Source organism: Robertmurraya sp. FSL W8-0741 (assembly GCF_038004005.1).
GTDB lineage: Bacteria > Bacillota > Bacilli > Bacillales > Cytobacillaceae > Robertmurraya > Robertmurraya siralis.
The window spans coordinates 305,001-420,343 of record NZ_JBBOQG010000001.1; the positions used below are offsets into that span (position 1 = coordinate 305,001).

At 40.7% G+C, this 115,343-nt stretch carries 90 protein-coding genes, 11 tRNA genes, 9 rRNA genes, 1 other RNA gene and 1 other annotated feature (2 of these 112 cut by a window edge); of the genes, 20 read left to right on the forward strand and 91 right to left on the reverse strand.

All coding sequences use genetic code 11. The annotated features are described in order from the left end of the window. The 53 genes from NST02_RS01545 to metG form a co-directional block, all read right to left on the reverse strand. Positions 1 to 34, reverse strand: a tRNA-Pro gene (locus NST02_RS01545); it reaches 43 nt to the left of the window's first position. Between the two features lie 90 nt (positions 35 to 124). Then, a tRNA-Arg gene (locus tag NST02_RS01550) sits at positions 125 to 201 on the reverse strand. A gap of 39 nt (positions 202 to 240) precedes the next feature. Beyond that, positions 241 to 326 (reverse strand) — tRNA-Leu (locus NST02_RS01555). Between the two features lie 7 nt (positions 327 to 333). After that, positions 334 to 408 (reverse strand) — tRNA-Gly (locus NST02_RS01560). A gap of 19 nt (positions 409 to 427) precedes the next feature. Further along, a tRNA-Leu gene (locus NST02_RS01565) sits at positions 428 to 509 on the reverse strand. Positions 510 to 592: 83 nt separating this feature from the next. Continuing rightward, a tRNA-Lys gene (locus tag NST02_RS01570) sits at positions 593 to 665 on the reverse strand. Positions 666 to 830: 165 nt separating this feature from the next. Next, a tRNA-Thr gene (locus tag NST02_RS01575) sits at positions 831 to 906 on the reverse strand. A gap of 27 nt (positions 907 to 933) precedes the next feature. Further along, positions 934 to 1,006: transfer RNA gene (locus tag NST02_RS01580), tRNA-Val, on the reverse strand. A gap of 24 nt (positions 1,007 to 1,030) precedes the next feature. Further along, positions 1,031 to 1,147: ribosomal RNA gene (gene rrf / locus NST02_RS01585) — 5S ribosomal RNA — on the reverse strand. A gap of 100 nt (positions 1,148 to 1,247) precedes the next feature. Then, positions 1,248 to 4,203: ribosomal RNA gene (locus NST02_RS01590) — 23S ribosomal RNA — on the reverse strand. Between the two features lie 659 nt (positions 4,204 to 4,862). Further along, positions 4,863 to 6,466: ribosomal RNA gene (locus NST02_RS01595) — 16S ribosomal RNA — on the reverse strand. Together the 16S, 23S and 5S rRNA genes with 8 tRNA genes alongside form the textbook arrangement of a ribosomal RNA operon. Before the next feature lie 465 nt (positions 6,467 to 6,931). Next, positions 6,932 to 8,413 (reverse strand): lysine--tRNA ligase, encoded by a 1,482-nt coding sequence (gene lysS, locus NST02_RS01600; RefSeq protein ID WP_235879564.1) that lies wholly within the window; start codon positions 8,411 to 8,413, stop codon positions 6,932 to 6,934. Positions 8,414 to 8,616: 203 nt separating this feature from the next. Then, a complete protein-coding gene (dusB, locus tag NST02_RS01605) occupies positions 8,617 to 9,615 on the reverse strand; it encodes a tRNA dihydrouridine synthase DusB (protein ID WP_095314514.1) in 999 nt (332 codons plus the stop codon). A gap of 21 nt (positions 9,616 to 9,636) precedes the next feature. Continuing rightward, on the reverse strand, positions 9,637 to 9,846 hold the full coding sequence (locus NST02_RS01610) for a helix-turn-helix domain-containing protein (protein ID WP_095314513.1): 210 nt from the start codon (positions 9,844 to 9,846) through the stop codon (positions 9,637 to 9,639). After that, positions 9,798 to 10,325, reverse strand: a complete 528-nt coding sequence (gene folK, locus NST02_RS01615) for a 2-amino-4-hydroxy-6-hydroxymethyldihydropteridine diphosphokinase (RefSeq protein ID WP_095314510.1) — start codon at positions 10,323 to 10,325, stop codon at positions 9,798 to 9,800. Before folK ends, NST02_RS01610 begins: the two co-directional genes overlap by 49 nt. Position 10,326: 1 nt before the next feature. Continuing rightward, positions 10,327 to 10,686, reverse strand: a complete 360-nt coding sequence (gene folB / locus NST02_RS01620; protein ID WP_095314508.1) for a dihydroneopterin aldolase — start codon at positions 10,684 to 10,686, stop codon at positions 10,327 to 10,329. Beyond that, positions 10,679 to 11,524, reverse strand: coding sequence for a dihydropteroate synthase (folP, locus tag NST02_RS01625; RefSeq protein ID WP_095314506.1), 846 nt, complete (start codon positions 11,522 to 11,524; stop codon positions 10,679 to 10,681). The genes folB and folP overlap by 8 nt, the downstream gene beginning before the upstream one ends. Positions 11,525 to 11,746: 222 nt before the next feature. After that, positions 11,747 to 12,676: a cysteine synthase A gene (gene cysK / locus NST02_RS01630; protein ID WP_095314504.1), complete on the reverse strand. Its 930-nt coding sequence runs from the start codon at positions 12,674 to 12,676 to the stop codon at positions 11,747 to 11,749. A 259-nt stretch (positions 12,677 to 12,935) separates the two neighbouring features. Beyond that, entirely contained in the window at positions 12,936 to 13,823 is an 888-nt protein-coding gene (locus NST02_RS01635) for a peptidyl-prolyl cis-trans isomerase (protein WP_095314502.1), read from the reverse strand. Positions 13,824 to 13,897: 74 nt separating this feature from the next. Then, positions 13,898 to 14,776, reverse strand: a complete 879-nt coding sequence (gene hslO / locus NST02_RS01640; protein ID WP_212934501.1) for an Hsp33 family molecular chaperone HslO — start codon at positions 14,774 to 14,776, stop codon at positions 13,898 to 13,900. Positions 14,777 to 14,799: 23 nt separating this feature from the next. Beyond that, a complete protein-coding gene (locus NST02_RS01645; protein ID WP_212934502.1) occupies positions 14,800 to 15,600 on the reverse strand; it encodes a type III pantothenate kinase in 801 nt (266 codons plus the stop codon). Between the two features lie 244 nt (positions 15,601 to 15,844). Continuing rightward, the gene (ftsH, locus tag NST02_RS01650) at positions 15,845 to 17,854 is read right to left on the reverse strand and encodes an ATP-dependent zinc metalloprotease FtsH (protein ID WP_095314496.1); all 2,010 of its coding nucleotides are present in this window, start codon (positions 17,852 to 17,854) and stop codon (positions 15,845 to 15,847) included. A 189-nt stretch (positions 17,855 to 18,043) separates the two neighbouring features. After that, complete coding sequence (gene hpt, locus NST02_RS01655) at positions 18,044 to 18,595, reverse strand: hypoxanthine phosphoribosyltransferase (RefSeq protein ID WP_213085525.1); 552 nt, start codon at positions 18,593 to 18,595, stop codon at positions 18,044 to 18,046. Next, on the reverse strand, positions 18,579 to 20,018 hold the full coding sequence (tilS, locus tag NST02_RS01660; RefSeq protein ID WP_306428729.1) for a tRNA lysidine(34) synthetase TilS: 1,440 nt from the start codon (positions 20,016 to 20,018) through the stop codon (positions 18,579 to 18,581). The genes hpt and tilS overlap by 17 nt, the downstream gene beginning before the upstream one ends. Positions 20,019 to 20,205: 187 nt before the next feature. Next, positions 20,206 to 21,174, reverse strand: a complete 969-nt coding sequence (locus NST02_RS01665; protein WP_095314492.1) for a protein kinase domain-containing protein — start codon at positions 21,172 to 21,174, stop codon at positions 20,206 to 20,208. Then, positions 21,143 to 21,880, reverse strand: coding sequence for a vWA domain-containing protein (locus NST02_RS01670; protein WP_095314490.1), 738 nt, complete (start codon positions 21,878 to 21,880; stop codon positions 21,143 to 21,145). Before NST02_RS01670 ends, NST02_RS01665 begins: the two co-directional genes overlap by 32 nt. A 129-nt stretch (positions 21,881 to 22,009) precedes the next feature. Continuing rightward, positions 22,010 to 24,490 (reverse strand): stage II sporulation protein E, encoded by a 2,481-nt coding sequence (gene spoIIE, locus NST02_RS01675; protein WP_095314487.1) that lies wholly within the window; start codon positions 24,488 to 24,490, stop codon positions 22,010 to 22,012. Between the two features lie 644 nt (positions 24,491 to 25,134). Continuing rightward, positions 25,135 to 25,593 (reverse strand): S1 domain-containing RNA-binding protein, encoded by a 459-nt coding sequence (locus NST02_RS01680; protein WP_095314485.1) that lies wholly within the window; start codon positions 25,591 to 25,593, stop codon positions 25,135 to 25,137. Positions 25,594 to 25,726: 133 nt separating this feature from the next. Then, entirely contained in the window at positions 25,727 to 26,119 is a 393-nt protein-coding gene (locus tag NST02_RS01685; protein WP_340947781.1) for an FtsB family cell division protein, read from the reverse strand. A gap of 28 nt (positions 26,120 to 26,147) precedes the next feature. Next, a complete protein-coding gene (gene yabQ, locus NST02_RS01690) occupies positions 26,148 to 26,780 on the reverse strand; it encodes a spore cortex biosynthesis protein YabQ (protein ID WP_095314481.1) in 633 nt (210 codons plus the stop codon). After that, on the reverse strand, positions 26,777 to 27,079 hold the full coding sequence (gene yabP / locus NST02_RS01695) for a sporulation protein YabP (protein ID WP_095314479.1): 303 nt from the start codon (positions 27,077 to 27,079) through the stop codon (positions 26,777 to 26,779). The genes yabQ and yabP overlap by 4 nt, the downstream gene beginning before the upstream one ends. A gap of 262 nt (positions 27,080 to 27,341) precedes the next feature. Then, the gene (locus NST02_RS01700) at positions 27,342 to 27,602 is read right to left on the reverse strand and encodes an RNA-binding S4 domain-containing protein (protein WP_095314477.1); all 261 of its coding nucleotides are present in this window, start codon (positions 27,600 to 27,602) and stop codon (positions 27,342 to 27,344) included. A 47-nt stretch (positions 27,603 to 27,649) separates the two neighbouring features. Then, complete coding sequence (mazG, locus tag NST02_RS01705) at positions 27,650 to 29,110, reverse strand: nucleoside triphosphate pyrophosphohydrolase (protein ID WP_244988995.1); 1,461 nt, start codon at positions 29,108 to 29,110, stop codon at positions 27,650 to 27,652. Between the two features lie 8 nt (positions 29,111 to 29,118). Next, positions 29,119 to 30,732: a putative polysaccharide biosynthesis protein gene (locus NST02_RS01710; protein ID WP_340947783.1), complete on the reverse strand. Its 1,614-nt coding sequence runs from the start codon at positions 30,730 to 30,732 to the stop codon at positions 29,119 to 29,121. 379 nt (positions 30,733 to 31,111) lie between these two features. Then, positions 31,112 to 31,648 carry a stage V sporulation protein T gene (gene spoVT / locus NST02_RS01715; RefSeq protein WP_095314516.1) on the reverse strand — a complete coding sequence of 179 codons (537 nt, stop codon included), beginning with the start codon at positions 31,646 to 31,648 and terminating at the stop codon, positions 31,112 to 31,114. A 289-nt stretch (positions 31,649 to 31,937) separates the two neighbouring features. After that, the gene (gene mfd, locus NST02_RS01720) at positions 31,938 to 35,480 is read right to left on the reverse strand and encodes a transcription-repair coupling factor (RefSeq protein ID WP_340947785.1); all 3,543 of its coding nucleotides are present in this window, start codon (positions 35,478 to 35,480) and stop codon (positions 31,938 to 31,940) included. Between the two features lie 194 nt (positions 35,481 to 35,674). Beyond that, positions 35,675 to 35,905, reverse strand: a complete 231-nt coding sequence (locus tag NST02_RS01725; protein ID WP_095314469.1) for an anti-sigma-F factor Fin family protein — start codon at positions 35,903 to 35,905, stop codon at positions 35,675 to 35,677. A 101-nt stretch (positions 35,906 to 36,006) separates the two neighbouring features. Next, positions 36,007 to 36,567 carry an aminoacyl-tRNA hydrolase gene (pth, locus tag NST02_RS01730; protein WP_095314467.1) on the reverse strand — a complete coding sequence of 187 codons (561 nt, stop codon included), beginning with the start codon at positions 36,565 to 36,567 and terminating at the stop codon, positions 36,007 to 36,009. A gap of 87 nt (positions 36,568 to 36,654) precedes the next feature. Then, entirely contained in the window at positions 36,655 to 37,293 is a 639-nt protein-coding gene (locus NST02_RS01735; RefSeq protein ID WP_095314515.1) for a 50S ribosomal protein L25/general stress protein Ctc, read from the reverse strand. Between the two features lie 317 nt (positions 37,294 to 37,610). Continuing rightward, positions 37,611 to 38,567 (reverse strand): ribose-phosphate diphosphokinase, encoded by a 957-nt coding sequence (locus NST02_RS01740; protein ID WP_095314465.1) that lies wholly within the window; start codon positions 38,565 to 38,567, stop codon positions 37,611 to 37,613. Positions 38,568 to 38,632: 65 nt separating this feature from the next. Next, the gene (glmU, locus tag NST02_RS01745) at positions 38,633 to 40,006 is read right to left on the reverse strand and encodes a bifunctional UDP-N-acetylglucosamine diphosphorylase/glucosamine-1-phosphate N-acetyltransferase GlmU (protein WP_095314463.1); all 1,374 of its coding nucleotides are present in this window, start codon (positions 40,004 to 40,006) and stop codon (positions 38,633 to 38,635) included. 785 nt (positions 40,007 to 40,791) lie between these two features. After that, on the reverse strand, positions 40,792 to 41,082 hold the full coding sequence (gene spoVG, locus NST02_RS01750) for a septation regulator SpoVG (protein ID WP_003347151.1): 291 nt from the start codon (positions 41,080 to 41,082) through the stop codon (positions 40,792 to 40,794). A 236-nt stretch (positions 41,083 to 41,318) separates the two neighbouring features. Further along, on the reverse strand, positions 41,319 to 41,693 hold the full coding sequence (gene ridA / locus NST02_RS01755) for a 2-iminobutanoate/2-iminopropanoate deaminase (RefSeq protein ID WP_095314461.1): 375 nt from the start codon (positions 41,691 to 41,693) through the stop codon (positions 41,319 to 41,321). 18 nt (positions 41,694 to 41,711) lie between these two features. Then, on the reverse strand, positions 41,712 to 42,539 hold the full coding sequence (gene purR / locus NST02_RS01760) for a pur operon repressor (RefSeq protein WP_095314459.1): 828 nt from the start codon (positions 42,537 to 42,539) through the stop codon (positions 41,712 to 41,714). A gap of 59 nt (positions 42,540 to 42,598) precedes the next feature. Beyond that, positions 42,599 to 43,468, reverse strand: a complete 870-nt coding sequence (gene ispE / locus NST02_RS01765) for a 4-(cytidine 5'-diphospho)-2-C-methyl-D-erythritol kinase (RefSeq protein ID WP_212934508.1) — start codon at positions 43,466 to 43,468, stop codon at positions 42,599 to 42,601. Positions 43,469 to 43,689: 221 nt separating this feature from the next. Next, positions 43,690 to 43,866, reverse strand: a complete 177-nt coding sequence (locus NST02_RS01770; protein WP_095314452.1) for a small, acid-soluble spore protein, alpha/beta type — start codon at positions 43,864 to 43,866, stop codon at positions 43,690 to 43,692. 226 nt (positions 43,867 to 44,092) lie between these two features. Beyond that, complete coding sequence (gene veg / locus NST02_RS01775; protein ID WP_095314450.1) at positions 44,093 to 44,356, reverse strand: biofilm formation stimulator Veg; 264 nt, start codon at positions 44,354 to 44,356, stop codon at positions 44,093 to 44,095. A gap of 487 nt (positions 44,357 to 44,843) precedes the next feature. Continuing rightward, positions 44,844 to 45,707: a sporulation peptidase YabG gene (gene yabG / locus NST02_RS01780; RefSeq protein ID WP_373315167.1), complete on the reverse strand. Its 864-nt coding sequence runs from the start codon at positions 45,705 to 45,707 to the stop codon at positions 44,844 to 44,846. Positions 45,708 to 46,035: 328 nt separating this feature from the next. Then, a complete protein-coding gene (gene rsmA / locus NST02_RS01785; protein WP_095314444.1) occupies positions 46,036 to 46,914 on the reverse strand; it encodes a 16S rRNA (adenine(1518)-N(6)/adenine(1519)-N(6))-dimethyltransferase RsmA in 879 nt (292 codons plus the stop codon). Further along, a complete protein-coding gene (gene rnmV, locus NST02_RS01790; RefSeq protein ID WP_212934509.1) occupies positions 46,907 to 47,467 on the reverse strand; it encodes a ribonuclease M5 in 561 nt (186 codons plus the stop codon). Before rnmV ends, rsmA begins: the two co-directional genes overlap by 8 nt. Before the next feature lie 207 nt (positions 47,468 to 47,674). Continuing rightward, a complete protein-coding gene (locus NST02_RS01795; protein WP_095314441.1) occupies positions 47,675 to 48,859 on the reverse strand; it encodes a G5 and 3D domain-containing protein in 1,185 nt (394 codons plus the stop codon). Positions 48,860 to 49,094: 235 nt separating this feature from the next. After that, positions 49,095 to 49,862, reverse strand: coding sequence for a TatD family hydrolase (locus NST02_RS01800; protein WP_095314437.1), 768 nt, complete (start codon positions 49,860 to 49,862; stop codon positions 49,095 to 49,097). A gap of 251 nt (positions 49,863 to 50,113) precedes the next feature. Continuing rightward, a complete protein-coding gene (metG, locus tag NST02_RS01805) occupies positions 50,114 to 52,063 on the reverse strand; it encodes a methionine--tRNA ligase (protein WP_340949979.1) in 1,950 nt (649 codons plus the stop codon). Positions 52,064 to 52,596: 533 nt separating this feature from the next. Between metG and NST02_RS01810 the strand changes: the two genes are divergently transcribed. Beyond that, entirely contained in the window at positions 52,597 to 52,884 is a 288-nt protein-coding gene (locus tag NST02_RS01810) for an AbrB/MazE/SpoVT family DNA-binding domain-containing protein (RefSeq protein ID WP_095314431.1), read from the forward strand. A 64-nt stretch (positions 52,885 to 52,948) separates the two neighbouring features. Here the strand turns inward: NST02_RS01810 and rsmI are convergent, their stop codons facing one another. From rsmI to NST02_RS01850, 8 genes are all read right to left on the reverse strand, one after another. Next, positions 52,949 to 53,824: a 16S rRNA (cytidine(1402)-2'-O)-methyltransferase gene (gene rsmI / locus NST02_RS01815; protein ID WP_095314428.1), complete on the reverse strand. Its 876-nt coding sequence runs from the start codon at positions 53,822 to 53,824 to the stop codon at positions 52,949 to 52,951. A gap of 20 nt (positions 53,825 to 53,844) precedes the next feature. Next, on the reverse strand, positions 53,845 to 54,591 hold the full coding sequence (locus NST02_RS01820) for a tRNA1(Val) (adenine(37)-N6)-methyltransferase (RefSeq protein ID WP_137744733.1): 747 nt from the start codon (positions 54,589 to 54,591) through the stop codon (positions 53,845 to 53,847). Between the two features lie 192 nt (positions 54,592 to 54,783). Continuing rightward, the gene (yabA, locus tag NST02_RS01825) at positions 54,784 to 55,152 is read right to left on the reverse strand and encodes a DNA replication initiation control protein YabA (RefSeq protein ID WP_095314424.1); all 369 of its coding nucleotides are present in this window, start codon (positions 55,150 to 55,152) and stop codon (positions 54,784 to 54,786) included. Between the two features lie 29 nt (positions 55,153 to 55,181). Next, entirely contained in the window at positions 55,182 to 55,991 is an 810-nt protein-coding gene (locus tag NST02_RS01830; protein ID WP_095314422.1) for a PSP1 domain-containing protein, read from the reverse strand. After that, complete coding sequence (gene holB / locus NST02_RS01835; RefSeq protein ID WP_340949981.1) at positions 55,984 to 56,991, reverse strand: DNA polymerase III subunit delta'; 1,008 nt, start codon at positions 56,989 to 56,991, stop codon at positions 55,984 to 55,986. The genes NST02_RS01830 and holB overlap by 8 nt, the downstream gene beginning before the upstream one ends. A 133-nt stretch (positions 56,992 to 57,124) precedes the next feature. Further along, positions 57,125 to 57,454: a cyclic-di-AMP receptor gene (locus tag NST02_RS01840; protein ID WP_095314415.1), complete on the reverse strand. Its 330-nt coding sequence runs from the start codon at positions 57,452 to 57,454 to the stop codon at positions 57,125 to 57,127. Positions 57,455 to 57,559: 105 nt separating this feature from the next. Beyond that, positions 57,560 to 58,198 carry a dTMP kinase gene (tmk, locus tag NST02_RS01845; protein WP_095314413.1) on the reverse strand — a complete coding sequence of 213 codons (639 nt, stop codon included), beginning with the start codon at positions 58,196 to 58,198 and terminating at the stop codon, positions 57,560 to 57,562. Continuing rightward, entirely contained in the window at positions 58,191 to 59,621 is a 1,431-nt protein-coding gene (locus tag NST02_RS01850; RefSeq protein ID WP_340947790.1) for an aminotransferase class I/II-fold pyridoxal phosphate-dependent enzyme, read from the reverse strand. Before NST02_RS01850 ends, tmk begins: the two co-directional genes overlap by 8 nt. 253 nt (positions 59,622 to 59,874) lie before the next feature. On the opposite strand from NST02_RS01850, the gene NST02_RS01855 reads away from it, so the two are divergent. The 4 genes from NST02_RS01855 to NST02_RS01870 all read left to right on the forward strand — a co-directional run bounded on the left by NST02_RS01855 (position 59,875) and on the right by NST02_RS01870 (position 64,456). After that, positions 59,875 to 60,078, forward strand: a complete 204-nt coding sequence (locus NST02_RS01855) for a sigma factor G inhibitor Gin (RefSeq protein ID WP_095314407.1) — start codon at positions 59,875 to 59,877, stop codon at positions 60,076 to 60,078. Between the two features lie 319 nt (positions 60,079 to 60,397). After that, a complete protein-coding gene (istA, locus tag NST02_RS01860) occupies positions 60,398 to 61,903 on the forward strand; it encodes an IS21 family transposase (RefSeq protein WP_340947791.1) in 1,506 nt (501 codons plus the stop codon). Then, positions 61,900 to 62,619, forward strand: coding sequence for an IS21-like element helper ATPase IstB (istB, locus tag NST02_RS01865; protein ID WP_095314893.1), 720 nt, complete (start codon positions 61,900 to 61,902; stop codon positions 62,617 to 62,619). Before istA ends, istB begins: the two co-directional genes overlap by 4 nt. 1,210 nt (positions 62,620 to 63,829) lie before the next feature. Continuing rightward, the gene (locus NST02_RS01870; protein WP_340947794.1) at positions 63,830 to 64,456 is read left to right on the forward strand and encodes a hypothetical protein; all 627 of its coding nucleotides are present in this window, start codon (positions 63,830 to 63,832) and stop codon (positions 64,454 to 64,456) included. Between the two features lie 583 nt (positions 64,457 to 65,039). Here the strand turns inward: NST02_RS01870 and rrf (NST02_RS01875) are convergent. The 12 genes from rrf (NST02_RS01875) to tadA form a co-directional block, all read right to left on the reverse strand. Continuing rightward, positions 65,040 to 65,156: ribosomal RNA gene (gene rrf, locus NST02_RS01875) — 5S ribosomal RNA — on the reverse strand. Positions 65,157 to 65,256: 100 nt separating this feature from the next. Further along, a 23S ribosomal RNA gene (locus NST02_RS01880) occupies positions 65,257 to 68,211 on the reverse strand. Between the two features lie 597 nt (positions 68,212 to 68,808). After that, positions 68,809 to 68,884 (reverse strand) — tRNA-Ala (locus NST02_RS01885). Positions 68,885 to 68,896: 12 nt separating this feature from the next. Next, positions 68,897 to 68,973 (reverse strand) — tRNA-Ile (locus NST02_RS01890). Positions 68,974 to 69,112: 139 nt separating this feature from the next. After that, positions 69,113 to 70,716 (reverse strand): 16S ribosomal RNA (locus NST02_RS01895). A 285-nt stretch (positions 70,717 to 71,001) separates the two neighbouring features. Next, complete coding sequence (locus tag NST02_RS01900) at positions 71,002 to 71,265, reverse strand: pro-sigmaK processing inhibitor BofA family protein (protein ID WP_095314828.1); 264 nt, start codon at positions 71,263 to 71,265, stop codon at positions 71,002 to 71,004. Positions 71,266 to 71,344: 79 nt separating this feature from the next. Next, positions 71,345 to 71,563: a YaaL family protein gene (locus NST02_RS01905; RefSeq protein WP_095314829.1), complete on the reverse strand. Its 219-nt coding sequence runs from the start codon at positions 71,561 to 71,563 to the stop codon at positions 71,345 to 71,347. 75 nt (positions 71,564 to 71,638) lie between these two features. Next, a complete protein-coding gene (gene recR / locus NST02_RS01910; RefSeq protein ID WP_095314830.1) occupies positions 71,639 to 72,235 on the reverse strand; it encodes a recombination mediator RecR in 597 nt (198 codons plus the stop codon). Positions 72,236 to 72,246: 11 nt separating this feature from the next. After that, on the reverse strand, positions 72,247 to 72,567 hold the full coding sequence (locus tag NST02_RS01915; protein WP_095314831.1) for a YbaB/EbfC family nucleoid-associated protein: 321 nt from the start codon (positions 72,565 to 72,567) through the stop codon (positions 72,247 to 72,249). 15 nt (positions 72,568 to 72,582) lie between these two features. Next, on the reverse strand, positions 72,583 to 74,286 hold the full coding sequence (gene dnaX / locus NST02_RS01920) for a DNA polymerase III subunit gamma/tau (protein WP_095314832.1): 1,704 nt from the start codon (positions 74,284 to 74,286) through the stop codon (positions 72,583 to 72,585). Positions 74,287 to 74,517: 231 nt separating this feature from the next. After that, positions 74,518 to 74,782, reverse strand: an RNA gene (ffs, locus tag NST02_RS01925) — signal recognition particle sRNA large type. Positions 74,783 to 74,847: 65 nt separating this feature from the next. Beyond that, complete coding sequence (gene tadA / locus NST02_RS01930; protein WP_095314836.1) at positions 74,848 to 75,324, reverse strand: tRNA adenosine(34) deaminase TadA; 477 nt, start codon at positions 75,322 to 75,324, stop codon at positions 74,848 to 74,850. Between the two features lie 132 nt (positions 75,325 to 75,456). Between tadA and NST02_RS01935 the strand changes: the two genes are divergently transcribed. From NST02_RS01935 to NST02_RS01945, 3 genes are all read left to right on the forward strand, one after another. Beyond that, positions 75,457 to 76,740 (forward strand): LysM peptidoglycan-binding domain-containing protein, encoded by a 1,284-nt coding sequence (locus NST02_RS01935; protein WP_095314833.1) that lies wholly within the window; start codon positions 75,457 to 75,459, stop codon positions 76,738 to 76,740. Positions 76,741 to 77,087: 347 nt separating this feature from the next. After that, positions 77,088 to 77,729 carry a deoxynucleoside kinase gene (locus NST02_RS01940; protein WP_095314834.1) on the forward strand — a complete coding sequence of 214 codons (642 nt, stop codon included), beginning with the start codon at positions 77,088 to 77,090 and terminating at the stop codon, positions 77,727 to 77,729. Beyond that, positions 77,726 to 78,379 carry a deoxynucleoside kinase gene (locus NST02_RS01945; protein WP_095314835.1) on the forward strand — a complete coding sequence of 218 codons (654 nt, stop codon included), beginning with the start codon at positions 77,726 to 77,728 and terminating at the stop codon, positions 78,377 to 78,379. The genes NST02_RS01940 and NST02_RS01945 overlap by 4 nt, the downstream gene beginning before the upstream one ends. Positions 78,380 to 78,574: 195 nt before the next feature. Here NST02_RS01945 and NST02_RS01950 read toward each other — a convergent pair. The 6 genes from NST02_RS01950 to guaB all read right to left on the reverse strand — a co-directional run bounded on the left by NST02_RS01950 (position 78,575) and on the right by guaB (position 85,124). Beyond that, positions 78,575 to 78,667: transfer RNA gene (locus NST02_RS01950), tRNA-Ser, on the reverse strand. A gap of 223 nt (positions 78,668 to 78,890) precedes the next feature. Then, positions 78,891 to 80,165, reverse strand: coding sequence for a serine--tRNA ligase (gene serS, locus NST02_RS01955; RefSeq protein ID WP_095314837.1), 1,275 nt, complete (start codon positions 80,163 to 80,165; stop codon positions 78,891 to 78,893). Positions 80,166 to 80,220: 55 nt separating this feature from the next. Next, positions 80,221 to 80,444 (reverse strand) — a binding site (T-box leader). A 54-nt stretch (positions 80,445 to 80,498) separates the two neighbouring features. Next, positions 80,499 to 81,077: a pyridoxal 5'-phosphate synthase glutaminase subunit PdxT gene (gene pdxT / locus NST02_RS01960; protein ID WP_095314838.1), complete on the reverse strand. Its 579-nt coding sequence runs from the start codon at positions 81,075 to 81,077 to the stop codon at positions 80,499 to 80,501. A gap of 3 nt (positions 81,078 to 81,080) precedes the next feature. After that, a complete protein-coding gene (gene pdxS / locus NST02_RS01965; protein WP_170943675.1) occupies positions 81,081 to 81,971 on the reverse strand; it encodes a pyridoxal 5'-phosphate synthase lyase subunit PdxS in 891 nt (296 codons plus the stop codon). 155 nt (positions 81,972 to 82,126) lie between these two features. Next, positions 82,127 to 83,494 (reverse strand): D-alanyl-D-alanine carboxypeptidase family protein, encoded by a 1,368-nt coding sequence (locus NST02_RS01970; protein WP_095314840.1) that lies wholly within the window; start codon positions 83,492 to 83,494, stop codon positions 82,127 to 82,129. Positions 83,495 to 83,657: 163 nt separating this feature from the next. Further along, positions 83,658 to 85,124, reverse strand: coding sequence for an IMP dehydrogenase (guaB, locus tag NST02_RS01975; RefSeq protein WP_137744904.1), 1,467 nt, complete (start codon positions 85,122 to 85,124; stop codon positions 83,658 to 83,660). 169 nt (positions 85,125 to 85,293) lie between these two features. Here guaB and NST02_RS01980 point away from each other — a divergent pair, with 169 nt between their 5' ends. Next, complete coding sequence (locus NST02_RS01980) at positions 85,294 to 86,247, forward strand: YaaC family protein (protein WP_340947801.1); 954 nt, start codon at positions 85,294 to 85,296, stop codon at positions 86,245 to 86,247. Between the two features lie 688 nt (positions 86,248 to 86,935). On the opposite strand, the gene rrf (NST02_RS01985) is transcribed toward NST02_RS01980, so the two are convergent. From rrf (NST02_RS01985) to dnaA, 11 genes are all read right to left on the reverse strand, one after another. Beyond that, positions 86,936 to 87,052 (reverse strand): 5S ribosomal RNA (rrf, locus tag NST02_RS01985). A 100-nt stretch (positions 87,053 to 87,152) separates the two neighbouring features. Further along, positions 87,153 to 90,108, reverse strand: a 23S ribosomal RNA gene (locus NST02_RS01990). 585 nt (positions 90,109 to 90,693) lie between these two features. Beyond that, a 16S ribosomal RNA gene (locus NST02_RS01995) occupies positions 90,694 to 92,297 on the reverse strand. A 282-nt stretch (positions 92,298 to 92,579) separates the two neighbouring features. Then, complete coding sequence (locus tag NST02_RS02000) at positions 92,580 to 93,653, reverse strand: HD-GYP domain-containing protein (protein ID WP_095314759.1); 1,074 nt, start codon at positions 93,651 to 93,653, stop codon at positions 92,580 to 92,582. Between the two features lie 129 nt (positions 93,654 to 93,782). Beyond that, positions 93,783 to 96,305 carry a DNA gyrase subunit A gene (gene gyrA, locus NST02_RS02005; protein WP_137744808.1) on the reverse strand — a complete coding sequence of 841 codons (2,523 nt, stop codon included), beginning with the start codon at positions 96,303 to 96,305 and terminating at the stop codon, positions 93,783 to 93,785. An 87-nt stretch (positions 96,306 to 96,392) separates the two neighbouring features. Next, a complete protein-coding gene (gyrB, locus tag NST02_RS02010; protein WP_095314757.1) occupies positions 96,393 to 98,324 on the reverse strand; it encodes a DNA topoisomerase (ATP-hydrolyzing) subunit B in 1,932 nt (643 codons plus the stop codon). Between the two features lie 168 nt (positions 98,325 to 98,492). Then, positions 98,493 to 98,741, reverse strand: coding sequence for an extracellular matrix regulator RemB (gene remB / locus NST02_RS02015; RefSeq protein WP_095314756.1), 249 nt, complete (start codon positions 98,739 to 98,741; stop codon positions 98,493 to 98,495). Positions 98,742 to 98,751: 10 nt separating this feature from the next. Further along, positions 98,752 to 99,870, reverse strand: coding sequence for a DNA replication/repair protein RecF (gene recF / locus NST02_RS02020; protein WP_095314755.1), 1,119 nt, complete (start codon positions 99,868 to 99,870; stop codon positions 98,752 to 98,754). 33 nt (positions 99,871 to 99,903) lie between these two features. After that, positions 99,904 to 100,116 carry a S4 domain-containing protein YaaA gene (gene yaaA, locus NST02_RS02025; protein WP_095314754.1) on the reverse strand — a complete coding sequence of 71 codons (213 nt, stop codon included), beginning with the start codon at positions 100,114 to 100,116 and terminating at the stop codon, positions 99,904 to 99,906. A gap of 327 nt (positions 100,117 to 100,443) precedes the next feature. Next, the gene (gene dnaN, locus NST02_RS02030; protein WP_095314753.1) at positions 100,444 to 101,580 is read right to left on the reverse strand and encodes a DNA polymerase III subunit beta; all 1,137 of its coding nucleotides are present in this window, start codon (positions 101,578 to 101,580) and stop codon (positions 100,444 to 100,446) included. Positions 101,581 to 101,757: 177 nt separating this feature from the next. Next, the gene (dnaA, locus tag NST02_RS02035; protein WP_212934516.1) at positions 101,758 to 103,104 is read right to left on the reverse strand and encodes a chromosomal replication initiator protein DnaA; all 1,347 of its coding nucleotides are present in this window, start codon (positions 103,102 to 103,104) and stop codon (positions 101,758 to 101,760) included. Positions 103,105 to 103,825: 721 nt separating this feature from the next. Here dnaA and rpmH point away from each other — a divergent pair. The 8 genes from rpmH (at position 103,826) to noc (ending at position 112,030) form a co-directional block, all read left to right on the forward strand. After that, positions 103,826 to 103,960: a 50S ribosomal protein L34 gene (rpmH, locus tag NST02_RS02040; RefSeq protein ID WP_095314751.1), complete on the forward strand. Its 135-nt coding sequence runs from the start codon at positions 103,826 to 103,828 to the stop codon at positions 103,958 to 103,960. A gap of 309 nt (positions 103,961 to 104,269) precedes the next feature. After that, the gene (rnpA, locus tag NST02_RS02045; RefSeq protein WP_137744816.1) at positions 104,270 to 104,632 is read left to right on the forward strand and encodes a ribonuclease P protein component; all 363 of its coding nucleotides are present in this window, start codon (positions 104,270 to 104,272) and stop codon (positions 104,630 to 104,632) included. Positions 104,633 to 104,872: 240 nt separating this feature from the next. Further along, positions 104,873 to 105,652 carry a YidC family membrane integrase SpoIIIJ gene (gene spoIIIJ, locus NST02_RS02050; RefSeq protein WP_095314750.1) on the forward strand — a complete coding sequence of 260 codons (780 nt, stop codon included), beginning with the start codon at positions 104,873 to 104,875 and terminating at the stop codon, positions 105,650 to 105,652. Continuing rightward, positions 105,649 to 106,266 carry an RNA-binding cell elongation regulator Jag/EloR gene (gene jag / locus NST02_RS02055; protein ID WP_095314749.1) on the forward strand — a complete coding sequence of 206 codons (618 nt, stop codon included), beginning with the start codon at positions 105,649 to 105,651 and terminating at the stop codon, positions 106,264 to 106,266. Before spoIIIJ ends, jag begins: the two co-directional genes overlap by 4 nt. Before the next feature lie 534 nt (positions 106,267 to 106,800). Next, on the forward strand, positions 106,801 to 108,186 hold the full coding sequence (gene mnmE / locus NST02_RS02060) for a tRNA uridine-5-carboxymethylaminomethyl(34) synthesis GTPase MnmE (protein WP_340947806.1): 1,386 nt from the start codon (positions 106,801 to 106,803) through the stop codon (positions 108,184 to 108,186). Positions 108,187 to 108,216: 30 nt separating this feature from the next. Continuing rightward, positions 108,217 to 110,106 carry a tRNA uridine-5-carboxymethylaminomethyl(34) synthesis enzyme MnmG gene (gene mnmG / locus NST02_RS02065; protein ID WP_212934518.1) on the forward strand — a complete coding sequence of 630 codons (1,890 nt, stop codon included), beginning with the start codon at positions 108,217 to 108,219 and terminating at the stop codon, positions 110,104 to 110,106. Positions 110,107 to 110,186: 80 nt separating this feature from the next. Continuing rightward, positions 110,187 to 110,903, forward strand: a complete 717-nt coding sequence (rsmG, locus tag NST02_RS02070) for a 16S rRNA (guanine(527)-N(7))-methyltransferase RsmG (RefSeq protein WP_095314745.1) — start codon at positions 110,187 to 110,189, stop codon at positions 110,901 to 110,903. A 251-nt stretch (positions 110,904 to 111,154) separates the two neighbouring features. Then, positions 111,155 to 112,030: a nucleoid occlusion protein gene (gene noc, locus NST02_RS02075; RefSeq protein WP_212934521.1), complete on the forward strand. Its 876-nt coding sequence runs from the start codon at positions 111,155 to 111,157 to the stop codon at positions 112,028 to 112,030. A gap of 129 nt (positions 112,031 to 112,159) precedes the next feature. Here the strand turns inward: noc and NST02_RS02080 are convergent, their stop codons facing one another. Beyond that, entirely contained in the window at positions 112,160 to 112,456 is a 297-nt protein-coding gene (locus NST02_RS02080; protein WP_095314743.1) for a hypothetical protein, read from the reverse strand. A gap of 506 nt (positions 112,457 to 112,962) precedes the next feature. Here NST02_RS02080 and NST02_RS02085 point away from each other — a divergent pair. The 3 genes from NST02_RS02085 to NST02_RS02095 form a co-directional block, all read left to right on the forward strand. Continuing rightward, positions 112,963 to 113,724 carry a ParA family protein gene (locus NST02_RS02085; RefSeq protein ID WP_095314741.1) on the forward strand — a complete coding sequence of 254 codons (762 nt, stop codon included), beginning with the start codon at positions 112,963 to 112,965 and terminating at the stop codon, positions 113,722 to 113,724. Next, positions 113,717 to 114,577, forward strand: coding sequence for a ParB/RepB/Spo0J family partition protein (locus NST02_RS02090; protein WP_095314740.1), 861 nt, complete (start codon positions 113,717 to 113,719; stop codon positions 114,575 to 114,577). Before NST02_RS02085 ends, NST02_RS02090 begins: the two co-directional genes overlap by 8 nt. A 148-nt stretch (positions 114,578 to 114,725) precedes the next feature. Beyond that, positions 114,726 to 115,343: the 5' portion of an ISL3 family transposase gene (locus tag NST02_RS02095; protein WP_340949982.1), read on the forward strand. The gene runs 600 nt beyond the window's last position; the window shows 618 of its 1,218 coding nt (coding positions 1-618); the start codon lies at positions 114,726 to 114,728; its stop codon lies off the right edge, out of view.

A 115,343-nucleotide genomic window follows, 5' to 3' on the forward strand; every position in this document is an offset into this window, starting at 1 on the left:
AACCAAGTGCTCTACCAAGCTGAGCTACTTCCCGATTTGATATCAGAGGTCCAATATATAGATCAAACGATATTCGTTATTAAATATCTATCTTTCAACTGGCTTCCGATTACTAATTTTATAATGGCGCGCCCGAGAGGAGTCGAACCCCTAACCTTTTGATCCGTAGTCAAACGCTCTATCCAATTGAGCTACGGGCGCAATGTATCAGTCATTTTCACTACTGCGAAAATACTTTAATGCCGAGGACCGGAATCGAACCGGTACGGTAGTCACCTACCGCAGGATTTTAAGTCCTGTGCGTCTGCCAGTTCCGCCACCCCGGCTAATAAATGGAGCGGAAGACGGGATTCGAACCCGCGACCCCCACCTTGGCAAGGTGGTGTTCTACCACTGAACTACTTCCGCATCATAAAAAATTTAAAAGTGCGGGTGAAGGGAGTCGAACCCCCACGCCTTGCGGCGCTAGATCCTAAGTCTAGTGCGTCTGCCAATTCCGCCACACCCGCATAATAATTGAAACGCAAAATAAAAAGTCATTTCACAAACGTAATTTGAAGAAAATACTTCCCTTACGCTGAAAAAACTTTGATGAGCCATGAAGGACTCGAACCTTCGACCCTCTGATTAAAAGTCAGATGCTCTACCGACTGAGCTAATGGCTCTAAAGTAAATATGCACTGCTATCAAATTTTAACTTTGAGATATAAAGCATCTACGATGTCCCCACCTCAGAAAGTTAACTCAAGCAGCAGCTCGATGGGTACAACTCGCAGCAAATTCATAGATGAATGGCTCGTTGCTCTACCGACTGAGCTAATGGCTCTAAATGGTGCCGGCCAGAGGACTCGAACCCCCAACCTACTGATTACAAGTCAGTTGCTCTACCAATTGAGCTAGGCCGGCATATATATTAAGACAAAAAAACACTGATGGAGGATGACGGGATCGAACCGCCGACCCCCTGCTTGTAAGGCAGGTGCTCTCCCAGCTGAGCTAATCCTCCGAAATAGTAATTTATTATTAAACAGCCCGGCAGCGTCCTACTCTCACAAGGGGACAGCCCCTCACTACCATCGGCGCTGAGAAGCTTAACTTCCGTGTTCGGTATGGGAACGGGTGTGACCTTCTCGCTATCGTCACCGGACTATTGGTTTAAAGGTGATGCAACTTATTTGCTTACGCAAAAAGCTTTATCCCTTCAAAACTAGATAATGGATGAAGAAGAAAAAGACCGAGTAACCTATTTGGTTAAGTCCTCGAACGATTAGTATCAGTCAGCTCCACATGTCACCATGCTTCCACCTCTGACCTATCAACCTGATCATCTTTCAGGGTTCTTACTAGCTTGCGCTATGGGAAATCTCATCTTGAGGGGGGCTTCATGCTTAGATGCTTTCAGCACTTATCCCTTCCGCACATAGCTACCCAGCGATGCTCTTGGCAGAACAACTGGTACACCAGCGGTGCGTCCATCCCGGTCCTCTCGTACTAAGGACAGCTCCTCTCAAATTTCCTACGCCCACGACGGATAGGGACCGAACTGTCTCACGACGTTCTGAACCCAGCTCGCGTACCGCTTTAATGGGCGAACAGCCCAACCCTTGGGACCGACTACAGCCCCAGGATGCGATGAGCCGACATCGAGGTGCCAAACCTCCCCGTCGATGTGGACTCTTGGGGGAGATAAGCCTGTTATCCCCGGGGTAGCTTTTATCCGTTGAGCGATGGCCCTTCCATGCGGAACCACCGGATCACTAAGCCCGACTTTCGTCCCTGCTCGACTTGTAGGTCTCGCAGTCAAGCTCCCTTGTGCCTTTACACTCTACGAATGATTTCCAACCATTCTGAGGGAACCTTTGGGCGCCTCCGTTACTCTTTAGGAGGCGACCGCCCCAGTCAAACTGCCCACCTGACACTGTCTCCCACCTCGATCAGAGGTGCGGGTTAGAATGTCAATACAGCCAGAGTAGTATCCCACCGACGCCTCCACCGAAGCTAGCGCTCCGGCTTCCACGGCTCCTACCTATCCTGTACAAGCTGTACCAAAATTCAATATCAGGCTACAGTAAAGCTCCACGGGGTCTTTCCGTCCTGTCGCGGGTAACCTGCATCTTCACAGGTACTATAATTTCACCGAGTCTCTCGTTGAGACAGTGCCCAGATCGTTACGCCTTTCGTGCGGGTCGGAACTTACCCGACAAGGAATTTCGCTACCTTAGGACCGTTATAGTTACGGCCGCCGTTTACTGGGGCTTCAATTCAGAGCTTCGCGTAAGCTAACCCCTCCTCTTAACCTTCCAGCACCGGGCAGGCGTCAGCCCCTATACTTCGCCTTGCGGCTTCGCAGAGACCTGTGTTTTTGCTAAACAGTCGCCTGGGCCTATTCACTGCGGCTCTTCAGGGCTATGCACCCTAAAAAGCACCCCTTCTCCCGAAGTTACGGGGTCATTTTGCCGAGTTCCTTAACGAGAGTTCTCTCGCTCACCTTAGGATTCTCTCCTCGCCTACCTGTGTCGGTTTGCGGTACGGGCACCTGTTTTCTCACTAGAGGCTTTTCTTGGCAGTGTGGAATCAGGAACTTCGGTACTTGATTTCCCTCGCTGTCACAGCTCAAGCGTATGGCAAGCGGATTTGCCTACTTGCCGCTCTAACTGCTTAGACGCACATATCCAGCAGTGCGCTTACCCTATCCTCCTGCGTCCCCCCATCGCTCAAACAAAAACGAGGTGGTACAGGAATATCAACCTGTTGTCCATCGCCTACGCCTTTCGGCCTCGGCTTAGGTCCCGACTAACCCTGAGCGGACGAGCCTTCCTCAGGAAACCTTAGGCATTCGGTGGATGGGATTCTCACCCATCTTTCGCTACTCATACCGGCATTCTCACTTCTAAGCGCTCCACCAGTCCTTCCGGTCTAGCTTCAACGCCCTTAGAACGCTCTCCTACCGCGTACACCTACGGTGTACACCCACAGCTTCGGTGATACGTTTAGCCCCGGTACATTTTCGGCGCGGGGTCACTCGACCAGTGAGCTATTACGCACTCTTTAAATGATGGCTGCTTCTAAGCCAACATCCTGGTTGTCTAAGCAACCCCACATCCTTTTCCACTTAACGTATACTTTGGGACCTTAGCTGGTGGTCTGGGCTGTTTCCCTTTTGACTACGGATCTTATCACTCGCAGTCTGACTCCCACGTTTAAGTACTTGGCATTCGGAGTTTGTCTGAATTCGGTAACCCGATGAGGGCCCCTAGTCCAAACAGTGCTCTACCTCCAAGACTCGTTCTTCGTGAGGCTAGCCCTAAAGCTATTTCGGAGAGAACCAGCTATCTCCAAGTTCGATTGGAATTTCTCCGCTACCCACACCTCATCCCCGCACTTTTCAACGTGCGTGGGTTCGGTCCTCCATTCAGTGTTACCTGAACTTCAACCTGGACATGGGTAGATCACCTGGTTTCGGGTCTACGACTACATACTCAAGACGCCCTATTCAGACTCGCTTTCGCTGCGGCTCCGTCTTCTCAACTTAACCTTGCATGCAATCGTAACTCGCCGGTTCATTCTACAAAAGGCACGCTATCACCCAGCATGTTTCCAAAGGAAAATATGCATAGGGCTCTAACTACTTGTAGGCACACGGTTTCAGGTTCTCTTTCACTCCCCTTCCGGGGTGCTTTTCACCTTTCCCTCACGGTACTGGTTCACTATCGGTCACTAGGGAGTATTTAGCCTTGGGAGATGGTCCTCCCAGCTTCCGACGGGATTTCACGTGTCCCGCCGTACTCAGGATCCACTCAAGAGGGAACGAAGTTTCAACTACAGGGTTGTTACCTTCTCTGACCAGCCTTTCCAGACTTGTTCGTTTACTCCGTTCCTTTGTAACTCCGTATAGAGTGTCCTACAACCCCAAGAGGCAAGCCTCTTGGTTTGGGCTAATCCCGTTTCGCTCGCCGCTACTCAGGGAATCGCGTTTGCTTTCTCTTCCTCCGGGTACTTAGATGTTTCAGTTCCCCGGGTCTGCCTTCCATCCCCTATGTATTCAGGTATGGATACCATCCCATTACGGATGATGGGTTTCCCCATTCGGAAATCTCCGGATCAAAGCTTACTTACAGCTCCCCGAAGCATATCGGTGTTAGTCCCGTCCTTCATCGGCTCCTAGTGCCAAGGCATCCACCGTGCGCCCTTTATAACTTAACCATTCGGCAAATGATCAGCTACACATCTCTTCGTCATCTTCACTCGTCAGCATCCTCACGTACAGACTACGTACGCTCCGGTACTTCCTCGCTTGATTCCTCGACTTGTTTGCTTCTCATTTCCCTCAACTTTCGGCTTCCGATAAGCGGCGCATCTCTGCGTCAGCTCCCTCTCTACGCTCCTCACGTACCCATTACGTACGCTCCGATGCTCGTTCGGTCGCTTCCTTGATCTGCTTGCTTCTCGAAACCCTCTTGTTCGGCTTTCAATAAGCGGCGTATTTCTTCGTCAGCTCAATCGTCAACATCCTCACGTGCCTACTACGCACGCTCCGGTGTTTCCTCAATCACTTCCTCGAACTACTTGCTTCTTGAAACCCTTGCGGTTTACTCTATGAATAAATCAATAGAGAGAAAAACTAAAATGGCGATTACTCGGTAATTTCTTGGTTCTTCTTCATTATCATTATCTAGTTTTCAAGGTACAAACGGCGAATGATAAGCTTCGCATCTTTAATCTGCTCGCTTCTAATTCACCTTCATTCTATTTTGAGAGATTGCACTCTCAAAACTAAACAAACCATACGGCTATTTTGACTTAGCAAAATAGCTTCATCAACTTTACGATTTATGAGACATCTAAGCCTCAATATTCCTTAGAAAGGAGGTGATCCAGCCGCACCTTCCGATACGGCTACCTTGTTACGACTTCACCCCAATCATCTGTCCCACCTTAGGCGGCTGGCTCTAGTGGTTTCACTGAATTTCCGACTACTTTTATCAGATACTCAGTGAAACCACCAGTTACCTCACCGACTTCGGGTGTTACAAACTCTCGTGGTGTGACGGGCGGTGTGTACAAGGCCCGGGAACGTATTCACCGCGGCATGCTGATCCGCGATTACTAGCGATTCCGGCTTCATGTAGGCGAGTTGCAGCCTACAATCCGAACTGAGAATGGTTTTATGGGATTCGCTCCACCTCGCGGCTTCGCTGCCCTTTGTACCATCCATTGTAGCACGTGTGTAGCCCAGGTCATAAGGGGCATGATGATTTGACGTCATCCCCACCTTCCTCCGGTTTGTCACCGGCAGTCACCTTAGAGTGCCCAACTGAATGCTGGCAACTAAGATCAAGGGTTGCGCTCGTTGCGGGACTTAACCCAACATCTCACGACACGAGCTGACGACAACCATGCACCACCTGTCACTCTGTCCCCCGAAGGGGAACGCCCTATCTCTAGGGGTGGCAGAGGATGTCAAGACCTGGTAAGGTTCTTCGCGTTGCTTCGAATTAAACCACATGCTCCACCGCTTGTGCGGGCCCCCGTCAATTCCTTTGAGTTTCAGCCTTGCGGCCGTACTCCCCAGGCGGAGTGCTTAATGCGTTTGCTGCAGCACTAAAGGGCGGAAACCCTCTAACACTTAGCACTCATCGTTTACGGCGTGGACTACCAGGGTATCTAATCCTGTTTGCTCCCCACGCTTTCGCGCCTCAGCGTCAGTTACAGACCAAAGAGCCGCCTTCGCCACTGGTGTTCCTCCACATCTCTACGCATTTCACCGCTACACGTGGAATTCCGCTCTTCTCTTCTGCACTCAAGTTCCCCAGTTTCCAATGACCCTCCACGGTTGAGCCGTGGGCTTTCACATCAGACTTAAAGAACCGCCTGCGCGCGCTTTACGCCCAATAATTCCGGACAACGCTTGCCACCTACGTATTACCGCGGCTGCTGGCACGTAGTTAGCCGTGGCTTTCTGGTTAGGTACCGTCAAGGTACCGGCAGTTACTCCGGTACTTGTTCTTCCCTAACAACAGAGTTTTACGATCCGAAAACCTTCATCACTCACGCGGCGTTGCTCCGTCAGACTTTCGTCCATTGCGGAAGATTCCCTACTGCTGCCTCCCGTAGGAGTCTGGGCCGTGTCTCAGTCCCAGTGTGGCCGATCACCCTCTCAGGTCGGCTACGCATCGTCGCCTTGGTGAGCCGTTACCTCACCAACTAGCTAATGCGCCGCGGGCCCATCTATAAGTGATAGCCGAAACCATCTTTCCGCTTTCAAACATGTGTTCAAAAGCATTATCCGGTATTAGCTCCGGTTTCCCGAAGTTATCCCAGTCTTATAGGCAGGTTGCCCACGTGTTACTCACCCGTCCGCCGCTCAAGCAACAAGAAAGCAAGCTTTCTTGTGCAAGCGCTCGACTTGCATGTATTAGGCACGCCGCCAGCGTTCGTCCTGAGCCAGGATCAAACTCTCCAATAAAGAGTAAGATTAGCTCTTATGTTTAAAATAAACGTTGGCTAGTTTCAGCTTCTTAAAGAAAGATAGCCTCCACTATAATTATTTGTTGACGTATGATTTGTTTAGTTTTCAAAGTGCAATTTCGAAATGATCTTAAGGAAGAAAATTTCTATTCGTCGCTCGAAGGCGACTTTTTAATATTAGCAGAATCTAAAGAAAGTGTCAATAACTTCTTAATAAATTCTTTTTTGTGTGCCTGTATCTTTCGCGGCAACAGATAATAATATACCACTATAATTTATCTCGCGCAATACTTTTTTATAATTTTTTTCATTTGGATCAGCTCCGTTAAATATAGCCTTAGATTTTTCACCACTCCAACGATTAATCAAACAAAATGAATTATGAAAGTTTCCATTCACTTGATTAGAACGGGTACATAAAAAGGGCAAAGGTCCTATCGCCTTTGCCCTTTTTATACAATTGTTATCGATGACGCATGAGCGGGAATAACAGAACATCTCTAATTGATGGAGAATTTGTTAATAGCATGACTAGGCGGTCAATTCCAATTCCTAAACCACCGGTTGGAGGCATCCCAAATTCCAACGCTTCAATAAAGTCATTATCCATCATGTGAGCTTCGTCGTTTCCTTGCTCCCTTTCCTTAAGCTGATCCTCAAAGCGCTCTCTTTGGTCAATTGGATCATTTAACTCAGTGAACGCATTCGCATGCTCGCGCGCAACAATAAATAACTCAAAGCGATCCGTAAATCTTGGGTCTTCCTCATTTTTCTTAGCAAGCGGTGAAATTTCTACTGGATGTCCGTAAATGAACGTAGGTTGAATAAGCTGTTCTTCCACTTTTTGCTCGAAGAATTCATTAACAATATGACCGTAGAGCATCGTATCTTTTATTTCTACATTATGTTCTTTTGCCAACTGCCTTGCTTCCTCAACAGTCATTTCCTTCCAGAAATCAACACCGGTATACTCTTTAATTGCATCTACCATATGCAGCCTCTTCCACTCAGGCTTTAATTCTACTAGATGCTCTCCGTACTGCACCGTTGTTGTTCCTAACACTTCCTGTGCAATATGAGCGATTAGATTCTCTGTTAGACTCATTATGTCTCGATAATCAGCATAAGCCTCATACAGCTCTATCATCGTAAATTCAGGATTATGGCGTGTTGATACGCCTTCATTTCGAAATACACGACCAATTTCGTATACTTTCTCTAAACCACCGACAATGAGACGTTTTAAATGTAACTCAATCGCAATACGCATATATAACTGCATGTCCAATGCATTGTGATGAGTAATAAACGGACGTGCTGAAGCTCCGCCTGCAATCGCGTGCATCATAGGAGTCTCTACTTCCAAATACCCATGATCATCTAAATAACGCCGCATCGCTTGAATAATTCTACTTCTTGTAACAAACGTTTTTCGGCTTTCCTGACTAGTAATCAGATCTAAATAACGTTGGCGGTAGCGCTGTTCCACATCTTTTAAACCATGGAATTTTTCTGGCAGCGGGCGCAAGGCTTTTGTTAACAGCTGAAAGTCTTGAACTTTAATAGAAAGTTCTCCAACCTTTGTTTTAAATAACACTCCTGTTACACCGACAATATCCCCTAAATCCACGCTTCCGAATATATCATACTGCTCCTCACCTACAGCATCCTGCCTCACATATATTTGAATTTGGTTAGTCAGATCTTGAATATGAGCAAAACCCGCCTTACCTTTACCACGCTTTGTCATCATACGACCAGCAATCGTCACTGTCATGGCTAATTGTTCAAGAGCCTCTTTCTCCACCTCACCGTACTGGTTAATCAATTCTTCCGCAAGATGAGTGCGTTCATAACGCTTTCCAAATGGGTCTAGCCCCTTTTCTCTCATATCATGCATTTTTTCCAGCCTAACTCTCATCTGGTCGTTTAATTCTTCACTCACTTAAATCATCTCCAATATTAAAATGTTTCTATGTAATTCAACCTTCAGACTTAAATTAAGTAATGTATCTTTGAAAAGAAAAAATCATACCTTACTATTTTACACAAAATTGCGCAAAGAGACACCTAATATAATAAAAACTGCCAGCAACAACCGGCAGTTTTCTTTTCCATCATAATGAAAGAAGCAAGAGAAGTCAATCCTTAACCTACTTGTACGAACTGTTCCTTTGCTTCTGATTCTAATACAAGCTCGTTTAATAAGTTGACAAGCTCTTCCCTTGTGTTGCATTCGTTAATTCCATTACGGGCTTTCGCAGTCCCTTTTATCCCTTTTAAATACCATGCTGCATGCTTTCGCATTTCACGAACTGCAACATACTCACTCTTAAGAGCAATTAAGCGATCTAAATGAAGAATGCAAACATTTATTTTCTCTCTCACAGAAGGCTCCTCAATTAACTCTCCTGTTTCTAAAAACTGAACCGTTCTATAGATCATCCACGGATTCCCTAATGCCGCCCTTCCGATCATTACGGCATCACAACCAGTTTCATCTAGCATCCTTTTCGCATCCTGCGGTGTTTTGACATCTCCGTTGCCGATAAGCGGGATATTTATAGCCTCTTTCACTTCACGAATAATATCCCAGTTCGCATTACCCTCATACATTTGTACTCGAGTACGGCCATGTAATGAGATTGCACTGCCACCTGCACGTTCGACTGCTTGGGCGTTTTTCACTGCAAAGATATGCTTCTCATCCCAACCCATGCGCATTTTTACTGTTACAGGCTTATCAACCTTATCGACAACCGCGGAGACCATTTCATAAATTTTATCAGGATCAAGCAACCACTTTGCACCTGCATCACATTTGGTAATCTTAGGTACTGGACACCCCATATTAATATCAATAATATCGGCATTTGTATTTTTATCTACAAATTTAGCAGCCTCAACAAGCGTTTCCTTTTCTCCCCCAAAAATTTGTAGGCTTAATGGATTTTCCCGCTCATCGATATATAACATATTCATCGTTTTGGCATTTTTCAAAACAATTCCTTTATCACTAATCATTTCAGCACAGACTAGGCCAGCACCAAACTCCTTCACCGTTAAACGAAAAGCCGAATTACAAACACCAGCCATCGGCGCCAAAACGACCTGATTTTTCATTTCTACATTTCCTATTTTAAACATCCATTTACCCCTTTACCCATCCTATTCTTCAGGTGGTGTTAAATCATCTATACTCACTTTCAATATATCGGCAACTTCCAGCAAAAACTCTTCCGTTGGCATGCGATTGCCACGTTCTACTTCTCCCAAAATAGAAACTGATACACCAAGCTTGCCTGCCAAACCCTCTTGTGTATAGCCCTTTAATTTGCGAAAAGCGCGAATACGTCTTCCCCATTTTTCAGCTTCCATATTCGTACTCCTTCTCTATCAGATATTTCATCTAAAGTTTCTCGTAACAAATAATCCGCCCTTGGGAGCCTTTCGTTCGGACTAATCTCGAGGAGTGGAATTAAAACAAAAGCTCTTTCGTGCATCCGCGGATGAGGAACAACAAGCTTCTCTGATTCAATATTTTCTTGGTTGTAGAGAAGAATGTCAAGGTCTATAATTCTCGGTCCCCATCGAATGATCCTTTTTCTCCCAAGATTCTTTTCAATTTGCAAACAGCAGTCCAATAGCTCAAAAGGCTTTAACGCTGTTTTAATCTCAATCACCATGTTTAAAAATGGATCCTGGTTAGTATAACCCACCGGATCAGTCTCATAAATAGAAGAACTATGCTCTAACTCAACCTGAGAATGTTTATGTAGTAAAGTTATCGCATCCATCAAGTTTTCATAGCGGTTCCCCATGTTCGTTCCAAGTGCAAGCAAAGCTCTATTTTTCAATTTATCTACTCCTTGTAATTTCTACCGCAACCGAGTCATAGTGACCTGGAATCGGAGGATCTGGCTTAATCACTTTTACCGTGCAGGATACAGCCTTCGCGAATTGCGCAAGGCAGGTGGCGGCAATTTTTTCTGCTACAGCTTCTAAAAGCTTATAGGGCTCGCCTTCAACAATTTCTTTACACATCATATATAGCTCTCCGTAGTGAATCGAGTCAGATAGCTCGTCCTTCTCACCGGCACTTTTTAAATCAGCTTCTACCACTAAATCAACGATGAACCTTTGTCCTAGGCGTGTTTCTTCCGGAAAGACACCATGATAGCCATAGAATTCCATTCGATTTACATAAATTTTATCCATTGACTTCTCCCTTTCCGAGCAATACATCCATCATTCTAGCCATGCGACTCATCTCTTTCACATCATGGACACGAACCATTTGGCATCCTTTTTGAATCCCAAAGCAAACCGTAGCCCCTGTCCCTTCAGTCCTTTCATCAACCGGTAAATTTAACGCTTGACCAATCAATGACTTTTTAGAAGTTCCAAGTAATACTGGGTACCCAACGGAAACCAATTTATCCAGCTCTCTCATCATTTGAAGATTTTCTTGCAAATCTTTAGCAAAACCGATACCAGGATCGAGAATAATTTTCTCATCGGCAATACCGGCGCTTTTCACAATTTGAATACTTTCAAATAGATCATTTACAACATCCCGGTAAAAATGCTGATAGTCTCGATTCTCTCGGTTGTGCATCAAAATAATCGGGACGTTGTAGCGGGCAGCTAATGACGCCATATTGTTATCCGCCTTCGCTCCCCAAATATCATTGATAATATGAGCTCCAGCTTCCAAGGCACCTTCTGCGACTTCTGATTTATATGTATCAATCGATATCGGAACATTCACCGCTTCCGAAACAGCTTTAATAATAGGGACTACACGACTCAATTCTTCCACAACGGAAATTTGCTCATAACCAGGACGAGTGGATTCTCCCCCAATATCAATGATATCTGCACCATCAGCAACCATCTGTTTTGCATGCTGAACAGCCCTTTCAATATGAGTAAATTTGCCTCCATCTGAAAAGGAATCAGGGGTAACATTCAAAATTCCCATTATTAGCGTTTTATTGCTATAGTCCAGTGTATAAGGACCACATTCGATCATTTTTTTTTGATTGGTAGACATGATTAACCTCCAAACCGTTTTACACCTTTATTGTAGCATTTAAAAGACGCTATTTCTAAATTTCTTACATCCGACCCCTTCAGTTTATTGGAACATCACCTTTTCCACTTCCCTGCAAAAAAACAAAATCGCAAAGAAACTGAGTTTACCGTCTTTAAAAAATGATGATCAAAAAGGAGCAACAGCCATTTCGACTACTGCTCCTTATATATATTTAGATTTTTACTCAGTATCAAATTGGTACAGTGGAGTGCTTAAATAACGTTCACCGTTACTTGGGATTACTGCCAGCACCTTTTTCCCTTTGCCTAGTTCTTTTGCCACTTTTAACGCAGCTGAAATTGCAGCGCCTGATGAAATACCACCTAAGATCCCTTCTTCTTTAGCAGCACGGCGAGCATATTCAAACGATTCCTCGTTTGTAATTTTTAAAACTTCATCATAGACGTCAGTATTTAATACTTTTGGAATAAAACCGGCACCAATTCCTTGAATTTTATGCGGTCCTGGTTTTCCACCTGAAAGAACAGGAGAATCCGCTGGCTCCACTGCGTAAATCTTAATATTTGGATAGTGTTCTTTAAGAACTGAGCCAGCACCTGTAATTGTACCACCTGTTCCGATTCCTGAAATAAAAGCATCTAACCGTTCGCCAACTTGCTCAACAATTTCTTTACCCGTCGTTCTTTTATGAACTTCTGGATTCGCAAAGTTTTCAAATTGCTGTGGCATAAAATAGCCATGTTCCTTCGCTAGCTCTTCCGCTTTGCGAATTGCTCCTCCCATGCCTTCTGGCCCTGGAGTTAATACTAGCTCCGCTCCATAAGCGCGCAGTAAATTTCTACGCTCTAAACTCATTGTTTCTGGCATAACCAGAATAGCTTTATATCCCTTAGCTGCAGCAACCATCGCAAGGCCAATTCCAGTATTTCCACTTGTTGGCTCAATAATGGTATCTCCCTCTTTTAGCTTACCCGCTTCTTCTGCTGCTTCGATCATCGCAAGGGCAATACGATCCTTTACACTGCTTCCCGGGTTCATATACTCTAGCTTTAAATAAACATCTGCACTATTTTCGTCTACAAGGCGATTCAATTTTACAATAGGGGTTTGACCTATTAATTCTGTTATTGAGTTGGCAACACGCACCATTCTACACACCTCTTATTCCGAGTATTTTTATTGGATTAATTCAAATTTACCAAGCGTATACCTAAATGTCAATCCTTTTACTCTTAAAATACAGAATATTTTTTCCACTTGCAAGAAACAGCTAAGGCTAGCGAATGTAAGCTTACAAAAATACACGAGCAATTGCTCGTGTATTTTTCAGCTTAAAAAGGTTTTTCGGCAAGCGAAAACAACTTGCCTCAACGACAAATTATTTTCAATCGCAAAGCTCAGGTATTCATTACTTTTCCCCGTAGAACCACTCAACATCCACTTCATTCCAAAAAGCTTCAACAGAGGACTCCCCCTCCATTTGCTCTAAAGCGATGACTCTGCGGATTTCGTCCTTTACTTCTTTAAAACTGTATTCTTTTCCAGTAATTTTCTCATGAAGCAAAGCAATCGCAAATCCTTCGTCAACAGGAATTGCCTCACTCCACTCACCTGGTTTTAGTTTATCGACAGCTTTTATGTAATGCTCGGAGATATTTTCATCACCTGACCGTACAAATCCAATATCTCCTCCTTCAGCAGTGCTAAATTCATCTATAGATCTTTCCATTGCTAAAACAGCAAAATCGGATCCATTTTTCAATTCTTCTATTGCCTGCTCTGCTTCTTTCTCTGTTTTCACTATGATTTGTGAAACATGATAGGACGTGGGAATATGATAAAAGTTTATATTTTCATCATAATAAGATTTCAAATCCTCTTCTGGAACATTAACATCCTTTGTTAAAATTTCCTCCAGCATTAAGCTCGATCTTATTTGCTTTCTCCATTCTTCTTCGTTCGCAGCTTCATTTGACGTGGAGCCATACATCGTTTTGATCAAAAATAGTTCGCGCTCAACAGCCTCTTCTGATATGGAAATATCATATTTTTCAGCCATTGCTTCAATTACTTTTTCATCAACTAATTCCTTCAATGTATCCTTTCCATATCTCTCTTCCATTACCTTTAGCCAATCCTGCCTTGTTACTTCCTCTTTTCCAACAGTCGCTACAACTTCGTTACCGCCGAAGCCTGTCCCCAATTTCGTTAGAAAAAAAGCAACAGTCAAACAATTGATTGTAATAAGGCCAGCTATAATGATCCACAGCTGCTTTTTCTCCCACTTTCTCTCCAACCTTTTCTCCTCCAATTTGTTCTTTGCCCCGAATCAATAGGATCGAATCACAGCAAAACAAATTCGCTCACTGCTCATTTTGCTTCAGCTAATAACTGTTCCAGCTCTTCACGTGTATATTGATACTTTTCATTACAAAAATGACATTGGGCTTCCGCTTTTCCATCAGTCTCAATCATATCCGTAATTTCATCTTGTCCTAAACTAACGATAGCATCTGCAAAACGTTCCTTTGAACAATTACATTCAAAAGAAACAGGTTGAGTTTCAAGAAAACGAACATTTTCTTTTCCTAAAACTTCTTCTAGAATTTCTTCTGGACTTAATCCTTGCTCAATGAGTTTTGATATTGGCGAAATCATTTTTAAACGCTCTTCTATTTTCGTAATCGTCTCCTCATCAGTACCAGGCATAAGCTGAATGACAAAACCGCCGGCAGCCAAGATGGTATTATCCGGATTCACCAACACTCCCACACCAACTGAAGAAGGGACCTGTTCCGACTTAACAAAGTAATACGTAAAATCCTCTCCTAATTCCCCTGATACGATCGGCACTTGACCAGTAAAATAATCTCTTAAGCCGACATCCTTAACAACCGATAAGAATCCATTTGTTCCTACTGCTCTTCTCACATCAAGCTTTCCATGCTCATTTAAATCAAAGTGAATTTGCGGGTGCGTAACATAGCCTCTTACCTGACCTTTGGCATTCGCATCTACCAAAATCGGCCCAAGCGGACCGTCCCCTTCCACTTTTACCGTAAGCTTTTCTTCTCCCTTTAACATAGAGCCCATCATCACACCTGCTGTTAACGTTCTGCCAAGAGCAGCTGACGCAGTTGGCCATGTGTTATGTCTTCTCTGTGCTTCCCCTACTGTTTCAGTGCTCAGCACCGCATAAGCCCGAACTTGATCATCATACGCTAACGCCTTTACTAAATAATCCTTCACCTTAATACCCCTTTCAGCCAGCCTTAGTTGCTTTTAAACATGTTATTTCTTAGCATTTCCATATTTCGTTTATAAATTAACTGGAGCCCTTTTAAAGTTAAAAAAGGATCAACAACATCTATCACTTTTGCTTCCTCTGCAATTAGTCCTGATAAGCCGCCTGTGGCAATGACCATCGGCTTTTCCTTACTTTGCTTCTTCATTCGCTTCACAATTTCTTCTACTTGTCCTACGTAGCCATACAGGATCCCAGCTTGCATCGCAGCTACTGTATTTTTGCCCACCACTCCTTCAGACGGTGGAACAATTTCAATTCGCGGCAACTTTGCTGCTTTCGAATAAAGAGCTTCCGTAGAGATATGAATGCCAGGTGCTATGGCACCACCCATATATTGCTTATGCTCATTAATATAACAATATGTAGTGGCCGTTCCAAAATCTACGACAATTAAAGGGCTTCCATACTCATGAATGGCAGCAACCGCATTGACAATCCGGTCAGCCCCAACCTCACGGGGATTTTCATATTTAATATCCAATCCCGTCTTAATGCCAGGTCCGACAATTAGCGGCTTTAAATGAAAATAGCGCTCACACATTCTTTCTAGCGCAAGCATAATGGGAGGTACAACAGACGAGATAATAATCCCTTCTATCACGGATAAATTTAAACCAACATGATCAAATAAGTTTTTAATCATAATTCCATACTCATCTTCCGTTCTGGAACGATTTGTTTCCATTCTCCAATGATGCTTCAATTCATCTTTATCGTACACACCTAAGACCATATTCGTATTTCCAACATCAAAAACAAATATCACGTAAATCACCACTTTAGTGTATTTTAAGAAGTTTTCTTGATCATCTATAACGTTGTCGATTCAACCCTTTTCTCCCATTCTGCCAACATTTTATCATAAATGAAGAGCCTGTTCGCTGTTTTAGTGTTTTCATCTTTCGATTCAGGAGCAATCTCGTAGCCGATCAGAAAAGGTGCCCCTCGTAAAGGACACCTTAACGTGTAGCCAATGTTAAAAACACTTCATTTGATATAAGCTCTTTGAATTAGTTCTTTTTATCTTCATCTTCCGTAGCAGATGGAGATTCTTGCGTGCCTGCTTTCTTCTCATTTTCGTCAGAATCAGACTTTTCTGCTAGATCCTCATCCTTCTTAGTGCTGATATTTACCTTTACATCATCTTTGCCAGCAGAATCTGTCTTTTCTAAATCAACAGACGCGGTTGTTCTTTCAGGTAATGTACCATGGTCAAATAAATGCTTGATTTGTTCCGCATCTAGTGTTTCTATTTCCAGCAAAGTATTGGCAATTAAGTCAAGCTTATCACGGTTCTCAGTGAGAACTTGCTTCGCTTTCGCATAACACTCTTTAATGATGCGTTGAATTTCTAAGTCAATCTCATAAGCGATCGCATCAGAATAATTCTGTTCATTATGAATATCTCGACCTAGAAACACTTGGCCTCCTTGCGCTTGACCAAATTGCAACGGACCGAGCTTATCACTCATACCAAACTCAGTAACCATTCGACGTGCTAAAGCTGTTGCCCGTTGGAAGTCATTGTGAGCACCTGTACTTACCTCACCGAAGACAATCTCTTCTGCAACACGACCACCAAGCAAACCAACAATTTTATCAAGAAGCTCTGGCTTTGTCATAAAGTAACGGTCCTCTTTTGGAAGCATGACGGCATAACCACCAGCTTGACCTCGAGGGACAATCGTTACTTTGTGAACCATATCCGCCTCCTCAAGAACAACACCTATAACCGTATGTCCAGCTTCATGGAAAGCAACAATATTCTTCTCTTTTTTGGAGATTACTCTGCTCTTCTTCGCTGGGCCAGCAATGACTCGGTCAGTTGCTTCATCAATATCATCCATATCGACTTTCTTCTTGTTTCTACGGGCAGCAACTAGAGCTGCTTCATTTAGTAGATTTTCAAGATCCGCACCAGAGAAACCTGGAGTACGTGCAGCAATCGCTTTTAAGTTAACTGATTCATCTAACGGTTTGTTACGTGCGTGAACCTTTAAAACTGCTTCACGGCCATTTACATCAGGACGATCTACCGTTATTTGACGGTCAAAACGACCTGGACGCAGCAGTGCTGGATCTAAAATATCCGGACGGTTTGTCGCAGCAATAATAATGATTCCTTCATTTACGCCGAAACCATCCATTTCAACTAGCAATTGGTTCAATGTTTGCTCGCGCTCATCATGCCCTCCACCGAGGCCAGCTCCACGCTGACGACCAACTGCATCAATTTCATCAATAAAAATAATACAAGGCGCGTTTTTCTTCGCGTTTTCAAATAAATCACGAACACGGGATGCCCCGACCCCGACAAACATTTCAACAAAGTCAGAACCACTAATAGAGAAGAACGGAACCCCCGCTTCTCCTGCTACAGCTCTTGCAAGCAATGTTTTCCCCGTTCCTGGTGGTCCAACAAGTAAAACACCTTTTGGTATTCTTGCTCCGACTTCAGAGAACTTACGCGGGTCTTTCAAAAATTCTACAACCTCTACAAGCTCTTGCTTTTCTTCATCTGCACCAGCTACATCTTTAAAACGGACTTTTTTCTTCTCATCATTATAAAGCTTGGCCTTGCTTTTACCGAAGTTCATAACACGGCTTCCGCCACCTTGAGCTTGGTTTAAAAGGAAGAAGAACAAGATAAAAATAATGATAAACGGAATAATAGAAGTGAAAAACGTTATCCAACCACTCTGTTCCTTCGCTGGTAAAACCTTTACTTTAGAAGCTGCGGCTGCCTGATCTACTTTCTCTAATAGCTGTTCGCTATTCCAAACATATGTGATAAAAAACTCGCCTTCTTGATAATTGGCAAGGCGTCCTCTTACTTCATATACCCCTCTTTCAGGCTGGAGCGAGATCTCTTGAACCTCACCAGCTTCCAAATGGGCAATAAATTCGTCATAGCTTATATCTTTTGTCGGCTCATTGTTTCCATTAAAGAAACTAACAACGCCAATTATTACGAGAAAAATCAATAAATAAAATATGGTATTACGGAAAATTCGATTCATCCCTTACCTCCTCCCACACATCAACAAACTATAGTAAATAGTATCATAGAGATTTACGCCAACACAAGAAATTGCCCTCTCAGCTAAATCTTGCGTTCCATCAAGCCTTCGCATATTTTAACGCTATACATTAATTCGTATTGCGACTTATCTAAAGACTTTTTTGCACTTCATTCAATCCTTCTTATTTTACGCTTCTTCACTATTCGTATATACCTCCGGCTTTAAAACACCAATATATGGTAAATTTCGATATTTTTCCGCATAATCCAAACCATATCCGACAACGAATTCGTCAGGGACGATAAAACCAACATAGTCAGCACTAATATTTGCTTTTCTACCTGTCGGTTTGTCAAGTAAAGTAACAATTTTAATTGATTTTGCTTTGCGGTAACGGAACAACTCCACTAAATAACTTAACGTTAATCCGCTATCAATAATATCCTCAATAATGAGAATATCCCTGCCCTCAACCGAAGTATCTAAATCCTTTAATATTTTTACCTCTCCTGAAGAAACCGTAGAATTCCCATAGCTGGAAACATCCATGAAATCCATTTCCAAATACGTCTCCACTCGTTTTAACAGGTCCCCCATAAAAGGCATAGCACCCTTTAGAACCCCAATTGCTAGTGGAAAAGAATCCTGATAGTCCTCTGTTAATTGAGCAGCAAGCTCTTTAATTTTTGATTGAATTTCTTCTTCAGTAAAAAGTACCTTTTCAATATCCTTTTTCATCATTCGTTGTGCCCCCTAGAAGATCATTGCTTATATAACTTAATAGAATGTTTCGGTGTTGACTATTTTGACTAGCTCCTGTCAAAGATTGCTTTGATTTTCTTAATCCAGGTACCCAAAGGATTTCATCGAAACGATTCGTCACAACCGGCCAAGCATTGCGCTTAACCTGCGGAATCTTTTCATCAATAAAAAGAGCCTTCAGTTTCTTTGTTCCATCCATCCCCATCACGGTCATTCTGTCACCGTTTTTCCTCGAGCGAATAACAATTGGTAATTGTTCTTCCGCAAAATCAATTAGAAATTGATCTCGGCCCAATCCTTCTTGTCGTTCACCATTGATAAATTCCATTCGTATGATATCCCCATTAGGAAGTACTACTTCACCTGGCTCGCTCAATTCGAATGAATAAGGGGTGGGGTCTGTTTGTACTTGAAATTGAAAGGTACATACCTGATACGAACGAACTACCTTTAACCCATTTGGGAAATCAAGTGAGCTAGAGGGGTGTGGACTTTCGAAAATGGATAAAATTTTTTCAATATGTAAAGCGGATAAAGAAGCTGGTCTAACTTTATAAAGATAGTTTAATATTAGTTGAATAGCTCTCCTTTGTAAAGGCAAAGGCATTGATTCAAATCCTTTTATATCAACAGTTATTTCATTATCAGTATGTTCTAAAATAACGTCTTTTAGCTTCTTCTGTGCTAATGAAATAAGAAGGGTTTCATCCTGATCCAACTCTTCACTCAAGCGTTGAAAATGTTCATGCACATGCGGATTTTCCTGTCGTAAAAAGGGTAGAACCACCTTGCGGAATCGATTTCGGCTGTAAATGTCTTTGTCATTACTCGGATCCCTTCTGGGGTTTAATTCATAGTGCAAACAATATCTTTCGATTTCTTCCCTGTTCAAACATAAAAACGGACGAATAATAATGCCATTGTGAAAATCCCGTAAAAAAGGAATTCCAGACCTAGCTTTCCCCGTACTTCCCCTTGTTAACCTCATTAATATTGTTTCAACTTGATCGTCTCCATGATGGCCTAGAGCAAGTACCGAAAGCTGATGCTTTTCAAGCACTTCCGCAAAAAATTCATATCTTTTCTCTCGAGCAGCCGCCTGCGGGTTGCGCCCTGTTTCTTCTATATACGATTGGACGTTAATCTGTTTCATTTCAAAAGGAATGTTTCTTTCTTCACAAAAACCCTTTACAAATAATGCTTCTTGTTTCGATTCATCTCCTCGAAACATATGGTCAACATGGGCCGCCACAATATAGATATTCCATTGTTCCTGTTGACGCCACAAAAAATGAAGCAAAGCAAGCGAATCCGGTCCACCAGATACCCCTATTAATATCCTTTTATTTTGTAAATTAAATTGTCGCTTTTTCAGAAAAGCTTTTACTTTTCTTTCCAAAATAATCTCTTCCTTTTTACAACACATCAATGAAATTTTATCTATACAAGCTTACCATTAAAGAACTTGCACATACAACTCTTCTGAAGCGATTTAAACAGGGCACATTTTAATAATTTTTATGGGGGTTAGCACTTTCTTATGATACTTTTTCATTTGTTCTCCTATTTTGAATTTTCTAACCTTTTTAACCTATTTGCCCATATATATAGATCATATAAAGAATAGAGATGACCATCACAATCAACGTCGTCTCTAACCACCCTCCCTTTCTTTTATGTTGAGACTGTCTCGATTTTTGTATGGGCTGTTTAGCACTTCCCTTCCTATAAGAAGACTGGGCATGTTTAATTGGCTCGTTCAAATTTCTAATCATATCGAAACGCATTTCCTTGGCTGATTGATATTTACCATGTAAGGCATTTACAATCACTGCTTCATACTTTTGAAGAGGCTTCGCTCGGCGAATCATCTCCTGCAACTGGGTAACCCCACCTGTCGATTTATTGAATCTCTTCGGATACGCTGTATTAATCAAAATCATGGCAACAGCAAATAAATCGTAAGTCGGTTCTGCTTTACGCGTTCCAAGTCCCCAGTAACCCCGGTCATAAAACTCTGTAAATTCCTTTATTGCTCTGCCCTGTATAGTAGTTCCGCCGACATCAATACAACGGATTCTTGGAGGCGGGCCCATCACTATCAAGTTTTCGGGTTTTAAATCGCCAAACACCCACCCTTTTTCATGAAGCGTGTGCAAATCACTCAGCAGCTGCAACATCAATACATCGATCCAACCCGTTCCCTTTTGTTTGATAAATGTTAACAAATCAGGACCAGCAATATATTCCATTGCATAAAATGAAATGGTTTGACGCCGGACTGTCCAATCGTCTACATCAATCAAAGAAGGCCCGAGGGATGACCCTTGGACCTTCGCAAAAGACTTGAGGACATTGACCTCAGATGTAATGGACATTCCGTTATCACTCATTTTAAGAGCAACCCTCTGATTATGAAATTGTGCTAGATAAACAATTCCATTTGCACCAAACCCTAATTCCTTTATAATCGTATAGCGGTTTTTATGCCATTTTCCTTCAATAATCGTACCCGATTGAACTTTACATAGATTCTTCAAAGAACTGTTCATCATCACGAGATAACAAACTCCTTAAGGATCGTTTTTTCCTAAAGTAGGAAAGTGCTTCACGAATAGCAGGACCTGTCGGCGTAATTCCTCCCGTTGAGAGCTTTGGGAAAATACTCGTTAACGATTCTAATTGAGGAGTCCAATCGAGCAATTTTTCGACATCTTTCTTTTTCCCGGGAAATACAAAGACGCCAAATTGATTATTCCCTGCACGCGCATTTAGGCTTAAAGATAAGTCGAGCAATGCTTCTTTAACAGTTGGCAGCTTATGTTTCATGCTTGCACTCGTATCGACCAGAACCAATACTTCCAATTTTACATTTTCGCCAAGCTCATCAACAACTTCCATTACTTCTCCTCTTTGCTCAGGTGGTAAATCCTCCATCGTCTTTGTGCTTCCCAAAATCTGTTGCAGCTCCTTATTCACCACGCCCTGCAGCGTTTGAGTCATCGCTTTTCTCGTCACCATTTGGACCGTTTGCGATAAGCTTTGAGCATAAACTACTTGGCTGACTCCACCTCCAGACATGGCAATTCCCTCTATTTCCTTCATTCCTTGCTCATCAATTGTATCTTGTTCCATCACACCAATTACATTTACGGTTACACCTTGTTCCTTAGCTAAGGCTGCCATCGCAACCGGATCTTCCCCTTGGTTGGAGCATCCATCTGTAATCAACAAGATTTGTTTTAACGTACCTGGATTCATACTTTCTCCTCCTCATTTCAGGTTGTTACCATTTTCGTCATGAAAAGGAGCAATTATACCTGTTCTTATAAGTTGATTTCATAATGTTCTTAGTTTTTCAAAGACACTCTCACCTTTGTCCCTCTTTCCTTATGCTTGTTTCTGGTATTTATGGACTGGAATGGTGGCCCACTTTGGCGTGTTATGCTTAATTTTTGTTACGACAACCGTCATATCGTCCTCGATCATATTTGATCTCGAGCGGATCACCTCTTCCATAATCAAATCTGCAACTTCTTGTGGATCATCTGTTGCTAGCTCGCCAATTTTCCGCTTCATCCATAAATCATAATTCTCTACATGCTTCGGCCCCTCAAATACCCCATCGCTCATCATAATGAGCAAATCACCAGCCTTTAGTTGTTCTGTCACAACCTCTACATCAAATTCATGAATGATTCCGATCGGCAAATTACTTGATTGGATTTTTTTTACAGTTTTTCCTCTTTTAATAAAGCTTGGGATTGAGCCTACTTTTAAAAATTTTGCAGATGCATCTTGTAAATCGATCATTGCTAAATCTAAAGTTGAAAAAATCTCATCTGTTGTTCTTAAGGACAGAATTGAATTCACCGATTTAATTGCGAGTTTTTCCTCAATACCCGATTGCAATATTTTTTGTAAGAGCATTAGCGTCTCCTTGCTTTCAATATGGGCTCTTTCCCCATTTCCCATGCCATCACTGATCGCTACGGCATGCTTGCCACCACTTAGACTGATCATTGAGTAGCTGTCACCGGAAATAAAACCACCATCCTTCGCGGCATGCGCTACCCCTGTTTCAATCGTAAATGCCTTAGCCGAACGAAATGTGACATGACAGAAACCGTTCGGATAAGTGGAACATTCCTCAGAATTAACAATGATCGTCTCCCCTAAAATATCTGACAAAACAGGGGCAATTAGCTTCTCACACTCCCCGTGGCCATTGCAATAGGGAATGGTCATATCAATATCTACATTGCTATGTTCAAGACTATATATCTCAACATGCTCAATATGAATCCCAAATTCCTGAAGGGCTTCATAAATTTGTTCTTCTTGTTTATGATGATTATCTCTCTCCCTTTGAATCTCCTTTGCAAAGTCTCCCATCACCGTGGACACACCTAATAATTGGTCAGCTACGAGCCTTCTACTTTCTTGAACTTGTTTTTTTAACTTTTGATTCGCTTGAAATAGTGTAAGCTCCTGTTGGATCGTGTTCATTACTTTTTGAGATTTCGTACAATGCTTCCCCCAATCCCGTGCTAGCTTTGGTGAAATAGTTCCATCATTTTGATCCATTTCATGCATAATTTCCTTCATATAATCATAGGTTGTATTAAAGTTGCGTGCCCAACAGTGCTCCTTTTTAAAACACATTTGACATGTCTTTTCTGTCACATTGCTCAAGAAGTAGTCAAGCTCTCGACTTTCCGGATCATCCCGTTCAGATAACTCGTCATAAGAGGCGAAACTATTTGATAAAGCTTGAAAAACAGATGAAAACTGCTCTACTCTTTGGGCAGTTACATCCCGCATTTTTCTCATATAATGCTGCTGTTCTGCGGCATATTCTGGTGTCCCTGGTATATATTTCGCCAATTTTGATGTTAACCCCTGAGGGGTCAGAAGAAATAAAATCATCGCTGCCGCTGATTCTAAAAGGGTTTTATCAAGATTACCGCTACCTTCACCATACATCCCAATCAATAAAGTAGAAATAAACAAACCAATGACGACGCCTATTTTTTTACCTTCCTTGAGCAAACCGCCTAATAAACCTGCAAAAGCTAGTAGACTCATATGATAAAAGCTTGATACATTTGCAAGACTAAAAATGAGACCCGTAACAACCCCAACCGTGGAACCAACAGTAGCTCCTGCAACAAATGCAAAAACAAGTACTAAATAGCGTGAAGTGATATGCTCCAGTGACAAATCGTAGACAGACCAGCCAATTGTTCCTGTCATAATGGAGGCTAGCATAATGATGAGACAAACAACCTCCTCCGTTTTTAATGTCTGCCTTCTCTTATTGGCCAAAATAAGAGGAATGCTTTGTAAAAAAATAAGGGTTAATATAAAGCCCAAACTTGCCTCTACCCCAGCCATCATTCCATCAAACAAAGAAATTTGTCCCGTAACCATAAAACTTTTCGCCAATTTGCTTATTATAATCGTAGCAAATACAAAAAACGGAAGCGCTTTAACCTCCTGCTTCAACCAATTAAGGGCGACACGAAAGAGAAATAAAAAAAACACGGTACTGCCAAAAGCATATGTAGCATCTAGTACTGATAATGTAGCTGCTCCAACAACCAACCCTACAAGAGCGATTGGGGCCCTTTCCTTTCTGATGACATACACCGCTGCAAAAAACGGGAGAATAAACGGGGTAAGTGTTGATAGAATAAGAGCTCGTCCAAGTAGGAAGCCTATTACGAACAAAATATATCCCTTCTTTAAAAAGAAGGCTTCTAATTTTTGTAGCAGCTTTCTTATTCCTGAAGACACGTCAAGCTTCGCTTTGTTGTTTAAATTCAAACCGCTTACTGGTTCGATCAATGTCTTTACTGTCTTGTCCATAACAACTACACTCCTTACTATTTTTAATAATTTATCCCATCTTTGCTTATGAGGTTTTATTGATTGAACCAGGAAATGACGACAACTGTTCAGGTATTTATGGATGGCGAAATTTATGTGTTGCTGATTATTATAAAAGAGGGCCTTCTTAGAAGTTTGTCAAAATCGCGAACATGCCTATATTTTTCTTTCGACTCCATTCACGTTAATGTACGAAAAGGAAACAAATTGCTTGCCTATCTACTCTCCTGATATGACTAATGATGGTGAGTGAGCAAACAATTTGATGATTTATACGTAATGAATAGTATTTTGTACTCAAGTTCAATTGGAAACCAAAAAAATAAGCGTCAAAGAAGTTCAATAATCCGGACGCCATGAGAACATATCATGTTATCGTTAGATACTCGATTTTTATAAAACTGGTTGAAAAAAACGACAAAGTGTTCCTCACACGCAATTGAGAGAGAGCTCAGCGTTGCGAATTAGATTAGTGCGGGGATTGAGAATCGTTGTGGAATTTTACATTTAAGACTATTTTCATTTAAACTAATCTACGATCAAAAAAAGAGCAGCCTAGTGGATGCTCTTTTACTTGTTCTTATAATGTTAAAAACCGATCTATATTTTAATTCAGCAGCAAGTTAGCCTCTTCTAGCGCCTCTTCCGCCACGTTTCGATTCTGTGTTACGTTTTAAAGAAGATAGGCGGTCTTCACTATCCTTTAAGAAACGAGCCATTTTTGATTCAAATGATTCTTTTGTAGCGCGATTATCATTTGTTCTTCCTTGTCGGGAACGTCCTACTGAACCTCTTGCATCACCGCCACCTTTAAAGCTTTTTTCAGGTCGCGTGCTTCTTTCAGGCTTATCTACAGCTTTTTTAATTGAGAGACCGATCTTGCCATCCTTTTCCACATTGATGACCTTAACTTCTACTTGGTCACCTACTTTAAGATGGTCATTGATATCTTTTACATAATTGTCTGCGACCTCACTAATATGAACAAGCCCCGTTGAACCCTCTGATAATTCTACAAACGCCCCAAAATTAGTAATGCCTGTTACTTTTCCCTGTAACTTGCTGCCTACTTCGATTGACATAAAAAAAATTTTCCTCCTTAAGAATTTAAAAAGTCATACTACGGCCAACTTCCACTTGCCAAAGACAGAGTAATGGAATTGTACACTACTATATATTATACAGAAAAGGAAAAAAGAGTGTCAATAAGACGGGTTATTCTGAAGCTTTTTCCTCTTTTTCCTCTGAGATATTAAAAATAACTTCTCCCTCTTCTGATAAGAAATAATCTTTTCTTGCCAGTTTCGCAATATATTCATCATCATTAAGCTTAACAATCTCTTCCTTGAGGATCATTTCCTTTTTCTTTAATCCAGCAAGCTCTTCGTTTAACTGTTGTTGTTCTACTTTTATTTCTTCTAAAGAAGAGGCCTGTGAAATGAGTGTAGAGATCATAAAATAAGAAATAACAGATGCTAGTACAAAGAACATAGCTAATCGCCGAATCAATAATTTTCTTCTTCTCGATGCACTGACTTCATTTCTTTCATGCTGTTTAACATACTCTGACTGGAACTTAGTTACTCTCTGTTTCTTGATCACACTCATTTTCACACCTCCTGATTTATCATGACCGTTATTTTTTTATTTTTTTCAATTTAAAAATTAGCTTGTTAATGGTATTCTTGCTTTTATGAAAAATTCCTGCAAAATAATTATATAACTTCTCGACCAATTTTTTAATCTTTTTCGGCAATAAATTCCAAAATAGCTTTAAAATCCACTCAAATGGCTTCAATAATACTTGTACAATGAATAATAGTACCTTTCCACACCCTTGCGCAAGTGCTAAAAGTCCTTTTCCTCCCATCAGCATTAAAGAAAATAAAAGCATTACTAAAGAATAAATGGGACGAAAAATTAAAATGCGAATCATTTTTACAAAAAACCGATAAATAGAGATTACCATGGAAATGACAATCTCTAGCAATCGTAAATATCCTTCTTTTAATAAACTTTGGTAAGCAGCAAAGCCGCATAAAAGGGCTAGAAAGATATAAAACCTCAGCTCTCCTTTATTTACTAGAAAAAGCACATAAAAAATCGACAATCCTTGAAGAAACCAGAAAAGGATATCATGACAAAAAACAATCCATCTTTTTCTCTTCGAACGTTGAAGAAAACGGTTGTACGTATCCAACGAAGCTCCAAAATAACTCCCCATTCCAATCATGGCAAGCATCGTTAAAAATTGTGTTGACAGTGTCATCGGAACAACTTGCTAAAGAAGCCCTTAGCCTTCTCCCCATGCTGTTCATCAAGATAGACAAGATCATATACCTTCCCTTTTAATGAAACAATCCCTTTGTCGACATCAAGGTTTTTCATTTGTAAATTTTGTCCTCTTATTGCTAAAAAGCCCATAACAGTCTCTAGCAAAAATTCCTCGTTATCAAAACTCTCCACTTGCTTTACACCCGTAATATCGACGAGCTTTCTTCCTCTCATGATGACATCATGCTCTTTTGCGGGTCCCTTTGTCGTGTTCATATCGTGATATTGACTCATTTCTCATCCCTCGCTTTTTACAAATACACATTTGTACAAGTGTATGAAGGAACAGCAAGTAATAGAACAAGCTTTAGCGTTCCCTATGAACGAGACATTGTACTTTTTTAAACAGAATTGTTTCTAAAGCTATCTTTGAATAATTTCTGCGAAACCAAGGGGTCTAACGAAATGAGTCAAAAATCAACCCGACATATAACTTAGCCTTTTGCTTAAAGACTAAGCGAATGGGAGCAGACTCCCGATTCGCATAAAGAGCATCTTAGCTTTCTACTTTTTCCTCTTTTACGACAGAGTACATTGCAGCCGCATCTTCTTTCCTTACGGTTTCTTGAAGCCGCTCAATCTTAACGGTTACAAGCTTTTGTCCAAAGCGAACGGCAAGCTCATCGCCGACTTTCACTGTTGAACTCGCCTTTGCTACCTGTCCATTAATGGTAATTCGTCCCTGATCACTTACTTCCTTCGCCAACGTTCTTCGCTTTATTAGTCGGGAAACCTTTAAAAATTTATCTAAGCGCATACCCTTCACTCTCCTATTTGTATTTATTCATGTCATTATCGTCCATCTTACAACTCTTTGCTTTTGGCCTCATTCCAAAACGCATCCAATTCCATTAAGGTATAATCGGCAAAATCTTTGCCATTTTCTTTCGCCCTTTCTTCAACATATGTGAATCGACGAATAAATTTTTGATTGGTATGAAACAAAGCTTCCTCAGGGTTTATTTTATAGAAACGTGCCACATTAATAAAAGCAAAAAGCAGGTCACCAAACTCTTGCATCAAGCGCTCCGAAGAATTTCCCTTCATTTCTTCCTCGAATTCCTCAAGTTCTTCTCTTACTTTCAAAAACGCATCTTCGACATTCTCCCAGTCAAAACCAACTTTAGCTGCCCTTTTTTGAAGTTCATAAGCCCTTAACGTATTTGGCAAATGCTTTCCCATCTCTTCTAAATGCAATGTGACCGATTCTTTCCCTTTTTCCGCTTTTTTAATCTCTTGCCAATTCTTCACCACATCCTCAGCAGTGTCTGCTTGACTATCAGCAAACACATGAGGATGGCGTCTCACCATTTTCTCACTTATCGCTGCAATCACATCATCGATCGAGAAAAAACCGTCATCTTCACCAATTTGTGCATGGAGCATCACTTGAAGAAGCACATCCCCTAATTCTTCAATCATATGATCGATGTCCTCTTCATCTATCGCTTCAATTAATTCATAACTTTCTTCAATCAAATACTTTTTCAAAGAATGATGCGTCTGTTCTTTATCCCAAGGACAACCGTTTGGACCGCGCAATTCAGCAATAATTTGACGCAGCTTTGAAAATTGCTTATATAGAACTTCCTCACTCTTAACAGGCGGGACATAAACTGATGTTAAATTATTGAGGGACACTTCTCGATCTAATTCATATAGGGGGATCTTCGTTATCTGCTCCTCTTTGCCCCCTGCCGCAGTCACAATATAAACTTCATAGTCATCCGGAAGCTTCTCCATGAGTGTCAGCTTAACTTCCGATGCCATAAAGCTATCATATACTTGCCCGATAATCATATGCTGCCGTAGTTCCAGTTCATCCTTATGCAAGCTTGTTGCATCAAGGAGTTGAAACCCTTCAATCGGATCTACTTTTACCGCCTGAAATAGCGGATCGAGAAAGCTTTGCCCACCGCCTATTTCAACTTCGATCCCGCGTCCTTCGCAGCCTTCTAATAGCAATTGCACCGTGCGCTCAGCAACAAGAGGATGACCTGGAACAGCATAAACAATAGACTGCTGTTCTGCAAGCTGAAACAACCGATCACAAATCTCTTCATACACCGCTTCAAAGGAATTATGCTTTTCGTATGTATCGTCAAAGGATGGAAAGATATAACCTTCCGTCTCCAGTTCTTTGACAACTGGATGCTCTCTTGTCCGTAAAAACACGTTTTCAGCTTTAGTTAGGAACCGATAAATCCCTAATGGTAATTGCTCTAGGGTACCGGCGCCCAGCCCAATAATCACGATTTTATTCAAAGCGCTCTTCATCTCCTATTTCTTTTTGGTGGGAATAAATGCATGATTTTACTTCCAAAAGGAAGTAATGTTAATTCTTCTATTGAAAACACCTTTGTCCTGATAATCACCAATAAATAAGTAAAGGCCCCTAAAACCACTGCAGCTAACGATTGCATTGTGGCAATTAAGCGTGGATGACCAAAGGCATACATAAAATCTGTAATCGACAAAAAGCCATGTAAGACGATATACATCACTGCTGCTGCGGTCAGGGCTCTCGCTGTTAATGGTAAGAAATTCATCCTTCCTTTTCTTTTCCTTCTCATCCGAAAAAAGAGAATGAGCAACACTGCGGCAAGGCTCAGATTAGAAGCCCACGCTGCGCCCGTTGTACCATAGGTTGGAATTAGCATAAGATTAAAGGAATATTTACAAACAAAGCCAACGAGAACAGCAATCGCTGGAAAAACCGTTTCTCCCAAGCCTTGAAAAATAGCAATGAGCGTCATAATAATGGAGCTAAGCAATATCGTGATTGTAATGATTGATAGAACTCCAGAGCCCTCACTGTTTTCAAACAGCATAGTATTGGTTGGCTCCATAATCGCCATTAAACCAACAGTGGCACCCAGCCCAACAACAAAGCTGACGCGAATCGCTAATTGGATATGCTGCTTAAGCGTCTCCACACTATTTCTCATGCGCTCGCTTGCTATTAAGGGGACTAGCGAAAGGGACATCGACGTTGCCACTACCGTCCCAAGCTGAATGAGCGGCTGTCCCCTGTCATAAATGCCCTTTATTCCTTTAGCATCTTCTCCATTTATGCCAGTCGATATGAGTAGCGAATACAAGTTCAAAGAATCAGCTAATTGCATTAACAGTAAAAGCATACTGCTGATACAGATGGCAAAGCCTTGTATCACTAAAACTTTTAAGAGTGCCAAAACTTCCTTATATTTGAATAAACGACCCGACTCCTTCAATCGAAACACGTCAAAATCTTTTTTTATCCATATGAAAGCAAGTAAAATAACAACTCCAACGATTCCCCCCGTAACCGAGCCAAATACCGCCCCAGCCCCAACTTCATAAAGACTAGATCCAGCTCTCATGAACATCACGGCGGTAATTAAAATAGTTGCGACGCGAACAAACTGCTCCCCGACCTGCGAGTAAGCAGTCGGAACCATATTTCCCTCTCCCTGATAATAACCTCTTAGCATCGCTGCGATTGGCATAATTAAAAAGACAACAGATATGACCCGAATCAAAAGAGCAAGCTGTGGATCATCCATAAAACGAGCAATTGTTTCTGCCCCATAATAAAGGAAAAGAAACATAGCAGCACCGATAACAAAAAAGAAAATAGTTGATACGACCATTAAACGTTGCTTTTCCAACTGACTTTTTTGCTCCGTGTACAGCTTAGATAAAATAACTGGAAAACCTGTTGTTGCTAGCACAAGGGCTACCCCATAAATTGGGTAAACCTGCTGATATATGTAAAAACCTGTATCCCCGACGATATTTTGAAAAGGGACTCGATATACTGCACTCAATATTTTCGTTAATAAAGCAGCAATCGCTAAGACGAATGCTCCTCTCACTAAAAGCCTTGATTGTTGTGCGGGCTGCACAAGCACAACTCCTTCCGACACACTTATAAAAGAGAATGAATTGACTGTATTATAGCATAGACTCGAAACATGATGAGCAAAAGTAGAGAGGGTGCATATGGAATTCCTGTTTTAGGATAACATCAAAGGATTCTAGAACTAAATATTAAATTCGACAATAATGAAAAGAGTTCCCATAAACAAACGACTTTGCTTTCCTTAACCACAAAAAAAGGTAGCATTATAACACGCTACCTTTTTCAAAATTGGCTATGTTGCATGATTTGACTTATTTCGTGCCTGTCACGCACCCTTTGCTGAGTGTAGATTTTGCGAAAACCATTCGTGCAACTAATCCGAATAAATCATGATAAATCTTTGAACTACAGCTACCTCAAAATTACGACTCCATTTGGCGTGCAAGGAATCCTGCCGCCGTTTCTACTGCTTTTTGTTCAACCTCACCTAATGTTTTTTCTTTTGAGAAGATGACAACTGCCCCTATTGGATCTCCATTCGCGATGATCGGACCAACTGTATAAGATGTCACCGTTTCTTCATTTCCATCAACAAGCGAAACTTCCCCTTGACTTGTTTTTAAAACAGAGCTTCGTTCTTCCATTGTTTTTCCCATAAGGTCACTGATATTCTTATTTAAATAATCCTTCTTTGAACTCCCTGCTACCGCAATATAAGCATCTCTGTCACAGATTAAAACGGGATTTCCTAAACTATCAAACAGTGCTTCTGCATATTCTTTAGCAAAGTCGCTTAGTTCACTAATAGGAGAATATTTTTTTAAAATGACTTCTCCATCGCGGTCAACGAATATTTCTAGTGGGTCCCCTTCACGAATGCGAAGTGTTCTGCGAATTTCTTTCGGGATCACGACACGACCCAAATCATCGATTCGACGAACAATACCAGTTGCTTTCATCCAATGTTGCCTCACTTTCATCTGATGATTTTGTAGTACAAGCATGACTTCAACGGATGTGAAATCTTTGCCATGTTTGAACTTAGTATCTTTCATCTGGAAAGTTCTATACACAAACAAATATTTTTTCTCCTGTTTAGTATTTCTTCCATCAGAGTGAAAATATTCCATTATGATTCTCTTTACCCTTGGTTTCTTGAAATAAAACGAAAGGACAGGCCCATTTTTCCAGTTTAATACCCGCAACTATATAAATTCGCCCTCATACATATTAAAAATCGCCGCTATATTATGAGACCGTTTTTTCCTCATCTCGCTTTGCCTCCTGGAGACCTTGGACCATTGTAAAAGCAGCCTGAAGCCAATGAGCAACTTCGACTCCTTTTATATGAAGAACCATTTTCAATCGATTGCCTTCCATGCCCAAACCAACCATTCGTCGGAATTGATTACTAATTTCAAAGATTTTTTGCCCATTAATTCGAGCGCTTTCCTGTTCAGATAACAGAATCGTGACTTCATCCTTTACTTGTTTAATCGATTCCACACCCACCATAATCGCATGCGCTTTAATCTCTGCAATTTGGAATAAATAAGAGACTTCCTCTGGGTACTCTCCAAACCGATCGATCATTTCTTCCTGCAGTTCTTGAACTTCTTCCAACGTTGTTGCGCCACGGAATCGTTTATACATCTCTATTTTTTGGTGCCCATCAGCAATATACGTATCTGGGATATAGGCATCAATTTCTAAATCCACTTCCACGCTTTGCTCTCTCTCCACCTTTTCAAATTCACCTTTACGTTCCTCGATAGCCTCTTTCAGCATTTGAGAATAAAGATCGAAACCTACTGAGTCAATAAATCCATGCTGTTGGGCACCTAAGATGTTTCCAGCTCCTCTGATCGATAAATCGCGCATCGCAATTTTAAAGCCGGATCCTAACTCCGTAAATTCTTTAATTGCTTGAAGCCTTTTCTCAGCAACCTCCGTTAGCACCTTATCCTTACGATACGTAAAGTAAGCATAGGCGACACGGTTGGAACGCCCGACACGCCCACGGAGCTGATAAAGCTGAGATAACCCCATTCGATCTGCATCAAAAACAATGAGCGTATTCACATTCGGAATGTCGACCCCTGTCTCAATAATCGTCGTGCTGACAAGAACATCAAATTCCCCTGCCAAAAACCCAAGCATGACGGATTCCAGCTCGTTTTCTGTCATTTGACCGTGAGCATACGTTACCCGAGCATCTGGCACAAGCATTGATATTTCCTCCGCCTTGCGCTCAATATCCTCAACACGGTTGTAAAGGAAGTATACTTGACCATTCCGAGCTAACTCTCGTTCAATTGCTTCTCTGACTAGCCCCCCGTTATACTCCATCACATACGTCTGCACGGGGAAACGATTTTCTGGAGGAGTCTCAATAACGGATAGATCACGCACCCCAAGCATCGACATATGCAAGGTTCTTGGTATTGGTGTTGCCGTTAAGGTGAGAACATCGACATTTGTTTTTAACTGCTTGATTTTCTCTTTATGCGACACGCCAAAACGCTGCTCCTCGTCAATAATAAGCAGGCCCAAATCCCGATACGTAATCCCTTTTGAAAGGAGACGATGGGTTCCAACAACAACGTCAATTGTTCCATTTTTTAATCCATTAATGGTTTCTGTTTGTTGCTTCTTTGTTCTAAAGCGACTTAATAAACCTATCTCAATCGGATAATCCTGAAATCTCTCACGCATCGTTTCGTAATGCTGTTGTGCCAGAATTGTAGTAGGGACAAGAATGGCTACTTGCTTTCCATCTGCAATCGCTTTAAATGCCGCACGGATCGCCACCTCTGTTTTTCCATAACCGACATCGCCGCATAGCAATCGATCCATTGGACGTTCCTTTTCCATGTCCCTTTTAATTTCCTGAATGGAGCGAAGCTGATCCTCTGTTTCTTGATAAGGGAAAGATGCTTCAAACTCCCTTTGCATATCACCGTCTGGTGAAAAGGCATACCCTTTGGAAGCCTCTCTCTCGGCATAAAGCTTTATTAAGTCATCGGCTATGTCTTGAACAGACGATTGAACCTTGCTCTTAACCTTTTTCCAATCATTCCCGCCTAACTTATAAACTTTCGGTTCCTTGCCTTCCGAAGCAACATATTTTTGAACCAAGTCAATTTGTTCAACTGGAACATAAAGCTTATCACTACCTTGATAACGGATATGAAGATAGTCTTTATGAATTCCATTTATTTCTAACGTTTCAATTCCTAAATATTTACCAATCCCATGGTTCACATGAACAACATAATCTCCAATTTTAAGCTCCGAATAGCTCTTAATCCGCTCAGCGTTAGATAGCTTCTGTTGGCGTCGGCGCGTTTTTTTCGGCTTACGATTAAAAAGCTCCTCTTCTGTTATGACCGCTATCTTTTGAATAGGGAGTTCAAATCCTGTTTGCAGATCGCCCTCCATTATTTGTACTTTTTCAGCTGCCAATAATTGGCTTTCACGAACTACAACTGCGTCAATTTCATAGTCCTCCAGTACGCGCTCCAGCTTATCTACCCGCTTTTCATCCGCACCGAGAAATACTACCGCATAATTTCCTTTTTTCAGCCTTTCAATTTCACTTTTCAGAACATGCATTTGTCCATGGAAATTTTGCATTTGCTTACAGGATATATTGATAATATTTTGTGGATTTGTATTTGGAACATGCCTTAAAAACAAAGACATATAAATGAGCGGATGCTTTACCTTTTGCATCCTTGATTGAATTTGATGACTGATCATCAAATCATGAATAATCTTTCCTTCACTAAGAAGACTGAAATACCATTCTGCCTCTTCTTTATCCAGGGAATCATTCATTTCCTGAACTCTACTAATTTCATCGACAAAGATTAGAGCATTTTGCGGTAAATAGTCCAATAGACTATTAGACTGGTCATAGGCCAACGAAAGATACTTAAAGAGCTGCTCCGGTTTTTGCCGGTTTCTCAATTGCTCAATTTCATGATTTATATTTTGTGTAAGAGCAATTTTCGCTTTTTCATCCTTTATCTTTTTTAAGCTTTTACCTAAACCTGCTTCAAGCTTATTCGCAACCTGCTCATAATGCTCTTTTTGAAACGGGGTTTCCGTCGCCGGTCCAATGAGTATCTCCCCTAATTTATCGCGAGACCTCTGGTCCTCAAGGGAAAAATATCGAATTGATTCAATCTCAGTGTCAAACAATTCAAGGCGAATCGGATCTGCCTCGGTTAATGGATAGATGTCAATAATTCCACCCCGGATGCTAAATTCCCCTGGGGATGATACCATCTCTGAACGAACATATCCCATTTCAACAAATTGTAATAACTGAGCCTCAATATCAATATCTTCTCCGACCTTCAAAGTAATTTGTTGTTCCTTCCACAATGACTTAGAAGGAACAATCTTTCGTAGACCTGAAATCGGGACAATAATGATTCCCTCATCATACTGACTCCAATAATTTAATACATCTATGCGCTGGGCTCTTAATTCCGGACTGGCGACACTCATTTCCGCCGCAATTAATTCATTGGCCGGATATAAAAACACCTCATCTTCATCAACGAGCTGAGTAAGATCATCATATAGCTTTTGAGCCTGTAATAGATTGTAAGTCACAATCAATAAAGGCTTCTTCGTTTCATTATAAACGGATGCTAAAAATACCGTTCTTGCAGAGCCTGATAGACCCGCAACCAATTGTTCCTTAAGCCCTTCTTGAACGCCTGCAATAACCGAGCGAATATCATCCTGTCCTGTAAAAAGCTGTTTAAGACCTAACACAAGGCTCCTCCTCCCATGTCTACTGGAAAATATCTTTATAGTAAAATTCCTATTCCTTGTAAAAAATAGGAGCTGTGAAACTATTTTGCTCAAACAAGTTTTATCAACCGTTCTGTTTAACAAAGCCAAAAATAAAAAATAATTGCAAAAATCAAAACAGAAAAATGCTTTGGATAAAAAGTCCAAAGCTTGTATTAATGAATGAGATAATCATTTTGATAAAAAGCCGGGTTTCGTTCCAACGATTCATGGCAATCTTCACATATTGATTTAATATGCACATCTCCCGTTAAATCATAAGAGACCATTTCCATTCTTTCCTCATTGGTTAGCTTATGGAGTCCTAGTCTCTCCATATCAACTGATATATCATCAATCTTGCCCATCTGGACTCCACAATGACGACAATAATATTTTAGAGCCACGTATAGCCCTCCCTTTTAAACCATTCTATATTTTATTATGAACGATTTAAAAGGTACTTATTCAGGACTTATATCAGATTATTTTACCAAACTCTAATTAATTATTGATTAAAGTCATTCATCACTTGAAGAAAGGGTTTTTCCAAGGTAGCTTCGCAGGCCTCTGAACATTTTTGAATAACGACTTCAAGCTGCTCTTGCTCCTCTTTTGTAAAACGCCCTAACACATAATCTGTAATAGGCTGCCCGTTTGTTGGCCGATTAATCCCTACTCGTATTCTATTAAATTCCTGTGTGCCTAAATGAGCAATAATAGATTTTATGCCATTATGTCCTCCAGCACTGCCCTTCTGTCTCAAGCGTATTCTGCCCACCGGAAGATCTAGATCATCATAAATGACGATTAAATCTTCAACCTCAATTTGATAATAATCCATCAAGGGTCTGACTGATTCGCCAGATAAGTTCATATATGTTAATGGTTTTAATAAAACCACTTTTTCTCCGCGCACATTTCCAATCCCGTAAAGTCCTTTGTGCTTTGATTGAGCAAGGGGAATTTGCAACCTCTTCGCCAGCTCGTCAATGACTTCAAAACCGATATTATGCCTTGTCTTTTCATATTGCTTTCCTGGATTCCCCAATCCCACAATTAGCTTCATCATTCTTCACCCTCACAAGCTTATTCTAAGCAATCAATGCACGTTAAGGGGCTGGCCTTTTTTGGCCAGTCCCTTCATTCTTCTTCCTTACTCTCCCGCTGATTCAGCTTCTGTTTCTCTTCCCTCTTCCTGAGCAGGAACGCCATCCTCTTGTTCTTCTCCAGAGTTTATCTCTTCTTCCACTTTTGGCGGAAGAATGGAGGCAACGGTTTGCTCCGAATCGTGATCAATTTCAAAATTTTCAGCATTCAAATCAGCTACTGTAATGGTTTCGCCAACTTCAAGACTTGAAATATCTACCTCAATGACTTGTGGAATATTTGACGGTGTCGCCGTTACAGAAACCTCATGCAACGATTGCTGCAAAACGCCCCCATCCTTGACTCCTGCCGCTTCACCTACTAGAGCAATTCTCACATCCGCTTGAATTTCTTTATTCATATCTACAGCCCGCAAATCAGCATGAACAATTTCATTCTTAATCGCATCCGCCTGATAGTCACTTAAAATAACATTTATTTTTTGTCCATTTAAGTCTAATGGAAAAACTCCATTTCTTCCAACCTCACGCATCGTCTTTATAAAATCCGCCCCATTTATGTATATGGGTTTCGACTCTAATTTGTTTCCATAAACAACGGCCGGAATGTTTCCTTCATTTCTTAATTTCGTTAAAGCAGAATTCCTAAACTCCGTTCTTTCAACGGCCCGCAGCACTGTATTCATTTCAATAATCCCCTTCCTTATTGTTAGATCCATTTCTAGAGAATCTTCTAAAAACCTCGGTTTACGAAGTTTACTCTCTTCTATAAAAAATGCCCATAATAAGTCAGGAATAAACATCATTATGGAATGAATGATGCTGCGTAGAAATTTTTTCATAAAGTAAAAGGGGGATGACTCAAAAGCAGTTTTTTCTTTATATGCTACTCTCATATCGAAGCTTAATTTCTTTGTGAAAGAAAAAAGAAGCCATTTGTCGACAGCCTGATTATTTACATGTAGACGGAAAGGCTTGCTTTTTCGCAAGCCTCAAACATTTATTAATCAAATAAAGTACTAACTGATTGATCTTCGTGAACGCGAATAATCGCTTCCCCGATTAAAGCAGCCACTGATAATTGTTTAATTTTACCTGTCAATTTTTCTTCTGGCAAGGCAATGGAGTTCGTCACCACTAATTCTTTGATTTTCGAATTTTCGATTCGGTCAATCGCTGGTCCAGATAAGACTGGGTGGGTACAGCATGCGTATACAGCGAGCGCCCCGTTCTCTACTAATGCATTTGCAGCCAAAGTAATTGTTCCAGCCGTATCAATAATATCATCAATTAAGATTGCGACCTTGCCTTCGATATTTCCGACAATATTCATTACCTCTGCCACATTTGGCTTAGGTCGACGTTTATCAATAATCGCAATTGGAGCTTTTAAGCGGTCTGACATTTTACGAGCACGAGTAACACCGCCGTGATCAGGCGATACAATAACAATGTCCCCTCCAAGGTCCTTGCTATCGAAATAATCAGCTAAAATTGGTACTCCCATTAAATGATCCGTCGGAATATCAAAGAAACCTTGAATTTGTGGAGCATGTAAATCTAGCGTAATTACGCGAGTTGCTCCAGCTGTTTCAAGTAGATTAGCTGTTAATTTCGCTGTAATTGGTTCACGGGCACGAGCTTTACGATCTTGCCTAGCGTAACCATAATAAGGCATAACAATGTTAATGGTTTTTGCTGACGCTCTTTTTAAAGCATCGATCATAATAAGCAACTCCATTAAATGCTCGTTTACTGGAGAGCTTGTTGATTGGATCACAAACACATCACAACCACGAATGCTTTCTTCAATGTTAATTTGAATTTCGCCATCGCTAAAACGTTGAACAGAACACTTTCCTAATTCTACACCGATGACTTTCGCAATATCCCTTGCAAGCTCCGGGTTTGAATTTAACGTAAATACCTTTAAATTCGGGTCTAAATATTGATTTGGCATGATGAACCTCCAATTGCTTTTCTTTTTTGGCTTACTGTATTACTTCAATCAGCTTCTTTTGGTACCTATTTAAATTTATTTAATTTGTCCACATAGCCTTCCTTGTTCACTTGTCGTGTTCTGGCAATCGCCAATGCCTTTGCAGGTACATCCTGCGTCACCGTTGAACCAGCTGCAACATACGCCCCCGCTCCGACTGTAACAGGAGCAACCAAGTTGGAATTACAGCCAATAAAGGCTCCGTCTTCAATTTTTGTTAAAAACTTATTTCTGCCATCATAATTAACCGTAATTGATCCGCAACCAATATTCACATCCTGACCAACTTCAGCATCCCCAATATAACTCAAATGGGACGCCTTGCTTCCTTTTCCGAAAACGGTCTTTTTAATTTCTACAAAATTGCCGATTTTTACTTCATCATGAATAGTAGATTGCGGGCGAATATGGGCAAATGGACCTATATTGACATGGTTGCCAATTAAACTGTCATGGGCGACAGATTGACGAATCACCGTACCTTCTCCAACCTGACAATCTGAAATCTCGCTATTTGGTCCAATCATGCAGTCAGACGCAATGCTCGTCTTCCCTGAAAGAACAGTTCCCGGTCGAATAATAGTATCAGCTCCGATTTCAACATCCGCACCGATGTATGTATTATTCGGGTCGATAATGCTCACGCCATTTCGCATATGCGCTTCATTAATTCTCTTTTTCATAATCGTCTCTGCTTGTGATAAAGCAACTCGGTCATTAACCCCCAACGTCTCTTCAAAATCCTCCGTTTGGTATGCAGTCACGACCTCTCCAGCATTTTTCAAAATTTCAATCACATCTGGCAAATAGTATTCACCCTGCACATTTTCATTCGAAACATTTTTCAAAGCTGCAAACAATGCTTGGTTATCAAAGCAATATGTACCAGTATTAATTTCCTTTACTTCTCGCTCCGATTCTGAAGCATCCTTATGCTCGACAATTTTTTCCACTAGCCCTTGTTCATTGCGGATAAGTCGTCCATATCCAGTTGGGTCCGTAGCATTGGCCGTTAATACGGTAGCTTTTGCTTTTTGTTCTTCATGCTGTTTAAACAGAGCCTCCATTGTTTCTGCTTTAATTAAAGGGGTATCACCGCATACAACGAGCGTAACGCCTTCCTTATTTGCCAATAATTCTTGCGCCTGCATTACCGCATGGGCGGTACCAAGCTGTTCCTCCTGCAATGCATAGCTGCACTGTTCGCCAAGTTGGGATTTCACTAAATCTGCACCATGCCCTATGATTGTAACGATATGGTCAATATCTAGCTTCGCTACTTGATCGACGACATGTTGCACCATCGGTTTTCCACAAACAGGGTGTAAAACCTTGTATAACTTTGACCTCATCCTTGTCCCTTGACCCGCGGCTAGGATGACCGCATAACGTTTAGACATCGACAGTCCTCCATTTTTTCATATTTCTAGGACACTCCACTTCAACACGGAAGAAGATGATTGCAAGCACAAACACCTGTGTTCTATATAAATACCTTGTTCACTAAACCCGAGTGTTAATTTTTCCTGATCCTTACATTTATAAGGATTTCACTACGAAAAATTAAAAATAATCCATTAAGAATATATCCTAAATACATAACTATTTCAAGGACGCACCATAAAGTACAAATTTTTGACATATAGGATTATCAAGGACGCTTTAAGGCTTTACTAAAAAAGAAGTGCGGGAATTTATGCAATTTTTTTAACAGCCTATGTTGTTTTTTTGCTCATCTCGTGAGAAACAACAGCTTCTTACGGCTTTCAGCATAGCTGAAAGATCCTTTGACTCGATAAACAAGGGGGAAATAAATTTTCTCCTGCCGTTTCATCGAGTCAGAGCTAAAATAAGCCAAAAATGGTAGGATTAAAAAAATTGTTTAACAAAAAGAGGTTTAATCTTCTAAAAAAAGGGGAAATAGTTAGAGGGAGTATCAGTGGCAAATTAGTCTTACAAGTCAGGACAAGCCTTCGCAACCATATAAGAATTTCCTTTGTCTTCATCGCCGTCCAGACGATAAATAACCTATTTTTCGTTAAAAGAAACGGTAGCAACACCGAAAGCGGGGGAAGCTAGTTAGACCGCTTATGCTAAACAAAGCACATTCATTTAAAGAACGGCGCTCAGTTCCTAAACGATAAAAAAAGGCGCTACTTATGAAGTAGGCCCTTGTTGCTATATCCTACGAAGCTCCGGCTTCTTCAAATTCAACTTCTAATTCACCTAAACGGTGGTATTCAGCCAAAACAGCCTCTTGGATTTTACCGCGTGTTCCTGAATTGATTGGATGTGCAATATCTCGAAATTCTCCATCTGGAGTGCGTTTGCTTGGCATCGCTACAAACAAACCATTATTTCCATCAATCACACGAATATCATGAACGACAAACTCATTATCTAATGTAATCGAAGCAATTGCTCTCATACGTCCATCAGTATTTACACGGCGTAGTCTAACGTCTGTCACTTCCATTTTGTTCACCACCTTTGCAAATAGATAAAAATCTAGTTAACTAATTCAACATAACTTCCAATTATCCTTCTTTTTAACGGAAAATTTTTTCAAAATTGAGTCGATCCATTGAATCCGCTTCCAATTGAATCAGACAATATTGAACTTGTTAACCCGCCCCTATTTGCTCGGTTGAACATTTACAAAAACGATGGAAATAAGAACCCTTATGAACACCATAAAGGCCCTCTCAATCATTATTTTACCAAGGCAATAACCTCAATCTCTACTAAAGCATCCTTCGGCAGTCTCGCTACTTCTACACAGGAACGCGCTGGCTTATGATTTGAAAAATACTGTCCATACACCTCATTAATACTTGCGAAATCATCCATATTTTTAATAAAAACCGTCGCTTTCACAACTGTTTCTAACGATGCTCCCGCCTCTTTTAAAACAGCCTGAAGGTTTTTAAATACTTGATGGGTTTGATCCTTCACATCACCTTGAACCATGTCCCCAGACGCTGTCAACGGAATTTGTCCAGAGCTATAAAAAAGGTTATTAACAACAATCCCTTGCGAATATGGTCCAATCGCTGCTGGCGCCTCATTAGTTTGTACGATTTTCATAAACTCACCCTCCAAATATCAAACTTCTACTTTTTGAAAATAATTACCTTCACTTACTGTAATCTTTTTTTCCTTCACATCTACATCTGAAAGCTTCACTAAAGAAAGATAGTCATCGATTAATCGTTCTTCTGTTTTCTCTGCTTCTACTAAAACAGCAATACCAGCTACAGCTGCATTAAATTCTTCCAATAAGCTAATCATGCCGTTAACGGTTCCGCCCGCTTTCATGAAGTCATCGACAATTAAGACGTTAGAGCCTTCTTCTAAACTGCGCTTCGACAGCAGCATCGTTTGAATCCGTTTGGAAGAACCTGAAACATAATTAATACTTACGGTCGAACCTTCCGTCACTTTACTGTCTCTTCTTACAATAACAACAGGGACATTTAACTGGCTTGCCACCGCATAAGCTAACGGAATTCCCTTTGTTGCAACTGTCATCACAACATCAATTTTCGTATCTATGTATGCAGATGCTAATAACCGTCCGGCTCGCTGAACGATGGATGGATCTCCTAGCAAATCCATCATATATAAATAGCCCCCTGGCAATAGACGATCTGGATTTGCAATTAAATGACATAATTCATCAATAAATGGCTTCGCTTCCAATTCTGATACTTTCACAAAATATTTCACCCCGCCCGCTGCTCCCGGCACCGTTTGAAGTGTTCCAATTCCTCTATGTTCAAAGGCTTCTTTAATGATCGCTAAATCTTCACTAATGGAAGATTTAGCGGAACCATACCTTTCTGAGAAGAAAGACAGGGAGACAAGCTCTCTTGGATGGTCCAGCAAATAATGGGTCATATCAATTAAACGTTCACTTCTTCGGAATTTCACCAGATAGAACCTCCTTTTATCCGAATATTTTAACGTAAATATACCATTAATATACGGATTTAATCAAGGGGATTCCTTTCACCTAGTAATCTCACTGCAAAAACCTGATCACAAAACCCTCGCAATCCGTTATATAATCGATGCATTCTTGAATCATGCTGCACAAGCGCAAAAACTGTTGGACCACTTCCACTCATCAATACTGCATCGGCACCAAATCGGTGCATTTGCTCCTTAATCTGTGCAACCTCAGGATATAAATTCAATGTGACACCTTCCAGTACATTTCCGACATTTCTACAGACACCGGCAAAATCCTGATTTTGAATGGCTTCAATCATACCATCGGTATTTGGATGGACAACGTCTTTTAATTGAAGGCGGCCATAGACATCAGCAGTGGAAACCCCTATTAGCGGTTTTGCCAAAACAACCCAGCAGCTTGGAGGTGATGGCAGTTCCTTAATCTTTTCTCCTCTTCCCGTCGCTAAAGCTGTACCGCCATACACACAAAACGATACATCCGAACCAATTTGCGCACCGAGCTCTGCAAGCTCGTCCAAAGACAAGTCCAACTGCCATAGCTTATTCAAGCCTCTTAAGGTGGCCGCTGCATCACTGCTTCCTCCAGCAAGGCCAGCCGCAACAGGAATCGTCTTTTCTATATTAATTTTTACGCCTTTCTTAACATGAAACTTTTCTTTTAAAAGCTTTGCCGCTTGGTAAGCCAAATTACGCTGATCATCTGGTACAAAACGATTTTGTGAGACAATTTTGATTTCATCCTCTGACAGCAGCGTCAACTCAAGTCGATCTGCTAAATCGATTGTTGTCATAATCATTTCAACCTCATGATAGCCATCTGGCCGTTTATGTAAAACATCTAATGATAAATTTATTTTCGCTGGTGCCTTTATTAAGACCTTCAACACTTCCACCTACTTGAGTAAATTCAATCTGATACTAATGCATCCGCATAAGCAGTAAGATTCTCCATTTTTTGTCCTATTTTACCACAAAACGATACATATAAGACCCGCTCATCTTGACATTTTAAAAAACGTACTTGAAATTAGAGCCATAAATCAAGCCGAGGCAAAAAAGCCCCGACTTTACGTAGTGAATCCATTTGGTTGTAAACTCGTTTTTGCTACTGCTTTTTCGCTAATTGCTGTTCAGCAATTTCTATCGCTCTTTTTACCATATTTCCAGCATCTTTTGCACGAATTCCGCCCCATCCTTCCTTTTGGACAACATCATAAAAGCCAAGCTCTTTTGCCAGTTCTTCTTTAAACTGCTCCGACATCATTCCACGTCTTCTGCCCAAAATGAACAACTCCTTTCTCCACTACGTATTCTTATTATGAATAAGGAGTTTCATTTTCATGAGAGCCTAATTTATCCTAAATGAACGTTGTCTTCAGATCAAGTAAACATCGATTTGGTACGAAACACATTCAAAAACATATAATATTGAGATAGCTCTAAGAAAAACCAAATAAAAAGCAGTAAACATCAATTGTTCACTGCTCGCATAAATAATATAGGCTTTTTTAGCTTAACGCTACCTGTCCTGTTGTATCTTCATAGAAAGTAATCTGAACCGTTTCTGTAAGTACATCTGCATAGCTGTACGATACACGCTCAAATGCATTTTCATCCTGATCTAATTCAATCACAAATACGGATGGATAAGTCTCAGCCAAAATACCAGAACGTTCAATCGTTTTCCTACGTCCACCGTTGGCCTTTAATAACAATCTCTTCCCTAAGTTTGAGTCAAGGGCTTTCTTAATATCAATCAACGTTTTTGCCATTCGGTCCACCTCACTGTGTAAAGTATAACACACTGACATAAAATAGTCAAATAAAAATATAAATTATAACAGTGTTTAAAAATAGTTGTCAATAGATTTTATTCCACATTTTTTTCTAATTTTCTACAATAAAGTTTTTTTGCGTAGCAAAAAGAACTTTCCTTAATATTGCGTTAGCGAAAATAACCTTCCTCCATATTGCATTAGCGAAAATAGCTTTCTTAAGCTTCACGTCAGAGAAAGAACTCCCTTGTTGTTGTTTCACACTAGCAAAGATCGTTCACGCAAACAGCAATAATTCTTCTTTGCGGTAAAAAACTTTCTCTTAATAGACTTTCCTTATTTGACAGAAATATGTATGTCAGCAAAAAATACGGTAAAAATGTTGAAAAATATGTATTTGTTTTCTCATTGAGAGGGAGCGAGAATACTTGGCTCGACCTCTCTCAATGAAATTGTTGAAATCCATCTCTTTTTGTCGGAAATTTTACTTCTGATTTTCAGAATGAAATGGCATCCCCGTTCTTAATATCCCTTTGGTTTCAATACCACCAAGTCCTTTTTCACCTGTTAAAGTATTCCGCAGCACATCCCAAACATTAATCCTTTCCATAAAAGGGGTAAAACTAATCTTTGCGACAATATAAACCGGGTCTAAAGCATGAATATTAACGCGAGATGGAGAACTGGCAAAATTAGCTCCGGCATGTATGAGCGACTCAAAATGGGATTGGCAAGCACCAGCAAAAATCACCAACTGATCTAAGTTCGGAATCCTTTTCCTTGCCTCTCTCACCGTTTGAACGAAGAACTTCGAATGCCGATAAGCGTTGATATCTCCAATCGCTCCCTTTGATTTAGAGTAAGCATCATGTCCGGTAATGACCAATATATCTGGGCGATAATATTCGATAAGATGACTTATTCTTTGCGGCATTTCTTTTTCATTACAATGAATCCCAGTCACAGGTATTCCGATCTTCTCATAAAGACTTAAACATTTTTTCAGATAAGATGGATCTCCATCGATATGAAGAACACGGCCGGGGAGTTGAAAATAGTTGACCTTCATTTTATAGCCTTCCGTCGTATCGTATTCCTGTCTTTGCTTTAATAAATCAATATCCTGCTTAAACAGTCGAAAGGATTGCTCTTCTAAAGAACGGAACTCCTGCGTTAGTTCCATCCTCTTCATTTGGTCAATCAGCAACAGATCTTCATAGGGAGCATCCGCGATTAAACGAAAATCCTCACCATACAGCACCACTTTTTTTCGACCATTTTCTTCTTTAATATCGATGACACGGAATAAAATGTCACATTTATAAGAAATTCTCCCAACAACATCCATGAGGTTAATCGTCACTGAACGTCACTCCAATTAGCACAAATAGAGCCCCCTTTTTATAGAGGGATGAACAAACAAAAAATCTAGTTGTTTTTTTTAAAATATGCATTGGACAAAAAACATGTGCTTTTAACGGAGCATTTAGGAAAAGGTAAGAGAAAAAACACAGTCAAATCACATAGCTTAAAAAAATGTTCTTGAACGGCAATCTTAACGACTTTCTCTTTTGTTATTAGCATTTAACGGCTCCAGCGCTTGCGAAATAGCTTTCATGTTTAAAGGGTGTCTAAGCAGCTAATATTACTGCTTAGACACCCTTTACTTAACAGTTTTATTGAAAATGCGGCAGCAGAGCATCGCTTAATACGGCAAATTCCTCGATCGACAAAGTTTCTCCCCTTCTTGTCGGTTCAATATGAACCTTGCTTAATGCAGCAAGAATTTCCTCCTTTTTCTCTTTTCCTTCAGGGAGCTGGCTAATTAAATTGTTTAAAATCGTCTTTCTTCTTTGGGCAAAGCTTGCTTTTGTGATTTGGAAAAAGAATGCTTCGCTCTTTACGGCCACCTTTGGAGTAGTTCTAACTGTTAGGCGGATCACGGCCGAGTCCACATTCGGCTGAGGAACAAAAACTGTTTTCGGTACAATCATCACGGTTTCAGCCTCCGTATAATACTGAACTGCAATGGAAAGAGAGCCGTAATCCTTCGTTCCTGGTTTCGCTGCTATTCTTTCTGCTACTTCTTTTTGCAGCATCACAACAATTCCTCGAATTGGTAACTTCTCCTCCAACAGCTTCATAATAATTGGTGTCGTCACATAATAAGGGAGATTCGCAACAACCATGACATCCGTAAACCCGGCAAATTCCGTTGCCATCATAGAGGCAACATCTGCTTTCAAAACATCTGAATGGATGATAGTTGTATTCCCATAAGGGGCTAATGTTTCTTCTAATATCGGCAGTAGCCGCTGGTCAATTTCAAAGGCAACAACCTTTTTACTTCTGCGAGCAATCTGCTCGGTAAGGGCACCGATTCCAGGGCCTACCTCAATAACTCCTGACTCATCGGTAAGATTAGCGTGATCAACAATTCGATTAAGAATATTGGTATCAATTAAGAAATTTTGTCCCAAGCTTTTCTTAAAAGAAAAGCCGTATTTTTCTAGAATCGCACGGGTTCTAACGGGAGTCGCAATATCTTTATTCATCTTTTTCCTCCTGTTGAATAACTTGAATCGCTGCTGCGAATGCTGCCTCCGTTATCTGAAACATCTGCAGCCGCTTATGCAACTGTTTACCATTGGTATACCCGATCTTCAACAGCTTGCCGAGTTTTTCTCTTCTTGCTTTCGCACGTGGTCCACCGACTAATCCGGCATTCATAAGATCGTCTTTCGTAATGATTTCTTTTGCATCATCCATCATGTGATGAGCATCCTTTAATGCCCGGCGAATTTCCTCCGGAGAAGCATGCTCTACGCCAACTCCCCTCCCATGCTTATGAAGCGCTGCTTCCTTTGCTATAAAAGCATGCTTGCATTCAGGAACATGGAGCGCAATGGTTTGTCGTATTTTTTGCCCCGGATAATCAGGGTCAGTAAAAATGATCACCCCTCTTGTCTTTTGGGCAAGCTCAATCTGCGCGATCGTTTCCATTGTTACTGCCGAACCATTCGTTTCAATCGTATCTGCATCTACCGCTCTTTTTATCGCGGTTGTATCATCTTTCCCTTCAACCACAATAATTTCTTTTATTTTCATAAATCCTCCTCATCCATTTACCAGTGATTCGTACGCAATGAAACCCTACCTGAAAAATCTTATATTTTTTTTGAAAAAAAACAAATATATTTGAAACATTTTTGTAATCTTAATCGTCTATATTAGTGTAAAGAAAAATAGGCCAAAAAACAAAAAAAGCAGAGGATGCCCCCTGCTCAGCATGACTTTTTATAAGTGCGTACAATCTTAATTCAAGATCTTGATTTTAACATTTTTCCTGCCCCAGCGATAAGCAGCAGACTGGGAAGAAAAGAATACATCAATCTTATTTCCCTTGATGGCTGATCCAGTATCAGCAGCTATTGCATAGCCATATCCTTCAACATATACCTTTGTTCCCAAAGGAATAACTCTAGGATCGACTGCAATGATTTTTGCGCCTGGGTTTGCCTTCAAATTATATCCAGTTGCGGTAATACCTGAGCAGCCATTACAGTTAGCTGTGTAGGCAGTAGAACTTACTGTAAATTCTCTACTCACATTATTATTCGTCCCACGTGATACGGTTTGTGCAACGGCCTTCGTTCCAACCGCTACAACTTGATCACGCTTTTCTTTCAAAGTTGACTCTTTTAGTAATTTTCGGGATACTTCTTTCCCGTTTTCCAAGACAACTTCGTATTCCTTCTTAAGCAGTCCCTCTTGCCCACTCGTTACGGTTTTTTCCGTTCCCTTGGCAAGTTTACTATCTTGTTTCGTGACAACAGCAAATCTAACTGGTTCTTCCACTACATCGGTGACCTTTTCAACTCGAATGACGTTAATAATAGCGTCTTCTTTGACTGTTTCATCCATATTCGGCTCAACTCGGTCTAATTCATTCAGCTTGATTTCTTGTTGTGATAAAAAGTCAGCGACCGTAGTCGAAGTGGACCATACTTGCTTTTCTTTTCCACCGTCATTCAGTGTGACAGAAAATGCCCTATCTATTTTGATTTGTAAGTCGTTTTTTATCTCTGTATCGATTTTTGGTTGAATCTTATCATGTTCGTTTAAAGAAACATTTTGCTCTTTTAAAAATTCTTCAACCGTATTAGCTGTTGTCCAGACTTGTTTCTTTTCGTTTTCCTTAACCATCTGAACCTGCTTTGCTGGTTTCCATTCAACCTTTAAATTGTCCTTGACCTTCGTATCGGCTGATGGAGACACATAGTCTTCTGAGTGAAGAGAAATATCTAATTCCTCCAGTACTTCTTTAATTGTTCCTGCGTGTGTTTTAACAATCTTTTCTTGACCGTCTAGCGTTAGTGCTACAGTTTTTTTCGTAGTTTCATAGAAAACAAACCCAAAAGCTGCAACAAAAACTACGAAACTAGCTCCTACAACGGCTAATTTCTTTTTACTCAAAGACTTGGAAAACAGGTTTTTCATGTTCTTGATTACGATGAAAAACGCCTCCTTCTCTCTCGAGTGATTATATAGAACTTAACCTGCACATGTCAACCCTCCACCCTCCAAACATATTCCCTATTATGCGAAATATATCCAAAAAAGGAAAGAGGGACTTATCGACATGGTTATCCTATGAAGAAAAGGAGACATGTAGAACTTTTTAGAATAGGAATTCATTTGGACAAGCATCCTTGTATTTCGACAGCATTCTATATCATTTTATGGCGAATAATTTTTTTGCATTTGCCGTTGTAATTCGGGCAACTTCCTCATAAGAAATCCCTTTTAACTCTGCAATTTGTTCAGCCACAAGTTTGACATAACCTGGTTCATTTCGTTTTCCTCTGTAAGGATGAGGAGCTAAATAAGGACAATCCGTTTCAATTAGCAGTTTTTCCAGCGGAACGGCTTCAGCCACTTCCTTTGGTTTTCTTGCATTTTTAAACGTAACCGGTCCTCCGAGCGAAATATAGAAATTCATGTTTAGGCATTCTTGAGCTACCTCAACACTCCCACTAAAACAGTGCATGATCCCTCCAACTTCAGAGGCACCCTCCTCTTTTAAAATCTCCACAATATCTGCTGTCGCCTCCCGATTATGTATAACAATTGGCAAATTCACCTTTTTCGCAAGCTGAATTTGCTTTCGAAACACTTCTTTTTGAATCTCCCTTGGCGACTTATCCCAATAATAATCAAGCCCCATCTCTCCAATTGCCACCACCTTTGGATGGCTTGAAAGCTCTTCGATCCACGCTAAATCCTCGTCATTCATATCAATGGCATCAACTGGGTGCCAGCCTACACTGGCATACATAAAATCATATTTTTCTACCAGTTCCATGGCTCTTGTAATCGTCGGGCGATCAAATCCGACAATGACCATATTCTCTACTCCATTTTCTTGTGCCCTTGTAATAACTTCCTCTAAATCCTCGTCAAATTGTTCAGCATTTAAATGGGCGTGTGTGTCGAATAACATCAAAATTCCCCCTTCATTTCATATATTATTTTTGTGTTACAAAATTTTCTTTTTCTTTTCTTTTTCATGTATCAACCTAGTAATATTTTAGAAAAACAGTAAATAAACATAGAAATTATCGCAAGAAAGTGATTTTTTTAGAATAATCTTATTGTATCAATTCAATTTATTATTTAAACAAAATAAAGCATAGAAATGTTTCGTGCAAGTTTGTTACACGTGAAACATTTCTATGCTCCTTGCAGACATTTTTACTTTACTCGCGCACCTAGTGGTAAAGATTCAGCAATGGTAGCAAGCGATAGTTCGCCATCCTTCGAGCCTGCCAAAATCATTCCTTGTGAAAGCTCCCCTCTAAGCTTAACTGGTTTTAGATTTGTAACACAAACGACTTTTCTTCCGACAAGTTCCTCCGGCTTATAAAATTGCGCAATTCCCGATACAACCTGACGCTTTTCATAGCCTAAATCGAGCTGCAATTTAAGTAATTTATCAGCTTTTTTCACGGGCTCTGCTTCCAATACCTGAGCGACACGTAAATCAACCTTCATGAAATCATCAATCGTAATTTCTTCACTGTCGGGCACTTCTTCTTTTTTCTCCACGACCGGAGCAGGAACGTTTCCTTTCATTTTTTCCTTAATAAATGCAACCTCTTCCTCAATATCCAGACGAGGAAACAACGGATTTCCTTTTGCGACTTTGACACCCTCTCCAATTGCCCCGAATGTCTCTAAGCTTTCCCATGTTGTCAAAGCTTTCTCCACATTGAGTTGCTCAAAGATGCCATTTGGTGTTCTTGTTAAAAACGGTTGTAGCATAATTGCTACCCTTCTTAATGACTCAGCCAAATGAGCCATTACCGATCCTAACGCTTCTGTTTTTTCTTCTTTTGCCAATACCCACGGCTGTGTTTCATCTATATATTTGTTTGTTCGGCTCACAAGCTGCCAAAGAGAAGTTAATGCCACTGAAAATTCCATATTTTCCATTGCTTCTTCATATTTTTGAACTGTGTCAAGATTGACCTGCAGAAGCTGCTTATCATATTCTCCGTCTGATCCCTTATACGCAGGAATCCTTCCATCAAAATAGCGATCGATCATTGCAACAGTTCGATTCAAGAGGTTTCCTAAATCATTTGCTAAATCAAAATTGATTCTTTCAACAAACCCTTCAGGTGTAAAGACTCCATCTGCGCCAAACGGAACTTCACGAAGCAAATAATATCTTAGAGCATCTAAACCATAGCGATCAATAAGGGTAACCGGATCAACGACATTTCCTTTTGACTTAGACATTTTCCCATCTTTCATCAATAGCCAGCCATGAGCAAATACTTTTTTCGGGAGCGGTAAGTCTAATGCCATTAACATAATAGGCCAGTAAATCGTATGGAAACGAACGATTTCCTTCCCGACCAAATGGAAATCAGCAGGCCAATACTTGTTAAATTTCGCTTCATCTCCCGTACCGTATCCTAATGCAGTAATATAGTTAGAAAGAGCATCAATCCATACATAAATAACATGCTTCGGATTACCAGGAACTTTAATGCCCCAGTCAAAAGTCGTTCTAGAAACAGCTAAATCTTCGAGCCCTGGTTTAATAAAATTATTAATCATCTCATTTTTGCGAGATTCCGGTTGAATGAACTGTGGATTTTCTTCATAATATTGAAGCAAACGATCAGCATATTTACTTACCTTGAAGAAATACGACTCTTCCTTTACCTTTTCTACTGGTCTTCCACAATCAGGACATTTTCCTTCATTTAGTTGTCTTTCGGTAAAAAAGGATTCACACGGTGTACAATACATTCCTTCATACTGATCTAAATATATATCCCCTTGCTCAAGCAGTTGAGCAAAGATTTTTTCTACCACCGCTTTATGGCGCTCCTGTGTTGTACGAATAAAATCGTCATAGGAAATATCAAGCTTTTTCCAAAGATCCTGTATTCCTGCCACAATTTCATCAACATATTCTTGAGGAGTAACTCCTTTTTCTTGAGCCTTCTGTTGAATTTTTTGTCCATGCTCATCCGTTCCCGTTAAATACATCACATCATAACCGCGCAAACGCTTATAACGCGCCATCGCATCGCCTGCTACTGTTGTATAAGCATGACCAATATGTAGGTTTCCGCTCGGGTAATAAATCGGAGTTGTTAAATAAAATGTCTTCTTTTGTTCCACTATAATGGCCCCTCCTCATAGGGATTTAGATTAATCAGGTTCCTCCTTTAAGAAGATCCCTCATAAGTCGTATTTATATATTTTTAGAAAAAAATGGACGAATTGTGTTTAACTGGATTATAAATTGGGTACATTTACAATACTCAAACGAATACTCTTACAAAATAGATAAAACTAAAGCCAGTACACTCGTCATCTTTACCTATTCTATCATCAAAATATACATAAAAATAAGAAAATGTGCAACCTGCTCTTCCCTTTATCATCGTACTGTGTTTTTACGGCTTCACCACTGCGAAAAAATTTTCAAAAAAAAGAAAATGACCACCATAAACTAGTAAACGTATTCGTATAATCTCTTATACCGTTTAAAACAATAGATTTTGACATTCCAGTAATTACTAAAAAAATGAATATAAAATTATTGACGTTTATGGGAATAACTGTTATTATTGTATCTAGAAAGAAATTTGTCGAATAATGACGAAAAGAAATAGATAGAGAAAAATTTTTGGAGATTGAGAGGAGATATTTAAATGAAATCTACAGGTATTGTTCGTAAGGTTGATGAGCTTGGTCGTGTGGTTATTCCAATCGAGTTAAGACGTACATTAGGTATTGCAGAAAAGGACGCATTAGAAATCTATGTAGATGATGAGCGCATTGTTTTGAAGAAATACAAGCCTAACATGACTTGTCAAGTTACTGGAGAAGTTTCTGATGATAATGTAACATTCGCTGACGGCAAGCTTATTTTAAGCCGTGACGGCGCTGAAAAGCTTTTAAAAGAAATTCAAGAAGCTTTCCAAACAACAAAAGCTTAAGGCATTTTTTGAAAAACCAATATGTAAAGGCTTCTTTTCTTAAGAAGCCTTTTTGTTTTGCCAACTAGCCCTTGATATGGTAGGCATGATAGACATCTCTCTTATTCATATTTCGATCCTTTGCCGTTTGTTTAATTGCCTCTTTCGATGAAAAGCCTTGTTCTGTCATATAGTGCTTAATATGCTCCTGAAGTGAAAGCTCTTCCCACCATGTAATTTTTTCTTCTGCCCGTTTATTGCTTCCTTCAATTATGAGGCAAAATTCCCCTCGAACCTCATCATTAGATGCCCATTGTATCACTTCACTAATAGTACCTCGAATAAATTCTTCATACCGCTTTGTTAGCTCTCGACAAAGGGAAATTTGCCTTTCACCAAATACGGCATAGAGTTGCTCAAGCGTTTCCTTTAATCGATGCGGAGATTCATATAAAATGAGCGTAGACATCATCTTTGACAATTCTTCCAGCTCTTTCATTTTCTCTTTCTTTTGTCTAGGTAAAAATCCATAAAAATAAAATGGTTGCGTCGCTAATCCTGAGGCAATCAGGGCTGTTAAAGCAGCATTTGCTCCTGGAAGGGGAACGACCGTTAATTGTTCATTCACTGCTGCTACAACTAATTCATAACCCGGATCCGAAATCGTTGGCATCCCAGCATCACTTACTAACGCTATTTTCCCACCCTCTTTAAGCCTTTCAATCAGCTTCGCTCCACTGGCTTCTTTATTATGTTCATGATAGCTCACCACAGGGGTGGAAATCTCAAAATGATTGCAAAGCTTTTTCGTGTTTCTTGTATCCTCTGCAGCAATATAGTCACTTTCCTTTAAAAGACGCACTGCCCGAAAACTCATATCCTCTAAATTCCCAATTGGTGTGGGAACTAAATATAGAATTCCCTTTTGTTGTTCATTTTCAAAGCTCTTTTGCTGCCACATATTTTTACACCCCATCTCATTTACTGCTTATCTCCAAACAGGATATCCTTTATTTCAGCCGAATACTCATTATCATCATGGTAAACAACAAGAGGCGGGAGAATCTTCAAGTCTGCCTTCCCATCTTTTATTGCTTCTACTAACAGCGTATTGGCTTCCTTCCCTTGCTTCGGATAGACAAATTGAACTTTTTTAGGCTCTAACCGATATTGTCTCATCAGTGTAATCATATCCAATAATCTCCCGGGTCGATGGACAAACGCCACCTTTCCGCCTTGCTTCACAAGTTGGCTGGATACGCGAATGGCATCCTCCAATGTACAGAAAATTTCATGACGGGCAATAGCTAAATGCTCATTTTCATTCATTTCTTCTTTCGATGGAGTTGGAAAATAAGGAGGGTTGCAAGTAACGACATCGTACTTACCCATCCCCAATTTTTGCGGCATATCGTTAATATTTCCATGAATCATCTGCAGGCGACTATCCAGCTCATTATACTGGAAGCTTCTCTTCGCCATATCATACAAGCGTTCCTGAATCTCAACACCTGTTATCTCTCCTTTTGTTCTCGTACTGAGAAATAGAGGTATCACACCATTTCCGCTACATAAATCAATAATTTTCCCTTTCTGAATCGGGACATAAACAAACTTGGCTAGTAAGACAGCGTCCAATGAAAAAGCAAAGACAGACGGACTTTGAATAATCCGCAAATCTTCTGCCAATAAATAATCCAAACGCTCATCTTCTTTTAATTGGACCATTCTTTTTCCTCCAGGTTTTTAAGTTCATCAAACGCTAGAAGCGCCTTTGAAGTATTTCCTTAATAAATGCGCCTGCTTCTATCATTTTTTATCCTCAACAAGGGCTAGTGCACGATGAGTGACAGGCATTAATGATCGTTGAAGTTAACTTGTACGCAGAAAAATGGTCTCCCTCATAAAGGAAGACCCGAATTACTTTTTATTAAGAAAAGATAAGCAAAAAAGACAATCGCCTTCTTTACGAGGGCTTCCAAAATGCAAGTTACAAATGTGGAAACCTTCCTGATAAAGTCTTGCTAAATTATCATACCCTTCCCCAATATCTACCGCTTTCTCATCAAGTTGCCCTGCAATTTTCGCTTGTTGCTTAGCCTGACTCTTTTTCCCTGCATTAGAGGTATGCTCCAGCCGACGTCTTAGATGATCATTCTCTAGCTTTAATGAGTTGTTCTCTTCAAGAATTTCTGCTAAATGCTCTTTTAACTCACCAAGCTGTTGATACAGCTGCCCAATCTGTACTTCCATATTACTCACTGAATCAAAGATTTCCTTTTTATTCACGCCTTCCACCTCTATCGTCCGTGGATCTCCTACATAGCGCCTTCCTTTAATATTTCATCCAGTGTATATTCGAGGACACGCTCTTGTTCTATCATTTCTACTTGTAAAATACGTTCTAATATATTTAATCCAACCACTTTCCCTAATCCTGCCGGTGTACCAATGATTTCGCCCACATCTGGTAGCTGTTCCTTAGCCGTTTCATATTCGTCGTTCTCATACTTTAAACAACACATAAGTCGGCCACATAAACCGGAAATTTTCGTTGGATTAAGGGATAGGTTTTGATCCTTAGCCATTTTAATGGATACAGGTTCAAAATCCCCTAAAAAGCTGGAGCAACAGAGCATTCTGCCACATGGTCCAATGCCACCCAGCATTTTCGCTTCATCTCTTACCCCAATTTGTCTCAGCTCAATTCGAGTTCTAAAAATCGCGGCCAGATCCTTAACGAGCTCTCTAAAATCAACCCGTCCATCGGCAGTAAAATAGAAAATAACCTTATTGCGGTCAAAGGTATATTCTACATCTACCAGCTTCATATCAAGCTCATGTAAGTTGACCTTCTCACAACAAACCTCATACGCTTCCTTGGCAGACTGTTTGTTCTCTTCGACGATAAGCCGATCCTTTTGATCTGCAATTCTCAGAACTTTTTTAAGTGGGAGAACTACATCGTGTTCTTCAACCTGCTTAGGGCCGATGACCACTCGACCGTACTCAACTCCCCTAACCGTCTCCACAATGACGAAATCGTCCTTTTGAATTAAGAGATCTCCGGGATCAAAATAATAGATTTTCCCCGCTTTTTTAAAGCGGACTCCCACTACATTATACAAATGATGATCCCTCCTGCAATTGTAACACAAGCTGCTCTAACAGCAGCTGTGGATTCATATTTGCGTGCAGCCTTCTTTTCGCATCTAAAACGGCGGCCATTTGACTTGCCAATCTTTTTGCAGATGTTTGCAGCGCAAATTGTTCGAGACGATCTCTTTCGTCCAAATAAACAACCCGGGTTTGCTTCCCGTGTTGTATATATAATAAATCCTTCAGAACTAGAAGTAGCAAGTCTAATCCTTGATCGTATTGCTCTTTGTCTTTAAAGTGTAAGAACCAATCCTCTTGCAGGGAAACTAATGCCTCCAATGGATTCTTTCTTAATACTTCATATAATTTTAACACTATTTTTTGAGCTTGTGCAAACCATTCATCATTACTTAGTGCAAGTCCTTCATCCAAATTATTGGTAAGCTGGGCAATAATAGGGGCCTTTTTTTCAGAAACTCCCCTTTCCACTAGTTTCTGGATAAGATGTTCAGGGGATAACTGCTTAAATGTAACAATTTGACATCGTGAAAGAATAGTCGGAAGTATTTTCTGCGTTTGCTCAGTTAGTAAAATAGCTGTTGTTTCAGAAGTCGGTTCCTCCAGAAACTTTAAGAGACTGTTAGCAGCGTTAACGGTCATGCGGTCAGCATGAACAATCGTGTACACTTTTTTCTTCGATTCAACGCCAGTCTTAGCAAATTCCTCCTGCAACATTTGTATTTGTTGCTTTTTTATCGATGCCCCATCCGGCTCCACTATATGAATATCCGGATGATTCCCGCTATTAATCCGTTTACAATTATGGCAAACTTCACATGGTATATATCCATCAATAGGATGCGTACAAAACAAACTTTTCGATAAGAGGAGACTAACATCTTTTTTTCCTGTCCCCCGCATTCCCTCAAATAAATACGCGTGGGCTAACCGACCTTTTATTATACTATTCTTCAACATTTTCATAACGGTTGGCTGGATCGTTTCATAGCTTTCCCACGTGTTCACTATATCATCTCACTTATTTTTATTAACTATCTTATATACATTTAATCCTGACTCCATAAAACATTGGGGATATACATTTTATGGAGTCTGAACAATGCATTGATAACCTTTGACATATTCTTACTAATTATTGCATTTAGAAATTGTGGAATTGCTCAATTGGGAGCACAAACACAGTCGCTCCTCCCACTTCCACTTCAACTGGATACGGTACGTAGGAGTCCGCACTTCCTCCCATCGGAGAAACAGGCGCCACTAGCTGATCTCTCGATTGGCAGTTGTCCTTAATGATTTGTAAGGCTTTATCAACACGTATATCTTCTGTTCCGATCAAAAATGTCGTATTTCCGGACTTCAAAAACCCACCAGTACTGGCTAATTTTGTTGCTCTAAAATTATGATCGACAAGCGCACTTGATAAACGATTGCTATCTTGATCCTGTACAACTGCAATAATTAATTTCATCCTATCAACTCCTTAGTATCCATTTATATTATGTATATTATAACAGGAATTTATATGAATGATTTTCTTAATGAATAAAGCCTCTCCAATTTTTTTATTAATTCATCATGCTTGACTGCGAATAAGGGCCTCAACCTCCTTATAGGCTTGTTCGTATACATGCTCCAGCTCCTGTTCAGCATTTATTTGTTTGATTCTATGTGGGAATTTCTGCAAAAGGATGTGATAGCCTTCCCGCACATCCTCATGGAATTGAAGTTCCTCCAAATCTAATCGATTCACTTCCCTCTCATTGCTTCTATTAATTCTCTCTAATCCTACCTTTGGGTCGATGTCAAAATATAAAGTTAAATTCGGCATCATATCAGCAATAGCAAATTGATTAATGCTGTACACCTCATCAATGCCCAATTTTCTTGCATATCCTTGATAAGCCAATGAGCTGTCTACAAAGCGATCACATAAAACGACATAGCCTTCTTCTAAAGCCGGCTGAACCTTTTCCACTAAATGCTGTCTCCGTGCCGCAGCGTATAGTAGAGCCTCCGTTCTAGAATCCATTGCTGTATTGTCTTTATCTAAAATCACTTTTCTAATTTGCTCGGCAATTTCAATACCACCAGGCTCTCTAGTATGTAATACCTTCATACCTTCGTTTTGAAACCTTTCGGCGAGTCGGTTTAATATCGTTGTTTTTCCAGCTCCATCTGGCCCTTCTAATGTAATAAATAAACCTCTAGTCATCATTATCCTCCAATTTATCAAAAACCGTAATCTTTCCTTCTTCTAAATTTTCTCCGCCTTGAAATCTGGCACCTGACTGTAACAAAAACTGCAACCCCTTTACATCCTCAACTGTAATTTTTTCTCCTGAAAGCAATAGAGGAATTCCTGGGGGATACGGAATGATCGTTTCTGCACAAATAAAACCAGCCGAATCTTCAATCGGAAATAATACTTTCTTATGTGATTGTACACGATATAGAGTCGAAATTCTTTTCTTTTTAAAATAATGGGCTCTTCCTCTTTTCCTAGCTGTTTGAATTCGCAATTCTTTTAGTTTTGTGATAATGTCAGCAAATGGAAAGTCTGCATCTTTTTTTAAAAGTGGAAGGACAAAAAGAATATTATTCGGATCGGCCATTTCTGCATAAATTCCCTTTTCTTCAAAAAGCTGCTGCAACTCATACCCTGTATAGCCGCAATTCGATTGAAGCGTAAGCTTTAGTGGATCCCCATTTTGATTCGGATACTCCAGTACTTTTATAAATTCTAATGTTTGCAATTCCCTTTTAAAGCTGGCAAGCTGTTCTTTTAAATATTGGGCATCCCTATTTGTATATGTGGCAATATAGTTCCTCGCCCGATCTAAAGAAGCCATAATCGGATAAGAGGGGCTGCTTGATTGCAACATTCGTAAATAATGAGCGATTTTCTCCGTTGAGATATACTGGCTGTTAACATGTAAGAAAGAGCCCATTGTCATTGCAGGCAATGTTTTATGAGCTGACTGCACCACAACATCAGCACCCAATGCTACCGCAGATGGCGGAAACCCCTCTGTGCCAATAAAATGAGCTCCATGTGCCTCATCTACTAACACTGGAATTTCATAACGATGGGCAAAATCAATTATCTCTTTAAGCTCATACGTCATTCCATAATAATTAGGGTAAGTTAACACAATAGCTCGGCACTCTGGATAGCATTCAAACGCTTCCCTAATTGTTTCAAGTTCAACTCCTCCTGACACCATCCATTCAGGATCGTACTCAGGTCCTAAAAGAACTGGCCTTGCCTTTGTAAGCTCCAACGCATTAAGAATTGATTTATGACAATTTCTCTGAATAAAAACCGTGTCCCCTTCCTCAAGGGTCGCCATCATCATTGCCAAATTTCCAACTGTCGTACCATTAATAAGAAGGAAGCTTTTCGATGCGTGAAAGGCATCCGCCAATAACCTTTCCGCTTCCTCAATTACACCTTCGGGAGCATGCAAATCATCCAAACCTGTCAATTCCGTGGCATCAATATGTAAAATTCCTTGAAAAAACTGATCGTTTTTTAGTAATAAGCCATTTTTATGCCCTGGAACATGCAAAGAGATCGGCCTTTTTTTATAATGATTTTCCAAGGCAGTAAACAGCGGGGTATCATTCTGATTCATTTTATATCACCATTTTGCTCTGTCCTAATTTCTATTACTCGTCTATTTTATCTTAAAATCTCATGCCGATACAATTTAATCAAAATCTTATAAAAAGACATACAATGTCTGCTCCCTCTTAACATACACTAAATTAACATCTTCATTAAGTACCTCGTCTTTACTTGAGCCTCTTAGAGCACGAGAATATTCTAAAAATTGTTATATATCGGGGGATTCATGGGCAGAATAGTTCTGTGGAGGTGGAGTCATAGTGAATACATTATTAAATAACAAACCTGGGGAAACTTGCTGTGTCATCTGTGAGCAATACAAATGGAAAGGCATCTATTTATACACATCCTTTATCTGCTCTGACTGCGAAAAAAGCATCATTTCAACAGAAACGAACGACCCTCAATATAAATTCTACTTAAAAAAATTACGGAAAATAAACGCACCAGAAATTTATTCCTAAGAGCCCCCGTCAACAGGGGCTTTTTTCATTTTAATTAAGACACTTTATATCACTATCCCCGTTACCCTGAAAGGGTCGTGAGCGGTTAAGGTTACGTTGAAATTGCATGGGTCTTTTGGCAGGGTTGTCGTACAGTTAATTGCGCAGGTCGTTAATGACTTGTGCAGAGTGTCTATGGCATCATAAAAATGTAGGTTATGGCATTTAATTTATGCAGTGCCTGGAAGGTACTGCATAAATTAAAAAAACCACTTGTCAACATTCCAAAATACACATACACTTCCTGTTGGGACAAACAAGCGCAGGAGGTATTAAGGAGATGTTGGCAGTGGCCGAAATTAATTATATCAGACATGAGGCTGTCGAAAAAGATAGTAGTTATTCAACAATAGCGAAAAAAATGGGAAGAGATCCTAGAACCGTAAAAAAGTATGCCGAAAAAGAGGATTTTAGTCCTGAAGTGAAAGTGAAACAAAACAGACCTTCACCCATCATGGATTCAGTTAAGCATATCGTAGATGAGTGGATTTTAGAGGACTTTAAGCAAAAAAAGAAGTTTCGTAGAACCGCAAAGCGGATGTGGGAACAGCTAAAAGAAGAAGTTGATTTTAAGGGATCTGATCGAACGATTAGAAATTATGTTTCGAACAGAAAGAAAGAGTTATTAAATGAATCTAGTCAAGCCGCTCTACCACTTGAATCTAAGCTGGGTACAGCACAGGTTGATTTTGGGGAAGCACCATTTAAATATCAAGGAGAGGACATTGTGCTCCCCTATCTAGTCTTATCTTTTCCTTATAGTAATGCTTTTTATTTTCAGGTGTTTCCTTCACAAAATAGAGAGTGCTTCCTAGAAGGACTGAAGCGAATTTTTCATCATATGGGTGGAGTTCCAAAAACAATCAGGTTTGATAATCTATCCCCTGCCGTAAAAAAAGTACTGCCAAATGGAGAACGGCAGCTAACAGAGGAGTTTCAAAACTTCGTTCTTCACTATGGTTTTAAATGCGAGTTTTGTAATCCGAATAGTGGCAACGAAAAAGGGCATGTGGAAGCTATGGTCAAATATGTGAGGAATAATTTCTTACTACCAGGTCTACATGTATTTGATATAGATCAACTTAACGAGAAGTTATGGGACAAAGCTGAAAGAGACCGTGAACGTAAGCACTATGAGAAAGAAACCTTTATTTCTACATTGTTTGAAGAGGATCAAAAAGCTTGTTTTGTTCTTCCAGGGAAAGAGTATCAATGTGTAAGGTATGAAACCGTCAAGGCGGATAAGTATGGTTATATAAGGGTAGAGAAGAACCTCTATTCAACCTCTCCGAGGTATGCGCTAAGTAAGGTTCTCGTAAAAATCTCATATAATACGATTGAAATACTCACAGACGATAATCAGCTGGTGGTTAGTCACTCTCGATTATACGGTCAATATAGAAAGTCTATGAAATGGCAGCCATACTTAAACCTAATGGCCAAACGTCCTTTGGCACTTAAATATACGAGTTTCTATGAGCAACTTCCAACAGAATGGCAAGAGTATTTCAATTCATGTACAGCTGCGGAAAAACCAGAGGCTCTTAAACTACTAGCAATGGTATTGAAAGAACATGATTTTAGTAGAATTACGGAGGCACTTATAATCGCTTCTGAGCATGGCCATCCATCTGTTGAATCCATTAAACAGGTGTTTTATCAACTGATAAATGGACGGGGAATCCGTTCGGAAATACACCCCAATCGACCATTGCCAGAAATGCCGAAGGCTATTCGAGGTTTAGATCATTATGATCAGCTTATGAAAGGAGTTGATCTACAATGAATGGTCAGATTCTAGAATATGCCAAGCGGTTGAAATTAAGCTGGATCAGAGAACATTATCATGAAGTGGAAGCAAAGACGAATGAGGATTTCTTACTAGAGTTATTTAGAAGAGAAGTTGAGCAACGAGAGGAACGGAAGACGAATCTATTACTGACACAAGCGACGCTTCCTAAAACAAAAGGAAATCCTTTTGATTGGAAAGATATATTATTAACTCAAGGGCTCAGTAAAGAGGATTTATTAAATGGTGCATTTCTGGAACGGCAGGAAAATTTAATTTTCTATGGAGGAGTGGGCACAGGTAAAACTTACTTAGCCACCATTATTGGATTGAATGCCGTACAAAAGTTTGGAAAGTCCATCAAATTTTATACAGTAGCCTCATTAGTCAATCGATTACTAGAGGCAAATGAAAAAGGAACACTAAATAAGCTCTTTAAACAAATAGAGAAACTTGATTTATTGATCTTGGATGAACTAGGGTATATTCCTCTCCATAAACAAGGAGCAGAATTATTATTTCAGGTTATTGCGATGTGTTATGAAGCGAAGAGCATTATCATTACAACAAATCTTCAGTTCGGTCAATGGAATCACGTTTTCGGAGATCCGATTGTAACGGAAGCAGTCATTGATCGATTAATTCATCACTCGCATTTAATCGTGTTTAACGGGGATAGCCACCGTTACAAAGAATCAATTATACAAGGTTAATTCTATGCGTTGGCAAGTGGTACATTTTTAAATGCCGTTTAATACATTTTTTGCTTGCCAAATACATGCAGAGTAGGGTTTTACGCTGAATTGCACTTTTTGGAATAGTTGCGAGTGTTTTGTGTCGAATTGCGTCGATTTGGGGAATTGATTGCGCTCGTTTTGCCTTCGATTGCGCCGATTTGTGGCTTGATTGCGCGTGTTTTACACCGAATTGCGCCAATTTAAGGCATAATTGCGCGTATTTCAATGCTTATTGCGCATCTCGCCATTCCAGCCACACTTGGGATCAAAAAAAGAGCACCCTCGCGATACTCTTTACGAAAAATGGACGATGATTGTAACTAAGTATAATAAACAAATGACAGCAACAGAGAGAAGATCTTTCAGAAGTGACTCCAAAAACAAGTCGATAAGTTAGTTAATTGTTTGGTCACATGAATACAGAAGTACCAACAAAACTTTAAAATCTTTGGCATGCCTAATAGTTATTCTAAAACAATCGCGAATACAATCTTTATGTTAATGATATAGACAAGTAAAAGCTAGCTACATATAATTAAATAATTTTGCCTAAATCAAATAGAGCAAATAAATAAAATAAACATATGAACACTATACTTATTATAAGCATTTTCTGACTTGACTTACGCGAGAATGCTTTACTCGATTTACTTTTTAACCAACCATAAAATTGTAGCCTATTTCTATATAGTAGCATTATCAACAGAAAATATCCTATTGCTTGTAAAAATAATAGTATTTGAAAAAGAGTATTAGAAGTATATGATTCAATATTTTCACCTGTAATGATATAAACTACATAATTATTTATAAACCCAAAAATCAGGAACAAAAACACAAAAATCACTATGACTCGAACATATTCAAGAACCCCAAAGATAAACTGTTTCATTCTCCTCCCCCTACAAAGTAATTTTGTTAATATTACGCACTGCAATAGTATCTGTTTATTTTTTTTATGTCAAGCATCTATAATAACATTCGTATATTAAGTGCATTTACCCATATGGGGAAATTTTCATTGTATAATTTATTAGAAATTCTGTATTAGAATGGAGAAATAAATATATTATTTACTAATTTCAAAAAGGAAATAAAATGACGTTTTTGTGAGAAAATGTAATTTTCATAGACAACACTAATCTACTTATGAAATAATTTTATTGAATTTAAAGGAGGGAAAAAGATGAAAAAATTTTTAATGATTTTTGCAATAGTATTAGGTTCGTTTGCCTTACCGAACCTAACTGAGGCTTCCGAAGCACCAAAAGTTAATAGTTTAAATGAATCTCTTACTCCTCAGGAGATTTCTGAAATTATTAATGATCTACATAATAAATATGATGTCGGTGAAACTGTTAGTTCAGAAGACGAGGAGTTTTTGAAAATATATGCTATGAAAGTATCGCCTGAAGAGGGGAGCAAAATTGTGCCAATGTCACTAAGAACCTTTACTGGAGTTGGATCAGGTGGAGGTACAAAAGCAAGGACTTTAGGTACACTTAATATAAATGTAGGTGCATTAAAAGTTAACTATGTAATTAATATGACAACTGCAATGGAATCTGGTCGTGCCGAAAAAATTACTAATAAATATGAGCATGCTGCATGGGGTATTATAGGATCAGGTGGCCTTGGTAGAATTTACTCTAAAGAGGACACGGATTCTTGTACTAATCAAAGTTGTTTATCAACATTTAGAAATGAATATTTTGGTTTGATACCATTATATGTAACTACTAATATAACGCCACGTGTGAAACCTGTGAATAAAGGAAGTTATGATATTCAAATTACACAATTAAAAAACTAAACGGGGTAATGTAATAATATGTGTAGATTGCTTTTGTTAAAGTCTTACTATCAAGTTTTACCCTTATAATATATATTTAAATCTACTTGAAAGAAGCCCAGAGGCTGGAAAATACTCACCTAGCAAGGCAAAAGGCTTTGAAATTTTAAGACAAATAAAGTTTCAAAGCCTTTTATTATCTTTTGAATAAAATAAAGTTACCACACAAAGATTTCATCCCAAAAAAAGTGCCTTATGTTTAAAAATTATACCTTTTAATACTAGTTGGATCCAACCTCTTTCATTTTGCCCGGCAGCGTCCTACTCTCACAAGGGGACAGCCCCTCACTACCATCGGCGCCGAAGCTTCACTTCCGTGTTCGGAGTCGGCTGTCTAGCACCTTCAGATCTCTTCGTCAGCTTCGTTCTTTCCGTCCTCGTGTACATCGTACACTCCGGGCTTCTCTCTCTCGCTTCCTCGACCTCCTCGGTTCTAGCCACCCTCTGGTTTCTGCTTTGATTTTATTGGCGTTTTATTTCTTGTCCTTACGGACATTCAGATCAAAAAAAGAGCACCCATCATATGGGATACTCTTTTTACTTTGCCCGGCAACGTCCTACTCTCACAAGGGCTCGTCCCCTCACTACCATCGGCGCTGAGAAGCTTAACTTCCGTGTTCGGTATGGGAACGGGTGTGACCTTCTCGCTATCGTCACCGGACTATTTGATTGAAGGTGATGCAACTTATTTGCTTACGCAAAAAGCTTTGTCCCTTCAAAACTAGATAATGGATGAAGAAGAAAAAGACCGAGTAACCTATTTGGTTAAGTCCTCGAACGATTAGTATCAGTCAGCTCCACATGTCACCATGCTTCCACCTCTGACCTATCAACCTGATCATCTTTCAGGGTTCTTACTAGCTTGCGCTATGGGAAATCTCATCTTGAGGGGGGCTTCATGCTTAGATGCTTTCAGCACTTATCCCTTCCGCACATAGCTACCCAGCGATGCTCTTGGCAGAACAACTGGTACACCAGCGGTGCGTCCATCCCGGTCCTCTCGTACTAAGGACAGCTCCTCTCAAATTTCCTACGCCCACGACGGATAGGGACCGAACTGTCTCACGACGTTCTGAACCCAGCTCGCGTACCGCTTTAATGGGCGAACAGCCCAACCCTTGGGACCGACTACAGCCCCAGGATGCGATGAGCCGACATCGAGGTGCCAAACCTCCCCGTCGATGTGGACTCTTGGGGGAGATAAGCCTGTTATCCCCGGGGTAGCTTTTATCCGTTGAGCGATGGCCCTTCCATGCGGAACCACCGGATCACTAAGCCCGACTTTCGTCCCTGCTCGACTTGTAGGTCTCGCAGTCAAGCTCCCTTGTGCCTTTACACTCTACGAATGATTTCCAACCATTCTGAGGGAACCTTTGGGCGCCTCCGTTACTCTTTAGGAGGCGACCGCCCCAGTCAAACTGCCCACCTGACACTGTCTCCCACCTCGATCAGAGGTGCGGGTTAGAATGTCAATACAGCCAGAGTAGTATCCCACCGACGCCTCCACCGAAGCTAGCGCTCCGGCTTCCACGGCTCCTACCTATCCTGTACAAGCTGTACCAAAATTCAATATCAGGCTACAGTAAAGCTCCACGGGGTCTTTCCGTCCTGTCGCGGGTAACCTGCATCTTCACAGGTACTATAATTTCACCGAGTCTCTCGTTGAGACAGTGCCCAGATCGTTACGCCTTTCGTGCGGGTCGGAACTTACCCGACAAGGAATTTCGCTACCTTAGGACCGTTATAGTTACGGCCGCCGTTTACTGGGGCTTCAATTCAGAGCTTCGCGTAAGCTAACCCCTCCTCTTAACCTTCCAGCACCGGGCAGGCGTCAGCCCCTATACTTCGCCTTGCGGCTTCGCAGAGACCTGTGTTTTTGCTAAACAGTCGCCTGGGCCTATTCACTGCGGCTCTTCAGGGCTATGCACCCTAAAAAGCACCCCTTCTCCCGAAGTTACGGGGTCATTTTGCCGAGTTCCTTAACGAGAGTTCTCTCGCTCACCTTAGGATTCTCTCCTCGCCTACCTGTGTCGGTTTGCGGTACGGGCACCTGTTTTCTCACTAGAGGCTTTTCTTGGCAGTGTGGAATCAGGAACTTCGGTACTTGATTTCCCTCGCTGTCACAGCTCAAGCGTATGGCAAGCGGATTTGCCTACTTGCCGCTCTAACTGCTTAGACGCACATATCCAGCAGTGCGCTTACCCTATCCTCCTGCGTCCCCCCATCGCTCAAACAAAAACGAGGTGGTACAGGAATATCAACCTGTTGTCCATCGCCTACGCCTTTCGGCCTCGGCTTAGGTCCCGACTAACCCTGAGCGGACGAGCCTTCCTCAGGAAACCTTAGGCATTCGGTGGATGGGATTCTCACCCATCTTTCGCTACTCATACCGGCATTCTCACTTCTAAGCGCTCCACCAGTCCTTCCGGTCTAGCTTCAACGCCCTTAGAACGCTCTCCTACCGCGTACACCTACGGTGTACACCCACAGCTTCGGTGATACGTTTAGCCCCGGTACATTTTCGGCGCGGGGTCACTCGACCAGTGAGCTATTACGCACTCTTTAAATGATGGCTGCTTCTAAGCCAACATCCTGGTTGTCTAAGCAACCCCACATCCTTTTCCACTTAACGTATACTTTGGGACCTTAGCTGGTGGTCTGGGCTGTTTCCCTTTTGACTACGGATCTTATCACTCGCAGTCTGACTCCCACGTTTAAGTACTTGGCATTCGGAGTTTGTCTGAATTCGGTAACCCGATGAGGGCCCCTAGTCCAAACAGTGCTCTACCTCCAAGACTCGTTCTTCGTGAGGCTAGCCCTAAAGCTATTTCGGAGAGAACCAGCTATCTCCAAGTTCGATTGGAATTTCTCCGCTACCCACACCTCATCCCCGCACTTTTCAACGTGCGTGGGTTCGGTCCTCCATTCAGTGTTACCTGAACTTCAACCTGGACATGGGTAGATCACCTGGTTTCGGGTCTACGACTACATACTCAAGACGCCCTATTCAGACTCGCTTTCGCTGCGGCTCCGTCTTCTCAACTTAACCTTGCATGCAATCGTAACTCGCCGGTTCATTCTACAAAAGGCACGCTATCACCCAGCATGTTTCCAAAGGAAATATGCATAGGGCTCTAACTACTTGTAGGCACACGGTTTCAGGTTCTCTTTCACTCCCCTTCCGGGGTGCTTTTCACCTTTCCCTCACGGTACTGGTTCACTATCGGTCACTAGGGAGTATTTAGCCTTGGGAGATGGTCCTCCCAGCTTCCGACGGGATTTCACGTGTCCCGCCGTACTCAGGATCCACTCAAGAGGGAACGAAGTTTCAACTACAGGGTTGTTACCTTCTCTGACCAGCCTTTCCAGACTTGTTCGTTTACTCCGTTCCTTTGTAACTCCGTATAGAGTGTCCTACAACCCCAAGAGGCAAGCCTCTTGGTTTGGGCTAATCCCGTTTCGCTCGCCGCTACTCAGGGAATCGCGTTTGCTTTCTCTTCCTCCGGGTACTTAGATGTTTCAGTTCCCCGGGTCTGCCTTCCATCCCCTATGTATTCAGGTATGGATACCATCCCATTACGGATGATGGGTTTCCCCATTCGGAAATCTCCGGATCAAAGCTTACTTACAGCTCCCCGAAGCATATCGGTGTTAGTCCCGTCCTTCATCGGCTCCTAGTGCCAAGGCATCCACCGTGCGCCCTTTATAACTTAACCATTCGGCAAATGATCAGCTACACATCTCTTCGTCATCTTCACTCGTCAGCATCCTCACGTACAGACTACGTACGCTCCGGTACTTCCTCGCTTGATTCCTCGACTTGTTTGCTTCTCATTTCCCTCAACTTTCGGCTTCCGATAAGCGGCGCATCTCTGCGTCAGCTCCCTCTCTACGCTCCTCACGTACCCATTCCGTACGCTCCGATGCTCGTTCGGTCGCTTCCTTGATCTGCTTGCTTCTCGAAACCCTCTTGTTCGGCTTCCAATAAGCGGCGTATTACTTCGTCAGCTCAATCGTCAACCTCCTCACGTGCCTACTACGCACGCTCCGATGTTTCCTCAATCGCTTCCTCGAACTACTTGCTTCTTGAAACCCTTGCGGTTTACTCTATGAATAAATCAATAGAGAGAAAAACTAAAATGGCGATTACTCGGTAATTTCTTGGTTCTTCTTCATTATCATTATCTAGTTTTCAAGGTACAATGTCGCAATTTGAAGATTGCGTATGACTTAATTTAAAAAATTCGCTTCTAAAAAGAGAATGGAAAAACCATTTTCACTTCTTTTTGCGAAAAATTAAGAAAAAAAATTCTTGGTGGAGCCTAGCGGGATCGAACCGCTGACCTCCTGCGTGCAAGGCAGGCGCTCTCCCAGCTGAGCTAAGGCCCCATTATAATAGGATGGTGGGCCTAAATGGACTCGAACCATCGACCTCACGCTTATCAGGCGTGCGCTCTAACCAGCTGAGCTATAGGCCCATATAATGAGAAATATCGTATTTAATTTGAGAGATTGCACTCTCAAAACTAAACAAACCATATCGTCAACGAAGTTTTTTTGATTGCTCAAAATAACCTTTATCTGTTGAAGCACTTAGTGCTTCCTCATATTCCTTAGAAAGGAGGTGATCCAGCCGCACCTTCCGATACGGCTACCTTGTTACGACTTCACCCCAATCATCTGTCCCACCTTAGGCGGCTGGCTCTAGTGGTTTCACTGAATTTCCGACTACTTTTATCAGATACTCAGTGAAACCACCAGTTACCTCACCGACTTCGGGTGTTACAAACTCTCGTGGTGTGACGGGCGGTGTGTACAAGGCCCGGGAACGTATTCACCGCGGCATGCTGATCCGCGATTACTAGCGATTCCGGCTTCATGTAGGCGAGTTGCAGCCTACAATCCGAACTGAGAATGGTTTTATGGGATTCGCTCCACCTCGCGGCTTCGCTGCCCTTTGTACCATCCATTGTAGCACGTGTGTAGCCCAGGTCATAAGGGGCATGATGATTTGACGTCATCCCCACCTTCCTCCGGTTTGTCACCGGCAGTCACCTTAGAGTGCCCAACTGAATGCTGGCAACTAAGATCAAGGGTTGCGCTCGTTGCGGGACTTAACCCAACATCTCACGACACGAGCTGACGACAACCATGCACCACCTGTCACTCTGTCCCCCGAAGGGGAACGCCCTATCTCTAGGGGTGGCAGAGGATGTCAAGACCTGGTAAGGTTCTTCGCGTTGCTTCGAATTAAACCACATGCTCCACCGCTTGTGCGGGCCCCCGTCAATTCCTTTGAGTTTCAGCCTTGCGGCCGTACTCCCCAGGCGGAGTGCTTAATGCGTTTGCTGCAGCACTAAAGGGCGGAAACCCTCTAACACTTAGCACTCATCGTTTACGGCGTGGACTACCAGGGTATCTAATCCTGTTTGCTCCCCACGCTTTCGCGCCTCAGCGTCAGTTACAGACCAAAGAGCCGCCTTCGCCACTGGTGTTCCTCCACATCTCTACGCATTTCACCGCTACACGTGGAATTCCGCTCTTCTCTTCTGCACTCAAGTTCCCCAGTTTCCAATGACCCTCCACGGTTGAGCCGTGGGCTTTCACATCAGACTTAAAGAACCGCCTGCGCGCGCTTTACGCCCAATAATTCCGGACAACGCTTGCCACCTACGTATTACCGCGGCTGCTGGCACGTAGTTAGCCGTGGCTTTCTGGTTAGGTACCGTCAAGGTACCGGCAGTTACTCCGGTACTTGTTCTTCCCTAACAACAGAGTTTTACGATCCGAAAACCTTCATCACTCACGCGGCGTTGCTCCGTCAGACTTTCGTCCATTGCGGAAGATTCCCTACTGCTGCCTCCCGTAGGAGTCTGGGCCGTGTCTCAGTCCCAGTGTGGCCGATCACCCTCTCAGGTCGGCTACGCATCGTCGCCTTGGTGAGCCGTTACCTCACCAACTAGCTAATGCGCCGCGGGCCCATCTATAAGTGATAGCCGAAACCATCTTTCCGCTTTCGAACATGTGTTCAAAAGCATTATCCGGTATTAGCTCCGGTTTCCCGAAGTTATCCCAGTCTTATAGGCAGGTTGCCCACGTGTTACTCACCCGTCCGCCGCTCAAGCAACAAGAAAGCAAGCTTTCTTGTGCAAGCGCTCGACTTGCATGTATTAGGCACGCCGCCAGCGTTCGTCCTGAGCCAGGATCAAACTCTCCAATAAAGAGTAAGATTAGCTCTTATGTTTAAAAAACGTTGGCTAGTTTCAGCTTCTTAAAGAAAGATAGCCTCCACTATAATTATTTGTTGACGTATGATTTGTTTAGTTTTCAAAGTGCAATTTTGAAATAATCTTAAGAAAGAAAATTTCTCTTTATCGCCGGTAAGCGACTTTATTAATATATCATTCTCACAAGTAAATGTCAACATCTTTTTTAAAGTAGTTAACTTGTTATCTTGTGACGACTTTCAATATACTACCACCATTCAAAATAGAAGTCAATACTTTTTATAATATCCACGTGTCGATAGCTACTAAGGCACATAAACCAGGAATTCCAAGGAATCCAGAAACAGCTGATGTCGCTAAATTAATGGGAATATGAACCCCAAATTGATTCCCTAAAATATTTAAGAAAAAAAGTAACAATGCTCCTATTAATAACTTCACGATCCCTTGTCCAATCCATCGAAATGGCTTTAGCGGTGTACCTACTAACAGAAATATAATGATTAACCCTGCTAAAAGAGTGATTACTACAACTGGTTCCAAAAAAATCCTCCTCCCATAACATCACCTATACTTAAAATATGTACAAGTTCTTGAAAAAATGACATGGGAGGAGAGAATTTTATTTTCGAATGTTAATTTTTCTCGATTTGGCTTCCTTAATTAAATAAAAATATTTCGCCTCTGCCAGCTTGGCAGAACATAAAATATCCTCAGAAGGATCAAAACTTTTTTCTACCAATGACTTTTGGTTCGTCCAATTTGCTCGTACAATACCAAGCTGTTCTAATAGTTTTTCATCAAATTCTTTGCGCAACCAGCCTTTTCGTCGGAAAAACATGGTGATACCCCCACTTATTCTTTTACCCGTACTACATCTATAATCGAATCTAATTATGGAAATTCAGGCAGATGTCTATACTTCTCTTCTACCTTCAAGTGCTTTTGATAAGGTGACTTCATCTGCATATTCTAAATCGCCACCTACAGGTAAACCATGTGCAATTCGAGTAATTTTTATTCCAGACGGTTTTAAAAGTCTTGATATATACATGGCTGTTGCTTCTCCCTCAATATTAGGGTTGGTAGCAAGAATGATCTCTTCAACCGTTTCGTCTTGAAGCCTCTTTAATAAATCAGGAATATTGATGTCCTCTGGGCCAATTCCATCCATTGGTGAAATAGCTCCATGCAATACATGATAAAGGCCGCCAAACTCCTTCATCTTTTCCATTGCGATAACATCCTTTGGATCTTGAACGACGCAAATAACAGAGCGATCACGTCTTTCATCTGTACAAATATAACAAGGATCTTGGTCAGTGATATGTCCACAAACAGAACAGTAACTTAAATTTCTTTTTGCGTTCACTAACGCTTTAGCAAAATCAAGAACAACGTCTTCTTTCATACTTAACACAAAAAATGCCAGACGAGCGGCTGTCTTTGGGCCGATACCTGGCAATTTCATAAAGCTATCAATCAGCTTAGATATTGGTTCAGGATAGTGCATATTTTTCCCTCCTAGAACATTCCTGGAAGGTTCATTCCTTTAGTGAATTGTCCCATTGTTTGATTTGTTAATTCATCAGCCTTTTTCAAAGCATCATTTGTTGCCGCTAATACTAAATCTTGCAGCATTTCGATATCATCAGGATCGACTACCTCTTCATTAATTTTCACTTCAAGAACTTCCTTATGACCGGAAACAATAACCGTTACCATACCGCCTCCAGCTGTTCCTTCAATTTGCTTTTCTCCTAATTCTTCTTGAGCCTGAGCCATTTTCTTTTGCATTTTTTGCATTTGCTTCATCATATTTTGCATATTACCCATTCCACGCATATTGTTCATCCTCCATTAATCTTTTATTTCAATAAGAGTATCTCCAAATAGTTTAATCGCCTCTGACACAATGGGGTCGTCCCCTGATGATGTTTCCCCATCTAATTGTTCTGAGTCATCCTCATCTTTATGTCCCTTCAAAAAATCTGCCCGTAATTGCAGCCACTGTTCTTCCGGAACTCCGACAATTTGTAGCCTCTTTCCAGTCAACTCTTCAAAAAGCTTTGTTAACACTTGTAAAAAATTCGCATTTTCCATTGCCATTTGGCAGTGAATTTCATATTTAAATTTAATAATAAAAGCACTGGTAGAAGCCGCAACAGGCTCTGCCTCATTTAACAATGCTGCCTGAGACCTCATTTGCTTTTGAGCAAGGCGTCCCAGCATTTCCCCCCAGCGGCCTTTGACAAGATTTAAGTCGGATTTTGTTGCTTCTTTCAAGATTTCATTAATTCTGCCGACCGGGGCTTGAAAACCTTTGCGAGTCACACGTTGTGGTTTTGGCTTAGATGTTACCTTTGACTCATCACTAACTTGTATACCTTTATCTTTCAGTTCCTGCAGCTCCGATTCGAGCTGTTCAAGCTTTGCAATGAGGCTGTCAACCTCAGCAGTTGTTCCAGAACGAGCTGGTTTTTCCAACTGGCATAACTTCACAATCGCCACTTCTAAAAAAATACGCGGATGGTTCGTCCATCGCATTTCCTGTTGAGTTTTATTGAGAAGATCAATGATTTCATAAATTTCATCTTGTTCATACATTTTCGTTAGCTCTTGAAACTGTTCATCAAGCATCGCTCGCTCCATTGATTCCTCCAATGTCGGAGCGGCTTTGTTTAAAAGCATATCTCGATAAAATAAGATAAAATCCTCAACAAACCTTGAAGGGTCTTTTCCTTGAAATAGTAACTCTTCTAACGCGGACAGCCCTTCGGCAACATCCTTATTTTTTATAGCGTATGCTAAGCGATTAAGAAAGTTTTGCGAAACAGCACCTGTAACGGTTAATGCATCATCCAAAGTGACCCTATCTTGACTAAAGGATATCGCCTGATCTAACAAGCTTAAGGCATCACGCATACCACCTTCAGCTGCTCTTGCAACTACTTGCAATGCTTTATCCTCCACCACAACACCCGTTTCATCTACGATCAACTTCATTCGATTAACAATCGCCGCCGCTGAAATTCTTTTGAAATCAAAACGTTGACAGCGAGACAAAATCGTTAGTGGAATTTTATGAGGCTCGGTTGTAGCTAAAATAAAAATAACATGCTTTGGCGGCTCTTCAAGCGTTTTTAACAACGCATTAAAGGCACCAATGGAAAGCATATGAACCTCATCAATAATGTAGACCTTATATTTAACAGAGCTTGGTGCATACTTCACTTTGTCACGAATATCTCGTATTTCATCGACACCATTATTTGACGCTGCATCAATTTCAATGACATCAGAAATGGAACCATCTGTTATTCCTCTACAAGATGGGCACTCATTACATGGTTCTTGAATTGGCGCTCTCTCACAATTGACTGCTTTAGCTAATATTTTCGCCGCACTTGTTTTTCCCGTTCCTCTCGGTCCAGAAAATAAATAAGCATGTGAAATTTTTTCCTGAAGCAGGGCGTTTTGTAGCGTTTTTGTCACATGCTCCTGCCCGACAACATCAAAGAACTGCTGCGGACGCCAAACACGGTATAAAGCTTGATAACTCATAGACACGCCCCCTTCATTTAACATATGTACATTGCTTTTTTAGCTACACAAAAATAGTCTCCCTCATTATACCTTAATTTTTTTCTAATGAAAAATAATCCTCGTAAATCAAAACTATCGATTTATAAAAGTCCCTTATTAGGTAGATAATTTTTATAAACAAGGCATGAACAGGATCACAACAAAAAACTCATCCCGATTTAGGATGAGTTTTAAAATGCTTATGTAAAACCGTGCACCTTTCGTTGACTGACGTCCATAAGCGTTACTTAGGCAGTTAGCTCAGCTCAGGCAACCCTGCGGCACATGGGAGTGTCCACTTAATGCTGCTTCCTTCCGGACCTGACATGGTTCATGGGTTCCCATTGCGCAGGACCCGAGCTTCAACACCACTTACCTAAGGCAGACCCTACAGAGCATCAGCCTCGGAAAGGAATTCAGTCTCGCTAGAGCGGATTGCGAGTACAGGGCACCGCTACCTCCCCACCTAGCACGGCATAAACAAGTATACTAGGAATCGTGCTTAAAATCAATCATTACAAACTGTGAATTATTGTAAATTCATTTTTTCTGTTTTTCCTTTCTTTTTTCGTCACGCAATTTCCGGAAAAATTCAGTCAGAAGCTGACCACATTCTTCTTCTAGAACTCCTGAGAGAACCTCACTTTGGTGATTAAATCTTTGATCTTGGAGGAGATTCATAAACGTACCAGCACATCCGCCTTTCGGATCACTTGCGCCGTATACTACGTTCGCAATGCGGGAAAGCATACTTGCACCAGCACACATCGGACAAGGCTCAAGCGTAACATATAAAGTTGCCTCTTCTAATCTCCATGTTTCTAGCTTTTGACACGCCATGTCAATAGCAAGTATCTCTGCATGAGCAATAGAAGACTGTTTCGACTCTCTTAGATTATGAGCTCTTGCTATTATTTCATCGTTATGAACAATTACTGCGCCTATGGGGACTTCCCCCAACAATTCCGCTTTTTTAGCTTCTTTAATGGCCTCTCTCATAAATTTTTCATGATTCAAATTTTCCATTTTTGACTCCTTTATTGGAACACTGTTACCTTAGTTTATCCAATAATTATGTCCTATTGTCAATTCCTACTTACTCCTTGCATAGGATGAATGTAGCCTAAATCTGGGCAAGGAGGAGAAAAAATGCAAATTCATGTTGTTCAACAAAATCAATCATTATTTGGTATTGCACAAGCCTATGGCACAACAGTCGACGAATTAATCGAGGCAAATGAGCTTCCAAACGCCAGTCGTCTTGTGGTGGGACAGACTTTGGTCATTCCTATTGTAGGGAGATTTTATTGGGTACAGCCAGGAGATAGCTTATGGACGATCGCCAATCGATTTAACCTTTCTTATCAAGAGCTCGCCTCGATTAACGGAATCTCTGTTAATCAGCCACTTCCTGTAGGAACGAGATTATATATTCCACCATTGCCAAAAAAAGCCGCAGAGTTTAACGCTTATGTTGAGCCAAGAGGTACTTCTGTCGCACCTAATTTAGTGGAAAGTGCTAGGGATGCTGCCCCATATTTAACATACTTAGCCCCGTTCAGCTTTCAAGCTCAACGAGACGGCACATTAAAAGAACCGCTTCTCGATGACTTTCCAGCAATTGCAAATGCCAACAACGTCATTTTAATGATGGTCATCACCAATCAAGAAAACGACCAATTTAGCGATGAATTAGGACGAATCCTATTAAATGACATGGATATCCAAAATACCTTTTTAGATAATATTGTTGCCACTGCCCAAAAGTATGACTTCCGAGACATTCATTTTGATTTTGAATATTTGCGTCCTGTCGATCGGGAAGCCTATAATCAATTTTTACGAAAAGCGAAGGCTCGATTTGCAGAACAGGGCTGGCTTCTATCAACTGCCTTAGCTCCAAAAACAAGTGCGGAGCAAGAGGGGGCATGGTACGAAGCTCATGATTACCGTGCCCATGGCGAAATTGTCGATTTTGTTGTCATCATGACCTATGAATGGGGCTATAGCGGCGGTCCAGCAATGGCTGTTTCGCCAATTGGACCCGTACGTGATGTCATTGAATATGCCCTAACGGAAATGCCGGCCTCAAAAATTATGATGGGGCAAAATTTGTATGGTTATGATTGGACACTTCCATTTGTCCAAGGCTCCATTGCCCGGGCCGTGAGCCCTCAACAGGCAATAGAACTTGCAGCAGAGCACAACGTCTCAATTCAATTTGATTCGGAGGCACAAGCACCTTTTTTCCAATATGTTGATGAAGAGGGAAGACGTCATGAAGTCTGGTTTGAGGATGCACGTTCCATTCAAGCAAAATTCGATTTAATCAAGGAACTTAATTTACGCGGAATGAGTTATTGGAAGCTCGGTCTCTCCTTCCCGCAGAATTGGCTGTTAATTGTTGAAAATTTCGATGTCGTCAAACGGTAAAATAAAGAGCTAAAACTAAAAAAATACACCTTCGGAACAAAATGCATTCCTTTTTGCTCATCGCCGTTCGAGCCCTTTTTAAAAAGGGAACCTATCATCTTAATACCGACTTTTCTAGAAAGGTTGTGAGGCTTTGGAAGCATATGCTAAACGTAAATATACTAGATATACGAATAAAATAGTAAAAAGCAAGCAGCCCTCTTATCATGCTGCTTGTTTTTTCATTTTTATGCTTCACCATCATAATAGATAATTTTACTAAAGAATTTCTCGCACAACATTTTCAATTACATGGTACTATTATGGAGGTATAAAATTTTGTCGAATTAATTAAAGGAGTTAAGTGAATGAACGGAGTACCTTTTATTACAGTGGAAGGACCTATTGGGGTCGGAAAAACTTCCCTTGCAAAAGCAATTTCTGAGCATTATCAATATAGTCTCCTTCTCGAGATTGTCGATGAAAACCCCTTTTTAGAAAGGTTTTATGAGAACCTTGAAGAATGGAGTTTCCAAACGGAGATGTTTTTCCTTTGTAACCGTTATAAGCAGCTTGGCGATATAAAGGAACAATTTTTAAATAAACAAATTCCTGTTGTTGCAGATTATCATGTTTATAAAAATATAATTTTTGCACAACGCACCTTAAAGCCTCATGACTATACAAAATATTTGGCCATATACAATATTTTAACAGCGGACATGCCTAAACCAAACATCATGATTTACTTACAAGCAAGTTTAAAAACACTTTTAGCAAGAATTAATCATCGAGGCCGCTCTCAGGAAAAAAATATCAGCCCCGATTATTTACAGCAACTATCTTTAGATTATGAAAAGGCAATGCTCGATTTTGAAAAAGAAAATCCTACCACGCCCATTCTCCGCTTAAATGGTGACAATATGGATTTCGTCAACAATAAACAGGATCTGGATAATATTTTTGAGCAATTAAATTCATTACTTTCACATAAGGAGACATCTTCATGAATCTTCGCGAAAAATACGGAATAAATAAGAATGCCGTCATTACAATTGCTGGAACAGTTGGAGTAGGGAAATCTACTATGACCACAGCTTTAGCAGAAGCTTTGCAATTTAAAACTTCCCTAGAACGGGTAAACGACAATCCGTACTTAGATAAATTTTATAAGGACTTTAAACGCTGGAGCTTTCATTTGCAAATTTATTTCCTTGCAGAGCGCTTCAAAGAGCAAAAAAGGATGTTTGAATATGGGGGCGGATTTATTCAAGATCGTTCCATCTATGAGGACACTGGGATCTTCGCTAAAATGCATTTTGATAAGGGAACAATGTCAAAAGTGGATTATGAGACATACACAAGCCTCTTTGAAGCAATGGTTATGACGCCTTACTTCCCACATCCGGATTTATTAATTTACTTAGAAGGATCATTGGAGGATATCCTTGAACGCATCAAGTTGAGAGGACGAGAAATGGAGCAGGAAACACCTATTGATTACTGGCAAGAAATGCATTCCCGTTATGAAGAATGGATCAATCACTTTAACGCATGTCCCATTCTTCGACTAAACATAAAGGATTACGACCTACAACAGGAAAACGCATCAATTGAATCGATCCTTGAGCAAATTGCAAATAAATTAAATACTAAATAAGCAAGTATCTTTGCACTAAATTCATTCTACAATTATAAACGCCATAGTTTTCTCGAGTAGAATTTAAAAACATCAGTTCATTGGGTTTTAGGAAAGGTTCCCATCACATAACAAAGACAAACAATAAAAAATCCGCTACAAACGTAGCGGATTTTATAATCTCCAATAATATGCGCATTTAAATCAGTATCAATATGGCGGAGGAAGAGGGATTCGAACCCCCGCGCGGTTTAACCCGCCTGTCGGTTTTCAAGACCGATCCCTTCAGCCAGACTTGGGTATTCCTCCGTATCGACAAGTGATACTATATCATTTTTAAAAGAGAGTTGTCAATACTTTTTTGATTAGTTTTTAAGTTACTTCTAGTATGCCACAGCAGGAAAAGTTTAATCAGAGAGAGAGCCCGCTCCAACTAAAAATGCATAACCATCAATAACAAAAAATAGAGAAAGGAGAATGAGGTTCCCTCTCATTCTCCTTTCTCACAATTTGAAGTTAGTTATGTCCGAACCTACTTAATTACCTCTCTATTTCCCATATACGGACGTAACACTTCAGGGATCACAACACTGCCATCTGCTTGCTGATAATTTTCAAGAATTGCTGCTACCGTTCTACCAATCGCAAGACCAGAACCATTTAAAGTATGAACATGCTCTGGTTTACCCTTCGGTTCTCTGCGGAAGCGAATATTCGCTCTTCTTGCTTGGAACCCTTCAAAATTACTACAAGAAGAAATTTCACGGTATGTCTCATAGCTCGGAATCCACACTTCAATATCATATTTCTTCGCAGCAGTGAATCCTAAATCTCCTGTACACATGCTCATGACGCGATAAGGAAGCCCAAGCAATTGCAAAACTTTTTCTGCATTACCTGTTAACTTTTCAAGCTCTTCATAAGACTCCTCTGGCTTCACAAATTTTACAAGCTCAACTTTATTGAACTGATGCTGACGAATTAATCCCCTTGTATCTCGTCCGGCAGAGCCAGCCTCAGAGCGGAAACATGCACTAAATGCTGCATAATTAATTGGTAGAGTGTCCCCATCTAGGATTTCATCGCGATGAAGATTCGTCACAGGCACTTCAGCTGTTGGAATTAGGAAATAATCCTCACTGCCAATTAAGAAAGCATCTTCTTCAAATTTTGGCAATTGACCTGTACCCGTCATACTTGTTCGATTGACCATATACGGAGGTAATACCTCTTCATACCCATGCTCTTCCGTATGCAAATCAAGCATGAAATTAAACAGGGCACGTTCAAGACGAGCTCCCAAACCTTTGTAAAAAACAAAGCGGCTCCCTGTCACCTTACTTGCTCTTTCAAAATCTAAAATACCTAGTGCATCAGCAATTTCCCAATGGGGTTTGGGTTCAAAATCAAACTGCCTAACTTCTCCCCACGTACGATGAAGCACGTTGTCATCCTCTGTTTCACCAATCGGTACGCTCTCATGTGGAATATTAGGGATGCTTAATAATAAATTCTCAAGTGTTTCCTCAACATTGCGTAGCTCTTCATCGAGAACTTTAATTTTATCGCCTACTTCACGCATTTCAGCGATCAATTGGTCCGCATCCTTTTTCTCACGCTTCAGAGCGGCGACTTGTTGTGATACTTCATTGCGTTTGCTTTTTAACTGTTCAGCCTCAACAATTAAATCCCGTCGCTTTTTGTCTAGATCCTCAAATTTCCCTAGATCTGTTAAATCTTCGCCACGATGTTGAAGCTTTTCTTTTACCTCTTCAAAGTTAGCGCGCAAATATTTTAAATCCAACATGCTAAACACCTCTTCATAAATCATATTTTTGCAAACAAAAAACTCCCATCCCTAAAAAAGGGACGAGAGTTACCCGCGTTGCCACCCTAGTTGAAAGCAAAAAAGACTTTCCACCTTAAATCAATAACGGTTTAACCCGGAAGTATTTACTAGACTCTCAAAGGAGCATTCCATACTTCACTCAAGGATGGATTCACAAGCTCCATTCACTGATTTACACCGACCATCAGCTCTCTTTTGAACGGATTTCCTGCTACTATTTCCTCTCATTGCTTTTACTATAGGGAATTTTGTAATTTAATGTACTATAATTATTCTTCTATTGCAACCTTTTTATACAATTGTTTCCTTTATCATCTCAATAAAATAAGCCGTGATCCGATAATCTTCTGTTAATTCTGGATGAAATGAACAGCCCAGTAAATTTCCTTCACGGGCCATCACAATACGTTCATGATGCTTTGCCAATATCTCCACATTTTCACCAGCATTGACGATATGAGGAGCCCGAATAAAAACAGCATTATAATTCTCTGCTATACCAGAGATGGTTAAATTCGCTTCAAAGCTTTCCCTTTGCCGTCCAAAAGAATTTCTTTCCACTGTCACATCCATAACGCCAATATGGGGTTCATCATAACCAACAACATTCCTCGCCAATAAAATAAGACCAGCACATGTCCCAAACATCGGCTTGCCAGCTTGGGCAAATTCTTTCAACTCATTCATAAAATCGTACTTATCTATTAATCGCCTAATCGCTGTACTTTCTCCGCCTGGCATAACAAGCCCATCTACATTTGCTAACTGCTCTTTTTTCTTGATCACTACCGCTTCAGCCCCGCACGCCTCGATAGCTTGAACATGCTCCCTAACTGCACCTTGCAACGCCAGTACTCCTACTTTTATCATCTTTTACCAACCGCGTTCTTGCATGCGAGCTTCAGGGGCTAATGTAGAAATTTCAATCCCTTTCATCGGTGTTCCTAATTCCTTTGAAAGCTCTGCAATTAATTTATAGTCCTGATAGTGAGTCGTAGCTTCTACAATCGCTCTAGCAAACTTCGCAGGATTGTCTGATTTGAAAATTCCAGAACCTACGAATACACCATCCGCACCTAGCTCCATCATTAATGCCGCATCAGCAGGTGTTGCAACCCCGCCTGCTGCAAAGTTAACGACTGGGAGGCGGCCAAGTTCTTTAATTTCCAATAGAAGCTCATATGGCGCTCCTAGAAGCTTAGCCTCTGTCATCACTTCATCAGCATTCATATTCACAAGCTTACGCACCTGTGCATTGACTTTGCGCATGTGTCGAACTGCCTCAACGATGTTGCCAGTCCCAGGTTCCCCCTTTGTCCGCAACATCGAAGCTCCTTCTCCAATACGGCGGGCGGCCTCACCTAAATCTCTACATCCACAAACAAACGGCACCGTATAATCACGCTTATTTAAATGGTATTCCTCATCAGCTGGCGTCAATACTTCACTCTCGTCTATGTAATCTACACCCATTGCCTCAAGAACTCTAGCTTCAACAATATGTCCAATCCTTGCCTTCGCCATAACAGGAATCGTTACAGCATTCATGACCTCTTCTACAATCCGGGGATCCGCCATACGTGCAACTCCGCCTGCAGCTCGAATATCCGATGGGACTCTTTCCAATGCCATTACTGCAACAGCACCAGCTTCTTCTGCTATTTTTGCTTGTTCTGCATTTACAACATCCATAATAACGCCGCCTTTTTGCATTTCGGCCATACCACGTTTTACACGCTCTGTTCCTGTTTTCACGTAAGTCATCCCCCTTATAATAATTATTGCTGAATTAAAAATAAAATAAATATTTTAAAAATAAAACCTCTACTAAATCCATCGGAATTAGCATCGTTCCCTAATGAAAATAAACAACAAAAAAGGTTTCCTGTCAAGACAAGAAACCTTTTTAATACAGCTTATTAAAACCAACCTTTAACTGTGGAGGATACACTGCTCCATAAATCGCCAAAAAATCCACCAATTCCGCGCATCATCAGGACGAACCAGTTTGCTTTCTCTACATCCTCAGCTGCAACTAAATCAACTGTCATACTCTTCTGTCCCTCAGAGCTTAAATAAACAGTCTCTTCATCTTTAAATTGAACCGTTACTGTTCCAAGCTTATCTCCTTTTTTAATAGGAGCTGTTAAAGTGCCGTCTTCATTTAGCTTCTCTTTATCAAGCTCGACGACAGTTTCAAAGTTTTCTTGCTCAGAAGCTGGTACAACACTGTTAATCGCATCTGCTGTATGAACCTTTACTTGATCCTCTTTTCCTTTGGCAACAGGAACTGATTCCGTTCCCTTAATCACATATTCAGCAGGAACTAATTCTTCTTTACTAAAATTATTAAAGGCATAATCTAATAGTTTTTTCGTCTCCACAAAACGATCTGTTGTTGATTTCGTTCCCATTACAACCGTAATATATCTTACACCATCTCTACTTGCCGTACCCGTAAAACAAAAACCTGCAAAGCTTGTAGACCCTGTTTTCAATCCATCTAAACCTTCATAGGTGAACTGTTGAAAGTTTGGATATTTATCTGCGACATCACGATAACCCTCTAACATCCAGTTCCAGTTTTTCATTTCAAATTTATCATCTGTACCCTTTGCAAATGTTTTTTCAGGGATGCTAGACGTTTCTAAAACTTCCGGGAAATCTTTTATGATACGGTAAGCTAATTTTGCTACCGCTCTTGCAGACATTACGTTTTCTTCATCTGCACCGCCCACTACATCTGGGAAATGCTTTGCTACATCACGATTATTTAACCCTGTTGAATTCACAAATTTAAAATCACCAAGGCCTAACTCTTCAGCCTTTTCATTCATTAATTTCACAAAATTGGCTTCTGTACCAGCTACTATTTCAGCAATGGCTATTGTTGCAGCATTTGCCGACTCAATTGCCATAGCAGAATAAAGATCTTCTACTGTATAAGTCCCCTCAACACGTAAAAAAACGTTACTTAAATTGCTATCATGAGACATTTTAGCAAGCTCTGGAGAGACGGTAAAAGTTTGATCCCATTTTACTTTCCCTTCCTTTACAGCTTCTAAAAGGAGGTACTCGGTCATCATTTTTGTCATGCTGGCAATTCCTAGTACGGCTTCTGAATTTTTTTCATAAAGTATTTTACCTGTTTCCGCATCGATTAAAATTACCGCATTCGCATTGATATCTATATTTTCAGCAGCTGCTGCCGGTTTTTGTATAAAACCAATTAGTAATAAAAATGTTAATAGACATACGAAACTTTTTTGTATGAAGCTTTTTTTCACTGTGAGCCCTCCAAGTCTTAATATACACCCTTGTTATTTTAACATAGTTCGGTATACAAGCATAGATAGAGTATTTTCCTATTTTTCTATGAAACTGGAAATTTTCTTTATAATTTCACAAAAAAACTGACCAGCGCCATACACAGCAGGTCAGTTTTTCATTTTATGAAATAGAGTAGTTTGGTGCTTCTTTCGTAATTTGTACATCATGCGGGTGGCTTTCTCTAAGTCCTGCACCCGTCATACGAATAAATTGCGCATTCTCTCTTAATTCCTCTAAGTCCTTTGTCCCACAATAACCCATTCCTGAACGAATTCCACCGATTAACTGATAAATTGTATCGGTTAAAGGCCCTTTATATGGAAGTCTCCCTTCAATACCTTCTGGAACAAACTTTTTATTATCCTCTTGGAAATAACGATCCTTTGAACCCTTTTCCATTGCGGCAACTGAGCCCATCCCACGATAAACTTTGAATCGGCGTCCTTGGAATATTTCCGTTTCTCCCGGACTTTCAGATACACCGGCAAGTAAGCTTCCTAACATAACAGCATGTCCGCCTGCAGCTAATGCTTTAACAATATCGCCAGAATATTTAATTCCACCATCAGCGATAATCGTTTTCCCATGCTTTCTGGCCTCTGTTGCACAATCATAGACCGCTGTAATTTGCGGAACACCAACTCCTGCTACTACACGAGTCGTACAAATGGACCCCGGCCCTATTCCTACTTTCACAATATCAGCACCCGCTTCAATCAGCTCTCTTGTCGCTTCGGCCGTTGCCACATTCCCAGCAATAATCGCTACACTTGGAAAGGCATCTCTTACTTGTTTTACTGTTTCAATAACTCCTTTAGAATGTCCATGCGCTGTATCGATGACAATGACATCAACCTGAGCCTTAACAAGTGCTTCCACGCGGCGCATCGTATCCTTTGTCACACCAACTGCAGCACCCGCTAATAATCTCCCCGTCTCGTCTTTTGCCGAGTTCGGGAATTCAATCACTTTCTCAATGTCTTTAATTGTAATTAATCCTTTTAAAATTCCGTTCTCATCAACTAAAGGTAATTTTTCAATTTTATACTTTTGTAAAATGCTCTCAGCTTCGTCCAATGTGGTTCCAACTGGGGCGGTGACAAGATTTTCCTTTGTCATCACATCTGAAATCTTGATCGAATAATCTTGAATAAAACGGAGGTCACGGTTTGTGAGGATACCAACAAGTTTTTGCTCATCTTCATTATTAACGATCGGCACACCTGAAATACGATATTTCCCCATCAGATGTTCAGCATCAAACACTTGATGTTCAGGTGTTAAGAAAAACGGGTTCGTAATCACTCCACTTTCCGAACGTTTTACTTTGAGTACTTGATCTGCTTGCTGCTCGATTGACATATTCTTATGAATAATCCCTAATCCACCCTGTCTAGCCATAGCAATCGCCATTTCTGCTTCAGTGACCGTATCCATTCCTGCACTTATAATCGGGATATTCAATTTAACTTTATCCGTAAGCTTCACCTGCAATTGAACATCTTTTGGTAAAACCTCTGATTTTGCCGGTACTAAAAGCACATCATCAAAGGTTAATCCCTCTTTAGCAAATTTATTTTCCCACATCTTTTTTTGGCCTCCTAGACTCGAAAATATTATTAGTAGGTTATCAATTGGTTAAAATACTGTCAAGGATAAGGTGATATGTTAGAGTTTTCTAATAATTCACCTATTGCAATATTGGTTATATTTCCTAATTTAAGCTGTTTATATAAAATTTCTTTCGGAGGTTAACATGTTATCTCATTGGTCTTCATTTTCTCTATTTTTTTCAGCCAGTTACACACAACAATATTTAAAAAATATTTATGAGCAGAATAAAATAGATAACGCTGAGCAAAAGGCGTACGAAAATTGTTATCCCTTCATTTATTATCTCGAACATGGAAAAGTATATTACGAACAAGGGAAGCACTCCCCGTTAATCATTCAACCAATCCTGCTTTTTTATGGACTTATCCATCTTATTAAAGCATGCATCCTTACAGTTGACCCGAATTATCCAGAAACTACCTCTGTCCTTGCTCATGGCGTATCTGCCAGAAAGCGCAAAAAGCAACACTTTCATTTTTTTCAGGATGAAGTTAAATTTCAAAAAACAGGCCTGTTTCCTTTCTTAGCGAATAAATTGTTTCACATGGAACATCTGGAAGGAGATAAAATATCAATGGGCAACCTTTTTAAACAAGTGCCTGAACTAAATTCATTACTATTGTTCCTTGATGGCGTTCCATCATTTACAAACGTCTATCATGAAGGAAATAGGTTTTTTATTCCAAAAAGAGTATTGGATTTCTTTCATATGACAGAAAATCGCTTTCTCGATTTCTTTTCCGAAAAAGCAGTGGAGGAATATCATTTTAAGCGCTTAGAGAACGGTTTTATTGTTTTTGAAAAAAACGAGAAAAAGGGAGATTTCAATTACACCCCTTTAAAATACAATTTAGCAGAACAAACTTATGCTCTTCCACTAACAAAAGAAAACGGATTTGTCTTCCATGAATTACTAGTGCATTATTTGCTCCTTTACAATTTAAGTATGATCGCCCGTTATGAAACTGAATGGTGGAGTGAGCTTGTGAAAACAATGCCTAACAAAGATTTCCCCTTAATCGAAACATTCCTGCAAGTCTCCATCGAAAAAGGTCCTTTTCTCGTTTACGAATACCTTACAAAAGCAGGACACTGATAAAAACAACTCAGTTATCAGTGTTGTCATTTTCAGAGTTTTGCTCGTAATTGCACAGGAGTTTATGTTGGACTGGGTCTGTTTGAATGATTGTGCGTGTTCTTCTGGTTCGATTATGCGTGTTTTTGGACAGGATTGCGCGTGTTTTACGCTGAATTGCACTTTTTGGAATAGTTGCGAGTGTTTTGTGTCGAATTGCGTCGATTTGGGGACTTGATTGCGCTCGTTTTGCCTTCGATTGCGCCGATTTGTGGCTTGATTGCGCGTGTTTTACACCGAATTGCGCCAATTTAAGGCATAATTGCGCGTATTTCAATGCTTATTGCGCATCTCGCCATTCCAGCCACACTTGGGATCAAAAAAAGAGCACCCTCATTGGATACTCTTTTCCTTTGCCCGGCAGCGTCCTATTCTCACAAGGGGACAGCCCCTCACTACCATCGGCGCCGAAGCTTCACTTCCGTGTTCGGAGTCGGCTGTCTAGCACCTTCGGATCTCTTCGTCAGCTTCGTTCTTTCCGTCCTCGTGTACATCGTACACTCCGGGCTTCTCTCTCTCGCTTCCTCGACCTCCTCGGTTCTAGCCACCCTCCGGTTTCTGCTTTGATTTTATTGGCGTTTTATTTCTTGTCCTTACGGACATTCAGATCAAAAAGAGCACCCATCATATGGGATACTCTTTTTACTTCGCCCGGCAACGTCCTACTCTCACAAGGGGACAGCCCCTCACTACCATCGGCGCTGAGAAGCTTAACTTCCGTGTTCGGTATGGGAACGGGTGTGACCTTCTCGCTATCGTCACCGGACTATTTGATTGAAGGTGATGCAACTTATTTGCTTACGCAAAAAGCTTTATCCCTTCAAAACTAGATAATGGATGAAGAAGAAAAAGACCGAGTAACCTATTTGGTTAAGTCCTCGAACGATTAGTATCAGTCAGCTCCACATGTCACCATGCTTCCACCTCTGACCTATCAACCTGATCATCTTTCAGGGTTCTTACTAGCTTGCGCTATGGGAAATCTCATCTTGAGGGGGGCTTCATGCTTAGATGCTTTCAGCACTTATCCCTTCCGCACATAGCTACCCAGCGATGCTCTTGGCAGAACAACTGGTACACCAGCGGTGCGTCCATCCCGGTCCTCTCGTACTAAGGACAGCTCCTCTCAAATTTCCTACGCCCACGACGGATAGGGACCGAACTGTCTCACGACGTTCTGAACCCAGCTCGCGTACCGCTTTAATGGGCGAACAGCCCAACCCTTGGGACCGACTACAGCCCCAGGATGCGATGAGCCGACATCGAGGTGCCAAACCTCCCCGTCGATGTGGACTCTTGGGGGAGATAAGCCTGTTATCCCCGGGGTAGCTTTTATCCGTTGAGCGATGGCCCTTCCATGCGGAACCACCGGATCACTAAGCCCGACTTTCGTCCCTGCTCGACTTGTAGGTCTCGCAGTCAAGCTCCCTTGTGCCTTTACACTCTACGAATGATTTCCAACCATTCTGAGGGAACCTTTGGGCGCCTCCGTTACTCTTTAGGAGGCGACCGCCCCAGTCAAACTGCCCACCTGACACTGTCTCCCACCTCGATCAGAGGTGCGGGTTAGAATGTCAATACAGCCAGAGTAGTATCCCACCGACGCCTCCACCGAAGCTAGCGCTCCGGCTTCCACGGCTCCTACCTATCCTGTACAAGCTGTACCAAAATTCAATATCAGGCTACAGTAAAGCTCCACGGGGTCTTTCCGTCCTGTCGCGGGTAACCTGCATCTTCACAGGTACTATAATTTCACCGAGTCTCTCGTTGAGACAGTGCCCAGATCGTTACGCCTTTCGTGCGGGTCGGAACTTACCCGACAAGGAATTTCGCTACCTTAGGACCGTTATAGTTACGGCCGCCGTTTACTGGGGCTTCAATTCAGAGCTTCGCGTAAGCTAACCCCTCCTCTTAACCTTCCAGCACCGGGCAGGCGTCAGCCCCTATACTTCGCCTTGCGGCTTCGCAGAGACCTGTGTTTTTGCTAAACAGTCGCCTGGGCCTATTCACTGCGGCTCTTCAGGGCTATGCACCCTAAAAAGCACCCCTTCTCCCGAAGTTACGGGGTCATTTTGCCGAGTTCCTTAACGAGAGTTCTCTCGCTCACCTTAGGATTCTCTCCTCGCCTACCTGTGTCGGTTTGCGGTACGGGCACCTGTTTTCTCACTAGAGGCTTTTCTTGGCAGTGTGGAATCAGGAACTTCGGTACTTGATTTCCCTCGCTGTCACAGCTCAAGCGTATGGCAAGCGGATTTGCCTACTTGCCGCTCTAACTGCTTAGACGCACATATCCAGCAGTGCGCTTACCCTATCCTCCTGCGTCCCCCCATCGCTCAAACAAAAACGAGGTGGTACAGGAATATCAACCTGTTGTCCATCGCCTACGCCTTTCGGCCTCGGCTTAGGTCCCGACTAACCCTGAGCGGACGAGCCTTCCTCAGGAAACCTTAGGCATTCGGTGGATGGGATTCTCACCCATCTTTCGCTACTCATACCGGCATTCTCACTTCTAAGCGCTCCACCAGTCCTTCCGGTCTAGCTTCAACGCCCTTAGAACGCTCTCCTACCGCGTACACCTACGGTGTACACCCACAGCTTCGGTGATACGTTTAGCCCCGGTACATTTTCGGCGCGGGGTCACTCGACCAGTGAGCTATTACGCACTCTTTAAATGATGGCTGCTTCTAAGCCAACATCCTGGTTGTCTAAGCAACCCCACATCCTTTTCCACTTAACGTATACTTTGGGACCTTAGCTGGTGGTCTGGGCTGTTTCCCTTTTGACTACGGATCTTATCACTCGCAGTCTGACTCCCACGTTTAAGTACTTGGCATTCGGAGTTTGTCTGAATTCGGTAACCCGATGAGGGCCCCTAGTCCAAACAGTGCTCTACCTCCAAGACTCGTTCTTCGTGAGGCTAGCCCTAAAGCTATTTCGGAGAGAACCAGCTATCTCCAAGTTCGATTGGAATTTCTCCGCTACCCACACCTCATCCCCGCACTTTTCAACGTGCGTGGGTTCGGTCCTCCATTCAGTGTTACCTGAACTTCAACCTGGACATGGGTAGATCACCTGGTTTCGGGTCTACGACTACATACTCAAGACGCCCTATTCAGACTCGCTTTCGCTGCGGCTCCGTCTTCTCAACTTAACCTTGCATGCAATCGTAACTCGCCGGTTCATTCTACAAAAGGCACGCTATCACCCAGCATGTTTCCAAAGGAAAATATGCATAGGGCTCTAACTACTTGTAGGCACACGGTTTCAGGTTCTCTTTCACTCCCCTTCCGGGGTGCTTTTCACCTTTCCCTCACGGTACTGGTTCACTATCGGTCACTAGGGAGTATTTAGCCTTGGGAGATGGTCCTCCCAGCTTCCGACGGGATTTCACGTGTCCCGCCGTACTCAGGATCCACTCAAGAGGGAACGAAGTTTCAACTACAGGGTTGTTACCTTCTCTGACCAGCCTTTCCAGACTTGTTCGTTTACTCCGTTCCTTTGTAACTCCGTATAGAGTGTCCTACAACCCCAAGAGGCAAGCCTCTTGGTTTGGGCTAATCCCGTTTCGCTCGCCGCTACTCAGGGAATCGCGTTTGCTTTCTCTTCCTCCGGGTACTTAGATGTTTCAGTTCCCCGGGTCTGCCTTCCATCCCCTATGTATTCAGGTATGGATACCATCCCATTACGGATGATGGGTTTCCCCATTCGGAAATCTCCGGATCAAAGCTTACTTACAGCTCCCCGAAGCATATCGGTGTTAGTCCCGTCCTTCATCGGCTCCTAGTGCCAAGGCATCCACCGTGCGCCCTTTATAACTTAACCATTCGGCAAATGATCAGCTACACATCTCTTCGTCATCTTTACTCGTCAGCATCCTCGCGTACAGACTACGTACGCTCCGGTACTTCCTCGCTTGATTCCTCGACTTGTTTGCTTCTCATTTCCCTCAACTTTCGGCTTCCGATAAGCGGCGCATCTCTGCGTCAGCTCCCTCTCTACGCTCCTCACGTACCCATTACGTACGCTCCGATGCTCGTTCGGTCGCTTCCTTGATCTACTTGCTTCTCGAAACCCTCTTGTTCGGCTTTCAATACATCAACACAACTTTGTGTGATTTCTTGAAACCCTCGCGGTTTACTCTATGAATAAATCAATAGAGAGAAAAACTAAAATGGCGATTACTCGGTAATTTCTTGGTTCTTCTTCATTATCATTATCTAGTTTTCAAGGTACAAACGGCGAATGATAAGCTTCGCATCTTTAATCTGCTCGCTTCTAATTCACCTTCATTCTATTTTGAGAGATTGCACTCTCAAAACTAAACAAACCATACGGCTATTTTGACTTGGCAAAATAGCTTCATCAACTTTACGATTTATGAGACATCTAAGCCTCAATATTCCTTAGAAAGGAGGTGATCCAGCCGCACCTTCCGATACGGCTACCTTGTTACGACTTCACCCCAATCATCTGTCCCACCTTAGGCGGCTGGCTCTAGTGGTTTCACTGAATTTCCGACTACTTTTATCAGATACTCAGTGAAACCACCAGTTACCTCACCGACTTCGGGTGTTACAAACTCTCGTGGTGTGACGGGCGGTGTGTACAAGGCCCGGGAACGTATTCACCGCGGCATGCTGATCCGCGATTACTAGCGATTCCGGCTTCATGTAGGCGAGTTGCAGCCTACAATCCGAACTGAGAATGGTTTTATGGGATTCGCTCCACCTCGCGGCTTCGCTGCCCTTTGTACCATCCATTGTAGCACGTGTGTAGCCCAGGTCATAAGGGGCATGATGATTTGACGTCATCCCCACCTTCCTCCGGTTTGTCACCGGCAGTCACCTTAGAGTGCCCAACTGAATGCTGGCAACTAAGATCAAGGGTTGCGCTCGTTGCGGGACTTAACCCAACATCTCACGACACGAGCTGACGACAACCATGCACCACCTGTCACTCCGTCCCCCGAAGGGGAACGCCCTATCTCTAGGGGTGGCAGAGGATGTCAAGACCTGGTAAGGTTCTTCGCGTTGCTTCGAATTAAACCACATGCTCCACCGCTTGTGCGGGCCCCCGTCAATTCCTTTGAGTTTCAGCCTTGCGGCCGTACTCCCCAGGCGGAGTGCTTAATGCGTTTGCTGCAGCACTAAAGGGCGGAAACCCTCTAACACTTAGCACTCATCGTTTACGGCGTGGACTACCAGGGTATCTAATCCTGTTTGCTCCCCACGCTTTCGCGCCTCAGCGTCAGTTACAGACCAAAGAGCCGCCTTCGCCACTGGTGTTCCTCCACATCTCTACGCATTTCACCGCTACACGTGGAATTCCGCTCTTCTCTTCTGCACTCAAGTTCCCCAGTTTCCAATGACCCTCCACGGTTGAGCCGTGGGCTTTCACATCAGACTTAAAGAACCGCCTGCGCGCGCTTTACGCCCAATAATTCCGGACAACGCTTGCCACCTACGTATTACCGCGGCTGCTGGCACGTAGTTAGCCGTGGCTTTCTGGTTAGGTACCGTCAAGGTACCGGCAGTTACTCCGGTACTTGTTCTTCCCTAACAACAGAGTTTTACGATCCGAAAACCTTCATCACTCACGCGGCGTTGCTCCGTCAGACTTTCGTCCATTGCGGAAGATTCCCTACTGCTGCCTCCCGTAGGAGTCTGGGCCGTGTCTCAGTCCCAGTGTGGCCGATCACCCTCTCAGGTCGGCTACGCATCGTCGCCTTGGTGAGCCGTTACCTCACCAACTAGCTAATGCGCCGCGGGCCCATCTATAAGTGATAGCCGAAACCATCTTTCCGCTTTCGAACATGTGTTCAAAAGCATTATCCGGTATTAGCTCCGGTTTCCCGAAGTTATCCCAGTCTTATAGGCAGGTTGCCCACGTGTTACTCACCCGTCCGCCGCTCAAGCAACAAGAAAGCAAGCTTTCTTGTGCAAGCGCTCGACTTGCATGTATTAGGCACGCCGCCAGCGTTCGTCCTGAGCCAGGATCAAACTCTCCAATAAAGAGTAAGATTAGCTCTTATGTTTAAAAAACGTTGGCTAGTTTCAGCTTCTTAAAGAAAGATAGCCTCCACTATGATTATTTGTTGACGTATGATTTGTTTAGTTTTCAAAGTACAATTTCTGTCATCGCTCAGAAGCGACTTTAATAATATATCATTTTCATTTTTCCCCGTCAACACTTTTTTATAAAAAATACTTGTTCGTTGACTTCAATAAGTATAACAGCCCACGTATATGAATACAAGGGCATTTTGATGCCGTACTTCTTAACTACATTTCCTGTTACACCACTTCTTCAATATAAATGTTTCGATGCTTTTCAAGCTGAATGATCTCATTTGTATCAATTACTTTAATTAATGGCCTCGTAGGGGACTTTTCTTCAATAAATAATATTTCTGCCATTTCACCATCGGATAATTTTACCTTGCTTCCGATTGAGAAGTTCATCAGTCCCGATTGAAGAGCTTTAATTACAGACAGATCAAATTTCCCAAAACTATCTTCCATGATCATTTCCAATACTTTAAATGGAGATTGTTTTTGACGATATAAGCGGGCGGAAGTCATTGCATGGAAAGTATCAGCAACAGCGATGACTTTTGCAAAACGATGAATCTTTTTATCACCTCGTGGATAACCGCTGCCGTCAAGTCGTTCATGATGTTGGTAAATGGCAATTTTCGCATCATCTCTTAATAAATTGCTTCCCTGAATCATTTGGTAACTATAGGTTGGGTGATTTTTTATCTCTTCATATTCAGCACTTGATAATGCGTCGTTTTTGTTGATGAGACGAGCAGGTACTTTAGCCATTCCGCAATCAGCAAGACAGCCCGCTAAAGCTAGTTGAACAATATCCCCCTGTTGATAATTGAGCTTTTTTCCTAAAAAAGCACTTAAAAGAGCGACTGCAACCGAATGCTGGTATAAATATTCTTTTTCAGTCGATAAGTGGTGCAGAAAGAATATTTCTTCAGCATGGTTATCTAAAGTTTCAATTAAAGGAATTAAAATCGCTCTCACTTTAGTAATATCTAAAGGTAGTCCAGATTGCCATTTAGAAAATTCTTTTTTGTAATCTCGAACTGCTTCTAAAAATAACTCAGTAAAAATAATATTGACATTTGCTGAGTCCTCAACGTTCTCTTCTTCAATAATCTCCGAAGGAATAAACGGGGTTCCGTTAACGAGTGTTCGCTGAACAGTCACTTCTGAAATTAAAAAGGCCTTTAAATATTGAATTAGTTCTTGCGTTAGGATTGTTTTACTTGGAATAATAGGGCGGTTTGTCAGGCTCATAACGTCCTCAGATAAAATACATCCTTCTTGAAGCTCACTAATTTTCACTCGCATTCGAAACACCTCTTTTGACTAAACGTACATAGCTTAAAAACTAGTTTCACTGACTATTTTACTTGATCTTTCAATTAAAGGCTAGATGATGTAAAAAAGCTGTAGCACTTTTGTACTACAGCTCAAAAATCATTCTTGAGAGGAAGAATCATCATGACTTTCTTCTACACCCTCATGATTTTCATGATCCATTTGCGCACCTTGTTCACTTTCTTCTTCTCTTTCAACTTTGGCTACGGTTGAAACGAATTCACTTTCACTTTCATTCAAACGAATCAATCTAACCCCTTGTGTATTTCTTCCCATCGTTGAAATATCATTCACTGCCATTCGAATAATGACGCCGCCAGTAGTAATCAGCATTAGATCTTCTTCACCTGTGACAGCTTTCATAGCAACTAAATCGCCATTTTTATCGGTAATATTACATGTCTTGATTCCTTTTCCGCCTCTGCCTTGAATACGATATTCTTCGGCTGGTGTGCGCTTGCCGTAGCCGTTTTTCGTTACAATTAATATGTCGGAACCTTCGTCAAGTACTTCCATCCCGATGACTTCATCATTCTCCTGATTAATGGTAATCCCTTTCACACCTGTTGCTGTTCTACCCATTGAACGAACATCTGTCTCCGGGAAGCGAATGAGCATACCATTTTTCGTACCAATGATAATTTCTTTGTTCCCGTCAGTAAGACGAACAGAAATCAATTCATCACCTTCGCGCAAATTCAAGGCAATTAAGCCGTTGTTACGAATATGAGCAAAGGACGACAGCGGTGAACGTTTTGACACTCCCTCTTTTGTTGTAAAGAACAGGAACCAGTCATCGACGAACTCCTCAACAGGGATAATCGCATTCACCCATTCACCTTTATCCACTTCTAACAGATTGATGATCGGGAGACCTTTCGCCGTTCGGGAAAACTCTGGAATCTCATATCCCTTGGCACGATATACCTTTCCTTTATTCGTAAAGAATAGAAGGGTGTCATGGGTAGATGTGGTAATGAGATGTTCAACGAAATCATCCTCATTGGTTCCCATGCCCTGAATACCTCTTCCACCACGTTTTTGCGCACGATACGTTGATACTGGCAACCTCTTTATATAGCCATTATGCGTAATCGTCACAACAATGTTCTCACGCGGAATCAGATCTTCATCTTCAATATTTTCAAGCCCGGCCGTTACAATTTCAGTACGACGGGTGTCATTAAAACGCTCTTTAATTTCAGTAAGCTCTTCACGAATGATTTCCAAAACTTTTTCTTCATCCGCTAAAATCGCTTTAAGCTCTGCAATCAGCTTCATCAAATTTTGATATTCTTCTTCGATTTTTTCACGTTCTAACCCAGTTAGACGCTGCAAACGCATGTCTAAGATTGCCTGCGCTTGCTTATCAGATAAGCCGAACGTCGTCATTAATCCTTCTCTAGCAATCTCAGTTGTTTGTGAACCGCGAATTAAGGCGATCACTTCGTCAATATGATCTAAGGCTATTCGCAGCCCTTCTAAAATATGTGCACGCGCTTCCGCTTTACGCAGTTCAAACTCTGTTCTGCGGCGGATAACAACCTGTTGGTGCTGCAGATAGTAGTGAAGGCACTCTTTCAAATTAAGAACTTTCGGATGACCATCGACAAGAGCCAGCATATTGATTCCGAAGCTTGTTTGCAATGCAGTATGCTTGTATAAATTATTTAAAAGAACATTCGCATTCGCATCCTTCCGAACTTCGATAACAATGCGCATTCCTTTGCGATCGGACTCATCCCTTAAATCGGTAATGCCATCGATCTTTTTATCACGAGCTAACTCTGCAATTTTTTCAATTAGTCTTGCTTTATTTACTTGATAAGGAATTTCCTTAACAATAATAACTTCTTTTCCGTTGGACTTTTGTTCGATTTCTACCTTGGCGCGTAATGTAATCGAACCTCTTCCTGTTTCGTAAGCCTTTCGGATACCGCTTCGACCAAGAATTAACCCTGCCGTTGGAAAATCCGGCCCTGGAATAATATCCATGAGTTCTTGAATTGTTATTTCCGGATCCTTGCTTATCGCTAAAACACCGTCAATGATTTCTCCAAGCTGGTGGGGAGGGATATTTGTTGCCATTCCAACAGCAATACCTGTAGTTCCATTCACCAAAAGATTAGGAAAACGAGCAGGGAGAACAACTGGTTCTCTTTCTTCACCATCATAGTTATCCTGATAATCAATCGTATCTTTATTGATGTCTCTTAACAGTTCCATCGAAATTTTGGACATGCGAGATTCTGTATAACGCATTGCTGCAGCCGCATCACCATCGACCGAACCAAAATTCCCGTGTCCATCTACAAGCATATAGCGATAGTTAAAATCCTGAGCCATACGTACCATCGTTTCGTAAACAGCAGAGTCACCATGTGGGTGATATTTACCGATTACATCTCCGACGATACGAGCAGATTTTTTATAAGGCTTGTCTGCATGAATGCCTAAATCATGCATAGCATATAAAATACGGCGATGAACTGGTTTTAATCCATCGCGTACATCTGGAAGGGCACGTGAAACAATTACACTCATCGCATAATCTAAAAATGAGGAGCGCATTTCCTGACTAATATTAATTTCTTTAACTTGCGAATTTGAAGTTTCAGACATGAAGAAACCTCCTTTTCAGAGTGAATTCTTTAATGACTTTTAAGAATAAAAAGGATAGTGGGTATACCAGCTATCCTCATGGATGAACTAAATATCCAAATTCTTAACATATTGAGCGTTCTCTTCGATAAAGTTACGACGTGGCTCAACTTTATCTCCCATTAGAATCTCAAATGTTTCATCTGCTTCAATAGCATCTTCAAGACTTACTTGTAGCATCGTTCTTCTCTCTGGATCCATCGTTGTTTCCCATAATTGCTCTGGGTTCATTTCCCCAAGACCTTTATAACGTTGAATATTTGGCTTTGGCTGACTAGGAAGCTCTGCAAAAATGCGATCGAGCTCTTTATTATCATAAGCATACTCAATGCGCTTTCCCTGCTGTACCTTGTACAATGGAGGCTGAGCAATATAAATATAACCAGCTTCAATAATTTTTCTCATATAACGATAGAAAAAGGTTAATAATAGGGTACGTATATGTGCACCGTCAACATCCGCATCGGTCATAATGACGATTTTGTGGTAGCGGGCTTTCGCAATATCAAAATCTTCACCAATACCAGTTCCACAAGCTGTAATAATCGCTCGAACCTCATTATTCGATAAAATCCGATCAAGGCGAGCCTTCTCAACGTTTAAAATTTTCCCTCTTAAAGGCAGGATTGCTTGAAAATGGCGATCACGCCCTTGTTTAGCTGAACCACCTGCCGAGTCACCCTCAACAATATATAATTCACTTATCGATGGATCCTTTGAAGAACAATCAGCAAGCTTACCAGGCAAGCTCGAAACTTCTAGTGCGCTTTTTCTTCTTGTTAATTCCCTTGCTTTTTTCGCTGCTAGCCTTGCTCTTGTCGCCATTAAACCTTTATCGACAATTTTGCGGGCTACCGAAGGATTTTCCAGTAAGAATTTTTCAAAATGCTCTGCAAAAATCGTATCAGTCGCAGCTCTTACTTCAGAATTTCCAAGCTTTGTTTTCGTTTGTCCTTCAAACTGAGGATCAGGGTGCTTAATGGAGATAATGGCCGTTAATCCTTCTCGAACATCATCACCGGTCAAGTTTGCATCACTTTCTTTAAAAAAACCATTCTTTCGCGCATAATCATTGATTATTCTCGTTAACGCAGTTTTAAAGCCGGACTCATGTGTACCGCCTTCATACGTGTGAATATTATTGGCAAAAGAATAAATATTTTCGGTATAGCCTTCGTTATACTGAAGGGATACTTCAATAGCGATGCCATCTTTTTCTCCCTCAATAAAGATTGGCTCTTCGTGAAGGACATCCTTTGTACGGTTCAAATGTTCTACGTAAGACTTAATTCCACCTTCATAATGATATTCATTGCGCTTTTTTTCTTCCGCTCGCTTATCTTCAATTGAAATTTTCAAGCCTTTATTTAAGAAGGCGAGCTCTCGAGTACGAGTCGCAAGAGTTTCGAAATCATATTCAATCGTTTCAGTAAAAATTTCCGGATCAGGTTGAAAATGAATCGTTGTTCCAGTACGGTCTGTTTCTCCAATTACCTTAAGGTCAGCACAAGGCACCCCGCGCTCATATTTTTGGTAATGAATATGACCATCGCGGTGAACATATACTTCAAGGAATGTCGACAGAGCGTTAACAACCGAGGCACCAACCCCGTGTAGTCCTCCTGACACTTTATATCCACCGCCACCAAATTTACCACCGGCATGAAGAACCGTCAGTATAACCTCTACAGCAGGGCGGCCCATTTTTTCCTGAATCCCGACAGGAATCCCTCGACCGTTATCCACTACCGTTATGCTGTTATCTTTTTCTATTAAAACTTCAATTTCAGAGCAATAACCTGCTAGTGCTTCATCTATACTATTATCAACAATTTCCCAAACTAAATGATGTAAACCTTTGGCACTCGTTGAACCAATGTACATTCCCGGACGCTTTCGAACAGCCTCAAGACCTTCTAATACTTGTATCTGCTCGGCATCATAGGATTGTCCCTGTACCGCTTCTTGTTCCGTAGCCACAGTCAATCACCTACACTTTCTAATAAACTCAACTAAAGTCTCTCCATTTTTAGAGCTTGAACTTTTTGAGAGCTTGCTTCTTAAGTAGTTATTAATTATAAACATGATAAAAATCATAAAGGCTATGAATAGGTTAAAAAAAAGAAATAGACTTGATCTAACCCTTTATTAAAGCTCTTGCAACACCGGCTTGGTTGAACGTTTTTTCAGTGTTCCTGAAGCCAACGGAGAATAGTACACCGCATTTTCAGTAATTACAATTGATTTGAACGTGCCTTTAGTAAGGGGAATGATGTCCTTATCCTTTTTCTCTAACAACTCTTGCATATATTGAGAAGATTTCACTGTTTCTTTATCGAGAATGGCAATAATCTCTATCGCCCTCACCAGCGTATCCTCTCCTAGATGAACATACATGGGTCTCACCTCACTGAATTTTTTCAATCCAACCAGATTCGACCTTAAAAGTAGCTGCTTCTTTTAAGGTTTGATGGTCAATCCCGTCTACATTTGTTGTTGTTACAAAGGTTTGAACTTTGCCTTGGATCGTGTTTAATAAATGAGATTGACGGAAATCATCTAATTCAGAAAGAACATCATCAAGTAGAAGTATAGGATATTCATCAATTTCTGAACGGATCAATTCTATTTCAGCCAGTTTTAATGAGAGCGCAGTTGTCCTTTGTTGACCCTGTGAGCCAAATGTTTGCACATCACGATCATTCACATGAAAGAGAAGATCATCGCGATGAGGACCAAACAATGTAACGCCTCTTTCAATTTCTCGCGTTTTAACTTTGGCAAATTTTTCTTCTAACACTTCTACCATTTTCGACAAAACTTGGTCTTCTGATACGTCTACGGAAGGTTTATAGAGAATTTTTAATGTTTCTAAATCCCTTGAAATTCCTTTATGGATCGGAATCGCCCAATTTTCGAGCAACTGGATAAACTCGAAACGCTTCGAAATAATTTTCACAGCCATCTCGATGAATTGTTCAGTTAAAATGTCAAGCATGGTCATATCTGTTTGTTTCTTCAATTGCAACAGTTTTAAATAGTGATTTCGCTGCTGTAATATTTTTTGGTATTGCCCAATATCATGTAGGTATACAGGGGACACCTGGCCGATCTCCATATCAATAAAACGACGCCTTACTTGAGGGCTCCCTTTTACTAAATGGAGATCTTCAGGCGCGAACATGACTACATTCATATTTCCAATATATTGACTGAGCTTTTGCTGCTCGATATGGTTACATTTTGCTTTTTTTCCTTTTTTCGAAATCACTAACTCCATCGGAATGGAACCGTGCCTTTTTTTTACCCTACCTTCTATTTTAGCATATTCTTCGTCCCAGCGAATAAGATCTTTATCATTTGATGTTCGATGGGATTTTGCCATTGCTAAAACATAGATAGATTCCATGACATTCGTCTTCCCTTGAGCATTTTCTCCGAGAATAACATTGACCTTGTTGTCAAATGGAATTTCTAATTCTTTATAATTCCGGTAATTTTTCAATTGTAAATGCTCAATATACATTGACGATACATCCTTTTACAAAATCCTCTAATTTCAAACAATCTCAAAAGAACCAGCATTTTGAATTGAAATTTTATCTCCAGCTCGTAGTTTTCTGCCTCTTCTTTGATCTTGTTGACCATTCACTTTAATCTCGTATTCGCTTAAAAACCATTTTGCCATACCACCGGAGTCAATTAATTCTGCAAGTTTTAAAAATTGTCCTAGCGTAATATATTCCGTATCTATTTTTATTTTTTGTACCACCGTGTCACTCTTTTCTCTTCTAAGTCTTATTCTTATATTTTACTAAATAAATGAACTGTACACAAAGAAAAGTGTAAACGCTTCGGTTTATTAACGTACAACTCATTTCTTCAAGGAGCATTTATAGCAAATTTTTTCCAAGAAGAGGGGAATACAAACTGAAGGCTCCTAAAAAAGCATTGTAGTTTGCTCATCTTTTTAGTTATGCCAGAATTCGAGAGAAAATGTGCTAAACATCAACAGCTTAAAAAACGAATTTTCTGTGTAATCAAGCAATATTGATAAATAGAAAAATAAAGCCACCAACAAAGCTGGTGACTCATCATGTTAATATGTTCTAACTGGCAAAATAAGTTGCAGCAATGAATCGTCGTTGAGGGGACGAATAACAAATGGTCTCATTGCACCAGTAAAACTTATTTTTATTTCGTGGCCCTCTAATGTTTTTAAAGCATCCATCACGTATTTAGCACTAAACGAAATTTTCAGTTCTTCTCCATCTATCGTTTGTGCTATTAATTCTTCAACAACTTTTCCAATTTCAGGCGTATTAGAGGAAATTTCAATTCCCTTATTTTCCAATGTTGCTAGCCGCACTACGTTATTTCGTCCTTCTCGTGCTAATAATGAGGCACGGTCAATTGCGTGCAGGAAGTCTTTCGTATTAACAATTACTTCCGTTTTGTTTTCAGCAGGTATTAATCTTGATGTATCAGGGTAATTTCCTTCAAGTAAGCGCGAAAAGAATAAAAGATGCTTCGCTTTAAAAAGAACTTGATTTTCAGTAATAACAATATCTACCAGTTCGTTATTGTCATCAAGGATTTTACTTAATTCATTTAAGCTTTTTCCTGGAATAACGACATTAAACTGTTTGTCTGCTTCAAGCTCAACTTTCGCTTTTCTTAAAGCTAAGCGATGACTATCTGTTGCAATACAGATTAGTTCCCCATTTTCCACTTTCCAGTTTACACCTGTCAACACAGGTCGTGTTTCTGACGTGGACACAGCAAATACGGTTTGACGAATCAGAGCCTTTAATAAATCTGTTGGGATTTTAAAAGCATCTTCTTCTTCAACCTGTGGCAAGCGTGGATATTCATCAGGATCCAATCCATTTAAATTAAATTCTGATTTCCCTGAACGAATGACAATTTGAAGTTGGCTTTGAACTTCCATTTCAACGAAATCAGTCGGCAATTTTTTAACGATTTCACTAAAGAATTTAGCTTGCAAAACGATTGCGCCTTTTTGCTTAATCTCGACAATTTCGTCTCCTTCTTCCTCTCTTGGAATAAAAGATTCAATTGAAATATCGGAATCACTTCCTGTTAATGTGACTCCTTCATCATCTGCAACAATCTTGATTCCAGTTAAAATGGGAATGGTTGTTCTGCTAGTGACAGCTTTCATAACATCTTGAACACTTTGTACGAGACGATCCCTTTGGATTATAAATCGCATTTGTTTAATCCTCCGTTTGGCATATTATATATTTTTTTTTATAAAAAATAATAGAAGTACTAGTAGGCCCTGTTAGTATGTGGATAACTATAAAGATCGAAAGGAAACACAGTCTATCCACATGTGGACAGACTGTGTGTAAGCATGGACAAGTTATGCACATCATTCAGACTAGCACTAAATCTTTAATAGTTCATTGATTTCTTTCATTTGATTTTGAAATTGCACATCCGTTTGCATGAGGTTGGAAATCTTTTCATGGGCATGAATGACAGTTGTATGATCGCGCCCACCAAATTCCTCACCGATTTTAGGCAGAGAGAAGTCGGTTAGTTCTCTTGCTAAATACATCGCAATTTGCCTTGGGAATGCAACAGACTTTGTTCGCTTTTTTGCCTTAAAATCTTCCAGCTTCACATTAAAATACTCCCCGACGGTTTGTTGAATATCAAGGATTGTAATGATTTTTGGTTTAGAACTTGGAATAATATCTTTTAATGCTTCAGCTGCCAGATCCGCATTAATATCTTTATTGATTAACGATGAGTAGGCAACGACTCTTATTAACGCTCCCTCTAATTCTCGAATGTTGGAATCAATTTGATTGGCAATGTATAGCATCACTTCATTTGGAATATCTAATCCTTCTGCTTTCGCTTTCTTCCGTAAAATAGCAATTCTCGTTTCTAAATCAGGTGGGGTAATGTCAGTGATTAAACCCCATTCAAAGCGAGAACGTAGGCGATCCTCCAATGTTGGAATTTCTTTAGGCGGTCTGTCACTGGAAATGACAATTTGTTTATTTTCTTCATGCAAAGTGTTGAAAGTATGGAAAAATTCTTCTTGAGTTGATTCTTTTCCGGCCAAAAATTGAATATCATCAATTAGAAGCACATCTACTTTTCTATATTTATTGCGAAACTCAGTTGCTTTATTATCTCGAATAGAGTTAATAAACTCATTTGTAAATTTTTCAGATGATAAATAAACAACTTTTGCGGAAGGGTTATGTTCCAATACATAATGACCAATCGCATGCATTAAATGCGTTTTTCCGAGTCCCACTCCACCATAGATAAAAAGCGGATTGTAGGCCTTCGCTGGTGCTTCTGCTACCGCTAATGATGCTGCATGGGCAAAGCGATTGCCAGAACCAATAACAAATGTATCAAAGGTATTCTTTGGGTTTAACATAGTCAAAGGCAGCTCTGCATGTTCCTCATCCCTCTGGATTTTTTTTGGAGGATTTGGCAAATCAACATCATCATCTTGTTTATTTTGCGGAATAATAAATTTTACATTTAGTTCTTCACCAGTAATATCAAACAAAATACTGGAGATAAGTTCAGAATAGCGCTCTTCTAGCCAATCTCGTGCAAATTCGTTTGGAGCGGTAACGGTCAATGTATCTTTTTTGAGAGAGTGGGCTGTTGTAGATTTTAACCATGTATCAAAACTCGGTTTGCTAATCTTTTTTTCAATACTGGAGAGCGCATTATTCCAAAGATCCGCAATATTTTCCAATCGTTTTCCCTCCTTACTTTGTTTATATTTTCCGTTCAGCATGGCAAAACTTATATGTTGAAATAAAAAAATAAAGCTACTATGCGCTAAAGAGCAGAAATAGCGATAAAAATATATCAATATACGAAATCAAACTGTGGAAAACTATATAATAAGGAAATTAAGTAGGATTTCGACAATATCCACGATATGTGGACAAAGTTTTTCAAGAGGAGTGAATAAACTGTCCACATAATATCCACAGTCTGTGGATAAATAAGTTATACACAAAGATCTATCCAAGGTGAAAACACAACTATAATATCAAATAATCCATTGCTGTGCAATGGTTTTTCTTGTTTTATCCACAAGAAGTACAACGTGTGGATGTAATTTGTCCACAATCGATTAATGTGTGAAAAAGCTGTCAATATGTGCTGTGGATAATAATAAGACTTGTCGAAAGTTATACACAGCTTGGGATGAATAGGATAACTTGTCGTTATTTTTTTTCTTGGCTTTGTTTTTTGGTTGTATGTTGGCATTGATTTTCGGTTGTTTACATGAAGTGAAGCGACTGCTTTTTGGAATATGACAAGGTGAAGTATCGCGCTGGAGTTTCTAAAAAACAATTGCTCAAGATGAGAGGGTAATTTTTTTAATAAGGTTGACATTTTTATGGTTTGCTTTATATAATTGTTTAGACTGTCTTTAACAGCTATTCCTCAGGGAGGTGTCATATATGAAAAGAACGTTTCAACCAAATAATCGTAAAAGAAGTAAAGTTCATGGATTCCGTAGTCGTATGAGCTCTGCAAACGGACGCAAAGTTCTAGCTCGTCGTCGTCGTAAAGGAAGAAAAGTATTATCTGCTTAGGCCACTGAATAATCAGTGGTCTTTTTTCTCATTAATTGAGTTTTTTTTTGTAAATGATTGCTTGAGAGGTATACTTTTAAAGGCTAGAGCACTGAAGTGGAAGTAAAAGATTAATTTATGGCTTTGGTAAACAGATTGCTTGATAGAACGATTATTGGCTCAGTTTGTGTGAAAAGGAGCCAAAAATCTTCATTATAGCAAAGCCTGTTTTATAGAAATTACGTATAGATATAATCTAGGAAGATGATAATCTTAACGTACATTATTGATATTTTTATGGCAAGAATGAGCCGATTTGAAGGTGAGAAAGTGAAGAAAGAATTTAGAGTAAAAAAAAATAAAGAGTTCCAAGAGATTTTTAAAAAGGGAAAGTCTTTTGCAAATCGCCAATTCGTTGTTTACTCTTTAAAAAAACCGGGGCAGGCTCATTTTCGGATTGGACTTTCGGTAAGTAAAAAGCTTGGAAACGCGGTTAAAAGAAATCAAATTAAGCGATACATACGTCAGGCGGTCTTAGAACTTGAGGAAGACCTCCATAATGAATATGATTATATTATCATCGCAAGAAAACCTGCTGCTGAAATGGATTTTTTTGAAATAAAAAATAGTTTAATTCATGTGTTAAAAATTTCCAAAGTACTAAAATGGAAAAAGACAAGCTTCAGATCATAATTTTTAAAAGATACCGTATTTTTCTACAGCGCTGTCTATCAAAAGATGATACAATACTGTTGATTCGTCAAAATAGACCGTTTTCATAATAGATTTATTACTATTTGCATAAATCGATTTCACTCTAGATGTAGGATGTAAAATACGAGCTTTGCCTGTATAGGTTCATGACTTCCTATCAAGCTAAATTGAAATGGATTAAAATCAATACAGCTTTCATAAATAAGGAGGAAATAACGGTTGAAGAAGAGAATGTTTCTTATAATCGGATTGATCTTGCTAACGACTCTATTAACAGGGTGTATGGAGTATAATCAACCGATTACTGCAGAAAGTGAAGGATTTTGGAACGAATATATCGTCTATCCATTGTCACAATTTATTGTCATGGTAGCGAATTTTACCGGTGAAAACTTTGGATTGTCGATTATTATAGTAACGATTTTAATTCGTCTCTTAATTTTGCCATTAATGATTAAGCAAACAAAGAGTTCAAAAGCGATGCAAGCTATTCAGCCTGAAATGCAAGCATTGCGGGAGAAGTACAGCTCAAAGGATCAGAAAACACAACAAAAGCTCCAACAGGAGACGATGGCGTTATTCCAAAAGCATAATATTAATCCATTGGCAGGATGTTTTCCAATCTTGATTCAAATGCCGATTCTGATTGGATTTTATCATGCGATTTCAAGAACGAGAGAGATTGCTGAACATAATTTCTTATGGTTTGATCTAGGTTCTCCAGACCCTTATTATTTATTGCCATTAATCGCTGGGGTTACGACTTTTATTCAACAGAAGATGATGATGGCCGGTACAGCTAATCAAAATCCACAAATGGCGATGATGCTTTGGTTAATGCCAATTATGATCATCATTTTTGCGATTAGTTTCCCAGCTGCTTTATCCTTGTATTGGGTTGTAGGGAACTTATTTATGATAGTGCAAACATACTTTATTAAAGGTCCAGATTTAAGAGCAGAAAAAGAAACTGGTAAAGCGGGAGGAGCAAAAAAGTGAAACAGGTAACTGCTACAGGACAAACTGTCGAAGAAGCAGTCAAATCGGCTTTAGCTCAACTAGAAACAACAGAAGACCGCGTAGAAGTAGCGATTATGGATGAAGGTAAAAAGGGGATATTTGGATTTGGCTCTCGGCCGGCTGTTGTAAAAGTAACAGCAAAGATCGATCCAGTCGAAGAAGCAAAGGAATTTTTAAAAGAAGTAAGTGAAAAAATGGGTGTCGATGTTGAAATTGAAGTGTTAAGAGAAGGGAAACAAGTTCAATTTATCCTATCAGGTGATAAAATTGCTTTGTTAATCGGAAAAAGAGGACAAACTCTTAATTCTCTCCAATACTTGACTCAGCTTGTGATCAATCGTTTCTCTGATCAGTATTTCCACGTTCTTTTAGATGCGGAAGACTATCGCAAGAGGAGAAATGAGACTTTAGTGCATTTAGCTGAACGTCTCGCTCAAAAAGCACTAAAAACTGGAAAAAAGGTCGCATTAGAGCCAATGCCATCATATGAGCGTAAAGTAATTCACACTGCTTTGATGGAAAATAGCCGCATCAAAACCTATTCTGATGGTGTCGAACCAAATCGCCACATCGTCATTGCACCAATGAAGTAAAAAACAAGTTTAAGAGGCTGTCTGAAAAGCCTGCTTTCAAAAGGCAAGGGAAGAAAGTGAGTCATTTTCTTCCCTTGCTTTTTTGCTGTTTGAAGGCAAATCCATTGATCAGTAGTGAATTAAATTTTCGCTATAAAAGGGAGCATCGCCGCCAAACATTGATTAAAAACGGAAAACTTGACAAGAGCTTATTATATATCGGTGTTGCTTTTTTGCCCATTTCATGTGAAAGCAAGTTTCACACGGAATGGACAAAAATGAATAATTTCCTGAATGAAAAAACAAAAATCACTCAAAGGAAGAAATTACGAAAGTTTTTAAAATAAGAAAAAGTGATAGTGGTTCGTTTTATTGTTATTCACATGTGGATAAGTTAAAATAAGCGTAGTTTATAATCAGGTAATGGGAAATGTGGATAACTTTCCGAAGGTGAGCCTATGGTATTCTTTAATTTTGGATGTTGAGAATTTTAAATATAGATGATCAATCCCCCGAGCGATTTATATGGTGATAGAGAAAAGAGAGGTGCTAAGGATGCAGTTAGATACGATCGCAGCAATATCGACTCCAATGGGAGAGGGAGCAATCGCTATCGTAAGATTAAGTGGTGATCAGGCGATTGAAATTGCGGGCAGCCTTTTTCAAGGAGTAGGCGGGAAGAAGCTGACTGATGTTGCATCCCATACCATTCATTACGGACATATCCTTGATCCTAAAACAAAAGAGGTTGCAGAGGAAGTAATGGTTTCTGTGATGAAGGGACCAAAAACATTTACAAAAGAAGATGTAATAGAAATCAATTGTCATGGTGGACTTGTGTCGGTCAATCGCGTGCTGCAGCTTGTGTTAAATGCTGGAGCGCGATTAGCAGAGCCAGGGGAGTTTACCAAAAGGGCATTTTTAAATGGAAGAATTGATTTGTCGCAAGCAGAGGCAGTCATGGATTTAATACGAGCGAAGACGGACCGGGCCATGAATGTCGCCTTAGGACAGATGGATGGGCGTCTTTCAAGGCTAATTCAGAAGCTTCGACAGGAGATTCTTGAAACATTAGCCCATGTTGAGGTGAATATAGATTATCCTGAATATGATGATGTAGAGGAAATGACCCATCAACTCCTCATTGAAAAAGCAAACTATGTGAAAAAGGAAATTGAAAATCTTTTACAAACATCACAACAGGGGAAAATATTACGAGAAGGGCTTTCAACTGTCATTGTTGGGCGTCCAAATGTAGGGAAATCTTCTTTACTAAATAGCTTAGTTCAGGAAAATAAAGCGATTGTAACGGATATACCGGGAACAACACGTGATGTTATTGAAGAATATGTCAATGTTAGAGGAGTTCCTTTAAGGCTTTTGGATACGGCGGGAATTCGTGAAACAGAAGATATCGTTGAACGGATCGGAGTGGAACGCTCGAGGCAAGTTTTAAAAGAAGCTGATTTAATTTTATTGGTTTTGAATTATGCTGATGAGTTAACGGCAGAAGATGTGAATATATTTAAGGCAGTGGAAGGGATGGATGTAATCGTTATTGTGAACAAGACCGACCTTCCGCAAAAAATTGATTTAGAGCGAGTTAAAACGCTGGCTCGGGAACATAAGCTTGTTACCACGTCATTGTTAGAGGATGTAGGAGTCAATGAATTAGAAGAGGCGATCGCCTCCCTTTTCTTCGCAGGCTCCATTGAAGCAGGTGATATGACTTATGTCTCCAACAGCCGACATATTGCACTTTTAAACCAAGCGCATCAATCGATTGAAGAAGCTATTTCAGGAGTAGAGGCGGGTGTTCCGATCGATATTGTGCAAATTGATTTAACTCGGACATGGGAGATATTAGGTGAAATTATTGGTGATAGTGTACATGAAAGTTTAATTGATCAATTATTCTCCCAGTTCTGTTTAGGAAAATAACGTTTATTTAGAAAATGAGGAGGCAGCGTGATGCAATACGATGCTGGAAATTATGATGTCATTGTCATCGGTGCTGGCCATGCTGGCGCAGAGGCAGGATTAGCTGCTGCACGCCAGGGTGCAAAGACATTAGTATTAACAATAAATTTAGATATGGTTGCGTTTATGCCATGTAATCCTTCTGTCGGAGGACCTGCTAAGGGGATTGTCGTAAGAGAAATCGATGCACTTGGCGGGGAAATGGGACGGAACATTGATAAAACCTATATTCAAATGAGGATGTTAAACACAGGAAAGGGCCCTGCGGTGCGAGCATTGCGTGCTCAAGCGGACAAGTTTGCTTATCAGCATGAAATGAAAAAGACGCTGGAAAATGAACCAAACCTGACTCTTGTTCAAGGGATGGTTGAAGAGTTAATTGTAGAAAATGATGTTTGTAAAGGGGTTATTACACAAACAGGAGCGACGTACCTTGCGAAAACGGTTGTGATTACGACGGGAACTTTTTTACGCGGAGAAATCATTTTAGGGGAGCTAAAATATTCAAGTGGTCCAAACAATCAACAGCCTTCGATTAGATTATCCGAGCATCTTGAACAATTGGGCTTTGATTTAGTTCGTTTTAAAACGGGGACTCCTCCACGGGTAAATAGCCATACGATTGATTACAGTAAGACAGAAATACAACCGGGCGATGATGTGCCAAGGGCATTCTCTTATGAAACAACAAAGTATATAACTGAGCAGTTGCCATGTTGGTTAACGTACACAAATGAGAAGACCCATCAAATTATTGATGATAATTTGCATCGCTCACCTATGTATTCAGGAATGATTAAGGGGACGGGGCCACGTTATTGCCCTTCCATTGAAGATAAAGTAGTCCGATTTAATGATAAACCTCGACATCAGCTGTTCTTAGAGCCTGAAGGGAAGAATACGCAAGAGGTATATGTGCAAGGTCTTTCAACCAGTCTACCAGAGGATGTCCAACAAAAAATTCTGCATACGATTCCTGGCTTAGAAAATGTCAAGATGATGAGAGCAGGATATGCGATTGAATACGATGCCATTGTACCAACGCAATTATGGCCGACACTAGAGACGAAAAAAATTAAAAATCTTTATACGGCTGGGCAGATTAATGGAACATCTGGCTATGAAGAGGCAGCTGGTCAGGGGCTCATGGCTGGAATTAATGCGGGGAGAAGAGCGCTTGGTAAGGATGAAGTGATCTTAAGCCGCTCTGATGCGTATATTGGCGTGCTTATTGATGATTTAGTAACAAAGGGGACAAATGAGCCTTATCGATTGCTTACGTCCCGTGCTGAATATCGCCTTCTTTTAAGACATGATAATGCTGATTTGCGCCTTACTGACATTGGTTACAAAATTGGTCTTATCAGCGAGGAACGCTATGAGAAATTTTTAGCAAAAAAGGCAGCGGTTGAAACGGAAAAGGAAAGATTGAAATCGATCATTATTAAGCCGAAGCCAGAGGTTCAAGAGCTTATTAAAAAGCAAGGCGGCAGTGAGTTAAAAGATGGGATCAAAGCCAATGACTTATTAAAAAGACCTGAAATGACTTATGCACATATTGAATCGATCGTTCCAAGTGAATTAGCCCTTGATGATGAAGTGAAAGAACAAGTGGAGATTCAAATAAAATATGAGGGGTATATTGAAAAATCCCTGCAACAGGTCGAGCGTCTGAAAAAAATGGAGAATAAAAAAATCCCGGTCGACATTGATTACGATGCGATAAGCGGACTTGCTTCTGAAGCAAGACAGAAGCTGAAAAAAGTGCTTCCACTATCGATTGCACAGGCTTCACGTATATCTGGTGTAAATCCAGCGGATATCTCGATATTACTTGTTTATTTAGAGCAAGGGAAAATTGCAAAAGTATCGAACGAGTAGATGAACATTGTGGAACCTTTAACAAGAGGTTCCACTCTTTACATAAAAGCGCTGAATTCAGAGTAAGGAAGGGATAACGAATGCAAATAGAAGAATTTCAAGAAAGGCTGTCGGCAAATGGAATGGCACTCACTAGCGAACAGATGGCCCAGTTTGAAACATATTATCACACATTGGTTGAGTGGAATGAAAAGATGAATTTAACAGCGATAACGGAAAAAGGAGAGGTGTATTTAAAGCATTTTTTTGATTCGATTACAGCTGCTTTTTATCATGAATTCAACGGTTCAGCTTCGCTTTGTGATGTAGGAGCAGGAGCTGGCTTTCCAAGCATTCCGATTAAAATCGCCTTTCCCGAATTGAGGGTTACAATCGTAGACTCCTTAAATAAAAGAATTACCTTCCTTGAGCATCTGGCCAAACAATTAAAGCTCGAAAATGTTCAGTTCATTCATGATCGTGCTGAAACATTTGGGCAGAATAAGGAGCATCGGGAAGCTTATGATATTGTTACAGCGAGGGCAGTTGCGCGCCTTTCCGTCTTGAGTGAACTTTGCTTGCCATTAGTAAAGGTAAGTGGGACGTTTATCGCCATGAAAGCAGCAAGTGCAAATGAAGAGATTGATGCAGGGAAAAAAGCAATTGCTACGTTAGGCGGAAAAATCGAGAAGCTTCACTCCTTTCAATTGCCGATAGAAGAGAGTGATAGGAATATTGTCATTATAAAAAAAGAAAAGCCAACTCCGAAAAAATATCCAAGAAAGCCAGGAATACCAAATAAAACGCCGATAGAATAATGCGTAATGAGTCCTTTTGCATAATAGAGGAGTACCTTTTTTGTTAGAAATATGGCATAATTTTTAGTGGGGTGAATCCGTTTTATAATGTTAACTGATGAATTGCAATTATCCAATTTTTATAGGAAAGCATGAGTGAAAAGTACGATAACACATTATGAAATGGATTCTTATGATAGATTATATGCAGGAATAATTCTTTTGATAGAGAATGTATTAGTTACGGAGTTTCGTAAAGGTGGTGCAAGGTGATGAAGCAATCTTTCTCACGCTTTTTTGGCCTAGGCGAAAAGGAAGACCAGATGGAGACAGATTTAGGGGAAGCTTCTGAATTTGTAGAGGAAAATGTTAGAGAAACGATCGAGCAAATCCCCATAAACGATATTGTGCCAAATCGTTTTCAGCCAAGAACGGTTTTTGATGAAGAGAAGATCGAAGAATTATCTCGAACCATTCATACGCATGGAATCATCCAGCCTATTGTCGTTAGGGAATATGAAGCAGGGAAGTTTGAAATTATTGCTGGGGAACGCAGATGGCGGGCAATGAAGAAACTTGGTTGGGATCGTGTCCCAGCCATCATTAAGCAAATGAATGATACGGAAACTGCTTCAATTGCATTAATAGAGAATCTGCAAAGGGAGGAACTTTCTCCGATTGAAGAGGCCATTGCCTATGGAAAGCTACTAGAGTTGCATAATTTAACGCAGGAAGCTCTTGCGCAGCGATTGGGAAAAGGCCAGTCTACTATTGCGAATAAACTTCGCTTGCTCAAATTACCGCAAGAAGTTCAAGATGCTTTATTAGCAAAGGTCATAACAGAACGCCATGCGCGTTCACTTATTCCATTAAAGGACCCGGAAAAACAAGTGCAGCTACTCGCGGAAATTATTGAGAAAAATTTAAACGTGAAGCAAACGGAAGAACGTGTTGTAAAGCTTTTAGAGCAACCGAAGGATAAGGCTAAGCCTAAGAGGAAGGCGTTTAGCAAAGATATGAGAATTGCGGTTAATACGATAAGGCAATCTTTATCAATGGTGACGGATAGCGGTATTAACTTAGACTCAGAAGAAGAAGAGTTTGAAGAATATTATCAATTTACAATAAAAATACCGAAAAAAAAATAACTTTTGATTGAGAAATTAAACGTTTCGTTTAATTTCTCTCAGAGTGTAGACAAACTCGAAGATTTTCGAGTTTGCCTACACTCTTCTTTTTTTAAAAAATAGAATTAAATAAATAGCGTAGGTTGATTTTCACTCGTTTCTACACTCGTCTCCAAACAAAAGATGGTTTCTTCCGAAAGCATGATTATGTGCAGGATGAGTATTAGGATGGTGATCGCTGCCCGCAAGTGCAGGTTCTTCAAGTACACGACGACAACGAAGGAAGAGATCGGCAATATCAATCAAATTCATCGCTTTTAGGGGGTGCCAAACGAGTTGATGGGAGCGGAAGGCGCTTGACTCCTGGGGGAATACTGTCCGAATACACCTCTCATTCGGACAAATATCTTTCTCGCTTTCCTTGTTCTGTCCGAATACACCTCTCATTCGGACAAAGGTCTTTCTCGTTTTCCTTGTTCTGTCCGAATACACCTCTCCATTAATACCACTGAAAAAGTCAGTAGATGACCAACGCCCCCCGGAAAGCAAGCGTCTGGAGAGGAAATCAACGTTTTTAGCGCAATTCCAGTCCAAAAATGACAAAATCCATCGATAGGGAGCCCTTTCGATAGATTTTGTCGACAGTATGAATTTCTCTTATTTTTTGCAGTTGTCTATTATATGTTCTCGAGCGTCGTGTGAAGCGAAAGCTTTTCACGGCTTTTAAAGCTACTCTAACTTAACGAAAGGCTGACAGAAAGTGAATCAATATAAAATGAGCCAAAATTTCTCGTTTACTAGTGCCTTTGAAGTAAAAATAGATTTTGGAAATGAAAAAAAATGATTCTCAATTCTTTTTCATGATAAAATAGAATACATGATTGCTAGTTTATGTATTTTTGATCTTCTATGATCAGTACAAACCGTCAATGGAAATGAAGGTAGGTGATACCGTGGGCAAAATTATTTCAATTGCAAATCAAAAAGGAGGAGTTGGCAAAACAACTACCTCTGTTAATTTAGGTGCCTGCTTAGCATATATAGGGAAAAAGGTGTTAATGGTCGATATTGATCCTCAAGGAAATGCCACAAGTGGTGTAGGGCTTGAGAAAGCGGATATTGATCAATGTGTATACGATGTGTTGGTTGATGATGTTGAGGCGATTAAAGTAATTCGTCCAACAGGAGTGGAAAATTTAGACGCAATTCCTGCGACGATTCAACTAGCGGGGGCAGAAATAGAACTTGTCCCAACGATTTCAAGAGAGGTGCGCTTGAAGAGAGCACTGGAAGAAGTGAAGGAACGTTACGATTATATTATCATTGACTGTCCGCCTTCACTTGGGCTTCTTACTTTAAATGCATTGACAGCTTCTGATGCCGTTCTGATTCCAGTGCAATGTGAATATTATGCATTAGAAGGCTTAAGTCAATTGTTAAACACCGTTAGACTAGTGCAAAAACATCTGAATCATGACTTAAAAATCGAAGGTGTTCTACTAACCATGCTTGATGCTCGGACAAACCTAGGATTGCAAGTTATTGAGGAAGTGAAAAAGTACTTTCAAGATAAGGTGTACCAAACGGTCATCCCAAGAAATATCCGTTTGAGCGAAGCACCTAGTCATGGGGAGCCGATTATTATTTATGATCCGAAATCTAGAGGTGCGGAAGTATATTTAGATTTAGCAAAGGAAGTGGCTGTACATGGCTAAAGGATTAGGAAAAGGTTTGGATGCTTTTTTTGCTAATATGGAGCCTGAAAAAGATGAGGCAGTAAGAGAAATTAGCGTTAAAGAACTTCGCCCCAACCCTTATCAACCGCGTAAAATTTTTGATAAAGAAGCGATTGAAGAATTAAAGAATTCGATCCAAGAACATGGGATATTGCAGCCAATTATTGTCCGTAAAAGTATTAAAGGCTATGAAATTGTTGTAGGAGAAAGACGTTTTAGAGCTGCAAAGGAAGCGAAGCTTGAGAAAGTCCCAGTCGTAGTCCGCGAATTATCTGAGCAACAAATGATGGAATTAGCGGTTCTTGAGAATTTACAACGGGAAGATTTAACTCCGATTGAAGAGGCATCTGCATATCAGCTTTTAATGGAAAAGCTTAATGTTACCCAAGAGCAGTTGGCAAAAAGATTAGGGAAAAGCCGTCCGCATATTGCGAACCATATCCGTTTGTTATCTTTGCCGCCAAAGATTCAAGAGCTTATTTCTGATGGCAAAATTTCAATGGGACATGGTAGAGCGCTTCTCGGTCTTAGAAAAAAGGAAAAGCTGCCGTTACTTGCTGAAAAGGTGATGAAGGAAGGCTTAAATGTCCGGCAATTAGAGCAGTTAATTCAGGCTTTAAATGAAAATGTTCCACGTGAAACAAAAAAAGCAAAGCCAGAAAAAAATGTTTTTATTCGTGCACAGGAATCATTCCTTCGTGAAAGATTCGGAACAACGGTTCATATTAAACAAAGTAAAAATAAAAAGAAGGGGAAAATCGAAATTGAATTTTTCTCCAACGAAGATTTAGAAAGAATTCTTGAATTATTAGAAACAAATCAATCTTCATAAAGCCATCTATGGATGGTTTATTTTTTTGGTTCTATAATATTTGTTGGGGTTAATACACCATTAATTGTGCAAAAAAAGAGCACGATATCCCCCATTCTTTTATACTTGAATTGACGAGAAACAAGTATAGAGTGGGGATACGTGCATGATGAATTCTAACATATTTTTACCTGGATTTGAAGAAGTGATCATTAAGAAGACAGAAATAGTAGAGGGTAAGTATTGTTTCTATGTGGAGATGCCTGTAAAAGAACATTCCTGCGTGAATTGTGGGGCATTAACGTCTAAGGTACATGACTATCGAATTCAAAAAATCAAGCATTTAAAGCTTTTTGACCGTCACACATGGATATTTTACAGAAAACGTCGTTTTGCCTGTAAATGTGGGAAAAGATTTGCGGAAGAGAATCCTTTTATTGAGCGGTATCAACGACTATCCATTGAGTTTAACCAAGCGATAAAGATTCGCAGTATCAAGGGGAAAACATTCAAGGAAACAGCCGAAGTTTATGGAACTTCGCCCACGACTGTTGTTCGTCGCTTTGATGCATTAGCGGAACGTTCTATTCAAGAAGAACCGCATGAGTTACCAAAGGCGATCGCCATTGATGAGTATAAAGGGGATACAAAGGAAGGCAAATACCAACTCATTATTGCTGACGCCATCACAAGAGAACCGATTGATGTCTTACCCAATCGATATAAGAAAACGATAAAGCGATATTTAAGTACGTACGGAGGGAATGTGGAATATGTCGTAATGGAC

Excerpts from the sequence above, each read along its gene's own strand:
- dusB (WP_095314514.1), bottom strand. The coding sequence starts at position 9,615 with ATGTTTAAAATAGGAAATGTAGAAATGAAAAATCAGGTCGTTTTGGCG.
- NST02_RS01610 (WP_095314513.1), bottom strand. The coding sequence starts at position 9,846 with ATGGAAGCTGAAAAATGGGGAAGACGTATTCGCGCTTTTCGCAAATTA.
- folB (WP_095314508.1), bottom strand. The coding sequence starts at position 10,686 with ATGGATAAAATTTATGTAAATCGAATGGAATTCTATGGCTATCATGGT.
- folP (WP_095314506.1), bottom strand. The coding sequence starts at position 11,524 with ATGTCTACCAATCAAAAAAAAATGATCGAATGTGGTCCTTATACACTG.
- cysK (WP_095314504.1), bottom strand. The coding sequence starts at position 12,676 with ATGGTGCGTGTTGCCAACTCAATAACAGAATTAATAGGTCAAACCCCT.
- ftsH (WP_095314496.1), bottom strand. The coding sequence starts at position 17,854 with ATGAATCGAATTTTCCGTAATACCATATTTTATTTATTGATTTTTCTC.
- hpt (WP_213085525.1), bottom strand. The coding sequence starts at position 18,595 with ATGAAAAAGGATATTGAAAAGGTACTTTTTACTGAAGAAGAAATTCAA.
- NST02_RS01665 (WP_095314492.1), bottom strand. The coding sequence starts at position 21,174 with ATGATGAACAGTTCTTTGAAGAATCTATGTAAAGTTCAATCGGGTACG.
- NST02_RS01670 (WP_095314490.1), bottom strand. The coding sequence starts at position 21,880 with ATGAATCCAGGTACGTTAAAACAAATCTTGTTGATTACAGATGGATGC.
- spoIIE (WP_095314487.1), bottom strand. The coding sequence starts at position 24,490 with ATGGACAAGACAGTAAAGACATTGATCGAACCAGTAAGCGGTTTGAAT.
- NST02_RS01680 (WP_095314485.1), bottom strand. The coding sequence starts at position 25,593 with ATGTCAATCGAAGTAGGCAGCAAGTTACAGGGAAAAGTAACAGGCATT.
- NST02_RS01685 (WP_340947781.1), bottom strand. The coding sequence starts at position 26,119 with ATGAGTGTGATCAAGAAACAGAGAGTAACTAAGTTCCAGTCAGAGTAT.
- yabQ (WP_095314481.1), bottom strand. The coding sequence starts at position 26,780 with ATGACACTGTCAACACAATTTTTAACGATGCTTGCCATGATTGGAATG.
- yabP (WP_095314479.1), bottom strand. The coding sequence starts at position 27,079 with ATGAGTCAATATCACGATATGAACACGACAAAGGGACCCGCAAAAGAG.
- NST02_RS01700 (WP_095314477.1), bottom strand. The coding sequence starts at position 27,602 with ATGCGCTTAGATAAATTTTTAAAGGTTTCCCGACTAATAAAGCGAAGA.
- spoVT (WP_095314516.1), bottom strand. The coding sequence starts at position 31,648 with ATGAAAGCAACTGGTATTGTTCGTCGAATCGATGATTTGGGTCGTGTC.
- pth (WP_095314467.1), bottom strand. The coding sequence starts at position 36,567 with ATGAAGCTAATTGTGGGATTGGGGAATCCAGGAAAGCAATATGAAAAG.
- NST02_RS01735 (WP_095314515.1), bottom strand. The coding sequence starts at position 37,293 with ATGAATACAGTGCTGCGGGCCGTTGAAAGAACGGAGTTTAGGAATTCT.
- NST02_RS01740 (WP_095314465.1), bottom strand. The coding sequence starts at position 38,567 with ATGCCAAATCAATATTTAGACCCGAATTTAAAGGTATTTACGTTAAAT.
- glmU (WP_095314463.1), bottom strand. The coding sequence starts at position 40,006 with ATGTCTAAACGTTATGCGGTCATCCTAGCCGCGGGTCAAGGGACAAGG.
- spoVG (WP_003347151.1), bottom strand. The coding sequence starts at position 41,082 with ATGGAAGTGACAGACGTTAGACTACGCCGTGTAAATACTGATGGACGT.
- ridA (WP_095314461.1), bottom strand. The coding sequence starts at position 41,693 with ATGAAAATCGTACAAACTAATGAGGCGCCAGCAGCGATTGGACCATAT.
- veg (WP_095314450.1), bottom strand. The coding sequence starts at position 44,356 with ATGGCAAAAACGTTGATTGATATTAAGAAAGCCCTTGACTCAAACTTA.
- yabG (WP_373315167.1), bottom strand. The coding sequence starts at position 45,707 with ATGGATGTTGTTGGGAGAATTTCTTATAAATGTGACATTTTATTCCGT.
- rsmA (WP_095314444.1), bottom strand. The coding sequence starts at position 46,914 with ATGAATAAAGATATTGCGACTCCCGTTAGAACCCGTGCGATTCTAGAA.
- rnmV (WP_212934509.1), bottom strand. The coding sequence starts at position 47,467 with ATGAAAATAAAAGAAATTATTGTGGTTGAAGGGAAAGATGATACAACC.
- NST02_RS01795 (WP_095314441.1), bottom strand. The coding sequence starts at position 48,859 with ATGAAAAACCTGTTTTCCAAGTCTTTGAGTAAAAAGAAATTAGCCGTT.
- NST02_RS01800 (WP_095314437.1), bottom strand. The coding sequence starts at position 49,862 with ATGTTATTCGACACACACGCCCATTTAAATGCTGAACAATTTGACGAG.
- NST02_RS01810 (WP_095314431.1), top strand. The coding sequence starts at position 52,597 with ATGAAATCTACAGGTATTGTTCGTAAGGTTGATGAGCTTGGTCGTGTG.
- rsmI (WP_095314428.1), bottom strand. The coding sequence starts at position 53,824 with ATGTGGCAGCAAAAGAGCTTTGAAAATGAACAACAAAAGGGAATTCTA.
- NST02_RS01820 (WP_137744733.1), bottom strand. The coding sequence starts at position 54,591 with ATGGTCCAATTAAAAGAAGATGAGCGTTTGGATTATTTATTGGCAGAA.
- NST02_RS01840 (WP_095314415.1), bottom strand. The coding sequence starts at position 57,454 with ATGAAATTAATTATTGCAGTTGTACAGGATCAAGATAGCAATCGTTTA.
- tmk (WP_095314413.1), bottom strand. The coding sequence starts at position 58,198 with ATGACTAGAGGTTTATTTATTACATTAGAAGGGCCAGATGGAGCTGGA.
- NST02_RS01850 (WP_340947790.1), bottom strand. The coding sequence starts at position 59,621 with ATGAATCAGAATGATACCCCGCTGTTTACTGCCTTGGAAAATCATTAT.
- istA (WP_340947791.1), top strand. The coding sequence starts at position 60,398 with ATGTTGGCAGTGGCCGAAATTAATTATATCAGACATGAGGCTGTCGAA.
- istB (WP_095314893.1), top strand. The coding sequence starts at position 61,900 with ATGAATGGTCAGATTCTAGAATATGCCAAGCGGTTGAAATTAAGCTGG.
- NST02_RS01870 (WP_340947794.1), top strand. The coding sequence starts at position 63,830 with ATGAAAAAATTTTTAATGATTTTTGCAATAGTATTAGGTTCGTTTGCC.
- NST02_RS01905 (WP_095314829.1), bottom strand. The coding sequence starts at position 71,563 with ATGTTTTTCCGACGAAAAGGCTGGTTGCGCAAAGAATTTGATGAAAAA.
- recR (WP_095314830.1), bottom strand. The coding sequence starts at position 72,235 with ATGCACTATCCTGAACCAATATCTAAGCTGATTGATAGCTTTATGAAA.
- NST02_RS01915 (WP_095314831.1), bottom strand. The coding sequence starts at position 72,567 with ATGCGTGGAATGGGTAATATGCAAAATATGATGAAGCAAATGCAAAAA.
- dnaX (WP_095314832.1), bottom strand. The coding sequence starts at position 74,286 with ATGAGTTATCAAGCTTTATACCGTGTTTGGCGTCCGCAGCAGTTCTTT.
- NST02_RS01935 (WP_095314833.1), top strand. The coding sequence starts at position 75,457 with ATGCAAATTCATGTTGTTCAACAAAATCAATCATTATTTGGTATTGCA.
- NST02_RS01940 (WP_095314834.1), top strand. The coding sequence starts at position 77,088 with ATGAACGGAGTACCTTTTATTACAGTGGAAGGACCTATTGGGGTCGGA.
- NST02_RS01945 (WP_095314835.1), top strand. The coding sequence starts at position 77,726 with ATGAATCTTCGCGAAAAATACGGAATAAATAAGAATGCCGTCATTACA.
- serS (WP_095314837.1), bottom strand. The coding sequence starts at position 80,165 with ATGTTGGATTTAAAATATTTGCGCGCTAACTTTGAAGAGGTAAAAGAA.
- pdxT (WP_095314838.1), bottom strand. The coding sequence starts at position 81,077 with ATGATAAAAGTAGGAGTACTGGCGTTGCAAGGTGCAGTTAGGGAGCAT.
- pdxS (WP_170943675.1), bottom strand. The coding sequence starts at position 81,971 with ATGACTTACGTGAAAACAGGAACAGAGCGTGTAAAACGTGGTATGGCC.
- guaB (WP_137744904.1), bottom strand. The coding sequence starts at position 85,124 with ATGTGGGAAAATAAATTTGCTAAAGAGGGATTAACCTTTGATGATGTG.
- NST02_RS01980 (WP_340947801.1), top strand. The coding sequence starts at position 85,294 with ATGTTATCTCATTGGTCTTCATTTTCTCTATTTTTTTCAGCCAGTTAC.
- NST02_RS02000 (WP_095314759.1), bottom strand. The coding sequence starts at position 93,653 with ATGCGAGTGAAAATTAGTGAGCTTCAAGAAGGATGTATTTTATCTGAG.
- gyrA (WP_137744808.1), bottom strand. The coding sequence starts at position 96,305 with ATGTCTGAAACTTCAAATTCGCAAGTTAAAGAAATTAATATTAGTCAG.
- remB (WP_095314756.1), bottom strand. The coding sequence starts at position 98,741 with ATGTATGTTCATCTAGGAGAGGATACGCTGGTGAGGGCGATAGAGATT.
- recF (WP_095314755.1), bottom strand. The coding sequence starts at position 99,870 with ATGTATATTGAGCATTTACAATTGAAAAATTACCGGAATTATAAAGAA.
- dnaN (WP_095314753.1), bottom strand. The coding sequence starts at position 101,580 with ATGCGATTTATAATCCAAAGGGATCGTCTCGTACAAAGTGTTCAAGAT.
- rpmH (WP_095314751.1), top strand. The coding sequence starts at position 103,826 with ATGAAAAGAACGTTTCAACCAAATAATCGTAAAAGAAGTAAAGTTCAT.
- mnmE (WP_340947806.1), top strand. The coding sequence starts at position 106,801 with ATGCAGTTAGATACGATCGCAGCAATATCGACTCCAATGGGAGAGGGA.
- mnmG (WP_212934518.1), top strand. The coding sequence starts at position 108,217 with ATGCAATACGATGCTGGAAATTATGATGTCATTGTCATCGGTGCTGGC.
- rsmG (WP_095314745.1), top strand. The coding sequence starts at position 110,187 with ATGCAAATAGAAGAATTTCAAGAAAGGCTGTCGGCAAATGGAATGGCA.
- noc (WP_212934521.1), top strand. The coding sequence starts at position 111,155 with ATGAAGCAATCTTTCTCACGCTTTTTTGGCCTAGGCGAAAAGGAAGAC.
- NST02_RS02080 (WP_095314743.1), bottom strand. The coding sequence starts at position 112,456 with ATGAGAGGTGTATTCGGACAGAACAAGGAAAGCGAGAAAGATATTTGT.
- NST02_RS02090 (WP_095314740.1), top strand. The coding sequence starts at position 113,717 with ATGGCTAAAGGATTAGGAAAAGGTTTGGATGCTTTTTTTGCTAATATG.